The sequence below is a fragment of the Klenkia terrae genome (assembly GCF_900491935.1).
GTDB lineage: Bacteria > Actinomycetota > Actinomycetes > Mycobacteriales > Geodermatophilaceae > Klenkia > Klenkia terrae.
This window is the reverse complement of the sequence record NZ_UEXK01000004.1, coordinates 2,536,562-2,651,904: the sequence shown is the minus strand read 5'-3', so window position 1 is coordinate 2,651,904 and position 115,343 is coordinate 2,536,562. Positions and strand designations below refer to the sequence as shown.

101 protein-coding genes and 1 tRNA gene (1 of these 102 cut by a window edge) are annotated in these 115,343 nt (G+C 71.7%); 47 read left to right on the top strand and 55 right to left on the bottom strand.

The annotated features are described in order from the left end of the window. Positions 1–19: the beginning of a DinB family protein gene (locus tag LFA75_RS13360; protein ID WP_225234119.1), read on the bottom strand. 482 nt of this gene lie to the left of the window's left edge; only the first 19 of its 501 coding nucleotides appear in the window; the start codon lies at positions 17–19; its stop codon lies off the left edge, out of view. Between the two features lie 59 nt (positions 20–78). On the opposite strand from LFA75_RS13360, the gene LFA75_RS13355 reads away from it, so the two are divergent. Next, positions 79–1,206, top strand: a complete 1,128-nt coding sequence (locus LFA75_RS13355; RefSeq protein WP_225234118.1) for an NAD(P)/FAD-dependent oxidoreductase — start codon at positions 79–81, stop codon at positions 1,204–1,206. On the opposite strand, the gene LFA75_RS13350 is transcribed toward LFA75_RS13355, so the two are convergent. Both LFA75_RS13350 and LFA75_RS13345 read right to left on the bottom strand, forming a co-directional pair. Beyond that, the gene (locus LFA75_RS13350; RefSeq protein WP_225234117.1) at positions 1,175–2,215 is read right to left on the bottom strand and encodes a GGDEF domain-containing protein; all 1,041 of its coding nucleotides are present in this window, start codon (positions 2,213–2,215) and stop codon (positions 1,175–1,177) included. The genes LFA75_RS13355 and LFA75_RS13350 overlap by 32 nt on opposite strands. 41 nt (positions 2,216–2,256) lie before the next feature. Continuing rightward, the gene (locus LFA75_RS13345; RefSeq protein WP_225234116.1) at positions 2,257–3,261 is read right to left on the bottom strand and encodes a GGDEF domain-containing protein; all 1,005 of its coding nucleotides are present in this window, start codon (positions 3,259–3,261) and stop codon (positions 2,257–2,259) included. A 316-nt stretch (positions 3,262–3,577) separates the two neighbouring features. Between LFA75_RS13345 and LFA75_RS13340 the strand changes: the two genes are divergently transcribed. Next, positions 3,578–5,506 carry a helicase-related protein gene (locus tag LFA75_RS13340; RefSeq protein ID WP_225234115.1) on the top strand — a complete coding sequence of 643 codons (1,929 nt, stop codon included), beginning with the start codon at positions 3,578–3,580 and terminating at the stop codon, positions 5,504–5,506. A gap of 43 nt (positions 5,507–5,549) precedes the next feature. Here the strand turns inward: LFA75_RS13340 and LFA75_RS13335 are convergent, their stop codons facing one another. Then, a complete protein-coding gene (locus LFA75_RS13335; RefSeq protein ID WP_225234114.1) occupies positions 5,550–6,980 on the bottom strand; it encodes an alkaline phosphatase PhoX in 1,431 nt (476 codons plus the stop codon). A 170-nt stretch (positions 6,981–7,150) separates the two neighbouring features. On the opposite strand from LFA75_RS13335, the gene LFA75_RS13330 reads away from it, so the two are divergent. From LFA75_RS13330 to LFA75_RS13310, 5 genes are all read left to right on the top strand, one after another. Then, the gene (locus LFA75_RS13330) at positions 7,151–8,113 is read left to right on the top strand and encodes an MBL fold metallo-hydrolase (RefSeq protein WP_225234113.1); all 963 of its coding nucleotides are present in this window, start codon (positions 7,151–7,153) and stop codon (positions 8,111–8,113) included. Further along, positions 8,110–9,687, top strand: coding sequence for an FAD-dependent monooxygenase (locus LFA75_RS13325; RefSeq protein WP_225234112.1), 1,578 nt, complete (start codon positions 8,110–8,112; stop codon positions 9,685–9,687). The genes LFA75_RS13330 and LFA75_RS13325 overlap by 4 nt, the downstream gene beginning before the upstream one ends. After that, complete coding sequence (locus LFA75_RS13320) at positions 9,687–10,877, top strand: homogentisate 1,2-dioxygenase (protein WP_225234111.1); 1,191 nt, start codon at positions 9,687–9,689, stop codon at positions 10,875–10,877. Before LFA75_RS13325 ends, LFA75_RS13320 begins: the two co-directional genes overlap by 1 nt. Next, complete coding sequence (gene fahA / locus LFA75_RS13315; protein WP_225234110.1) at positions 10,874–12,100, top strand: fumarylacetoacetase; 1,227 nt, start codon at positions 10,874–10,876, stop codon at positions 12,098–12,100. Before LFA75_RS13320 ends, fahA begins: the two co-directional genes overlap by 4 nt. Before the next feature lie 98 nt (positions 12,101–12,198). Next, the gene (locus tag LFA75_RS13310) at positions 12,199–12,804 is read left to right on the top strand and encodes a TetR/AcrR family transcriptional regulator (RefSeq protein WP_225234109.1); all 606 of its coding nucleotides are present in this window, start codon (positions 12,199–12,201) and stop codon (positions 12,802–12,804) included. A 31-nt stretch (positions 12,805–12,835) separates the two neighbouring features. Here the strand turns inward: LFA75_RS13310 and LFA75_RS13305 are convergent, their stop codons facing one another. Continuing rightward, positions 12,836–13,885 (bottom strand): hypothetical protein, encoded by a 1,050-nt coding sequence (locus tag LFA75_RS13305; RefSeq protein ID WP_225234108.1) that lies wholly within the window; start codon positions 13,883–13,885, stop codon positions 12,836–12,838. Positions 13,886–14,123: 238 nt separating this feature from the next. Here LFA75_RS13305 and LFA75_RS13300 point away from each other — a divergent pair, with 238 nt between their 5' ends. The 3 genes from LFA75_RS13300 (at position 14,124) to LFA75_RS13290 (ending at position 17,320) form a co-directional block, all read left to right on the top strand. Then, a complete protein-coding gene (locus LFA75_RS13300; protein WP_225234107.1) occupies positions 14,124–14,696 on the top strand; it encodes a TetR/AcrR family transcriptional regulator in 573 nt (190 codons plus the stop codon). 147 nt (positions 14,697–14,843) lie between these two features. Beyond that, positions 14,844–15,575 (top strand): hypothetical protein, encoded by a 732-nt coding sequence (locus LFA75_RS13295; protein WP_225234106.1) that lies wholly within the window; start codon positions 14,844–14,846, stop codon positions 15,573–15,575. A 555-nt stretch (positions 15,576–16,130) separates the two neighbouring features. Beyond that, a protein-coding gene (locus LFA75_RS13290; protein ID WP_225236059.1) for an IS3 family transposase occupies positions 16,131–17,320 on the top strand; the annotation gives its coding sequence in 2 pieces (ribosomal slippage) (positions 16,131–16,415 and positions 16,418–17,320; 1,188 coding nt in all). Positions 17,321–17,948: 628 nt separating this feature from the next. On the opposite strand, the gene LFA75_RS13285 is transcribed toward LFA75_RS13290, so the two are convergent. Next, positions 17,949–18,281 (bottom strand): DMT family transporter, encoded by a 333-nt coding sequence (locus LFA75_RS13285; RefSeq protein WP_225236058.1) that lies wholly within the window; start codon positions 18,279–18,281, stop codon positions 17,949–17,951. Between the two features lie 809 nt (positions 18,282–19,090). Between LFA75_RS13285 and LFA75_RS13280 the strand changes: the two genes are divergently transcribed. Then, entirely contained in the window at positions 19,091–19,255 is a 165-nt protein-coding gene (locus LFA75_RS13280; protein WP_225234105.1) for a hypothetical protein, read from the top strand. 268 nt (positions 19,256–19,523) lie between these two features. On the opposite strand, the gene LFA75_RS13275 is transcribed toward LFA75_RS13280, so the two are convergent. The 17 genes from LFA75_RS13275 to LFA75_RS13195 form a co-directional block, all read right to left on the bottom strand. Then, a complete protein-coding gene (locus tag LFA75_RS13275; protein WP_318249998.1) occupies positions 19,524–20,633 on the bottom strand; it encodes a methyl-accepting chemotaxis protein in 1,110 nt (369 codons plus the stop codon). 32 nt (positions 20,634–20,665) lie between these two features. After that, positions 20,666–21,682, bottom strand: a complete 1,017-nt coding sequence (locus LFA75_RS13270) for an IS481 family transposase (protein ID WP_225234104.1) — start codon at positions 21,680–21,682, stop codon at positions 20,666–20,668. Between the two features lie 65 nt (positions 21,683–21,747). Further along, a complete protein-coding gene (locus tag LFA75_RS13265) occupies positions 21,748–22,248 on the bottom strand; it encodes a hypothetical protein (protein WP_225234103.1) in 501 nt (166 codons plus the stop codon). Between the two features lie 1,185 nt (positions 22,249–23,433). After that, positions 23,434–25,098 (bottom strand): FAD-dependent oxidoreductase, encoded by a 1,665-nt coding sequence (locus tag LFA75_RS13260; RefSeq protein ID WP_225234102.1) that lies wholly within the window; start codon positions 25,096–25,098, stop codon positions 23,434–23,436. 143 nt (positions 25,099–25,241) lie between these two features. Beyond that, positions 25,242–26,039: an MOSC domain-containing protein gene (locus LFA75_RS13255; RefSeq protein WP_225234101.1), complete on the bottom strand. Its 798-nt coding sequence runs from the start codon at positions 26,037–26,039 to the stop codon at positions 25,242–25,244. Positions 26,040–26,148: 109 nt separating this feature from the next. Continuing rightward, positions 26,149–28,509, bottom strand: a complete 2,361-nt coding sequence (locus LFA75_RS13250; protein WP_225234100.1) for a xanthine dehydrogenase family protein molybdopterin-binding subunit — start codon at positions 28,507–28,509, stop codon at positions 26,149–26,151. After that, positions 28,506–28,988 carry a (2Fe-2S)-binding protein gene (locus LFA75_RS13245; RefSeq protein WP_225234099.1) on the bottom strand — a complete coding sequence of 161 codons (483 nt, stop codon included), beginning with the start codon at positions 28,986–28,988 and terminating at the stop codon, positions 28,506–28,508. Before LFA75_RS13245 ends, LFA75_RS13250 begins: the two co-directional genes overlap by 4 nt. Beyond that, the gene (locus LFA75_RS13240; RefSeq protein WP_225234098.1) at positions 28,985–29,839 is read right to left on the bottom strand and encodes an FAD binding domain-containing protein; all 855 of its coding nucleotides are present in this window, start codon (positions 29,837–29,839) and stop codon (positions 28,985–28,987) included. Before LFA75_RS13240 ends, LFA75_RS13245 begins: the two co-directional genes overlap by 4 nt. 293 nt (positions 29,840–30,132) lie before the next feature. After that, positions 30,133–30,945: a carbon-nitrogen family hydrolase gene (locus tag LFA75_RS13235; protein WP_225234097.1), complete on the bottom strand. Its 813-nt coding sequence runs from the start codon at positions 30,943–30,945 to the stop codon at positions 30,133–30,135. Further along, the gene (locus tag LFA75_RS13230; protein WP_225234096.1) at positions 30,942–31,655 is read right to left on the bottom strand and encodes an SRPBCC family protein; all 714 of its coding nucleotides are present in this window, start codon (positions 31,653–31,655) and stop codon (positions 30,942–30,944) included. Before LFA75_RS13230 ends, LFA75_RS13235 begins: the two co-directional genes overlap by 4 nt. Positions 31,656–31,697: 42 nt before the next feature. Continuing rightward, positions 31,698–32,903 carry an FAD binding domain-containing protein gene (locus LFA75_RS13225; RefSeq protein ID WP_225234095.1) on the bottom strand — a complete coding sequence of 402 codons (1,206 nt, stop codon included), beginning with the start codon at positions 32,901–32,903 and terminating at the stop codon, positions 31,698–31,700. Beyond that, entirely contained in the window at positions 32,900–33,841 is a 942-nt protein-coding gene (locus LFA75_RS13220) for a cyclase family protein (protein WP_225234094.1), read from the bottom strand. The genes LFA75_RS13225 and LFA75_RS13220 overlap by 4 nt, the downstream gene beginning before the upstream one ends. Further along, positions 33,838–34,134, bottom strand: a complete 297-nt coding sequence (locus LFA75_RS13215; protein WP_225234093.1) for a Dabb family protein — start codon at positions 34,132–34,134, stop codon at positions 33,838–33,840. The genes LFA75_RS13220 and LFA75_RS13215 overlap by 4 nt, the downstream gene beginning before the upstream one ends. Before the next feature lie 212 nt (positions 34,135–34,346). Next, positions 34,347–34,835 carry a (2Fe-2S)-binding protein gene (locus LFA75_RS13210; RefSeq protein WP_225234092.1) on the bottom strand — a complete coding sequence of 163 codons (489 nt, stop codon included), beginning with the start codon at positions 34,833–34,835 and terminating at the stop codon, positions 34,347–34,349. Continuing rightward, positions 34,832–35,722 carry an FAD binding domain-containing protein gene (locus LFA75_RS13205; protein ID WP_225234091.1) on the bottom strand — a complete coding sequence of 297 codons (891 nt, stop codon included), beginning with the start codon at positions 35,720–35,722 and terminating at the stop codon, positions 34,832–34,834. Before LFA75_RS13205 ends, LFA75_RS13210 begins: the two co-directional genes overlap by 4 nt. A 191-nt stretch (positions 35,723–35,913) precedes the next feature. Continuing rightward, a complete protein-coding gene (locus tag LFA75_RS13200) occupies positions 35,914–37,140 on the bottom strand; it encodes a PucR family transcriptional regulator (protein ID WP_225234090.1) in 1,227 nt (408 codons plus the stop codon). Between the two features lie 172 nt (positions 37,141–37,312). Further along, on the bottom strand, positions 37,313–38,638 hold the full coding sequence (locus LFA75_RS13195; protein WP_225234089.1) for a flavin monoamine oxidase family protein: 1,326 nt from the start codon (positions 38,636–38,638) through the stop codon (positions 37,313–37,315). A gap of 396 nt (positions 38,639–39,034) precedes the next feature. Here LFA75_RS13195 and LFA75_RS13190 point away from each other — a divergent pair, with 396 nt between their 5' ends. Together LFA75_RS13190 and LFA75_RS13185 are read left to right on the top strand one after the other, a co-directional pair. Then, positions 39,035–41,464, top strand: a complete 2,430-nt coding sequence (locus LFA75_RS13190; RefSeq protein WP_225234088.1) for a xanthine dehydrogenase family protein molybdopterin-binding subunit — start codon at positions 39,035–39,037, stop codon at positions 41,462–41,464. 268 nt (positions 41,465–41,732) lie between these two features. Then, entirely contained in the window at positions 41,733–42,755 is a 1,023-nt protein-coding gene (locus LFA75_RS13185; protein WP_225234087.1) for a glutathione S-transferase family protein, read from the top strand. Positions 42,756–43,070: 315 nt separating this feature from the next. Here the strand turns inward: LFA75_RS13185 and LFA75_RS13180 are convergent, their stop codons facing one another. Both LFA75_RS13180 and LFA75_RS13175 read right to left on the bottom strand, forming a co-directional pair. Then, positions 43,071–44,147, bottom strand: coding sequence for an alpha/beta hydrolase family protein (locus tag LFA75_RS13180; RefSeq protein ID WP_318249996.1), 1,077 nt, complete (start codon positions 44,145–44,147; stop codon positions 43,071–43,073). Positions 44,148–44,783: 636 nt separating this feature from the next. Then, entirely contained in the window at positions 44,784–46,247 is a 1,464-nt protein-coding gene (locus tag LFA75_RS13175; RefSeq protein WP_225234086.1) for an APC family permease, read from the bottom strand. A gap of 511 nt (positions 46,248–46,758) precedes the next feature. Here LFA75_RS13175 and LFA75_RS13170 point away from each other — a divergent pair. After that, complete coding sequence (locus LFA75_RS13170; protein ID WP_225234085.1) at positions 46,759–47,109, top strand: cupin domain-containing protein; 351 nt, start codon at positions 46,759–46,761, stop codon at positions 47,107–47,109. 617 nt (positions 47,110–47,726) lie between these two features. Here the strand turns inward: LFA75_RS13170 and LFA75_RS13165 are convergent. Next, positions 47,727–49,160, bottom strand: coding sequence for an aldehyde dehydrogenase family protein (locus LFA75_RS13165; protein WP_225234084.1), 1,434 nt, complete (start codon positions 49,158–49,160; stop codon positions 47,727–47,729). Positions 49,161–49,400: 240 nt separating this feature from the next. Further along, entirely contained in the window at positions 49,401–49,751 is a 351-nt protein-coding gene (locus LFA75_RS13160; RefSeq protein WP_225234083.1) for a cupin domain-containing protein, read from the bottom strand. Between the two features lie 294 nt (positions 49,752–50,045). On the opposite strand from LFA75_RS13160, the gene LFA75_RS13155 reads away from it, so the two are divergent. Both LFA75_RS13155 and LFA75_RS13150 read left to right on the top strand, forming a co-directional pair. Then, positions 50,046–51,440, top strand: coding sequence for a PucR family transcriptional regulator ligand-binding domain-containing protein (locus LFA75_RS13155; RefSeq protein ID WP_225234082.1), 1,395 nt, complete (start codon positions 50,046–50,048; stop codon positions 51,438–51,440). Between the two features lie 487 nt (positions 51,441–51,927). Further along, complete coding sequence (locus LFA75_RS13150; protein WP_318249994.1) at positions 51,928–53,328, top strand: NAD(P)/FAD-dependent oxidoreductase; 1,401 nt, start codon at positions 51,928–51,930, stop codon at positions 53,326–53,328. A gap of 435 nt (positions 53,329–53,763) precedes the next feature. On the opposite strand, the gene LFA75_RS13145 is transcribed toward LFA75_RS13150, so the two are convergent. Together LFA75_RS13145 and LFA75_RS13140 are read right to left on the bottom strand one after the other, a co-directional pair. Beyond that, positions 53,764–54,456: a ribbon-helix-helix domain-containing protein gene (locus LFA75_RS13145; protein WP_225234081.1), complete on the bottom strand. Its 693-nt coding sequence runs from the start codon at positions 54,454–54,456 to the stop codon at positions 53,764–53,766. After that, positions 54,453–55,133, bottom strand: a complete 681-nt coding sequence (locus LFA75_RS13140) for a ParA family protein (RefSeq protein WP_225234080.1) — start codon at positions 55,131–55,133, stop codon at positions 54,453–54,455. Before LFA75_RS13140 ends, LFA75_RS13145 begins: the two co-directional genes overlap by 4 nt. Before the next feature lie 410 nt (positions 55,134–55,543). Here LFA75_RS13140 and LFA75_RS13135 point away from each other — a divergent pair, with 410 nt between their 5' ends. The 3 genes from LFA75_RS13135 to LFA75_RS13125 all read left to right on the top strand — a co-directional run bounded on the left by LFA75_RS13135 (position 55,544) and on the right by LFA75_RS13125 (position 57,590). Then, positions 55,544–56,110: a hypothetical protein gene (locus LFA75_RS13135; protein ID WP_225234079.1), complete on the top strand. Its 567-nt coding sequence runs from the start codon at positions 55,544–55,546 to the stop codon at positions 56,108–56,110. 87 nt (positions 56,111–56,197) lie between these two features. After that, the gene (locus tag LFA75_RS13130; protein ID WP_225234078.1) at positions 56,198–56,410 is read left to right on the top strand and encodes an excisionase family DNA-binding protein; all 213 of its coding nucleotides are present in this window, start codon (positions 56,198–56,200) and stop codon (positions 56,408–56,410) included. Positions 56,411–56,453: 43 nt separating this feature from the next. Continuing rightward, the gene (locus tag LFA75_RS13125) at positions 56,454–57,590 is read left to right on the top strand and encodes a site-specific integrase (protein ID WP_225234077.1); all 1,137 of its coding nucleotides are present in this window, start codon (positions 56,454–56,456) and stop codon (positions 57,588–57,590) included. A gap of 55 nt (positions 57,591–57,645) precedes the next feature. Here the strand turns inward: LFA75_RS13125 and LFA75_RS13120 are convergent. Then, positions 57,646–57,732, bottom strand: a tRNA-Ser gene (locus LFA75_RS13120). 103 nt (positions 57,733–57,835) lie between these two features. Between LFA75_RS13120 and LFA75_RS13115 the strand changes: the two genes are divergently transcribed. Then, positions 57,836–58,966 (top strand): glycosyltransferase family 4 protein, encoded by a 1,131-nt coding sequence (locus LFA75_RS13115; RefSeq protein WP_225234076.1) that lies wholly within the window; start codon positions 57,836–57,838, stop codon positions 58,964–58,966. A gap of 358 nt (positions 58,967–59,324) precedes the next feature. Here LFA75_RS13115 and LFA75_RS13110 read toward each other — a convergent pair whose 3' ends face one another. From LFA75_RS13110 to LFA75_RS13100, 3 genes are read right to left on the bottom strand one after another with little or no spacing between them, the layout of a single operon-like run. Beyond that, positions 59,325–60,176 carry a MaoC family dehydratase gene (locus tag LFA75_RS13110; RefSeq protein ID WP_225234075.1) on the bottom strand — a complete coding sequence of 284 codons (852 nt, stop codon included), beginning with the start codon at positions 60,174–60,176 and terminating at the stop codon, positions 59,325–59,327. Continuing rightward, complete coding sequence (locus tag LFA75_RS13105) at positions 60,176–61,528, bottom strand: 3-oxoacyl-ACP reductase (RefSeq protein ID WP_225234074.1); 1,353 nt, start codon at positions 61,526–61,528, stop codon at positions 60,176–60,178. Before LFA75_RS13105 ends, LFA75_RS13110 begins: the two co-directional genes overlap by 1 nt. Positions 61,529–61,542: 14 nt before the next feature. Further along, entirely contained in the window at positions 61,543–62,817 is a 1,275-nt protein-coding gene (locus LFA75_RS13100) for an acetyl-CoA C-acetyltransferase (protein WP_225234073.1), read from the bottom strand. Positions 62,818–62,882: 65 nt separating this feature from the next. Between LFA75_RS13100 and LFA75_RS13095 the strand changes: the two genes are divergently transcribed. From LFA75_RS13095 to LFA75_RS13075, 5 genes are all read left to right on the top strand, one after another. Further along, complete coding sequence (locus tag LFA75_RS13095) at positions 62,883–63,566, top strand: TetR family transcriptional regulator (protein WP_225234072.1); 684 nt, start codon at positions 62,883–62,885, stop codon at positions 63,564–63,566. Continuing rightward, the gene (locus LFA75_RS13090) at positions 63,563–65,614 is read left to right on the top strand and encodes an acyl-CoA dehydrogenase family protein (RefSeq protein WP_225234071.1); all 2,052 of its coding nucleotides are present in this window, start codon (positions 63,563–63,565) and stop codon (positions 65,612–65,614) included. The genes LFA75_RS13095 and LFA75_RS13090 overlap by 4 nt, the downstream gene beginning before the upstream one ends. A gap of 101 nt (positions 65,615–65,715) precedes the next feature. Next, positions 65,716–66,423: a trimeric intracellular cation channel family protein gene (locus LFA75_RS13085; RefSeq protein ID WP_225234070.1), complete on the top strand. Its 708-nt coding sequence runs from the start codon at positions 65,716–65,718 to the stop codon at positions 66,421–66,423. A 77-nt stretch (positions 66,424–66,500) separates the two neighbouring features. Next, complete coding sequence (locus LFA75_RS13080; protein WP_225234069.1) at positions 66,501–68,834, top strand: putative bifunctional diguanylate cyclase/phosphodiesterase; 2,334 nt, start codon at positions 66,501–66,503, stop codon at positions 68,832–68,834. A gap of 61 nt (positions 68,835–68,895) precedes the next feature. Continuing rightward, positions 68,896–69,963: an EAL domain-containing protein gene (locus tag LFA75_RS13075; RefSeq protein WP_225234068.1), complete on the top strand. Its 1,068-nt coding sequence runs from the start codon at positions 68,896–68,898 to the stop codon at positions 69,961–69,963. A gap of 6 nt (positions 69,964–69,969) precedes the next feature. Here LFA75_RS13075 and LFA75_RS13070 read toward each other — a convergent pair whose 3' ends face one another. From LFA75_RS13070 to LFA75_RS13060, 3 genes are all read right to left on the bottom strand, one after another. Beyond that, positions 69,970–70,683, bottom strand: a complete 714-nt coding sequence (locus LFA75_RS13070; protein WP_225234067.1) for a GAF and ANTAR domain-containing protein — start codon at positions 70,681–70,683, stop codon at positions 69,970–69,972. Further along, positions 70,680–71,408 (bottom strand): GAF and ANTAR domain-containing protein, encoded by a 729-nt coding sequence (locus LFA75_RS13065; RefSeq protein ID WP_225234066.1) that lies wholly within the window; start codon positions 71,406–71,408, stop codon positions 70,680–70,682. The genes LFA75_RS13070 and LFA75_RS13065 overlap by 4 nt, the downstream gene beginning before the upstream one ends. A gap of 98 nt (positions 71,409–71,506) precedes the next feature. Beyond that, positions 71,507–72,430, bottom strand: coding sequence for an aldo/keto reductase (locus LFA75_RS13060; protein WP_225234065.1), 924 nt, complete (start codon positions 72,428–72,430; stop codon positions 71,507–71,509). A gap of 232 nt (positions 72,431–72,662) precedes the next feature. On the opposite strand from LFA75_RS13060, the gene LFA75_RS13055 reads away from it, so the two are divergent. The 8 genes from LFA75_RS13055 to LFA75_RS13020 all read left to right on the top strand — a co-directional run bounded on the left by LFA75_RS13055 (position 72,663) and on the right by LFA75_RS13020 (position 78,854). Beyond that, positions 72,663–72,950 (top strand): HU family DNA-binding protein, encoded by a 288-nt coding sequence (locus LFA75_RS13055; RefSeq protein ID WP_091246611.1) that lies wholly within the window; start codon positions 72,663–72,665, stop codon positions 72,948–72,950. A gap of 61 nt (positions 72,951–73,011) precedes the next feature. Then, complete coding sequence (locus LFA75_RS13050; protein ID WP_225234064.1) at positions 73,012–74,238, top strand: serine hydrolase domain-containing protein; 1,227 nt, start codon at positions 73,012–73,014, stop codon at positions 74,236–74,238. Further along, on the top strand, positions 74,235–75,170 hold the full coding sequence (locus LFA75_RS13045; RefSeq protein WP_225234063.1) for an acetamidase/formamidase family protein: 936 nt from the start codon (positions 74,235–74,237) through the stop codon (positions 75,168–75,170). The genes LFA75_RS13050 and LFA75_RS13045 overlap by 4 nt, the downstream gene beginning before the upstream one ends. Then, positions 75,167–76,030, top strand: coding sequence for a dihydropteroate synthase (gene folP / locus LFA75_RS13040; protein ID WP_225234062.1), 864 nt, complete (start codon positions 75,167–75,169; stop codon positions 76,028–76,030). Before LFA75_RS13045 ends, folP begins: the two co-directional genes overlap by 4 nt. 22 nt (positions 76,031–76,052) lie before the next feature. Further along, positions 76,053–76,478: a PaaI family thioesterase gene (locus LFA75_RS13035; protein ID WP_225234061.1), complete on the top strand. Its 426-nt coding sequence runs from the start codon at positions 76,053–76,055 to the stop codon at positions 76,476–76,478. 87 nt (positions 76,479–76,565) lie between these two features. Next, positions 76,566–78,170 (top strand): AMP-binding protein, encoded by a 1,605-nt coding sequence (locus LFA75_RS13030; protein ID WP_225234060.1) that lies wholly within the window; start codon positions 76,566–76,568, stop codon positions 78,168–78,170. Then, positions 78,167–78,571 (top strand): DUF4180 domain-containing protein, encoded by a 405-nt coding sequence (locus LFA75_RS13025; protein WP_225234059.1) that lies wholly within the window; start codon positions 78,167–78,169, stop codon positions 78,569–78,571. Before LFA75_RS13030 ends, LFA75_RS13025 begins: the two co-directional genes overlap by 4 nt. A gap of 70 nt (positions 78,572–78,641) precedes the next feature. Further along, a complete protein-coding gene (locus LFA75_RS13020; protein ID WP_225234058.1) occupies positions 78,642–78,854 on the top strand; it encodes a DUF4177 domain-containing protein in 213 nt (70 codons plus the stop codon). Between the two features lie 58 nt (positions 78,855–78,912). On the opposite strand, the gene LFA75_RS13015 is transcribed toward LFA75_RS13020, so the two are convergent. From LFA75_RS13015 to LFA75_RS13005, 3 genes are read right to left on the bottom strand one after another with little or no spacing between them, the layout of a single operon-like run. Further along, a complete protein-coding gene (locus LFA75_RS13015; protein ID WP_225234057.1) occupies positions 78,913–79,329 on the bottom strand; it encodes a type II toxin-antitoxin system VapC family toxin in 417 nt (138 codons plus the stop codon). Then, complete coding sequence (locus LFA75_RS13010) at positions 79,326–79,577, bottom strand: FitA-like ribbon-helix-helix domain-containing protein (protein WP_225234056.1); 252 nt, start codon at positions 79,575–79,577, stop codon at positions 79,326–79,328. Before LFA75_RS13010 ends, LFA75_RS13015 begins: the two co-directional genes overlap by 4 nt. 26 nt (positions 79,578–79,603) lie before the next feature. Continuing rightward, the gene (locus LFA75_RS13005) at positions 79,604–80,824 is read right to left on the bottom strand and encodes an FAD-binding domain-containing protein (protein ID WP_225234055.1); all 1,221 of its coding nucleotides are present in this window, start codon (positions 80,822–80,824) and stop codon (positions 79,604–79,606) included. Positions 80,825–80,885: 61 nt separating this feature from the next. Here LFA75_RS13005 and LFA75_RS13000 point away from each other — a divergent pair, with 61 nt between their 5' ends. Further along, positions 80,886–81,866, top strand: coding sequence for an NAD(P)H-quinone oxidoreductase (locus tag LFA75_RS13000; protein WP_225234054.1), 981 nt, complete (start codon positions 80,886–80,888; stop codon positions 81,864–81,866). Positions 81,867–81,907: 41 nt separating this feature from the next. Here the strand turns inward: LFA75_RS13000 and LFA75_RS12995 are convergent, their stop codons facing one another. After that, a complete protein-coding gene (locus LFA75_RS12995; RefSeq protein WP_225234053.1) occupies positions 81,908–83,125 on the bottom strand; it encodes a cysteine desulfurase-like protein in 1,218 nt (405 codons plus the stop codon). A 99-nt stretch (positions 83,126–83,224) separates the two neighbouring features. Here LFA75_RS12995 and LFA75_RS12990 point away from each other — a divergent pair, with 99 nt between their 5' ends. Next, positions 83,225–83,767, top strand: coding sequence for a bacterial proteasome activator family protein (locus LFA75_RS12990; RefSeq protein WP_225234052.1), 543 nt, complete (start codon positions 83,225–83,227; stop codon positions 83,765–83,767). A gap of 41 nt (positions 83,768–83,808) precedes the next feature. Here LFA75_RS12990 and LFA75_RS12985 read toward each other — a convergent pair whose 3' ends face one another. From LFA75_RS12985 to cobF, 9 genes are all read right to left on the bottom strand, one after another. Further along, positions 83,809–85,425: a methyl-accepting chemotaxis protein gene (locus LFA75_RS12985; RefSeq protein ID WP_225234051.1), complete on the bottom strand. Its 1,617-nt coding sequence runs from the start codon at positions 85,423–85,425 to the stop codon at positions 83,809–83,811. 133 nt (positions 85,426–85,558) lie between these two features. Beyond that, positions 85,559–86,536, bottom strand: a complete 978-nt coding sequence (locus tag LFA75_RS12980) for a Brp/Blh family beta-carotene 15,15'-dioxygenase (RefSeq protein ID WP_225234050.1) — start codon at positions 86,534–86,536, stop codon at positions 85,559–85,561. Between the two features lie 3 nt (positions 86,537–86,539). Next, complete coding sequence (locus tag LFA75_RS12975; protein ID WP_225234049.1) at positions 86,540–87,442, bottom strand: bacteriorhodopsin-like; 903 nt, start codon at positions 87,440–87,442, stop codon at positions 86,540–86,542. A 116-nt stretch (positions 87,443–87,558) separates the two neighbouring features. Beyond that, a complete protein-coding gene (locus LFA75_RS12970) occupies positions 87,559–88,509 on the bottom strand; it encodes a MerR family transcriptional regulator (RefSeq protein WP_225234048.1) in 951 nt (316 codons plus the stop codon). A 38-nt stretch (positions 88,510–88,547) separates the two neighbouring features. Next, the gene (locus LFA75_RS12965) at positions 88,548–89,354 is read right to left on the bottom strand and encodes an HAD family hydrolase (protein ID WP_225234047.1); all 807 of its coding nucleotides are present in this window, start codon (positions 89,352–89,354) and stop codon (positions 88,548–88,550) included. After that, positions 89,351–90,268 carry an HAD family hydrolase gene (locus tag LFA75_RS12960; RefSeq protein WP_225234046.1) on the bottom strand — a complete coding sequence of 306 codons (918 nt, stop codon included), beginning with the start codon at positions 90,266–90,268 and terminating at the stop codon, positions 89,351–89,353. The genes LFA75_RS12965 and LFA75_RS12960 overlap by 4 nt, the downstream gene beginning before the upstream one ends. After that, positions 90,265–91,551: a serine--tRNA ligase gene (serS, locus tag LFA75_RS12955; RefSeq protein WP_225234045.1), complete on the bottom strand. Its 1,287-nt coding sequence runs from the start codon at positions 91,549–91,551 to the stop codon at positions 90,265–90,267. The genes LFA75_RS12960 and serS overlap by 4 nt, the downstream gene beginning before the upstream one ends. A 94-nt stretch (positions 91,552–91,645) precedes the next feature. Continuing rightward, positions 91,646–92,353, bottom strand: a complete 708-nt coding sequence (locus LFA75_RS12950) for a hypothetical protein (RefSeq protein ID WP_225234044.1) — start codon at positions 92,351–92,353, stop codon at positions 91,646–91,648. 103 nt (positions 92,354–92,456) lie between these two features. Continuing rightward, the gene (gene cobF / locus LFA75_RS12945) at positions 92,457–93,227 is read right to left on the bottom strand and encodes a precorrin-6A synthase (deacetylating) (RefSeq protein WP_225234043.1); all 771 of its coding nucleotides are present in this window, start codon (positions 93,225–93,227) and stop codon (positions 92,457–92,459) included. 69 nt (positions 93,228–93,296) lie between these two features. On the opposite strand from cobF, the gene LFA75_RS12940 reads away from it, so the two are divergent. Genes LFA75_RS12940 through LFA75_RS12930 form a run of 3 tightly spaced genes read left to right on the top strand, consistent with a single transcriptional unit; the run spans position 93,297 to position 95,426 of the window. Further along, positions 93,297–94,730, top strand: coding sequence for a GuaB1 family IMP dehydrogenase-related protein (locus tag LFA75_RS12940; RefSeq protein ID WP_225234042.1), 1,434 nt, complete (start codon positions 93,297–93,299; stop codon positions 94,728–94,730). After that, on the top strand, positions 94,727–95,074 hold the full coding sequence (locus LFA75_RS12935) for a metallopeptidase family protein (RefSeq protein ID WP_225234041.1): 348 nt from the start codon (positions 94,727–94,729) through the stop codon (positions 95,072–95,074). The genes LFA75_RS12940 and LFA75_RS12935 overlap by 4 nt, the downstream gene beginning before the upstream one ends. Positions 95,075–95,102: 28 nt before the next feature. Continuing rightward, a complete protein-coding gene (locus tag LFA75_RS12930; RefSeq protein WP_225234040.1) occupies positions 95,103–95,426 on the top strand; it encodes a GroES family chaperonin in 324 nt (107 codons plus the stop codon). A 102-nt stretch (positions 95,427–95,528) separates the two neighbouring features. On the opposite strand, the gene pheA is transcribed toward LFA75_RS12930, so the two are convergent. Further along, entirely contained in the window at positions 95,529–96,479 is a 951-nt protein-coding gene (pheA, locus tag LFA75_RS12925; RefSeq protein ID WP_225234039.1) for a prephenate dehydratase, read from the bottom strand. 110 nt (positions 96,480–96,589) lie between these two features. Between pheA and LFA75_RS12920 the strand changes: the two genes are divergently transcribed. The 4 genes from LFA75_RS12920 (at position 96,590) to LFA75_RS12905 (ending at position 103,616) form a co-directional block, all read left to right on the top strand. Then, positions 96,590–98,374, top strand: coding sequence for a GGDEF domain-containing protein (locus tag LFA75_RS12920; protein ID WP_225234038.1), 1,785 nt, complete (start codon positions 96,590–96,592; stop codon positions 98,372–98,374). Between the two features lie 115 nt (positions 98,375–98,489). After that, positions 98,490–101,219 (top strand): diguanylate cyclase domain-containing protein, encoded by a 2,730-nt coding sequence (locus LFA75_RS12915; RefSeq protein WP_225234037.1) that lies wholly within the window; start codon positions 98,490–98,492, stop codon positions 101,217–101,219. 177 nt (positions 101,220–101,396) lie between these two features. Then, the gene (locus tag LFA75_RS12910) at positions 101,397–102,038 is read left to right on the top strand and encodes a TMEM165/GDT1 family protein (protein WP_225234036.1); all 642 of its coding nucleotides are present in this window, start codon (positions 101,397–101,399) and stop codon (positions 102,036–102,038) included. A gap of 123 nt (positions 102,039–102,161) precedes the next feature. Continuing rightward, positions 102,162–103,616, top strand: a complete 1,455-nt coding sequence (locus LFA75_RS12905; RefSeq protein WP_225234035.1) for a diguanylate cyclase domain-containing protein — start codon at positions 102,162–102,164, stop codon at positions 103,614–103,616. Positions 103,617–103,628: 12 nt separating this feature from the next. Here the strand turns inward: LFA75_RS12905 and LFA75_RS12900 are convergent, their stop codons facing one another. From LFA75_RS12900 to LFA75_RS12890, 3 genes are all read right to left on the bottom strand, one after another. Next, a complete protein-coding gene (locus LFA75_RS12900) occupies positions 103,629–104,648 on the bottom strand; it encodes an SRPBCC family protein (RefSeq protein ID WP_225234034.1) in 1,020 nt (339 codons plus the stop codon). Beyond that, entirely contained in the window at positions 104,645–106,666 is a 2,022-nt protein-coding gene (locus LFA75_RS12895) for an NAD(+) synthase (protein WP_225234033.1), read from the bottom strand. The genes LFA75_RS12900 and LFA75_RS12895 overlap by 4 nt, the downstream gene beginning before the upstream one ends. Positions 106,667–106,824: 158 nt before the next feature. Continuing rightward, positions 106,825–107,517 carry an SDR family NAD(P)-dependent oxidoreductase gene (locus LFA75_RS12890; protein ID WP_225234032.1) on the bottom strand — a complete coding sequence of 231 codons (693 nt, stop codon included), beginning with the start codon at positions 107,515–107,517 and terminating at the stop codon, positions 106,825–106,827. Positions 107,518–107,619: 102 nt separating this feature from the next. Here LFA75_RS12890 and LFA75_RS12885 point away from each other — a divergent pair, with 102 nt between their 5' ends. The 4 genes from LFA75_RS12885 to LFA75_RS12870 all read left to right on the top strand — a co-directional run bounded on the left by LFA75_RS12885 (position 107,620) and on the right by LFA75_RS12870 (position 110,145). Next, positions 107,620–108,474, top strand: a complete 855-nt coding sequence (locus tag LFA75_RS12885; protein WP_225234031.1) for a helix-turn-helix transcriptional regulator — start codon at positions 107,620–107,622, stop codon at positions 108,472–108,474. Positions 108,475–108,503: 29 nt separating this feature from the next. Next, on the top strand, positions 108,504–108,911 hold the full coding sequence (locus LFA75_RS12880) for a VOC family protein (RefSeq protein WP_225234030.1): 408 nt from the start codon (positions 108,504–108,506) through the stop codon (positions 108,909–108,911). 97 nt (positions 108,912–109,008) lie between these two features. After that, positions 109,009–109,236 (top strand): DUF1272 domain-containing protein, encoded by a 228-nt coding sequence (locus LFA75_RS12875; protein ID WP_225236055.1) that lies wholly within the window; start codon positions 109,009–109,011, stop codon positions 109,234–109,236. Positions 109,237–109,260: 24 nt separating this feature from the next. Continuing rightward, positions 109,261–110,145, top strand: coding sequence for a tryptophan 2,3-dioxygenase (locus LFA75_RS12870; RefSeq protein WP_225234029.1), 885 nt, complete (start codon positions 109,261–109,263; stop codon positions 110,143–110,145). 21 nt (positions 110,146–110,166) lie between these two features. On the opposite strand, the gene LFA75_RS12865 is transcribed toward LFA75_RS12870, so the two are convergent. After that, positions 110,167–112,452, bottom strand: coding sequence for a HelD family protein (locus LFA75_RS12865; RefSeq protein WP_225234028.1), 2,286 nt, complete (start codon positions 112,450–112,452; stop codon positions 110,167–110,169). Positions 112,453–112,515: 63 nt separating this feature from the next. Then, positions 112,516–114,279, bottom strand: a complete 1,764-nt coding sequence (locus tag LFA75_RS12860) for an FAD-dependent oxidoreductase (RefSeq protein ID WP_225234027.1) — start codon at positions 114,277–114,279, stop codon at positions 112,516–112,518. Positions 114,280–114,426: 147 nt separating this feature from the next. Here LFA75_RS12860 and LFA75_RS12855 point away from each other — a divergent pair, with 147 nt between their 5' ends. Then, complete coding sequence (locus tag LFA75_RS12855; protein WP_225232589.1) at positions 114,427–115,320, top strand: IS982 family transposase; 894 nt, start codon at positions 114,427–114,429, stop codon at positions 115,318–115,320. The last annotated feature ends 23 nt before the right edge of the window (positions 115,321–115,343 follow it).

Sequence of the window (115,343 nt, the reverse complement as noted above, 5' to 3'; positions counted from 1 at the left end):
ACAGCTCGTGCTCGTCCACGACCCCACCCTGGCCCGGTCGGGCCGCGGGCGGAAGCCCCACCACCTACCGTCGGGCGCGTGGAGTCCTGGGACGTCGTCGTGGTCGGGGGCGGTCCCGCCGGCGCGGCCGCGGCCCTGGCCGCCCGGCGGCACGGGGCATCGGTGCTGGTCCTGGACCGGTCGGACTTCCCGCGGGACAAGGTGTGCGGCGACGGCATCGCCCCCGAGGCGCTGGACGTGCTGGCCGCCCTCGGGGTGGACGTCGACGCGGTCACCGCGGGGTACCCCGCCGTCCCGCGGCTGCGGCTGACGTCGCCGTCGGGCCGCACCGTGGAGCGGGCCATGCACCGGCCGGCCGTCGTCGTCCCCCGGGCGGTGCTGGACGGCCGGGTGCTCGCCGCGGCGCTGGACGCCGGTGCGCAGTTCCGCCGGCACACCGTCCGCCGGGTCACCACCGGTCCCGCCGGCGTCGACGTGGACGGCGTGCTCACCGCCGGGGTGCTCATCGGGGCGGACGGCGCGGAGTCCGTCGTCCGGCGGGCGCTGGGGATCGGACCCAACCGCCCGGACCGGCTGGCCATCGCGATCCGCGGCTACGCGCCGGCCGGGGACCCCGGCGTGCAGGTGATCACCACGACCGACCAGCGCTGGCCGGCCTACGCCTGGTCCTTCCCGATCGGCGACGGCCGGGCCAACGTGGGCTACGGCGAGCTGGTCAGCGGCGGGGCGACCCGCGCCGGGCTGCTCGAGGGCCTGCACCGGCTGCTGCCCGGCACCGCACCGGAGCAGCTCCGGGCCCACCGGCTGCCGCTGTCCACCGGCCGGCCCCGCCAGCCCGACGGCCGGGTGCTGCTGGCCGGGGACGCGGTCTCCCTGATCAACCCGATGACCGGCGAGGGCATCTTCTACGCCGTGCTGTCCGGGGCGCTCGCCGGTGCCGCGGCGGCGCACGGCGCGGACGCCGGGCGGGTGTTCCGCACCGCGCTGCAGCGCCGGCTGGGCCGGCACCTGCAGCACACCGCCGCGGCCTCCCGGCTCAGCAGCCGGCCCTGGTTGATGGACGCCGCCTTCGGGGCCGCGGCCGCCGACCAGCGGGTCTTCGACGACGTGGTCGCGCTGGGCCTGGCCGACGGGCGGCTGACCGCCCGCACCCTGGGGTCGGCGGTCGCCTCGCTCAGCCGACGCGCGCCCCGGCCGCGGTGCTGAACCGGTCCCGGCCGGCCCGCTTGGCCGCGTAGAGCGCCGCGTCCGCGGCGCCGTAGAGCCCCTTCGGGTCGTCCGCGTCCGACGGCGAGTGCGCGCCGCCGACGCTGACGGTCAGCGGCAGCAGCCGGCCGTCGGCCAGCGGGAGCGGGGCCGTCCGGACGGCGGCGACCAGGTCGGCGGCACGCCCGGCCAGGCCCTCGCGGGTGCACCCGGGCAGCACCATGACCAGCTCGTCGCCGCCGAGCCGGCCGACCACGCAGTCGGTGTGCCGGACCTGGCCGCGCACCACGTCGGCCAGGTGGACCAGCGCCTCGTCCCCGACCAGGTGCCCGTGCACGTCGTTGATCCGCTTGAAGCCGTCCACGTCGACCATGAGCACGGCGACCTGGCCCCGGGCGACCGCGTCGGCCAGCGCGGCGTCGACCGCCCCGCGCCGGAGCAGGCCGGTCAGGCCGTCGGCGGTGGCCTGCCGGTGCACGACCTCGAAGGCCCGGTCCCGGCGGTCGGCCGACCGGACGAGCACGACGGTGACGGCCAGCATCGCCGTCCCCACGACGACGGCGTCGGTGAAGCCCTGCGCCGTGGGGTCGACCACCACCGTGGCCAGACCGCTGCCCACCACGCCGACGCCGGCGGCGAGCAGCGCGCCGGCGCGGCGCAGCTGGGTGGCGGCGAGCAGGACCGGCACGACCAGGAAGATCTGGGCCGCCGCGGAGGTGTCCGCGGTGACCAGGTTGGTCACCCCGACGGTCACCGAGCCCAGCGCGGGGACGGCGAAGAGCACGCCGGCGCGGTCGAACCGGTCGGCCCCGCCCCGCACCAGGGCCACCGAGGTCCCGATGAGCAGCAGGGCCACCAGGAGGCAGCCGGCCATCTGCAGCGGCGCCAGCCGGGGCGGCAGGAACAGCGTCCACGGCAGCAGGAGCAGCCCGCTGAAGCCGGTCAACGTCGCCGCTGCCCGCGCCGCCGCGACCGGCTCGCGGGCTCGGAGTCCCTGGGGTGCTCGCACACCTGACCATCGGCCGGGGCGCGACCCGGCCGCAGACCCCCTCACCCGAGGTGGGCAGGCGCACCCGCCACGGCGAACCCGTCGCGCCCGGCCCGCTTCGCCGAGTACAGGGCCGCGTCGGCAACCGCGTACAGGGCCCGGACGTCGGCCGCGTGGTCCGGCGCGTGCGCCACCCCCACGCTGACGGTCAGCCGGAGCGGGGTGCCGTCGGCCAGCAGCAGCGGGGTGCTGCGGACGGCGTCCACCAGGTCCGCGGCACGGCCGGCGGCGACCTCGACCGGGCAGCCGGGGAGCAGCACCGCCAGCTCGTCGCCGCCCAGCCGGCTGACCACGGCGTCGGTGCTGCGCACGGCCGCGGTGAGCACGGCGCCGACGTGCTGCAGGACGGCGTCGCCGACCGGGTGGCCGTGGACGTCGTTGACGGACGTGAAGTGGTCGAGGTCGACCAGCACGAGCGCGGTGCCGGTGGCCGAGCGGGCGGTGGTGAGGGAGGCGGCCATCGCGTCGTCCAGCACCCGCCGGGTGACCAGGCCGGTGAGCCCGTCGACGGCGGCCACCCGCTCGAGCTCGGCGACCAGCGCGGCCATGTGCTCCATGCCGTGCACCACGAAGACGGCCAGGATCACCAGGCAGCCGCAGACCAGCAGCACGTCCACCGCGACCTGCACCCCCTCGCCCGGGGTCCCGGTGAGCAGCAGGACCAGCGAGCCGCCCAGGCAGGTCAGCGCGGTGACGGCCACCGCGGCGGGCCGGGTGAACATGCTGGTCGCGTAGAGGACCGGCAGCGCGAGCAGGATCGCCCAGGCGTGCAGCCCGGCGGCGACCAGCACCGTGCTCACGGTGACCGCGGCGACCGCGGTGAGCGCCGCCGTCGCCGCCGCGAGGTCGCCGGCCCGGGTGCGCACCGGCACCAGCCAGACGACCGCGGCGTGCACCACGAGTGCTCCGGCCAGGGCCCAGCCGATGGCCGAGCCCGCGGCCGGGGGCAGCACGACGAGCGCGACCGCCAGCAGCCCGGCGCCGCTGAGCAGCAGCGGTGCGGCCACCAACCGGGTCAGCCCCGGCCGGACGGGCTGCGACCACCGCGGTCCCCGGCCGCGGGCTGCCGACGGGGTCGCCGACGGCCCGCGGGCACCGACCGGGGTCGGGCCGCGGTCACGCAGGGACGCAGCGGGGGGCACGACCAGGACATCGACCGCCGCGGTGACCAGCTGTGCGCGTCGTGCCGCGCGGCCACCCCTTGGGGTGGGGGTGTGGGACCGTGGAGCCGGGCACAGATCGGCACCGGCCGCTGTTCCCCCTGGTGAGGTCCCGAGCGCAGCACTGCGCCGACCCCCGAATCCCCAGCTCCCGAAGGACACCGTGACCGACTCCCCCACCTCCCGCCGCCGGGTCCGCAGCCCGGCGCAGCGGACGACCGACGCCTCCACCCGCAGCCGCGACGAGCGCCGCGCCCAGCAGACCTGGGTCGACGGCGCCGAGCCCGCCCTGCCGGTGCGCACCACCCGCCCCGAGCACGTGGTCTTCCACCTCGGCCCGACGAACTCCGGCAAGACCTACGAGTCGCTGCAGGCGCTGGCCGCCGCCGGCTCCGGGGTCTACGCCGCCCCGCTGCGCCAGCTCGCGCACGAGGCCTACGCCAAGCTCTCCGCCCAGCTGCCCCCGGGCACCGTCGGGCTGTCCACCGGCGAGGAGGAGATCGACCCGCACGCGCCGATCGTCTGCTGCACGGTGGAGAAGGCCCCGCCGCGCGGGGAGATGCTGGTGCTCGACGAGTCGCACTGGGTCGCCGACCCCGATCGCGGCCACCACTGGGCCCGGCTGCTGCTGACCGGTGAGTACCGCGAGATGCACCTGATCTCCGCGGCCGAGGCGCTGCTGCTGCTCAAGCCGCTGGTCGCCGACGCCGAGCAGGTCGTCGTCGTCAACCACAAGCGGCTGTCCCGGCTGGACGTGCTGCCCGCGCCGGTGAAGCCCTCGCAGGTCCGCGAGCAGACGCTGGTCGTCGCGTTCTCCCGCAAGACCGTCTACGCCGTCGCCGCGCAGCTCGACCCGCACAGGCGCGGCAAGGTCGGCGTCCTCTACGGCGCGCTCCCCCCGGCCACCCGCCGCGACGTCATCGCCCGGTTCACCCGCGGCGAGCTCGAGGTGCTCGTGACCACCGACGTCATCGGGCACGGCATCAACGTGCCGGCCACGACGGTGCTGTTCGCCGAGACGCAGAAGTTCGACGGCACCGAGATGCGCCCGCTGCGCACCTGGGAGGCCGCGCAGATCGCCGGCCGGGCCGGGCGGTACGGGCTGACCGGGCACGGCCAGGTCGGCGTCCTGGGCGGGATCGCCGGGCTCAAGCCGTTCGCCTCGCTGGTCGCCGCCGGTGCCGCCGTCGCCCGCGGCGACGTGATGAGCGACCTGCCCAACCGCAAGCCGCGGCTGCGCCCCGAGCTCGACGACCTGGGCGCCTTCGAGGCCGTCGACCTGCCCGAGGCGCTGACCCGGTGGTCGATGTGGGCGCGCACCGCCACGAAGACCGAGGCGATGGTGCCCGACGACGTCAGCGGCCTGGTGCTGCGGGTGCACGCCCTGCTGCCGATGCTGCGCGGCCCGCTGGCCACCGACCTGTGGACGGTGTGGCGGCTGATCAACCTGGCGATCGACCACGACCCGCCGCGCAAGGTGCGCTGGCTGGCGCTGGCCCGCGCCGCCCTGCAGCACGAGGCCGGGCTGGCGGTGTCCCGGGAGCTGGTGCTGCCGGCCGTGCCGCGCAGCTCGACGGTGCAGGACTACGAGCAGGCCGCGGCGCAGGCCCGCGAGGCGCAGACCCTGCTGCGCTCGTTCCCCGGCGTCGCCGGGCTCACCTCGGCCGACGCGGCCGAGGTCGAGGAGCGCTGCGCCAACAAGATCACCGAGCTGCTGCCGGAGGCGATCAGCCTGTCCACCGCGGCCCGGTGCACCGGCTGCGGCACCGGCATCGCGCCGTGGTTCACCACCTGCCGGGACTGCGGCACCCGGCCGAGCGGGCGCCCGTCGTCCGACCGCCGTCCGCCCCGGGCCGGCGCGGGTCGGTCCCAGGCCCCGTCGTCGTCGGGGTCGTCCGCCGGGGGGCGCGGGGCCGGCGGGCGCAAGCCGCGCAAGTCCGACGTCGGCGCGGGCGGCCGGCAGGACCCGCAGGCGCACGACCGGGCCGCCCGCGGCCGTGGCTCGGACGCCGGTCCGCCGCGCAGCGACTCGGCGCGCCCCAAGCACCGCCGTCGCGGCCGCTCGGCCGGCGGCCCCACCGGGGCACGCTGACCCGACGCGCCCCGGGTGCTGCACCCGGGGCGCGTCGGTGCGGTCAGTGCTGGCGGGCGAACGGGCCCTGGATGGCGAGCACGTAGCCCTCCTCCTGGATCCCGACGAACAGCGTCTTCCGGTCCGGGGAGAAGGTCGGCCCGGCCAGCTCGGACCCGCTGAGGTCGTTGCGGGCGAAGAAGAACGTCTCCCCGGCGGAGTTGGACCCGACCAGGTGCTGCTTGCCCTCGCCGTCCTCGGCGATGATCAGCCCGCCGTAGGGCGAGACGGTGATGTTGTCCGGCCCGTCGACGTCGGAGTCCTGGTCGGCCGGGGTGTAGGCGAACCGCAGCGTGAGCCGGATCGTGTCGGCCAGCGGGTCGAGGAACCACACCTGGCCGTCGTGCGGGGCGTCCAGGGAGCGGTCGAACGACGACACGAAGTACACACCGCCGTCGCCCCACCACATGCCCTCGAGCTTGCGGGCCCGGGTGATCGGCTGGGCGTAGGCCTGCAGCCGGGTCGACATGGTCGCGGCGTCCCGGTCGGGCACCGTGACCCACTCCGTGGCGTAGGTGGTGCCGATCTCGGTGGCCTGGTTCAGGTCCGGCACGAGCACGCCGTCCCGGGTGGCCCGCAGCGCGGCCAGCGTGCCGTCGGTGGGACCCAGCCGCCGCAGCGACCCCTTGCCGAGCGGGAGCGCGGCGGCCGGCGGCGTCCAGCGGTAGAGCAGACCGTTGGGGTTGGCGGCGTCCTCGGTCAGGTAGAGCTCGGAGGTGTCCGGGTCGACGACCACCGCCTCGTGGGCGAAGCGGCCCAGGGCCTTGATCGGGCGCGGATCGCGGTTGGCGGCCTGGTCGTAGGGGTCGACCTCGAAGCAGTAGCCGTGCCGCTGGGTCAGGCCGTTGGTCGCGGTCGGCACGGCCTCGGTCTCCTCGCACGAGACCCAGGTGTTCCAGGGGGTGCGGCCGCCGGCGCAGTTGTTGTGCGTCCCGGCCAGGCTGACCCGCTCGGCGACCCGGCGGCCCTGCTGGTCGACCTCGATGGTCGTCGTCCCGCCCCCGGCGCCGGGGTCGTAGGTCAGGCCCGGCACCGCGGGGACCCGGTAGGGCTCGTCGCCGCCGATCTCGTGGTTGTTGACCAGCACCGCGCCGCGGCCGCCGGGGCGGGTGAAGGCCGCGGTGCCGTCGGGGTCCGAGGGCGTGACCACGCCGCCCTCCATCGTCGTCACGCCGGCCTGGGCGACGACGGTGTAGCTGAAGCCGCGGGGCAGCGCGAGGATCCCGCGCGGGTCGGCCACGAGCGGGCCGTACCCGGTCCCCGGGCCGGGGGTGCCGGGCCGGCCGGGGACGCCGCCGGGGGCCGCGGCCGCGCTGCCGGCGCCGAACAGGGTGTCCACGCTGCCCACGAGGGCGATGCCCAGGCCGGTCACCGCGGTGCGGGAGATGAAGCCGCGGCGGGAGACCGAGCGGGTGGCTTCGTCGGACGTCGTCATGGGTCGGGCTCCGAACGCTGGGGGGACATCGACCCGGGTCACCCTGCGCGGCGGAGGTGACCGGCAGGGGAACCCCGGGCGAAGACGACGGGTCTTGTGCCCCGGCTCACACAGCTCTACGGTCACTCCCAAGGCGAGCATCGTGCTCGCATATGGATCAGGAGTGACCTGTGGCCGCGAAGTCGTTCGCCTCGTCCGCCGACCTGGGCGTCAAGGAGCAGACCCTCGAGGTCCTGGCCGACGGCGTCTACGCCCTGACGGCCGAGGGCGACCCCAACCTCGGCGCGATCGAGGGCGAGGACTTCCTGGTCTGCTTCGAGGCCCTGGCCACCCCGGTCGCCGCCCGCCGCTGGCTGGCCAAGCTGCGCGAGCACACCGACAAGCCGGTCCGCTACCTGGTGCTCAGCCACTACCACGCCGTCCGCGTGCTGGGCGCCTCCGCGTTCGACGCCGAGGTCATCGTCTCCAGCGAGCAGACCAAGGGGCTGATCGCCGAGCGCGGCCAGCAGGACTGGGAGTCCGAGTACGGCCGGATGCCCCGGCTGTTCGAGGAGCCCGAGTCCATCCCCGGGCTGACCTGGCCCACGATGACCTTCCGGGACAAGCTCACCATCGACCTGGGCGGGGACCGCGGCGACCTGGTCCTCGAGCACGTCGGCCGCGGCCACACCGAGGGCGACATCGTCGCCTGGCTGCCCCAGCACAAGATCATGTTCGCCGGGGACCTCGTCGAGTCCCAGGCCGCGCTCTACACCGGCGACGCTTTCCACTTCGACTGGGCCGCCGGCACCCTGGACCGGGTCAAGGCCTTCGGCGCCGAGCAGCTGGTCGGCGGTCGCGGGAAGATCGCCCGGGGCCGGGACGAGGTGGACGCCGCCGTCGAGCAGACCCGCTCGTTCCTCACCACCATGCACGACACGGTCGGCACCGCGCACCGCGCCGGCGGCACCCTGAAGGACGCCTTCGACGCCACCCACGCCGCGCTGGCCCCCACCTTCGGGCACTGGCCGATCTTCGAGCACTGCCTGCCCTTCGACGTCTCCCGGCTGTGGGACGAGTTCTCCGGCGTCGAGCGACCGGTCATCTGGACCGCCGAGCGCGACCGCCAGGTGTGGGACCAGCTGCAGTCATGACCGAGCCCGTACTGGTCGTCGGCTGCGGACCGGTCGGCCAGACCACCGCCCTGCTGCTGGCCCGCTGGGGCATCCCGGTGGTCGTGCTGGACAGCCGGCCCCGGCGCGACCTCGTCGGGTCCAAGGCCATCTGCCAGCAGCGCGACGTCCTCGACGTCTGGGACGCCGTCGGCGTCGGCGCGGAGGTCGCCCGGCAGGGGGTCACCTGGACCACCGCGCGCACGTTCCACCGCGACCACGAGGTGTTCAGCTTCGACTTCGTCGACCGGGGTCGCTCCCCCTTCCCGCCGTTCGTCAACGTCAGCCAGTGCCTGACCGAGGAGCTGCTGGACGCCGCGATCGCCGACCAGCCGCTGGTCGACGTCCGCTGGGACCACGAGGTCACCGACCTCGCCCAGGACGACGACGGCGTCACCGTGCGCTGCGCGGACGGCAGCGAGCACCGCGGCAGCCACGCCGTGGTCTGCGGCGGACCGCGCGCCGACGTGCTGCGCCGGGCCCTGGACCTGACCTTCGACGGCCAGACCTTCGGCGACCAGTTCCTCATCTGCGACATCCGCACGGAGCTGCCCGGCTGGGAGACCGAGCGCCGGTTCTACTTCGACCCGGTCTGGAACCCGGGCCGCCAGGTGCTCATCCACCCGTGCCCGGACTCCACCTTCCGGATCGACTGGCAGGTGCCGCCGGACTTCGACCTGGCGACCGAGGAGGCCTCCGGCGGGCTGGACGCCAAGATCCGCCAGGTCATCGGCGACCGGCCCTACGAGGTCGTCTGGAAGTCGGTCTACCGCTTCCACTCCCGCGTGGTCGACCGGATGCGCGTCGGCCGGGTGCTGGTCGCCGGCGACGCGGCCCACCTCGTCTCCCCCTTCGGCGCCCGCGGCCTGAACTCCGGGGTGCTCGACGCGGAGAACGCGGCCTGGAAGATCGCCTTCGTCCGGCGGGGCTGGGCCGGGGACGACCTGCTGGACAGCTACTCCGCCGAGCGGCACGCCGCGGCCGTGGAGAACCTGGACGTCACCGCGGCCACCATGCGCTTCCTGGTGCCGGGCCCCGCGGAGGAGGCCGCGCACCGGGTCGACGCCCTCCAGCGGGCGACGACCGACCCGGCCGCCCGGGCGCAGGTCGACAGCGGCCGGCTGGCCGAGCCGTTCTGGTACGTGGAGTCCCCGCTCACCACCCCGGACCCCGGCCGCCCCTTCGCCGGTCGCCCGCCGCGTGGGGAGGCGCCCCCGGCCGCACCCGGGGTGCTGGTGCCCGACTGCCCGGTCACGGTCGCCGGTCGCCCCGACCTCACTCGGTTGCGCCAGCTCGCCCGGGACGGCCTGACCGTCCTCCTCGCCGACGACGCCCCCGCACCCACGGGCCGGGCGGACGACGGCGGGGCGCCGGTGGCGGTCCACCGGCTGGCCGACCTGGACCCCAGCGGTGTGCTGGCCGGGATCCTCGGCGCCCGCCCCGGCGAGATCTGGTTGCTGCGCCCGGACGCGCACGTGGCCGCCGTCCTCACCGACCCCGCCGACCTGGCCGCGGCCCTCGGCCGCATCGTCACCCAGAACATGGAGCTCGTCTGATGGCGTTCTACCGGCAGGTGGGCAGCGTCCCACCCAAGCGGCACACCCAGCACCGCTCCCCCGAGGGCGCCCTGTACCGCGAGGAGCTGATGGGCGAGGAAGGCTTCTCCTCGGACTCCTCGCTGCTCTACCACTCCGGCGTCCCCAGCTCGCTGGTCGACGCCCGGACCTGGGAGCTGCCCGACCAGTCACTGGTGGCGAACACCCCGCTGGTCCCCCGGCACCTGAAGCTGCACGACCTGTTCACCGACGCCGCCCGGGACCCGGTGCTCGGCCGGCGGCTGGTGCTGGGCAACGCCGACGTCCGGATCTCCTACGCGGTGTCCTCCCAGACGTCGCCGTACTACCGCAACGCCACCGGCGACGAGTGCGTCTACGTCGAGCGCGGCACCGCGGTCGTCGAGACCGTGTTCGGGGCGCTGAGCGTCGGCCCCGGCGACTACGTCGTCATCCCACGGGCCACCACGCACCGGTGGGTGCCCGACGGCGAGCTGCGCACCTACGCCGTGGAGGCCAACAGCCACATCGCACCGCCCAAGCGGTACCTCTCGAAGTACGGCCAGCTGCTGGAGCACGCGCCCTACTGCGAGCGCGACCTGCGGGGGCCGGCGGAGCCGCTGCTGGTCGAGGGCACCGACGTCGAGGTCTACGTCAAGCACCGCGGCGACGGCCCGGTCGGGCTGGCCGGCACCGTGCACGTCGTCCCCGAGCACCCCTTCGACGTGGTCGGCTGGGACGGCTGCCTCTACCCCTACGCCTTCAACATCAGCGACTTCGAGCCGATCACCGGCCGGGTGCACCAGCCCCCGCCGGTGCACCAGGTGTTCGAGGGCGCCAACTTCGTCATCTGCAACTTCGTGCCGCGCAAGGTCGACTACCATCCGCTGGCGATCCCGGTGCCCTACTACCACTCCAACGTCGACAGCGACGAGGTCATGTTCTACGTCGACGGCGACTACGAGGCCCGCAAGGGGTCCGGCATCGGCAAGGGCTCGATCACCCTGCACCCCGGCGGGCACAGCCACGGCCCGCAGCCCGCCGCCATCGAGGGCTCCCTGGGGGCCGAGTACTTCGACGAGCTCGCCGTCATGGTCGACACCTTCCGGCCGCTCGGGCTGGGCGAGGGCGGCCGCGCCTCGGACGACGGGAAGTACGCCTGGACGTGGTCCGGCCGCGGACCCGGCGCGTGAGCCACTCCGGCTCCTGGCTGGACCTGGCCGACGACACCGGGTTCGGCCTGGAGAACCTGCCGCACGGCATCTTCTCCACCGCCGACCGGGCCCCGCGGACCGGCATCGCGGTGGGCGGCTGGGTACTGGACCTGGCCGGGGCGACCGGGGACCCGGTGCACACCACCGGCACGCTGAACGCCTTCCTGGCCGCCGGCCCGCCGGCGTGGGCCGCCCTGCGGGCGCAGGTCACCGACTGGCTCACCGACCCCGCCCACCGGGACCACGTGCAGCCGCACCTCGTCCCCCGCGCCGACGTCACGATGCACCTGCCGGTCCAGGTCGGTGACTACGTCGACTTCTACAGCTCCCGGCACCACGCCGAGAACGTCGGCCGCATCTTCCGACCCGGCTCCGCCCCGCTGACCCCGAACTGGGAGCACCTGCCGATCGGCTACCACGGCCGGGCCGGCTCGCTGGCCGTGTCGGGCACCCCGGTGGTCCGCCCGCGGGGTCAGCGCAAGGCCCCCGCCGATGACCTGCCCACCTTCGGGCCCAGCACGCGGCTGGACATCGAGGCCGAGGTCGGGTTCGTCGTCGGCGTCCCGTCCACCCCGGGCACCCCGGTGCCTGTGGGCGCGTTCGCCGACCACGTCTTCGGGGTGTGCCTGGTCAACGACTGGTCCGCCCGCGACCTGCAGGCCTGGGAGTACGTGCCGCTGGGCCCCTTCCTCGGCAAGTCCTTCCTGACCTCCGTGTCGCCGTGGGTGGTGCCGCTGGCCGCGCTGGAGGCCGCGCGCACCGACCCGCCGGCCCGCGGGACCGCCGTCCTCCCCTACCTGGACGACGCCGGGCTGCGGTGGGGCCTGGACCTCACCCTGGAGGTCCGCCTGGGCGGCGAACTGGTCGCCACCCCGCCCTTCGACCAGATGTACTGGACGCCGGCCCAGCAGCTGGCGCACCTCACGGTCAACGGCGCTGCGGTCCGGACCGGCGACCTCTTCGCCTCCGGCACCGTCTCCGGGCCGGGGCGGGACCAGCGCGGGTCGTTCCTGGAGCTGTCCTGGGGCGGGGCCGAACCGTTCGCCCTCGCCGACGGCACTCCGCGCACCTTCCTGGAGGACGGCGACGAGGTCGCCGTCACCGCCACCGCGCCGGGTCCCGGCGGCACCCGGATCTCCTTCGGGGAGGTCACCGGCACCGTCGTCCCCGCTCTCGAGGTCGCACCCCCGGTGACCGGGTAGCGTGCGGGCACCGGCTCGTCCGGGGCGCCCCGGACCCGGCGTCGAGAGGGGGACAGCCCCCTCCTGACGGGGTGCGCACGCGCCCGGGGAACGGTGCCGTGAACCCCTCCACCGAGTCGCCCGGGTCCGACGGCCCGCGGCTCGGTCGCCCCCGGGACGGGGCACTGACCGACCGGGTGCTGTCCGGAGCCCAGGACGTCGTGATCGAGCAGGGTCCGGACCGGCTGAGCGCCGATGCGCTGGCGGCCGTCACCGGGGTCAGCCGGGCCGCGATCTACCGGCGCTGGCCGGACACCGCAGCACTGCTCGCGGAGATCGTCACCCGCTGCCGCCCCGTGCCCGCCATCCCGGACACCGGGTCCCTGCGCGGTGACCTGGTCGGCCTGCTCGAGCCCTGGACGCGCGCGCTGGACCGCGACGAGCGGCTCGTGGCCACGGTGCTGGGGCGGGCCCGGCACAGCCCTGCCCTGCGCGCCGGCCTGGAGGCCGCCGTGGTGCACCCGCTGGACGCCGCGGTCGCGACCGCGGTCGACCGGCACGTCGCCCGCGGCCACGAGGTGCCGGCGGCGGGGCGCGTGCTGCTCGGCCGGCTCCTGCTCGCCCTGTGGTGGGAGCGCTACGTGTCCGAACCCGCGGCCACCACCGACACCGTCGTCGCGGAGATGGTCGACCGGGCGCTGCTCCCGGTCGTGCGCAGCACCTGACCGGCGGACCGCCGACGGCCCGCCGTGCTGATCAGCGGGCGCCGTCCCGACGGGCCACCACCAGGGCGTTCTCCACCCGCAGCCAGGTCGCGGCCAGCGGCTCGAGCCCCGCGCGCATGCTGTGGGCGGTGGCCGTGGTGAACCCGGCGCCCTCGAGCTTGGCCTGGACCAGGGCGGCCGTCCGGGTCACCTGCGAGGTCTGCAGACCGCCGGCCAGGATGCCGAGCTGCCGGGGACCGACCCGGGCGAGCTGGACGTCGCCGGCCGCCTCGCGGACCACGGCCACCGCGCGGCGCAGCGAGCGTGCCGTGCGGACCACCCCCAGGTCGACCAGCGCCAGGCCCACCGGGTCGCCGACCGGCACCGACGCCTCCTCCTCGGCGAGGAGCAGCCCGGCCCACCCGCGGCGGTTGGGCAGCCGGCTGACCGCGTCGAGGTTCGCCGCGCTGCGCTCGTAGGCCTCCCGGCGGACACCGGCCAGAGCAGCGACCTGGCCGGCCAGGGACGCCTGCAGGGCGGTGGCCTGGACCTCGAGCATCGCGGACCAGTCCCGGTCCTGCGCCTGCAGCGGCGCTGCGCTGAGCCCGACGAGGGAGCCCAGCCGCGCGCCGTCCGGGGCGGTGAGCGCGATGCCTAGGTAGCCGCGCACCCCCCAGCTGTCCGCGATCCGCCGCAGGGCGGGCTCCCTCCCGCGGCCGAGGTCACCGACGACCGTGGCCGCCGGGCCGGTCAGCAGGTGGTGGCACAGCGACCGGTCCAGCGCGATGGGCGTGCCGACCGGGTAGCGCGCGGCGGGGGTGGCCGCCCACGCCGACCCGGGCTCGGCGGCGCGGGCGGTGGTCTGCAGGACCAGGCAGGTCCAGGTGTCCTCGGTGGTCCGGGTGATCGCCCAGGCGTCGACGCCGACCACGGAGCCCAGCAGCGTCAGGGCCGCCCGGTCGCCGGGCATCGCGCCGGCCGACGGCGGCGGGACCGGCCTCGGCTGCGGGGTGGTCGCCCGGGCGGACAGCACCTGCACGGTGGGTGCGGTGTGGATGCCGTGGGTCAGCTCGTCCAGGAAGTCGGTGGCCGACGACGTCACAGCAACTCCTCAGTTCCGGTACGACATGTATCGCAAGTGGTGGCTTCATCGGCACCGACACGTCTCAGTTGCAGTCGAACCCGGCAGCGGGTGGTGCGATCGTCGTCACCGGGTGAGTCACGTCACAGACAGGGCCCCACCGGTTGGACCTTCCCCAGTTAGGTAATGCTCAGTCAGCACATCCGGGTGCCCATCACCTCGGTGCGCCCAGGTGCACCTACGAGATCAGGGAGGCGTCGTGGCCGCCAGATCCGGCCGACCGCTCGACGGCGCGCTCACCGTCACCCTGCTGGACTGCACGCTCGAGATCCTGGCGCAGGACGGGCTGGGGAGGATCACCACCGACGTCGTCGCGGCGCGGGCCCAGGCCGGCAAGTCCGCCATCTACCGCCGGTGGCCGTCGGCCCAGGAACTCGTGGTGGACGCCCTGCGGACCTGCACGCTGGTCCCGGACGTGACCGACACCGGCTCGCTCCGGGGTGACCTGGTGGCCCTGCTCGACCCGTGGACCCACCCGCTGGACCGCTGCGAGCGCGCGGCCTCGGCACTGCTCGGCCACGCGGGCCGGGGCACCGTCCTGGACGAGGTGCTGGAGCGCGGCGTGGTGCAGCCGTTGGCCGCGGCCGTCACCCGGATCACCGACCGGCACGCAGCCCGCGCCGACGTCCTCACCGGGGTGCAGGTCCGACTCCTGGTCGTCGTCGTGCAGTCGATGTGGTGGCAGCGGTACACCAGCAACCGACCCGCGTCCACGACGGCCGAGGTCGAGCAGATGGTCGACCTCGTCCTGCTCCCCATCACGACGAGCTGAGCGACCGGTCACCGGGTGCGCGATCGGGTACGTTCCGGTCGTGCGCCCCGCGCACCGACGTCGTGATCCCTGCGGCCAGCACCGCTAGCCGCCCGGAGATCCAGTGCTCCCCCGACGACCCGCCTGCCCGCAGCGCGGTCGGTCGCGATGACCGCGGCGAGCAGGTTCACGGAGGTCCTGGCCCGACTGGTCGGCGAACCGGACCGGGACGACCTGCTGCCCGACCAGGTCGCCGCGGCCTGCGTGGCTGCGCTGCCGGTGGACGGCGCGAGCCTGAGCTACACGCTGCTGCCCGACCGGCGACTCCCCCTGGGGGCCAGCGACCTGCAGGCGGCGGCCGCCGAGCGGCTGCAGTACGCCACGGGCGAGGGTCCGTGCCTGACCGCGCAGCAGATCCGCGGCGTGGTGGTCGCACCGCTGGAGGAGCTGAAGGGCGGGTGGCCGCTGTTCGCCGTCCAGCTCGTGGCCCACACCCCCTACCGGTGCGTCGTCGCCCTGCCCGTGGGCGGTGCGCTGGCCGGGGTCGCCGCCCTCGACCTGTACCTCCGGGACCCGGGCACCCCCACGGCGGGGACGCTGGCCGACGTGGCGGCCGTCGCCGAGCTGGTCGGGGAGGTCCTGGCCGACGACCTGGCCGGCGAGGAGGACATCGTGCTGGGGCTACCCCGGTCCTTCCGTGCCCTGCCGATCGTCGAGCGCCACCGGGTGTGGCTGGCCGTCGGGCACATCAGCGGGCAGCGCGCGCTGACCACCAGCGACGCCCTGTCCCTGCTCCGGGGCGCCGCCTTCACCCTGGGGCTGGACCTGGAGACCACCGCCAACCGCGTGCTGAGCGGGGAACTGGTCATCCCCGACCTCGGTGGGCCGCCCTCGTCGTGAACGGGCGGCACCGGCGAGCGGAGGGCGAGGGATTCGAACCCTCGAGGAGCGCTAACCCCTAGCGGTTTTCAAGAATGCTGGTGCCTCTGACGCGACCTGCACGAAATCGCATAACCGCAGCTCAGAGCGTCACGAGAGTCACCGCCCATCACCGCTCATGACCCACATTCGCCGTCGCTACGGGCACGTAGCGGGCACGAAGCACGTGCGGTTGAACAGCTCTTGACCAGCACATACGTCCTTGAGGATGGGGTGACGCATCCTCGCGGCGGGGGCACGACTCGGAGCCGTTGGCCAAGCTCGGAGCAATCACGCCAAGCTCGCGACCCGCGGTGCTCGAGAAGCTGCAGCGCGGAACACAAACCGCCGTCACCCAGCACCCTCCTCGCGTACGTCACCCCAATGGGGGCGACAGCGATAGCACTCCCCGCTAGGGACGACGGGCCAGTACGCGGACCACCGCTCGTTGCGTCCGCAGGGGGGTGAGGGACTGCTGCACGAGTAGGTGACATCTGATCTGTGGTGCCGAGAGGTGCCGCTGGAAGGATGTTGATCGTGCCCAAGCCCTACCCCAAGGAGTTCCGGGACGACGTGGTGAACGTCGCCCGCAGCCGTGAGCCCGGCACCCACCTCAAGCAGATCGCGGCCGACTTCGGGATCAGCGAGTCCTGCCTGACGAACTGGCTGAAGGCCGCCGATGTCGAGGACGGCGTCAAGCCGGGCAGCACCACGGCGGAGAACACCGAGCTGCGTGATGCGCGCCGGCGGATCCGGCTGCTGGAGCAGGAGAACGAGGTGCTGCGCCGGGCGGCGGCCTACCTGTCACAGGCGAATTTGCCGGGAAAATGATGTACCCGCTCGTCCGTGAGTTGGCCGCTGTCGGTGCCCGTGTGCGGGTGCCGGTCGCGGTGACGTGCCGGGTCCTGAAGATCGCCCGCCAGCCCTACTACCGGTGGTTGGCCGACCCCATCAGCGCCGCTGAGCTCGAGTCGGCCTACCGGGCCAACGCCCTGTACGACGCCCACCGCGATGACCCCGAGTTCGGCTACCGGTACCTAGCCACCGAGGCCGCCACGGCCGGGCAGCCGATGGCCGAGCGCACGGCCTGGGCGCTGTGCTCGTCGATGAGCTGGTGGTCAGCGTTCGGCAAGCCCCGCCGCGGCAAGGCCGGCCGTCCCGGACCGCCGGTGCACGACGACCGCGTCCAGCGCGTGTTCACCGCCGACCAGCCGAACAGGCTGTGGCTGACCGACATCACCGAGCACCCCACCGCCGAGGGCAAGCTCTACCTCTGCGCGATCAAGGACGTGCACTCCAACCGCATCGTCGGCTACGCCATGGACGCCCGGATGCAGTCCCGGCTGGCCGTCACGGCGCTGGAGTCCGCGGTCGCCCGGCGCGCGACTGCAGGTGCCGACGTCGCCGGCTGCATCGTCCACTCCGACCGCGGGTCGCAGTTCCGATCTCGGCGCTACGTTCACGCTCTGGGCGCGCACGGGCTGGTCGGATCGATGGGCCGGGTGGGCGCTGCCGGGGACAACGCGGCGATGGAGTCCTTCTTCGCGCTGCTGCAGAAGAACGTCCTGGACCGCCAGCGCTGGGCCACCCGCCAGCAGCTGCGGATCGCGATCGTCACCTGGATCGAGCGCACCTACCACCGCCGACGGCGGCAAGCCGCCCTCGGCCGCCTCACACCCATCGAATGCGAGATGATCGACCACACACCGGCGGCTCAGGCCGCTTAACCCGAACTGTCACCTATCCGTGCAGCAGTCCCTAATAGCCAAGGCCACGGCTGCGAACTCGGCGCCCACGATTCCGGTCTGGCCCTTGCATCGGTGCGCTATGCACTCACAGGCTTGGTCGAAGGTGTCCGGTCAGGTCTGGTGACAAGTTCCTGAGCGAGCTCGCGGGACTCTCGGGCAACCTCCGACTGGCCCGATAGCGCCCGGGACACCCGTGACAGCATCGTCGCTGATCGGTCCTGACCCGACATCAGCGGCGACGGGCGCCCGGCCGGCTCCACCTGCCCGCCTCGACGAGACCGCCCAGGTCAACCATGCCCGGGGTTCAGTCGGTGCAGCAGACCCGTCACCTGGTCACCGGGTTCAAGGTGTCCGCCTTCGACCCCTCGTCTAGGTAGGCGCGCCCGTCAAGATCCTCAGCAGCCGTCACATGGCGGGGCGGTCCACCCGAGCCCTGTAGCCGCTGTTGGTAGCGGTGTGCAGTGCACCGTGGACACGGGCCCCGCTAACTGCCTCGTCGGGGGCGAGCTCTGCATGGGCCTCATCAGCACGAAGCGGACCCCGTAGCTGCCCTCACCCGGGGCAGGAGACAGCCTGCTGGTGGGCCGAGGAAACCGGCTGGGTCGGGTCAGGTCGCGGTGCTGGCGCCCATCTTCAGCACGAGTACTCCGATGACGATGAGCGCCATTCCCAGGATCTGGATGGCCGTCAGGCGTTCGTTCAGGAAGACGGCTCCGATGACTGAGATGGCAACAATCGCCACTGCCGACCACAGGGCGTAGACGACGGCAACATCCAGCCCCCGTTTCAGCACGTGAGAGAGCAGAAAGAAGGACAACGCATAGCCCACGACCACAAATAGGCTGGGCAGCAGGCGCGTGAAGCCCTCGGTCACTCTCAGGAACAAGGTGGCCACGATCTCGACCGTGATGGCCAGCGCGAGAAGACCGTAGGTCACCATCAACGCCCTCAGTCCCTCTCCGTTGCCCTCACAGCCAACACTTTGGCCAGGTTGAACGTAGGACGTGATGCAAAGCCGGACTTTGACGTTGTCCGCCTAAAACGGCACCGGGTTGTCTCATCGGCGCAAGCTCGGGCGTCACGATCAGCCCGGGTGTCGGTCCTGCCGTCGACGCACTGCTCCGCAGCCGCGCCTGCCTGCCCCCGTGCACGACGGCGTGCCCGATTCCGGGCAATTCACGCCTGAATTGGTCGGATGCGGCACAGGCCTGGCCGGCGTTCTGTCGCTAGCGTTCCACTGCAAAGGCCACCGACCGCCTCGTCCTTACTGTGGTTGCGCTGCCCACGCAGGGCCTAACAAGCCAGGTAGGCGGCCCTGCGCGGCACACCGTCGCCAGCTCCGCAGCCGACGAAGGTCGTCGGTTCCCGAACCCGCCGCGTGGACGCGAGGAGCGTGCGATGGGCGACGACCGTCATCGACCGTCCATGACCATTCTCATGACCCCGGACATGTCAAATTTCGCCGGCGACGTCCATGGCGGCACCTTGCTGAAGTACCTCGACCAGGTCGCAACACCTGCGCAACCCGGTACGCCAGAAATTACGCGGTCACACTGTCAGTGGACCAGGGTGTCTTCCCGGAGCCGATTCATGCGGGGAGCTGGTCACATTCGAAGCAAGTGTGAATCGCACTGGGCGGACCTCGATGGAGGTCGCATGGAGTGCTAGGAGCGCCGAACTGAGATAGCAGTAACCGGGGCGCGAATCAGCGCTCTCGACGCGCACGACAGCAGACATGGAGATGAAGACATGACGCACAGCCTGGTTCCGATCGACGACGCCGATGATGGTCGCTCTCATGGCAGCGGCGGGCCCGCTGATGATGGGGCAAATACCGCGGAGGTCCTGAGCGATGGTGCTGGCGAGGACGGCGAGGACGACACGCCCCGTGATCGTCCTGAAAGCTCGAGCTGACGGGCAGGTTCTCCGGCTCGACACCAGGTGCATCGGCCGCCGGTGACGTGCGCGTCGTGCTCCTCACGCCGCTGGGGACACCGCCGCATCTTCCCGACAGCCAGTCACCAGCGCCGCAGGACCCCTCATCTGCACCGATTGCTCAGCTGCATACACCGAGGCGCGGTGTGTAGTTGTGGACTGGCAGATCGTCGGCGGCTTGACCAAAGGCCTCGGGTCGTCAAGCCGTCCAGCTGACCAGGCAGGAGGCATTTGGCCTCCTGCCTGGTCAGTAGGTGAAGGTGCTGACAGTTGTGCGCAGGTCGGCGGCCATGCGGGCAAGTTCATCGACGGCGACTCGGCTTTGACTGAGGATCTGCGTAGTGGTGCCGGCAGCAGTTGAAACCCCGGTGATGTTGGCGGCGATCTCCGTCGTGCCGCCCGCGGCCTCCGCCACGCTGCGCGACATCTCGTTAGTGGTGGCGGTCTGCTCCTCCACCGCCGAGGCGATGGTCAACTGGTAGTCGTTGATCTGCCCGATCACCGTGCCGATGCGGCCGATCGCGGCCACGGCCCCACCGGTGTCTGCCTGGATCGTCTCCACCCGGCGGGCGATGTCCTCGGTGGCGCGGGCGGTCTCCTGGGCCAGCTCCTTGACCTCGTTGGCCACGACTGCGAAGCCCTTGCCGGCCTCACCGGCCCGAGCGGCCTCGATGGTGGCGTTGAGCGCCAACAGGTTGGTCTGCTCGGCGATGCTCGTGATGACCTTCACGACGTCGCCGATCTCCTTGGAGGACAGCCCCAGTTTCTGGATTGTCTGGTTGGTTGCCTCGGCCTCGGTCACCGCGCCGGCGGCGACGCGGGCGGCCTCGTTGGCGTTCTGCGCGATCTCCCGGATCGAGGCCGACATCTGCTCCGCACCCGCGGCGACTGTCGCCACCGAGCGGGACACCTCGTCGGCGGCGCCGGTGACCACCGTGGATTGCACGCTCGTTTCCTCCGCAGAGGCCGAGATCTGGGCCGAGGATGCCGACAGTTCCTCGCTGGAGGCAGCCACTGCCTCAGCCGAGGCAGCGACTGCGGTCATCACCTTCCGCAGAGAACCAAGTGCGCCATTGAGGGCGGCCGCAGTCTGTCCGACCTCATCGCGTGAGGTCACCTCGGTGCACACCGTGAGGTCCCCGGCCGCCAGAGCAACGGCAGCATCACGGACCGTCTGCAGCTGACGCAGCAGCCGCCGTGCGGTACGCAAGGCCAGGGTCAAGACAGCCGCTAGGGCCAGCAGGAGGACTCCTGTGACTAGGACCAAGCTGCGCGAGCGCTGGGAGTCGGCGACATTTTGAGCCTGCTCGACCCGTGTCGCCAACGAGTCGTTAAGTGCTGCGGTCTGTTCGGCCACGGCGTAGAAGACGTCCTGGGTTGGTCCCAGTACTAGGTGTTGCTCGTCATGACGTTGGTGACGCCGGCGTGGAGGCGTGAGGCGGGTGGTCGGTTCCCGGCGGCGGTGTGTGGTCGGTGGTAGTTGTAGTGCACGGTCCAGACCGCGATCGCCTGGGCTCGTTGGGCTTCGGATGTCCAGGTGCGGGCGTAGAGCAGCTCCTCGGCCAGGATCCGCTGGTAGCGCTCGACCTTGCCGTTGTGCTTGGGCGTGAACGGCCGGGTCCGCTGGTGGCGGCTGGCGTCGAACAGTGACCTGGTGAACGCCCCGGCGCGGTAGCAGGACCCGTTGTCGGTGATGACCCGGGTGATGCGGCCGATGCCGTGGGCGCGGAAGAACGCGCGGGCGCGGGCGAAGAACGCGATGGCGGTCTTGGCGGTCTCGTTGGCCAGGGGTTCGGTGTAGGCCAGTCGGGAGAACCCGTCGATGGCCGAGTGCAGGTAGACGTAGCCGGCCTTCTGGCCGGTCTTGGCCGCGGCGGTCTTGGCGCGTGCGGCGGCGCGGTCACCGTCGCTGCCGCGGCCGTGGGCGCGCCATCCGCCGCCGTCGGGGATGCGGCCGACCTTCTTCACATCGACGTGGATCATGTGCCCGGGGTAGCGGGCGGTGATCTTGCCTGGGGCGCGGTTGTTGTCCCCGTCGGGGTCCAGGAAGCGGCGGCGGTTGATGCCCAGTCGGGCCAGCCACCGTCCGACGGTGGCGGCGCTGATGTCCACACCGTCGCCGTTGAGCTCGGCGGTGATCAACCGCGCGGACCACTTCTTCTCCCGCCGCAGCGCCTCGATGCGGGCTACCACCTCGCCTTCGGTCTGGGTGGGGCTGGCGTGCGGGGCGCTGGAGCGGTCCAGCAGCCCGACCTCGCCAAGGGCGTCGTAGCGGTTCTTCCACTTGGACAGGCACTGCCGGGACACACCGGCCTCAGCAGCGATGTGCGCGATCGGACGGGTAGCGCACCGGTCGATCAACCGCAGCCGGCCAGCAGGGGTCAAGGGCGCGTTAGCGTGGGACAAGACGGGTCTCCGGGTCGGTCAGGACGTGTGGTCAGCGCTTCACATCCTGCCGCCGGGGACCCGTCCTACGTCCCGGCCCCTACCGCCCCGCTGTCAACAACCTCATGCACCGCAACAACTAGGGCGTCGCCGGCGGCTAGCCCAGCTGGGGTGTCGAGGGCGTAGTTGTCCACGATCTGGTCATCGATGGCGAAGAAGTCCATCCATGACTGGTTCAACTGGTCGAACGTGTCCTTCTCGGAGGCGGTGAGCAGAGCCCTCGGCATGCTGTCCAGCAGCGGCTGGAGGTCTTGTCCGGCGACCAAGAACCCGGCCCGTGTGACGTTATCCGGCGCAACGGCTGCGGCCAGGCCCAGTCGACGCCTGTCCCAGACATAGGCGGTCTGCCAGGCGCCGATGTCACCGTTGGCGGTGCGGATCTGCTGTGCGATCAGCCGGGCCTCCTGGAGCTCGCTGACTACGTTCAGGCTGCGTTCCGAGGCAGCCAGCCCCTGGAAGGCCGCGGCCCCGACGGCCAGCGCCGCAGCCATGCCGAGAGCTCCAACGGCGAGGACCTGCGTGCGCACACCCATGACCCTCCGGGATCGGGAAACAGTGCGGTCTGACATGACGGAGATCCTTTGGGGCGCGTAGGGGTGAAGGGGAGCGGGACGGGTCGCGTGTGGCCACCCGGTGCGAGGGCTGCGATGTGAGGTTCTGCTCGGTCACCGGCGGCACAGATCCATCTGCGATGAATGCCACCTGGGGCGTGCAGCGCGTCCGGAAGCAGGCGACGGTTAAGGTGCATCCCTTACAGCGCCTTGAGACGCTCTGTGGGGTCGCATGACTGTTCCGACTGTCGGCCAATACTTGCTGGCGGGCCGGGTGCCGCTGGCCAGGACCTCACACTCAGTAGAGAACCCTTCGTGGGATTGAACGGCGGGTTGTCTTCGACGACGCTCGGGTTGGCGACACGCTTGCCACTCCATTCGCGATCAGCGCTTTTGGCCTACCCCACCATTAACGGCAACCAGCGAGTCATGGTTGAGCCGAGATGCACCGAAACAGACCGTTTCTCGGGTTCACTGGACCGCGCCGTCTACGACAAACAGGCGTCCCCTGACACTTAATCGACGAGCAGTCCAGCGATTAACGGTTCGGCCAAACATGCAGCTCAGGAGCCCATAATCGACGGCCGTCTTGGCGCCGATCACATTCATGGACCGAACCGGGTTGCCATGTCGACAATTGCCGGTCGAGTCACCTTCGAACGGTTTCGGATTATGCGACGTCCACTGCGCAGGAAGGTGACAGAAACCACAGGCGCCCTGCTGCGTCTAGGTCTATGGCTGCGGCTTACCAGCGGTGAACGGTGTTATCCGAAATGGCTAACCTTGGAGCACAATTTGCCGGATTCCAGCGGAGCTCGCTGGGGCGGGACGAGCCGGCTCGTCGAGCCGATCGTCTCCATTCCGGCTGCGGGTGGGCGTTGTTCATATCTGACGACGAATCTCGTGGGGGGTCACGATGTCGGGGCAGGTGGTGCTGACCGGCCGCCAGGTTCGCTGATAGGTGCGGTGAGAAACATCGTGTCGGCTGCGGCACCCCACGCGGTGAGCCATGCACTTGTTGCGTCGGCTTTGGCGGGTGCCTGGATCGGGGGCGGTGGATCAGCAGCGCTTGGGCGGCGTGGCCATCGACGCCACCAGGTCACAGCTGCTTTCTCGGGGGAATGCCTGGGTGCGGTTCTTGGGGCAGGTGCCCCGTCCCCGTCACTCATCGGTGAGCACAGCAGCCGAGGTCTCGTCGTGCTGCGCTGCTACCCGAAGGAAGTCCGCTGAGGTGAGCAGCTTGACCCGGGGGCGCCCGGCAACTCGTCCAGCACTTCGTTCTGCCTCATTGATGCGCCGCCATCCTTCGGCGGTGATCAGGTCGGGCTGACGTTGCCTGAGCAGCTGCGCCAGTTGTGCTGGGTCTTGGACGGGGGTCGGAAGGCCGGGCCCGTCGATATCGCTGAGCAGGGAGGCGATGGTCTCGGCGGCGTCGGAGCGGTTGGTGCCGATGACACCGGTTGGGCCTCGTTTGATCCAGCCTGTGCAATAAAGCCCCGGCAAGGGGAGACCCGTTTTGGCATCGACGACTCGCCCACGGTCGTGGGGGATGACGCCGGCGGCGTGGTCGAAGGGCATGCCGGGCACTGCGCGTCCGCGGAAGCCTATGGCGCTGATGACAAGGGACGTCTTGATGGACTGTGAGGTGCCGTCGGGGTGGGACAGCACGATCTCTGAGACTGCCCGCTCGCCGATCAGCCGGGTGGGGGTGAGCCGGTATCGCATCACGATCCGCCGGGGGGCGGTGCCGGTGCGCCGGGTTGCCTGCAGCAGGATTGCGCGCCGGCGCGCGAAGTCGGCCGCCTGCGCGATTCGGGACGTGGTGGGTTTGTATTCTGGGTCAGAAAAATCTGCAGGGTTGGTGACTAGATCGACCTGAGGAAGATGGGACAAGGCGAGCAGCTCTGCGGTGCTGTAGGCGGCGTCGGCGGGCCCTCTCCGTCCGATGACTATGACTTCTTCGATGCCACTGGTCCGCATTGACGCGAGCGCCCGGTCCGATATTGATGTCTTTGACAGCAGAGTGGTCGGCTGGGTGAGGAGGCGTGCTGCGTCGAGCGCGACGTTGCCGTTTCCGATAACCACGGCTGTGGGCCCGGACAGGTTGAACTCGTGTTCGGCGTAATCGGGGTGGCCGTTGTACCAAGAGATGAATTCCCGTGCGGTCACCGACCCCGCAAGACCCTCCCCCGGTATGCCAAGTCGGCGATCCTCTGATGCTCCTGCAGCCCAGATGACGGCGTGGTGGTGACGCTGCAGTTCCTCGACGGAGATGTCTCGCCCGACTTCAACGTTGAGATAGCTGGTGACATTCGGCCGGCGGAGGACTCGATCGAAGGTGTCGCCGATGAGCTTGGTCTGGTCGTGGTCGGGTGCGACGCCGGTGCGGACCAGCCCGTGCGCCATGGGTGTCTTTTCAACAATGGTGACGGAGACGCCCGGGATCTCACTGAGCTGCCCTGCGGCGTAGAGCGCCGATGGTCCCGCTCCCACGATCGCAACTTTGAGGTTCTGTTGTGGCTGTGGCAGCCGGCGCCGCTCAATCGGAAGCGGTTGCACGTCCTTCAGTGGGTGAGCGGTGAAGTAGTCGGCGTTGATGGCCCGGAATTCCGCCTGCGACGGTGAAAGGTCAGCTTCGTGGACGATGGCCTCCACGGGGCAGGCAAAGGCGCAATTCCCGCAATCGATGCATGTGCTCGGGTCGATGTAGAGCTGCTCGGTGGTGGTGAACTCTGGGTCCCCCGGGCGTGGGTGGATGCATTGCACGGGGCACACCGGGACACAAGAGGCGTCGTCACAGCAAGCCTGGGTGATGACGAAGGTCATGCGTGTCCCCCTTGGTGGCACCGTTACCTGTCGTGAGTTCTTGGTTGATGCGGTGCGGTGGCCTTCGTGCGGTGGCGAATAGCTAGCCTGGCTGCCGGCTACCGTTCCCGACGAGGTGGTGATGTTGGTGGCGCCGTCTGCTCTTAGGTCTGCACGGCGACCGGGTCGCCGACGGCTATGGGGCCGGGGTCCAGGACATCGGCGTAGGTCCCGTACAGCACCCCCGGGCCCCAGTCGCTGATCATCGGCCCGCGCAGTCTGCTGATGCGCTGCTGCACGAGCAGGCCGCGATGACCGTCCTCTGGCCGGTATTCCACAGCTATGCAGCGGGGCACCCCGCCGCGCAGTCGAAGCCGACAGGACCCCACGGCCAAGATGCCGTCCCAGCTGTCCTCAATGAACGGGACAGAGCCTAGGTCGAGGGTGAGGTTGAGCCGGAACCGGCGACGGTCCAGTGGATGTCCGTTTAGTTCGGTGCCGAGTGCAGCCAGGGAGGCTGTGGACTGCAGCGTCACCGGGTGGACGTCATGTCCACCACCTGCAACGGCGCAGTGCACTAGGCGCACGTGTCGTCCGGCGACGTCTGAGAGCACCTCATCCCACGGTCCCGGCGCCCACCGGCCCTCGACCATGCGTTCGTCGAACTCGAACGGTCGAACGTCCCCCACGTGGTGGACCGTGGCCGAGCATTCTGTTGTGTCACCGCTGCCCAGTGAGAAGACGCCACTGGAGTGGTCATAGGAAGTCCAATAGCCAAGAAAGGCAGGGTCTCTGGGGACCGAGTAGAGCCGCTCGTCGATGTCGACGAGGAAGAACTCCCGGTTGCCGACGATGCCGGTGGATGCCACGTGGACTGCAGGTACCTGACTGAGCGCGAACCCTTTGGTTGTGGCGATATCCAGCCGGGCGACTGAGCCGAGCACCGCGGTGTGCGATGTCATCGGAGGCCGCCCTCACCGATCATCAGGTGCGCACAGTGTCCATGGCTGCGAGCTGCTTGTGCGACGACCGGTGGGTGAGCTCCCCCGCGCGATCCATCATGACCAACGGTCATCCGCGCAAGGCGCGAAGCACCTGCTCGGGGGTGATGGGGATGTCGTGCAGCACCGTGCCGGTGTGGGACAGGGCGTCATTGACGGCGTTGAGTACGGCGGCGGGTGCCGCGATCAGGCCGGACTCTCCCATGCCCTTGATGCCGCCGGGCGTATGGGAGGAGGGCGTCTCCAGGTGGTGGATCTCGAAAGGGGGCGAGAAGTCCATGCTCGGCATGTGGTAGTCCAGCAGGGTGGTGGTGACCAGCTGACCGGAATCGTCATAGACAAGGCGCTCGAGCAGCGCCGCCCCGATGCCCTGGACGACGCCCCCGCGTATCTGGCCCTCGACGATGTCTGGGTTGATTACCGTGCCACAGTCCTCGACCGAGAAAACCTTCTCCACAGTCACAAAACCGGTCTCTGGCGCGACCTCGACGATCATGGCGTGGCCGCCGTTGGAGAAGATCGGCCGCGCAGGGTCGTAGGCGAGGGTGGCTTCCAGGGTGGGGTCGAAGTCCGCGGGCCAGGCGCTCTGGTCGAAGTAGACCGCGGTGGCCAGGTCGATGATGGACACCGAGGACCCGGGCACGCCCAGCACCACGGCCGCACCGTCGACCAGGTCGATGTCGGCGGGGTCCGCCTCGAGCATGCTCGCCGCTAGCGCAACGAGCTTGGTGCGGATGACGTTGGATGCTCGTAGGACTGCTCCACCGGCGATGACCGCACCGCGACTGCCCACCGTGCCGCTCCCCCAGCCGTAGGTTGTGGATTCAGCGGCTCGAACGGTGATGGCTTCAAGTGGCACACCCAGCGAGTCGGCAACGACCTGGGCCATCGTCGTGCGGTGACCCTGACCTTGGGTGGTAAGCCCGATGGTGACGGTCACGCTGCCGTTGGGCTCCATCTTCACTGTGGCGGTGTCGTGGTAGATGCCCCCGAGGTCGTGGGCCTTGCCCATCGCCGTGCTTTCGCCGCTGCTTTCGACGAAGACGCTCAATCCGAGCCCGATGAAGCGGCCCTCGGCGCGGAGCGCAGCCTGACGCTCGAGGAAGGCCGGGTAGTCGACCATGCGCTCGAGTTCGTCGATGGTCTGCAGCCAGCTGCCTTCGTCGTACACGATTCCCTGCGGGTTGGTCCACGGGAACTCGCGCACCACACTGCGCCGGCGGATGTCGAAGGGGGAGAGCTTGAACGCCCTGGCTGCGTCGTCCATGAGGCATTCACGGACGAGGGTGCCGGCCATGTATCCCACACCGCGGTAGGCCCCGATGGGGGTCTTGTTCGTGGCGGCGGCTTCGTAGGTGAGATCGGCTGCGGGGATGTCGTACACCCCTGTGGGGGTGACCATCGCCGTGCACCATGGCTCGACGCCCATCGACCACGGTGGCTGGTGGTAGGCCCCCCCGTCGCCGGTTGCGCGAATTCGCACACCTGTGGCCCGTGCGTCGGAGTCGAAGGCGTAGGCGATGTCGATGAACTGCTCGTGGGCGTGGGTAGCAGTCATCAGGTTTTCGCGACGGTCCTCGACCCACTTCACCGGCCGGTCAAGCTCGCGGGCCAGCAGCGGCAGCAGCATCTCCTCCGGGAAGATGTGGGCCTTCTGTCCGAACCCACCGCCGGTGTCAGGTGTCAGCACCTCGCACTCGTTCTCCGGGAAGCCGAGGTACGCGGTGAGGCAGTACTTGATGTAGTGGGGCATCTGCGAGCCGGTCCACAGGCGCAGCCGGCGACTGGTCCAGTCGTAGCTGGCGATGACCCCACGGGTTTCCATGGGCCCAGCCGACAGGCGACCGCTGTGGAAGGTCGCTTCGATGACGCGTGCGGCGTCGTTGAATGCGCCTTCGACATCACCGAGGACCTTGCCTCCCCGGAGGGCGACGTTGTCGGGCAGCTCCTCGTTGGCGGACGGGCCGCCTTCCAACGCCGACCGCGGGTGCAGAACCGGCTCAAGCGGCTCGTAGTCCACATCGACGAGGTCGCAACCGTCCTCGGCCACGTACCTGCTTTCCGCGACGACCACTGCGACGGGTTCCCCCACGTAGCGGACGATGTCTCGGGCGAGCAACGGCATCGTGGTGGCGAAACATCCTTCGACTTCCAGCTCCCCGACGATGCCTTCGCAGAACTTCGCGGCATCTTCTCCGGTCCATACCGCGACGACCCCGTCGAGCGCACGGGCCTCGTCGGTGGTGACCCGCGTGATGCGGGCATGAGCAGCAGAGCTACGAACGAAGCAGGCGTGCAGTTCACCGGGCAGAACGATGTCGGCCAAGTACTGCCCGCGACCAGTCAGCAGTCGCGGATCGTCCCCTCGGGGGACGCGGGCGCCGATGCTCCGGGCGGCGATAGAGGGCGACTGAGAGTGCGGGAAGCTCATGACGGCTCCTTGGCCGCGGCCTCTTCGACCGCATCGATGATCGGGGAGTAGCCGGTGCACCGGCAGTAGTGGCCGGACAGCGTCTCAACGATGTCCTCCCGCGTCGGCTGGCCTTCCTCCAGCAGCGCTGTTGCGCTCATGAGGAAGCCCGCTGTGCAGAAACCGCACTGCAAGGCATGGTGCTTTTGAAAGCACGCTTGCAGGGGACTCATCTCCCGCCCGCTCGCCAGGCTTTCCACCGTGCGGATCTTCTTGCCGTCGGCTTGGACGGTGAGCATCAGGCAGGAGCGAGCCGGTTCGTCGTCGATGAGGATCGTGCAGGCTCCGCACACGCCGTGCTCGCACCCGACCTTGGTGCCGGTGAGCCCCAGCTCGTCACGCAGGAAATCCGACAGCGTCAGGCGTGCCATGACGCTGCGCTGATAACGACGCCCGTTGACCTCGACCTGGACTGAGACGTGCTCGGCTGGTTGCGTCATGCCTGACCGGACCTCTCCCCCGCGGCCCGCAGGGCGCGCTGGAACAATGTGGTGGTGATGTCTCGCCGGTAGTCGGCTGATCCGTGGATGTCCGAGGTGTAGGACAGCTCAGCTGCCAGAGCAGTGATCGCGTCGTTGCTGTCGGCGGGGGCACGTCCTTCCAGTGCTGCCTCGGCTTCGGGGGCACGGGTGACGCTGCCGGTGGCCCCTGCGACAGCGAGTCGGACATCGGTGATAAGCCCATCTGACAGCTGGTAGGTCATCGCCAGGATGGACAGTCCGTAGTCACCGTGGCGACGCTGGTGCTCATCCACCCAGATCTCGCGTCCGTCGATGGGCAGTGACACCGAGGTGATGACCTCATCCGGTTCCAGGGAGGTCATGAATGGGCCCATGAAGAGGTCGCCGGCGGAGATGGACCGGCTACCTCCGGTGCCGGTGACCTCGACGTGGCCGTCCATGGCGAGCAGGACTGCGGGCCACTCGGCTGCCGCATCGGCATGGGCCACTGCGCCGCCGATCGTGCCGCGGGTCCGAACCTGGGGATGGGCGATCAACGCGGCGGCCTCGGCGATCGCCGGCGCTACATCTTGAACCAGCGGGGAGCGCTCGATGGATCTATGGGTCGTCATGGCCCCGAGCCGGAGAACGCCCTGGTCGTGGGTGATACCTGTCAGGGCGGGCACTAGCCGCAGGTCGACCAGGGTCGTCGGTGCGGCAAGACGCAATGCGAGCAGGGGTACGAGGCTCTGCCCGCCTGCGAGCAGCTTCGCGTCCTCGTCATCGGCGAGCAGGCTGCATGCCTCAGCCACGGTGTTCGGCGCGGCATAGGCAAATACGGGGGACTTCACTCTCACACCTCCAGTGGGCGGCAACGCGTGTCCGTCGGGCCCGGAAATCCGACAGTAAATCCGGCAACACAGCTATCGACGTTCAGATGACAGACGTTGGTGACCCGCATCACCCGGAATCCGTAAACGGCTGAGGGTTGCGGTGGCCGTTGGCCTGAAGTGCCCCTACCTGCCTGGGGGTTGCAGGCGTGGTTGTTGGCGGCGCTCGGCTCGTGCGGTGTCAGTGAGTGATCGGACTACCCGGCGCCGGGGTCGTGCGTGCACCGCCGGCCCCGGGGTCGTGGCTGCCGTGATTAGAACCGGCGGTCGAGTAGCACGGGGAAGCTCGCGCGTGCAGTGTCGACTCCGCCGAGGTCTAAGACCATGCTGAGGACCTCCTCGGTGTCGCCGGCTTCGGCCAGCACACGACCTTGGGCATCGACGATCATGCTGTGTCCGCCCATCGTGACCCCGGCGTGTGTGCCGGCGGTATTGCACGCCAGGACAACCACTTGGTTTTCCACTGCCCGTGCCTGCGCGAGGACCCGCCAGTGGTCGACGCGCGCTTTGGGCCACGCCGCGACAAGGAACAGCACCTGCATTCCGTTGTAGGTCAGCATGCGGAATAGTTCGGGGAACCGGAGGTCGTAGCAGGTAGCCAATCCGGTTGGCACCGACCGACCCGCCAGGTCAAGCTCCACGGTGGCTACCTGGTCCCCCGCGGTGAGCAGCTGAGGCTCCCCCTCGCTGAAGCCGAACCGGTGCATTTTGCGGTATGTCGCTGTGATCTCGCCGTGGCGGTCGATCACTACAGCGGTGTTGTACAGGGCACTCGAGTCAGCTGGGCGTTCGATTACGGATCCGCCGTGGAGAACCACCTGTGCGTCACGGGCCGCCTCGCGCAGCGCGGAGATTGTTGGTCCCGTCAGCGGCTCAGCCTCCTCCTGCCATGACTGATAGGAGAAGCCGCCGTGAGCCCACAGCTCGGGCAACACCACCAGATCAGCGCCTTGCTGCTGCCGAACTAGATTCGCCACCCGCTCGACGCGTCGAGCTAGAGGTTCCTCATCGCCATAGGCGACCTGCAATAATCGAATATCGGTCGAGGCCGGCGGCGAGCCGCTCAAGCCCTTCGCCTCCCCAAGAGGAATGCGATGGCGGCGCCGAGTACGACCGCGAACAACGGGACCGGCTGCTGCAGCTTGCTCAGCGCGATGCTGCGTGCGAGCGGGAGGATGGCCAGTGCGTCGTCCTCGTCTGCCACGGGTGCTGCGTGGGGCACCTCGGTGGGCACAGACGACGTCACCAGTTGCGGCTTACCCTCGCCCGAGGGCAGCCCGCCGGTAGCGGTCGCTGGCGGCGTGGTCGCCGTCGCGTCCTGATCGCCGGTCTGGTCCTGCTGCACCATAGCTTCCAGGCGGGTGGCGAATGTCTTGAGCAGAGCGGCGCTGACGTCGGTGATGACGCCGCGCCCGAACTGCGCAATCTTGCCCGACAGGTTGAGGTCGGTGATCACCGTGACGTGAGTTACGTCCCCCTTGTCCAGCAGGGTCGCAGTGACCAGGGCCTGCGCGTCACCACCTCCGCGAGCTTCTCGGCCCTTCGCGCTCAGCACAGCGCGGTACTCGCCCTCGTCGAGCTCAAGGAATCGGGCAGTGCCCTTGTAGTTGGCGGTGATCGGACCAACCTTGATCTTGGCCTGGCCGAGGTAGTCATCGCCATCGCGTCCGGTGATGGAGGCACCGGGCAGGCAGGGCCCGACCTTCTCTAGGTCCGAGAGCAGCCGCCAGGCCTCATCTACCGGCACGGACACGTCGAACTCATTGGTCAACTGCATTGTCAACGCTCATCTCTGGTCTGGGGTCGGGACACAGCAGGCTCAACCCGCGACGACGGTGGGCAGGCCGAATCGATTGGCGGGGTCACCAGGTGTGAAGCTGCCGCCGTGCTGCAGGACGTCGGCCATGCGCCGGACCTTCTGCAGGTAAGCGCGTCCAACGGGTAGCTGCTGGGCTTCCCACCGGTTAAGTGCCTCATCAAGGTCGTCCCCGCCATCAGTTAGCGCAGCAACCAGGGCCCAGGCGTCGGCGGCGGCCTTCGCCCCTCCAGCTGCTGCGTGCGGCCGCGGGGTGACAGCCGCGTCGCCGATCAGCACGCACCTGCCCACGCGCATCTGAGGCACGTCTGCATCGGCGATGACCGTGACGAAGGGTTCTTCGGCGGCGTGCAGCAGCTCCACGAAGGTGTTAGTCAGTCGCTCGCTTGCTCGAGAGTGGAACTCGGCGAGCAGTTCTGGCCGCAGGTCGTGGTGGTGGACCGAGGTCGGTCGGCGCACCCCGTTGCGGTCGGTCATCAGCTCGTCCAGTTCGGGCCCAGCGGGGACGTTCCAGTACCACTGGTAGTTCAGTGCCCTCCTGGTGTGCCCGTCTGCATCGACTACCGGGATGGGGTAGGCGATCAGATGCCCGTCGTCCAGGAGGCCGTAGGTGAACGTGTCGTCGAAGAAAGCGCGGGTGGAGGCCGACAGCGCGTCCAGCTCTGCTAGACCACGCCAGGTCACGTAGCCCGCGTACTCGGGGGTGATCCCGAGCAACTGACGACGGCCGGCAGATGCTCCGCCGTCGGCGAGTACAACGAGATCGGCCTGGGCCGTTTCCCCACTGCTGAAGGTGAGGTCGACCTGGTCCCCGTGGTCGACCAAGCGCTCCAGGTTGCAGGAGAAGTGGTAGCGCTCTAGGCCGAAGTTCTCTAGCAGCCGATGGTAGAGAGCATTGTAGGAGGTGAATCGCCAGCTGTCATCGGTCGCACCGATCAGCGCACCGCTGGAGGCGTCGACGTATCTCATGGACGACGAGGGGACGCTGATGTCCTCCAGAGTTGTCGTGGTCCTCTCCAGGAGAAATCGGACGAGCTCCGGTTGTACGACGATGCCCGTGCCTAGACCCGAAAGAGGACCGGGGGAACGCTCATAGACATCGACCTGGTAGCCGGCGTCTCGGAGCAGCCCGGCGGCTGTCATTCCTCCGATCGACCCTCCGACGACGGCGACCCGCGTGCTGGTGGTCCGTCCGCTGGGGATGGTCATGTCGTCGGGTGGAAGGGGATCGCTAGCGGCCGCAGGGGGGCACCGCTAGCGCCGCGGAGCCGGATGGGGGCGGCGATGAAGGCACACTCGTTGACGCCGTCGCGGGCAAGCTCCTCCAGGTCGATCAGTTCGATCATCGGGACGCCTGCTTCGGCGAGGAAGTGGCAGTGCCCGGGCAGCCAGTTGTCTTCCTGCTCTGAAGGTCCGACCTCGACGCATTCCTGGTCGGCGGCGACGGCGGCGATCTTCTGCTCGGTCAACCACCTGGCCGCTGCCAGCCCCACCCCAGGGGGGTTGCCCAGCACCTTGCTGCCGTCGGGCCAGAAGGCCATGCGTCCGGTGCGGATCAAGGCCACGTCGCCGGCCTGCAGCTCGGTCCCGATTCGCTCGAGGCACCCCTGCAGGTCCTCGATGGAAATCGCGTAGGACGGGTCGAGGCAATCCACGCCCTTGAGCCCAGCCACGTCGAACAGCACCCCGCGGGTGACGATCGGGGGGATCTGCTCGGCGCCACCACGGGTCCAGTTCCGGCTGCCCAGGTGCTCATCGACCTTGAAGTTGTTGTAGATCTCGCCGTCGACACCGAAGTGGTTGAGCGCGTCGATGTGGGTGCCGGTGTGGGTGTACATGAACACGACATCCCCCGAGTAGCAGACGTGTCGGTTCACCTCGGATCCCACGCCGTTGAGGTTGTCTACGACCGTTCCCTGCGGGGTGTGGCTCATGAACAGCTGGTAGGCCGGGTCGCCGGCGGCCTGGAAGCTGGGCATGCCGACGAAGTAGTCGATGCTGAGGTCATAGACGCGTCGACCATCTGCTCGAGCAAGCACGTGGGCGGCGCGGGCGGGGTCCAGGTAGTTCAGGGCACCGAGCTGGTCTTCCGGTCCCCACGGGCTTGTCGTGACCTTGATGTTCGCGCGAGCTGGCGCGTCGGTCATCGGGTCTCTCGCTCGAAGTCGACGACCGCTCGGGCGGCGAGCTTGGGCAGTAGCTTGCCGACGACCTCGGCGTGGAAGGGGTCGACCGAGTACTCCTCGAGACCGGCCCAATCGTCGAAGTCGTTGATCAGCACGCCATCCCAGGGCGTCCCGTTTTCGCCCGGGTCGCCGGTGTGCTTGCCCAGCTCCCAGCTGCGGATGCTGGACATGCCCTTCAGCGTGTTGAGCAGGCTGATGACCTCATCGGGGTCGTTGCCTTCGGCGACCTGCCACATGAAAACGTGCCGGATCATGCTGCACTCCTCGAGGTTCGCGACTCCGCCAGTTGCTGGCGGCAAGATGAAGTCTGCGAGGAGCTGTTGCTGGGTCCTATTGCATCCTTCGCACAACTGGGCGCGGGCTTGTCGCAATCGCGCAACCCAGCTGTTGCCTGGTAGCAAACCGGCGGGGTCGGGCTCCGGGTAACCGGAGTCCGACCCCGCCGAGGGGTCCTGCAGCCCTGAGGTCAGCTGGTGGCGTGGTCCTCGGGCTGCGGGGGGGTGAGTGCCGCGCTGACGGCGTCCACGATCTGTTGGTAGCCGGTGCAGCGACACAGATTTCCGGAGATCGCATCTCGGATCTCTCCATCGCTGAGCTGCTCACCGGCGTCGACGACCGGCTGCAAGGTCATCAGGAAGCCAGGGGTGCAGAACCCACATTGCAGTCCGTGGCATTCGTTGAAGGCACGCTGCAGTCGGTTGAGCTGCCCGTCCTCAGCGAGACTCTCGACAGTACGCAAGCTGTGTCCATCAGCCTGGACGGCGAGCATGACGCAGGCACGCACCGGCTCCCCGTCGAAGTGGATGGTGCATGCGCCACAGACGCCGTGCTCGCAGCCAACATGGGTTCCGGTTAGCCGCAGTTCATGACGGATGAAATCCGTTAGGAGCATCCGCGGCTCCACCGACCGCCGGTATCGGTTGCCGTTGACCTCGACTTCGATGTCGCGCTTCACGCGGTCCCCGCCTTTGCCTTGTTTGCTGCTGTCATCACCGCACGGAAGGTCATCTCACGAATGACGTCACGTCGGTACTGCACGTCGCCGTGCACATTCCCCAGGGGGCTGATGTCGGCTGTGGCAACCCGGGCGGCTTCGCGGACTGTGTCCTCGGCGAGGGTGCTGTTCTCGAGCACGGCGGCCGCGGCCTTGGACTCCTCGGGGCGCATTCCCGCTCCTAGCAGCCCGACCCGGGCGCTCCGACAGACACCTTCGGCGTCCAGCTCGACGATCGCTGCACCGCCGCCGATGGCGTAGTCACCGTGCCGGCGGGCGAACTCCTGGAAAGAGGCCCCGGTGATCGTTCCCGGTTCGGAGTGACGGTCCGGGATGATCACCTCGGTGATGATCTCGTCTGGCTCGAGGCTGGTCGTGAAGATCGACACGAACAGGTCGTCCACTGCAACCTCACGTTGTCCGCGGGTCGAGCGGGCGACGACTCGGGCATCGCTCATGAGCAGGACGACGGGTACTTCGGCGGCAGGGTCGGAGTGAGCCGTCGTACCGCCGATGGTTCCTCGGTTGCGAATTTGCGGATGCGCGACGTATCCCAAGGCCTCGGTCAGCAGTGGGTGGCGTTCGGCGACCAGGGCATGGCCGGCGACGGTGCTGTGCCGGACAAGGGCTCCTATCCGCAGCTCCCCCGCAGCGTCGTGGATGTGGGCCAGCTCGGCGACGCCGTTGAGGTCGACGAGCAACGACGGCGCCGCGAACCGAAGGTTGAGCAAGGGGATAAGGCTCTGCCCGCCTGCCAGCAACTTTGCGTCGTCACCACCGTCGGCGAGCAACTGGGCGGCGTCCTCCACCGTGGAGGGTGCCTCGTACTCAAACGCTGGAGGCTTCATGACCGCCCCTCCGGATCTTCTACGTCATGCACCGTGTCCTGCACTTGGCGGCTCCTTCTCACTCGCCCGCAGCAGACGCAACGAGGGGGCGTCATGTGTGGGGCAGGTTCAACCTTCCCTGGCGGGCTCCGGTGTGATGTCTCTGCTCTCGGACAAGCCGCACGCACCGTCGTCAGGATTCCGCAGGGAGATCACAACGGAGCGGGTCCGAGAACCTGGTCCTGCAATGCGACGAGGTCTGCGCGCTCCTGCTCTTGCAGGAGCGCGTACATGCGCAAAGCGATGGACAGTTCATCTCGCGAGGTGGCGATCGACCTGTCCAGGATTTTCTCGGCGGACCTGAGTCGGTAGGCCACCGTTCGCTCGTGCACGCCGATGACCGATGCCGTGGATGCGGCGTTCTGCCCACTGGCGAAGTAGGCACTGAGGGTCTCTCGTAGGACCTTGGCTCGCTCGTCGGCGCGGTAGAGAGGGCCCAACTGCTCCACGATGAAGTCGCGGACAGCCGGGAGGTCTCGCAGAACCAGTGCCTCCAGCGCGACCGAGGTGTACCGGGTCACTGGCTGCGGGTGGATCTGAGCGACCCGGTATGCCTGCCACGCCTGCCGGTAGGAGCGCTGCATCCCATCCAGGTTGTCGCCGTACTGGCCAACGGCCAGGAACGTCTCGGGAGCTGTCTCCAGGGCAGACAGGTCCTCATCGGAGGATATTTTGGTATTGGGCCTGCCGAGCCATCCCACGACGGTGCCGGCCGCACCGGAGACAGTGAGTGATTGCCAACCCAAGGATGCTGCGGCCTTCTTGATGGCGGCCTCGGGCGCGGTCCCCCAAGCGATCACGCTGACGTGCCGTCCGCGCAACGAGTACCCGAGTGCGGACTCATCCACGGGGATACCAGCGAGCAGGTCGCGGACCAGCGCCCGCCGTTTACGGTCCCGTCCCTGCAGATAGAAGGCGCGGTATTCCTGTTGGTATGCCTCGATGATGGAGGCGTTGACCCGGTCGTTCCAGATGAACTGGTACTGGCTGATGTGTCGCAATACCGGCAGGCGCTGCGACGATTGGGGCATCAGCTCATCTGCTACCTCGAGGATGCAGTCCCAGGTCAGGGCCTGGCCGACCCGCGAGGTTCGCAGCAGTGCGTGCAGGTCGACGTCGGCTTGGGCCGCTAGCCGTGCCTCGCGCAGGCGCGCATCCGAGGCACGCTCGGGAGGAGGCCGTTCCTCGGTCACTCCATCGAGGATGTCTCGGATGGAGCTGCTGATGGATTCGGTCTCCCCGGCCCTCAACGCCGGGTTGTCACGCAGGTAGAACTCCGGGATCTCATCGCGCAGACGACGTGCGATCCTCGTGGTGAGTTCGGGCAACCGTTCCCGTACCCCGTCGGCCACGGCCTGCAGGTCGTCTTCGAGTGTCACTTGCCGAGCGTACGAGCAACCACGTCAGTCGTCCGGTGCCTGGATCGCCTCATCGGCAGCCTTCCTGCCGCCAGCGCCGAGCACCGGAGGGCAGTGGCCCGGCGCCGTGGGGTGGGTGGGTGGCGCTGCACTGCACGCGGCTTGCAGCGGTCCTCGCAGCAGGTTTCACCAGTCATGCGTGGTGGGCCGGACCGGGCCGCTCGGGGGCGCCGCTCAGGATGCTGGTTACTGCATTGTCTGCTGTCTCCAGGGCGCCTTCGATGTAGCCGGGGAACTGCAGCGACACGTCGGAACCGATGAAGTGGACCCTGCCGTGCGGCTCCCCCAGGCCCTTGTGGATCTGGCTGAACTGCCCGATGTAGGGCGATACCCAGGGGCCACCGAACAGCGGGTCGGCCGCCCAGTCGTGGTATTCCACGCCGTGCACTACAGCCTCGGGGACGTAGTGGTGGACTGCGGCGGCCACGGCGACCTCGTCGGTGGGGTCGAAGGAGTCTGAATCGGTGAACGCGACGAGGAACCGCCCGCCGTCTGGGGTTGCCATGTAGTCATAGACGGTGGGGAACACGCCATCACCGGTGCACGACAACCCTGCTGGCACACCCGTGACGTGGATGATGAGCTTGAGTCCACGGCAGGCATGGCCTCGGGCCACGGCAGCTGCCCTCCTGGATGGCAGCGCGGGCTCCAGTGTGATGTTGCGCCAGGTGTTGAACGGGGTCGCGATCACCACGTGAGTAGTGCGGTGGCGCTCCCGCTCCCCCGCGCGCTCGACGAGCACCTCGTAGGTGCCGTCCTCTTGCCGAGTGACCTCCGTGACCAGTGCCCCCTGAACGATCTGGGGCACGTCAGCGGCCATGGCCGCTACCAGTTCGTTCATGCCGGCGGGAACGATCTCGTCGAGGGACAAGACGACGCCGAGCACGCTGTATCCGTGGGCGGCCACCTGCTGCAGAGCCCACAGTGCGGAGGACTTGGAGGGGTGCTGCCCCAGCATGTTCCAACTCCACGAAAGCACCAACTGCTTGGCGACCGGGCCCAGACCGAGCGTCTCTACGTAGTCGGTGAGCGGGATGTCCAAGTCGTCGAGGTTCTGGTTCTCCAGGCCAGCCGTGATGTCGATGCGGTGTGCATCCCGAAGCATCCGGTAGGAGCCGGTCTCGACCGATGTCGCTTCCTCACCAGGGACCGGGAAGGCCCGGTCGTAGTCACCCGATCCCAGGCGGTTGCGGAAGTGGGTGGCCTCGGGGGCGGGTGCTGTGGGGACGCTGTAGCGGTCCAGTTCCCCGGCCAACCGCGGGTGGTGGTGCCGTTCCAGGTAGGTGCCACCGATCTCGACCTGGACCTCGGGGAACAGTTCAGACGCCCGGGTGTAGGCCCGACCACCCAGGCGATGCCCCCCCTCGAAGAGGACCACCGAGGAGCCCGCAGCTGCAAGATCCCGGGCGGCTCGTAATCCAGCGAATCCTCCGCCGACAACGATGACGTCGTATGCCACTGGGTTCTCCTTCGAACGGCTGCAGCTGCGGTGTTCCCGGCTCCGAGGCTTGGGATGGGTGGAGTATCCGGACATGCGGGGTGGGACGACTGTTCGCGTTCCGGCAAAGGCAGCGGTCCCGCTTGTGCCTTCCCGCACGGCACGGTGAGCTGTCACCGGTCCCGTGGACCGTCCTCGTCCTGATCTGCATGGCCGCACCCTGATCGCCCGCCCCACGGATCGGCGGCGTCAGTATCAGCGGCGGTCCCGGCTCGTGGGCCGGCTGTCTCGTGCGGGCGGCACGCTTGTCGAGGCCGGGCAATCCTGAGCTTGGGCTTTCGGTTTGCAGCAAGCAGCTGACCCTGCTCGGCGGTCAATATTGAGGTTCAGCCCACTTAGCGGAAGGTCGGCGCCTGCATGACTGCCACCAGCTCCAGCCCTGCCCCGCAGGTCCCGCACGTCGGGGGCCGGACGCCACGGATCGAGGACCGTCGACTCCTGCGGGGTAAGGGTTACTACGTCGATGACGTGCACCTGGCTGGTGCGCTGGCGATGCGGGTTGTCCGGGCGACGAGCGCTCACGCGACCATTTCTGCCATCGACACGGAAGCGGCTCGCTCGCTGCCTGGCGTTCGGCTGGTGCTGACCGGTGAGGACACCCGGCATTTGGGTGTGATCCCCATCGAAGAGATCGGGTACCACGAAGGCTTCCCTGAGTTGGACACGTTTGGTCACCCCGTGCTGGCCGTGGACAAGGTCCTCTACGTGGGCCAGCCGGTCGCCGTGGTGGTGGCCGAGGATCCCTACCTGGCCGAGGACGCTGCTGAGCTCGTGAGCGTCGACTACGACGACCTTCCTGTGTTGTTGAACCCCGTTGAGGCCGCCGGCTTCAGCACCCCGCTGCATGCGGGTGGCAACGAGCCGGCACGGTTCGTCAAGGAGTACGGCGATGTCGAGGCAGCTTTCGCCGCGGCTGCGCATGTGGTCACGGGGGAGTTCGAGATCGGCCGTCACACGGGGATCCCGATGGAGACGCGGGGTTGTGTCGTAGAGCCGAACCCGGCTCGTGATGAGCTGTGGATGTGGGGTCCGGTCCATGTGCACGACTCCCGTCGTGTCATGGCCAAGGTGCTGGGTATGCCGCAGAGCAGCATGCGGATGCGTCACACCGACGTCGGCGGCAACTTCGGCGTCCGAGGCGGCGCATTTCCTGAGTACATCCTGGTGGCCCACGCCGCGCGGATTCTTGGCGAGCCCGTGAAGTGGATCGAGGACCGAGTCGAGCACATGGTGGGCATCTCTCATGCCCGCGAGCAGGTCCACCACATCTCGGGTGCCTTCGATGCTGAGGGCAAAATCCTCGCGCTCCGCGATGAGATCTGGCACAACCATGGTGCCTTCATGCGCCAAGCTGAGCCGCTGGTCAGCGACATCACCGCGGGCATGATCGTGGGCCCGTACCGAATTCCTGCGTTGTCCGCGGAGTTGCATGCGGTCTTGACGAACAAGACTCCGCTGGCGGCCTACCGGGGGCCGGGTCGCTTTGAGGGGACGTTCGCTCGGGAGAGGCTGTTCGACCTCGCGGCGAAGGAGATGGGTATCGACCCGGTCACCATCAGGCTCCGCAACCTTCTGACTGCTGCTGACTTGCCTTGGGAGCCGGGCCTGGAGATCGCATTCGAGCCGTACTCCTTCAATTCCGGTGACGTACTGGACCACGTGCAGAAGGCTCTGGCAGCCGCCGACTACGACGCGTGGCGGGAAGAGGCCGCAGCAGCGCGTGCCGAGGGGCGTCTGGTGGGCAACGGTGTTGGTCTGCTGATGGACAAGGCTGGCCTGGGTCTCTACGAGACGGGGTCCGTCGAAGTCGATGAGGCCGGTCGTGTCCGAATCTTGACCGGCGCATCTTCGGTGGGTCAGGGCATCGAGACGGTGTTGGCTCAGATTGTCGCCGACCAACTCAGCATCAATCCCGATGTGATCGACGTGTTGCACGGAGACACCGACCTAGTGCCCGATGGGGTCGGTTCATGGTCGAGTAGGTCCACGGTGCTTGCCGGCGGTGCAGCACGCATCGCGGCGATCAAGACTCGCGAAAAGGCCTTGGAGTTGGCCAGTGAGATGCTCGAGGCTGACGTCGCTGATTTGGAGCTCACCGAGGGTCGAGTTCAGGTGGTGGGGTCACCGGGCACATCATTGAGCCTGGGGGAGATTGCGCAGCGTTTCGACAACTTCACTGCCCGGCTGGCCGGCAAGGAGCCCGGGCTGGGGGCCGACGCCGTTTATCTCGATGACCACATGAACTACCCCTATGGCATCACGCTTGTTCAGATCGAGGTCGACCCCACTACGGGGGGTCACACCATCCGCCGCTTCTTTGTCAGCACCGAAGCTGGGAAGGTCATCAATCACCTCACCACGGAGGGGCAGATCATCGGGGCCGCTGCCCAGGGCATCGGCGGGGCCCTATTTGAGGAATTCCTGTACGACGAGGCTGGGCAACCACTGTCGACGTCGTTCATGGACTACCTGATTCCCACCGCTGAGGTGATCCCACGCGTGGATTACTTCATCACCGAGGACGCCCCAACCCCGAACAACCCGTTCGGCGCCAAGGGCCTGGGGGAAGTGGGGCTGATCGCGGTGGGCGCGGCGGTCGCTGGTGCTATTGATGATGCACTCGGCGGTGAGTTCCGCGTTCAACGCGTCCCTGTCCATCCGCAGGCTTTGTTCACGATGGCTCGCCAGGCCATGGCGGGGCAGGAAGGTACCGCCGTGGACGACGTCGCGGAATCGGATACGACCGCGTTGCAGATTCACCTGGGGACTCCGGCAACCGACGACTGATGGCTGAGGGGTGCGCGGTGATGGGGGCTGCACACCGGGTGTAGGCCAGGCCTCCGCCTCACTTGTGTCGGCGACCTTGCCTGGCACCGCGGCGCTGCTTGCTGCCCACAGCTAGGCAACCCCACCGCGCGCAGGGCGCTTTGCGCACGGCTGCGAGCTGAACGCTGGCGGCATTCATATGGCGCTGGCGCCGCTGTGGCCGGCCGCGCACACCCGCTGCTCCAGGTGCTGTTCGACGATGACCAAACGAGCGGATCGAGGTAGGGACATGACCACCGAACCGCAGGGCGAACCCGTTCGCGACGAGCTGGAGTTTCGCCGCAAGTCCACCTACATCACTGACCGGATCACTGCAGATGGTTCCGGAGACTGGCCGGTAGAGGCGGGTCGCTACCGGCTGGTCGTCGCTCGAGCATGTCCGTGGGCAAACCGGGCCATCATCGTTCGTCGACTGCTTGGCCTGGAGAATGCTATCTCCCTGGCGGCGTGCGCGCCCACTCATGACTCGCGCAGCTGGACGTTCGGCTCGCACGCAGGGGACCTGGATCCTGTGCTGGGCTATGAGCGACTGCAGCAGGCCTATCTGGCTAGGTTTCCCGACTACGACCAGGGCATCACTGTGCCGGCGCTGGTCGATGTCCCGTCTGCTGCCGTGGTGACCAACGACTTTGCACAGCTGACGTTGGACTTCTCTACACAGTGGACAGGGCTGCACCGCGCTGGGGCTCCCGACCTCTATCCCGAGCCGCTCCGGGACGAGATGGACGCTGTCATGCAGCGCATCTTCAGCGACGTGAACAACGGGGTCTACCGATGTGGCTTTGCGCAGTCGCAGCAGGCCTACGAACGCGCCTACGAGCGTCTTTTCAGCGCGTTGGATTGGTTGTCCGAACGCTTGGCCACGAACAGGTATCTCATGGGTGGATCGGTCACTGAAAGCGATGTGCGGCTATTCGTCACGTTGGTTCGGTTCGACGCTGTCTACCATGGTCACTTCAAATGTAACCGCCACAAGCTGACTGAGCTGCCGGTCCTGTGGGCATATTGCCGCGATCTCTTCCAGACTCCGGGGTTCGGTGACACGGTGGACTTCCTCGAAGCCAAGCAGCACTTCTATCTCGTGCATGCTCACATCAACCCATCGGGGGTCGTGCCCAACGGACCCGATCTGAGCAATTGGTTCACTCCGCACGGCCGGGAAGCCCTCGGAGGCCGCCCGTTCGGAGATGGGACTGCCCCTGGACCGGCCCCGGCCGGTGAGGCAGTACCTCCCGGTCACGGCGTCGTCTGAACCGTCACCGCGGGCTGCTGCGCCCGACTGAGCGCCGGACCTGTGGCAATGGCGGGTTGCCACCGCGCCGCACAGGAAAGCTGACCAGGCGGGGCCGGACCATCAAGGGGCTCGGGGCGCATGAGCCCGCGGTCGCCGACCACATGAAGCGCTCAGCAGGCGTTGACCACGATCTGCGCGGCCGGTGACCGTTAGCAGCCGGACAACGCGCGCGGCATAGCGCTGGACTGGCCGGCCGGCCGGGGTGGGCGTGCATGAAGGCGCTGCCCTCCACCCGAGCGGCGGTGGAGGGCAGCGCGGTCTCTCGGCGGCCCTTCAGGACCGCGGCTTGAGCTGCTCTTCGAGCCAGTCGACCATTTCGATGCGCGGACGCGGCCCGAGGTTGTGGCAGCAGTGGTCCCCGTCGGGCTCGATCACGATGGTCAGGGGGGCGTCGACCGCCAGCTGCTTGACCACCTCGACCTCACTCACCGGAACCTCGTCGTGCATACCGTGCTGGATGTACGTCGGGACGCGTAGCTTGTGCAGCTCGGAGCGGACGTCCATGAGGGTCATGACCCGCTCGCGAGACTCCTCATCCGTTGATGACGCGGTGACGTACTTCCAGCTCTCCTTCGTCATCGGGGTCTCTTCGTCGTAGGAATCCATGTCGGCGAACCCGCCCCAGGAGATGCAGGCGATGAACCTGTCATCCAGGGCTGCGCTGCGCAGGGCGTAGTGCCCACCGAGGCTGCGACCGACCACGGCGATGCGCGAGGAATCGATCTCTGGGAGCTTCTCTGCGTAGTCGACCACTGCGGAGGTGTAACGCTCGTAGTCACCGCGCAGCGGGACCTCCGGGAACATCTCGCCCTGTCCGGGGCCGTCGAAGGTGACCGTGGCAATGCCGCGGGCCAGGAGCTGCTGCTCAAACTGGTAGCTCTCCTCCTTCGTGGACTCGAGACCGCCCAGCAGCACCGCGGTGGGGAACGGGCCCTCGCCCGTCGAGGGGGTTCGGACGTAGCCAGGGACGGTGGCACCGTCCACGGTGACCTCGAACCGATCCGCCGGCGGGTTCAGCAGCGGGGCTGCGCGGCGGTAGAGCTCGACCTTGCGCTCCTGTCCGGCTCGACGTCGGTCGTCGAACCACAGGAACTGGGCGTACTGCGCAGCGAGCGAGCCCAGGACGAAATACTCGCCGGCGCTGATGGTGTGCCCACGGGACTCGGCTGTCTCGCCGAGTCGCTCGTAGTTGGCAGCCGTCTGCATCCAGTGCTCGAACCACGTCACGGACGGGTCACGATCCCGGGCGCTCACCAGGTCGGCGTAGGGGACTCCATCCAAGATGAGACGCCCCCAATTGAGCATCTCCTGCTCCGGCTGCAGCACCGCACTACCGCTGTTGTTCGTCACAAGGCCCTCTCCAGAACAATTCACCGCTGGTCGTGGCACGCTGCACTGTCCCGGCGACGCTGCCTAGTGGCGTGGCGTCACCGAATCCGAGGCGTGTGGACGTAAGTATCGATTGACCACCTGCTCTGCAGGCTTGCCCTCGGCAGACAAAGACGTCGTCTTGGTTGCGGATTCCGAGGAGGCTGACCGGCTCGACGCTTCGGACGCCGCCGATAGGTGGTCGGCGCAACGATGGGCCGCTGCCCCATATGTAGAGAGCCACAATGGCAGCGGCAGTCGACCGGGATGCCCCATTTACACCACCTGCGCCGGGGGTCTTTGCATCGCCCGGGCTCGCGCAGGATGTCGGTGGCGCCGGGCTGCTGCGGCGCGTAATCAATCGGGGGTGGCCGAGGCAACGGATGTTCTGCTGGGGCACCAGGCTGAACGGACCTCGGCTCGGCCACCACGAGGTGGTGGCCGAGCCGAGGTCAGTGACGGGCAACCCATCCACGGCACCTCCGGTGGAGGAGGGTGGCTACTGAGGGGCCCCAGACTTGCTGTCGCCAGCAAGTTCGGGCAGTTGCCGCTGGCAGCCGATGAGCCGGGGCGCTCCCGGGGTCTCCCGGCGTGGCGCGTTTGGGTCTGCGGTCGTGTTCAGTCGTCCTGGTGAAGTCCGGCGTACTTCTTAGGGGTGCGGCTGGTGTCGCGATGTGCCTTCATGCGCATGGGCACGACGATGAGCAATGCGAGGGCGATGGTGATCGGAGCCGCCCATGTCATGGCGTCGAACGACGTCCCGGTGGGGTTGAGAACCGCACTGAGCCACACGTAGCCGAAGCCAGCCCCGCCGATGACGGCGACAATCGCCGTTCCGGCCTTGAGCTCGTGCCGGCGGCCGAGCATGACGATCGCCCCGACGCAGATCAGCATGTACGGGATGACCCAGTAGTACGGGTACAGCGTGGCAACGTGGGCGTAGACGTCGAGCGGAGTGCCGCCGCTGACAGCTGCTAGGACGATCGGAACGATCGTGGAGATCACGGACACGACAACGATCGCGCGGACCGGGGTCCGACGCTTCTCATCGACGTGTCCCAGGGCGGTCGGGAGAAGCCCGTCGACGGCCATCGTGGCCCACACACGGGGCGCGTAGTTCATGAACCCGAGAACGACCGCGTAGCAGGTGATGGCCAAGAACAGGTCAGCTACCGGCGCCAGGACGCCGAGCCCTGCGTTGTCTGCCATCGCCGACAGGGGCGATTCACCAGCCGCAGTGGCGTCGGCGATGGCCGGCAGGACCGGCACGGTGAGGAGCGTGGCGACTAGCCCGACGCCACCGACGATCACCGGCACCAAAGTCATGAGTCGGGGGATGGTGCGCATCGGGTTCTTGGTCTCCAGAGCGGTCGCTGCGCTGGATTCGAAGCCGACGAAGAAGGTGGCCGACAGGACGATGCCGGCGAAGAACCCACCCCACGTGAAGTCGGTGAACGTGAACTGGTCACCGAAGGCGAACCCGTCGGTGAAGACGTTCGCGATGAGGACCAAGGCCACAATGGGCGCGGAGACGAACAGGAGGCCAATGCTCAGTCGGGTGGAGGTATCCAGCCCACGGATGGCGAACCAGGTGATGCTGAGCATGGTGAGGATGTAGATGACTGTCTGACCGCCCAGGCCGTTGGCCGCGGGCAGGTCGAAGACGGTGGCGATGAAGCTTCCGGTGTACACCCCGAACACCTGGAGGCAAACAATCACCCCGACTGCGTAACCGACGGCCAGCGAAGCCCCCGCCAGGGTGCTGGCCTTTACCCCGAGCACGTTGTCGATGTAGGAGTACAGCGCGCCAGACACCACGTAGCGCCGGGCGAAGGGCACGATCGCCAGGCCGATGAACGCGACGAGAACTGTTCCGGCAAGGACTGACAACCAGGCGCTGGAACCCGCTACCGGACCAGCCAGAGCTGGTGCGGTGGCGGCCATGAGTACGGGACTGAAGGTGACGACCGCAAGACCCAGGGCCTTGGGCAGACTCAGCGTGCCCTGCTGCAGGCCGCTCAGCTCCCCATGACCGGTTTCTTCGTGGCCGTCCCGTGCACCATCGGTGACGTCTGACGTCATTTCTTCTCCTCGTTAGCGGTGGCCAGCGCGGGAAGTATGAGAGTGATCACATGGCCCCACATGTCCTCTTCCCTGCAATATGTGCGCTCTTGATTGCTCATCTCAGCAACCGCCGGCGGGGGGCTGATCGCACCCGTGGCCCGGCTCGATGTAGCTGGCACGGCGTAGTCGCAGCTCACGGTGCCGCGCGTAAGCACCCACTCAGGTGGTCAGGCGTCGTGGGAGGCAGCCAGCTCACGTGGGGTGGCACGCGCAAGCGATGGGGGCGATCTCGGTCATCGCGCGATGGGGCCCGACCCTCAGCCCTCTCCCCCGCCCTAGGTTGAGGGTCCGGTGCCGGCCTCAGACATTGCGCGTAGCGATGGGGTGAAGGGCTTCTATCTGCCGCCCGACAGTCCGAACCCTGCATCGAGGGTGCAATCGCGGGCTCAAGGTTGCCGGATTTCGCAATCCCAGTACGTCCAGAGATGGTCAGGATTGGGGCTCCCGCCCGATGAACTGGAGGATCCACATGGCCGAGTTGAAGTCGGCGAGCGCAGGTTCAGCCTTGTTCGAGACCTGGCAGCCTGAGGGGGTGATCGTGCACAGCGGAGAGCCCGCAGGGCGCGGCTTCACCCTGCACGAGGACTACACCAACGGCTCGCGAGGATGCGGATTCTTCGAGTGCGACCCGGCGAAGACGACTTATGAGCTCACCGAGAACGAGATGATCTACGTCCTTGAGGGTGAGGCACGGATTGAGCTCGAGGACGGCAGTGCCATCGAGGTGAAGGCCGGCGACGCCGCCTTCTTGCCCAAGGGGCATATGTCGACGTGGACGTTCCACACCCGGTTCCGCGAGTTCTGGGTGCTCGCTGACTGAGCCTCTCCACGAGGCGGATCCGCGGTCACGGGGGCCGCGGATCCGACACGAACGGGCTCAGGTCGTAGGTTCCCGGCGCTGTTGGAACGTGGTCATCCGAACTCATCGGCCGTGATCAGCCTCGGTTGATCGGTGGATGGACCGGATCGTCCAGTATCCTTGGCAGTGCAGGCGTGTTGCCGGCCAATCTAGGAACTGAGCGTTGACCGTCCGCTCCTACCCTTGGGATGACCTCGCTTCAGCAAGAACTCGGCGGAGCTCGGCCACACCGGCATCTGAGGCGTGGTGCGCTTGTTCGATCTGGTCCAGGGTCCACTGCATCAGATCGACCGCAGCCTGCGAGTGGGCGGCTGGTTCCTTGAGCTGGATGACAGACGTACCGATGGCTCGGTGCCACTCTGGTCCCAGGCTCATGGTTAGCCCTCTCCGTGTCGTAGCTGAGCCCTCAACCCTACGGTCCCTGCAGCGATTTGTCTGACGCTGTCCGGGAACCACACCCGGTCACCGTCTTGCATGCATGTGCCAGAGGAGGGATGCCGAAGTGGGTGTTCGTTCCAATGCCGCGACGGCTGACTAGCTGGCAGCGGACCGCCCACAGGTGCGAAGGCAGCAACAGTTCACAAAGTGATCCCGGTTAGGACGAGCACCCGTTCCTCGGTGAGGTCCTCCATGGCTGCACGTACACCTTCTCGGCCCGTACCGGAGTCCTTGAGACCGCCGTACGGCATCTGGTCGGCCCGAAAACTCGGTACGTCACCGATGACCACGCCTCCGACCTCGAGCTCGTGAGCGGCGCGGAACGCCAACTGGAGGTCGTGGGTGAAAACGCCGGCCTGCAGTCCAAAGCGGCTGTCGTTGACTCGGTCGAAAGCCTCGTCGATGGAGTCGACTGTCTCCACGACGACGACAGGACCGAAAATCTCCTCGCGGGACACCTTGGCGTCCCGGGGCACATCGGTAAGCACGGTCGGGGTGTAGGCGGCGCCGGACCTGGTCCCACCGGTGAGGAGGGTGGCGCCAGCTGCAACTGCCTCCTCAACCCATACCTCGACTCGGCACGCGGCCACCTCGTCGATCAGGGGCCCTACGTCGGTGTTGTCATCTGCGGGGTCGCCGGTACCTAGCTGCTGCACCACCTCGACGATCTTGGTGGTGAGCTGTTCCGCGATCTCGCGGTGGGCGAATACGCGCTGCACCGAGATGCAGGACTGGCCGGCTTGGTACATGGCGAAGGTTGCAATACGCGCTGCTGCATGGGCGAGGTCGTCTTCATCCTGGTCGGGGGCTACGACCACGGCAGCGTTTCCCCCCAACTCCAGGGTGACGTGCTTGCGGGGAACGGCGTCGCGTATCGCCCAGCCCACGGGGACCGAGCCGGTGAAGGACACGACGGGTAGTCGCGGATCGGTCACCATGACGCTGGCCACGTCATTGGTGACGGGGAGAATTGACCACGCCCCCTTCGGAAGGTCGGTCTCGGCCAGGATCTCGCCGAGCAGCAGTGCCGTAAGTGGGGTTGCCGGGGCGGGCTTGAGCACGATTGGGGTGCCCACAGCGATGGCTGGCGCGACCTTGTGGGCGACTAGGTTCAGCGGAAAGTTGAATGGCGCGATGCCCAGCACAGGGCCGCGAGGCGCACGGCGAACGAGGGCCATGCGACCGGTTGCCGCCGGATCGGTGTCCAATCGTTGGACGCTGCCTGACCACCGGCGAGCTTCCTCGGCTCCCCAGCGAAAGGTCGAGGATGCCCGGGCGACCTCGATGCGGGCCCACTTCAGCGGTTTGCCTGATTCGGCGGTCAGGACTGCAGCGATCTCCTCGACGCGCGTCGACAGCTCCCGCGACACGTGGTCCAACGCAGCGGCACGGACATGCGCTGGGGCGGAGGCGCAGGTGGCCTGGGCTTGATGAGCGGTGGCGATGGCTGCCTCGACATCCTGCGGCACCGCCAGCGTGGTGCGACCGACGGCCCGGCCGTCATATGGTGAGAAGACCTCTAGGGGGTCATCACCTAGTTTTGGTTCGCCAGCGATCCAGTACGGCGTAGCCATCACTTGTCCTCCTGGTATTGAAGATGAGGCGCTGCTGGCTGGCCCTCGAGTGCGATGGTGGGCAAGGTGACATGGCGAGGCCGGCCCACAGATCCAATCCGCGCAGCTGGCCTGAGGCCTCGAGCGGGCCGCTCGGTATCCGATAGCCGACGACCCGCTCGCCTTCGGCTGCAGTGCTGAGGATGAGGGTGCAATTGCTGGGCGTTACGTCGGCCCGGTTGAGCCCGCGTGGCGCTGCCTTCAGCGTTTGACAGTGTTGATCAGGGTGTAGACCTTGGTGAGCGGGGTGCGTATGTCCCATCGGCCAGTCCAACCATCAGCCAGCACTGCCGACACCCCAGGCCCAAGACGAGTTACGACACCGTCGGCGGAGACCAGGTCGCCGTCTCCGTCGATGACGTAGATGTACTCGTCCTGGCCGTCCCTCACTGTGGTGAACGACCCGGGGGTCACCGTCCATCGCCCGAACTCAGCGTGTTCGGTTTGGTGATGGCGGACCGTGCTCATGTGGGGGTCTCCCGACAGCACCCGCTCTGAAGGGACCGGCTGAGGCGGGGGCCATGCGAGGTCGCCGTCGTCGAAGCTGGTCATGCTCGTCGCGCCTGGCACACGGAGTGGGTCCTCGGGGCTCCGCTCACGGAGCGTTGGGCTGAATGCGTCATCTGTACACCTCGTTGTCGTGGTCAGACATGGGTGGCTGGCGTATCAGCCAGGGTCGGGCATCGCCTCACTGTGCGGCAGTCCGCGGCGCCCCTGGGGCTCGGCGGTTCGCCGGGCCAGACGCTAGGGGGCGGAGTGAACCCGATGAACTAGCAGACGCTATGAATCTGACCGTCGAGCTATACGTGAGGCTAACTTTGCGGCATGCGCGGACGTGTCCTGACAGTGGCCGACATCGTGGGGGCACACAGCCTCGACATCAGTGTCCTCGCTGGGGGGCTTGGGCAGATGCGTGAGATTCTGTGGGCCCACAGCTGCGAGATGGCCGATCCGGTGGAGTGGCTTGGTCCGCACGAGCTGCTGATGACCGTCGGGTTGTGTGTCCCCAGGCTGGCCGCTGAACAAGTCGAGTTTGTGGCGCGACTAGATGAGGCCGGGCTAGCCGGGATGGTCATCGGCGATCATGACGTCGCGCCCAAACTCACTGGCCGGATGTTGGCAGAGGCCGACCGCAGGCATTTCCCGATCCTCCTGGCGGGCCGACGAACGTCGTATGCGGTGGTCGCGCGGCACGTGGCAGCAGCGAATACCACCGATCAGACCCTTCAGGTCCTCGCGCTCAGCAAGCTGTACCACCTGGCCGCCTCCGCAGACGGCAACGCCACCTCGCTTGTGGCTGACCTGGCGGCTCAGCTCAATATCGGGATTGACGTCCTTGACCAGACCACCGGCCTGTCCTTGCTCACATCGGCCAGGCCGGAGGGGTCACTGGATGGCATCCGTGACGTGGTCCGTTCCTACCCATTGGAGGGTCGCCACCGCGCGCAGGTGGTTCTGAGCGAGTTCCCTGGGGAGCCTCTCGACAGCTTCCTGCTAGTCCACTTGCTCCAGGTCCTGCGCAGTGCGGTGGACCGACTCCTTGACGCTGCGGACAGGCGATCTGAGGTGATGGCCCGTCTCATGCACGCAGTCCTCAACGGAACTGCAGATGCGCGCGCTCTACGAAGCTTCTTGTCGCCCCACGAGCTCTCTGAGGGGTTTCATCTCGTTGCCGTCAGCAAGGCCGTCGGGCCGCACATGGCTAGGGCCAGCGCCTGCCTGCAGCTATCGGTCTTGGTCGGACCCGGGAGGGTTCATGACCTAGCTCTTGTGCCAGCGGATGAGCTGGGTTCGTTTCGAGGGGCTATGGACGTCCTGGTGACAACCGCCGGGATCAGCTCGGTCTTCACCGATATCGCGGACGCACGGGCCGCGGCGGTCGAAGCAGGCAAAGTACTGACCTCTGCAGAAGAGGCGAAGGGCTGGGCGGCCTACGAAGGATCCTCAGTATCGGTGTTGACGCGGTCGAAGAAGGAGGCTGACGACATCGTCAGCAGAGTGCTTGGACCGCTGGCCGGCGATGATGACCGGTCCAGCTCGCTGCGGGCCACCTTGTTCGCTTACCTGCGCAACGACAGAAGATGGCAAGACACGGCCGATGAACTGCAGATTCATCGGCAGACGCTCTCGTATCGCCTGAAGCGCGTACAGGACCTGACCGGTTTGGATCTGCGCCGTTCCTCCGACTTGTCCGCAGCTTGGGTTGCGTTCCAAGCATGGCGTCTCACGGGCGGCTCCTAAGCGGTGTCCCCGAGGCCAGCTCCTGGCCCGGACATGCACCGCGAGGTCGGATTCTCATCTGCCCCGGGTCCGTGGGCCGCGCGCTGGCCGGCAACCACCCGTGATCCCAGCCCCCGGAAAAGCCGCAGGGCAAGCGTCGGCTCCTACGGTGATGGTCGTCCGTCGCTCGTACTGGTGGACAACAAGTAACGACTATTCGTGGTGGAGGCTTATACAGCTCCCAGGCTCTGCGCCCTACCTTGGGAGCTGTGGCAAGGGGTCCGAGCCCCGAACTCGATGACCGTGTGGCTCGGGTCGGCGGACCAGCCCTTCATCCTCCCAACCCTCGGGTCCATTCCGCTTCGGTAGGGCACGGCCTCACCTTGGCCGACGGACTTGGCCACCGGTCTGCCGTGCTTGCAGTCGCCCCGGCCCGCGGCGCAACCCCTCGACGCCTGATGACTGCCGAGCAGAACCAGCGATGTCCCTCCGAACTGAGTAGGAAGCTATGACAACCCAGCCCCGCACTCGCGATTTCGTCAACGGGAACGTCTCTTTCTGGCACCGACAAGCCGGAATGCCCACGCCTCGGCCATCCCTGCCGGGAGACCGCCGGTATGACGTAGTCATTGTGGGGGCTGGCTACACCGGCTTGTGGACGGCCTACTACTTGAAGAAGGCGCAGCCGGACCTGCAGGTTGCCATCCTTGAGAGCGAGTTCGCGGGCTTCGGCGCGTCGGGGCGTAACGGCGGGTGGCTTAGCGCCGAGCCGCCGGGACAGCTGCGTCGGTATGCCGCGCAGCATGGCTGGGCCGCCGCAGTCGACTTCCAGCAGCGGATGTTCACTGCCGTCGACGAGGTGATCGACGTCTGTGCAGCCGAGGGTATCGACGCCGACATCCAGAAGGACGGATTGCTGCACGTCGCTACTAATCGAGCTCAGGAGAAGCGCCTGCGCGAGCACCTTCCGGCGCTGCGCAAGGCCGGCTGGGGGCCCGATGACCTCATCGAGCTGACGGCGACTGAGACAGCTCAGCGGATCCGTTTGGGTGGTGGTCTGTCATCGCAGTTCAGCCCGCACTGCGCGCGCATTCAGCCGGCCAAGCTGGCTAGTGGATTGGCCGACGTCGTGGAGAGGCTCGGCGTGGACATCTTCGAGCAGACCCGGGTGACGGAAATCCGTCCACGGGAAGCGGTCACCGCGCAGGGGACGGTCACGGCTGATTACGTCATCCGCGCCACTGAAGGGTTCACGGCCCAGCTCAAGGGCGCCAAGCGCGTCTGGTTGCCGATGAACAGCAGCATGGTCGTCACCGAGCCCCTCCCAGCTGACGTCTGGGGGCAGATTGGCTGGGATTCAGCCGAGCTCGTCGGGGATGGGGCGCACTCGTTCTGCTACATGCAGCGCACGGCGGACGGTCGGATCGTCTTGGGCGGCCGCGGAATCCCCTACCGTTTCGGCTCTCGTACTGATGACGGGGGCAACACCCATCGTGTCACCCAGGAGCAGCTGCGTGCTGTCTTGCGGCAGTACTTCCCAGCCGCTGCCGACGCTGCCCTCGACCATGCATGGTCTGGCGTCCTGGGCGTCCCGCGCGATTGGTGCGCAAGTGTGTCTGTCGATCACACGACCGGTCTTGGTTGGGCCGGCGGTTATGTTGGTCATGGAGTCACCGGCACGAACCTCGCCGGTCGCACATTGCGGGACCTCGTTCTGCGCCGAGACACCGACCTGGCGCAGTTGCCGTGGGTGGATCGCCGGGTGCGAGGCTGGGAGCCTGAGCCAGCGCGGTGGATCGGCGTCCGCAGCCTCTATGTGGCCTACCGGGCGGCCGATCGTCAGGAGTTCGGCGGCGCTCCCCGAACATCTCCGATCGCCCGCGTTGCCGACAAGATCTCTGGTCGCTGAGTCAGACCTGGGTCGAGGAACGGGCTCCGTGGCTGCCACTACAGGGGGCAGCCACTGGGCCGTAGTGCGAGGGCGAGTTGACCCTCGCGTCTACCACCCGGAGAACGCAGGGTGGGCCTCTGGCCCACCCTGCGTTCATTTGGCCGGTTGACTCGAAGCGCCGGCCCTCAGATGTGAAGTGTCGTGTCGCCGCTGTTGGTTCGGGGGTGTTTCGGCACCCGTTCCGGTTCCTGCGGTTGCACCCCGACCTCTCCCCCACCGATGTCGACCCCGCATAGGAGTCCAGGACGACGGCGCACCGCACGGCGGGCCAGCTGCGTGCTGGTCATGATGCGCGGCGCTTAACGGTCTAAAGTTGTCTCGCTCCCGTCAGTTACCCCCGTGACTGACGGGAGCCCAGCTCCCAACCCCACCGCTGATGATCTATCCAGATAGCTAGTCGGCTAGGTATGCGTCCAGTGCGGTGGCGACCAGTTCGCTGCGGGACCGCGCGCCGTGGCGGGTAGCCAGGTCGTCGAGAGCAGCGATGCTGGTCTCGGTGAGCTTGATGGACACCTGGCGGCGCCCTTCGGGGCGCACCTGGGTGGCGACGCGTTCGCCGGCGAACATGCCTTCGGCGCGGGCCTTAGGGCGCTGGGCTGCGAGCAGGTCAGGCAACTGCTCTGCGGTGGCCTCCACGGCGTCCAATGCGAGTTCCTTGTAGGTGACGCCGCGCTGGCGGGCGTTGTCTCGGAGGCGGTCGGCGGTGCTGTTGGGCAACTGCAGGATCACCAGCCGCGGCACGGGCGAAGCTGTGGCCTTGGCGGGCGTGGTGGTGCGTGATGTGCGAGGCCGCGAGCGGGTGGCCGAGGGTGTCGTGGTCACTTCTCCCCCGCTGCTGCCGTCCTGGGCCGGGTCCGCCTGGGGCATCGCTTCCACGGGGGTCGTCGCCGCGGGCTGCTGCGGGGCGACCGCCGGCTTCGCGTCGGAGCTGGGCTGCTTCTCCGGTGCGCTCGTCGGCTCGGGCGTCACGGCAGGGCCCCGCCGACGACGGGGCGCGAGCCCGGTGAGTCCTTCGGTGCGGTTGCCGAACACGGCACCGAGGTCCATGTCGGGGACGCGGCGGACGGTGCTGTCGGGGTTGGTCACGACTGGGCTCCCTGCAGCTCGTCGATGAGCTTGTTCTCGGCGTCGACGATCATCTGCAGCACCTCTTTGGCCAAGGCGGCGTAGTCCCCGGCCAGCGAGCCGGCGCTGGCAGCCAACGCGGTGGTCTTCTTGCCGTCACCGCTGCGGCGCAGCTCGTACCAGCGGGGCTGGGCGGCGACGCTCTTCTCCAGCTCGTGCAGCAGCTGCCCGCGGTTGCGGGCGTCGGTGGCGGCGGCCTCGACGTAGCGGATGGTGGCGTCCAGGACCGGGACGACGCCGTTGAGGTCGCGGGCCAGTGCTTCGCGGGCCTGTCCGGTGACGCGGGTGGCGGAGATGTTGGTGCCGAACAGCACGACGCCCAGCAGGGCGAGGCCAGGGTTGTCGGTGCGGGCCTCGAGATAGCGGCGGGCAACGTCGCGCAGGCCGATGCGGCTGGCGTCATCGGATCGGGTGGGCACGATGACCCATTTGGCGGCGGTGAGGATGAGTCGCTGCAGGACATCGCCACCGGGGGGCGAGTCGATGAAGATGAGGTCGTAGTCCTCGGCGATCTGGGCCAGGGACGCGGCCAGTGCCATGCCGGCGGTGTCGACGCTGCCGCGGCCGGTGCGGGCCAGCTCGGACGCGAGGTCGTTGAGGAGGTCTCCCCCGGGCAGCACGTCCAGGTTTTCCCGCACTCCCGCCAGGGGGACGGGCGCGGAGCTTTCGGTGATGGCTCGGAGCAGCTCCTGGCCGCTGTCGGAGCGGCGGCCGTGGGTGCAATGGGCAAGGTCACCCCCGGTGTGGGACTCCAGGCGACGTTCAGCACCAGCACGAGGGGCTGGCACGCGAGCCGTCGGACCATCCCGGTTCGACGAGGCCCAGCTTCACTCACAGCGTCAGCCGAACAACCCAACCCGCCGTCCACCAACGCGAGCCCCAGCCCGCCTCTCCTGCGGCATGGGCCCCGACCACTTCTCGGAAGCCTCGTGCACCACGAACCAGATCCGACACACCTCTTGCACCCCGGATGCCACCCACTCGTCGTGACACCCACGCGGGCCCTAGGTCACCCATAGACGACATGGCCAGCCCTCACGCCCGCCGCATGCAGGAACACCGTCGCGAGCAAGAACGCCGGCGGCGGGCCCGCGAGCGGATGGAGGCCGCCCAGCTCGCCAGTCCCCCCGCCCCGGTGCCCGACGGCAACCCTCCCGTCCCGGCGGAGCACCGCCGCGCGGCCGCGACGACGTGCGGTTGGTGCTTCGGGCCCATCACCCCGAAGTCCCGCGGCCCGGTGCCGAAGTGGTGCTCGGCGTCCTGCCGCCAGCGGGCATGGGAGCAACGCCGTGCCGCCGCCTCCGGGCTGAGCGCCGTCGAGGTGGTGGAGCGCGTCGTCCAAGTCCCTGCTCCCCCGCACTCACGACCGGCACCCAAGGACCAGGAGTGGCACGGCCTCATCCGCGAACTCACCCGCCAGCTGGACAGCCATCACGTGTACGCCCGTCACCTGGCCGGCATCGCCGACGAAGTCCGCAAACTGCAGGCCGCCCTCGACCGCCGAGGAATGTGGGGTGACGTCCGGTGGACCGACGTCACCCCAGCCATCCGCACCTGGCATCGGGACGTCCCGGGCCAGCAGCGCCCCGCCCATCCCCCAGGCGGTGACAGGTGATGACCTCTGCTGCCGCCTGGTTCGTCGGACGGGCCACCGTCACCCCGTGGCGACCGCACGGGCGCCATTGAGCGTGGGAGACATCGCGTGACCACTGCCGGTGCAAGGACGACCGACCGACTGCACGACGTCGACAGCGCCGCGGTGTACCTCCGGTGCGGACGTCGCCTGGTCTACCGGCTCGTCGCCGAGCGACGGGTCCGCTTCACCTACGCGGGTCGGTCGCTCCGGTTCTGGCAGACCGACCTCGACGCCTATCTCGACGCCCGGACCGTCGAGCCGCTGACCGCCAAGCACTGACACCTGCAGGCCACCCATGCCTCCGCGTCGCCGGTTCGGTCGCGTGCGCAAGCTGCCCTCCGGGCGGTGGCAGGCCCGCTACGCCGGACCCGACGGCCAGGACCGATCAGCCCCCACGACCTTCGCCACCAAGACCGACGCCGCGCGGTTCCTCGTAGCCACCGAGACGGACATGGCTCGCGGTGCCTGGCTCGACCCGCTGCGGAGTGGCATTCGACTGCGGGAGTACAGCCAGTCCTGGCTGGCCGAGCGCACCGTGAGAGGCCGACCGCTGGCCATCCGCACGCGGGAGACCTACCAGCACTCCCTCGACCGGTGGGTCCTGCCCAAGCTCGGTGACCTCATGCTCGACCGGATCACGCCGGCCCTCGTCCGCACCTGGCACGCAGACGTCAGCGCGGCCACCGGCCCCACCGCCGCGCGGCAGGCCTACGCCGTCCTGCGCGCTGTCATGTCCACCGCCGTCGCCGACGACGCCGTCGCCCGCAACCCCTGCCGCATCGTCGGCGCCGGGCAGGCCCGCAGCGAAGAGCGGCCACTGCTCGACGTCGCGCAGATTGATGAGTTGACGGCAGCGATGCCCGTCCACCTCCGCGGGCTGGTGCAGCTCGGCTTCTGGGGACACCTCCGACTGGGCGAACTGGTCGCTCTCCGCCGCGCCGACGTCGACCTCGATGCAGGCACCGTGGCCGTCGTGCGGCAGGTCGTCGAGACCGACACCGGGCCCCGCGAGGGGCCACCGAAGGCCGGCAGCCAACGCACCGTCCACCTGCCTCCGCAGGGGCTCGACGCTCTGCGGGCGCACCTCGAGGTCCGCGGACCGACCACGCTGCTCGACCACCTCTTCGCCCGCCAGGACGGCACTGCGCTGCGCGCCCACCACGTCCACACCGCCTGGGGCACAGCCCGGAAGCACGCCGGCCTGCCCGGCGCCCACCTGCACGACCTCCGGCATGCCGGCCTCACCCTGGCCGCTCAGAGCGGGGCCACCCTCGCCGAGGTCATGCGTCGCGCCGGGCACTCCTCGACCCGCGCGGCGATGATCTACCAGCACGCCGCCGAGCGCCGCGACGCTGATGTCGCCGCCGGCCTGGGCCGGCTCGCGGCGAGCGAGCTCGCGGACCGTGCGGGCACGCGCGTGAACCGTACGGGCACGCAGCGGGCACGCCGGCTCATCTGAGGACCCTCCGGAGCGGGCGAGACCTCCTCATGTAGCGCGAACGTGCTGGTCAGAGCGGAGGGCGAGGGATTCGAACCCTCGAGGAGCGCTAACCCCTAGCGGTTTTCAAGACCGCCGCCATCGGCCACTAGGCGAGCCCTCCTGGCCGACCGACCCTATCCCCCGACCTCGATGATCACGGGCCCGCCGCCGTCCGGCCAGGTCGGCGTCACCGTCCGGAGGCCTGGGCACGGTCGGCTGGCGCCATGCGCGTGGCACTGGTGTCCGAGACGTTCACCCCGGCGGTCAACGGCGTCGTCACGTCGGTGCTGCGGGCCGCCGACCACCTGGCCCTGCGCGGTCACGAACCGGTGGTTGTCGCGCCGTCCGGACAGGACTACGAGACCCGCTGCGGTGCGGTCGTCCCGGTGCACGCCGTCCGGTCGGTGCGCCTGCCGCGGTACCGGGAGCTGCCGCTGGCGGCGCCCACCGGCGAGGTCGGCGAACTGCTGGACCGGATCCGCCCGGACGTCGTCCACCTGGCGTCCCCCGCCGTCCTGGGCTCGGCCGCGGCCCGGGCGGCGCAGGAACGCGGCATCCCCGCGGTCGCGGTCTTCCAGACCGACCTCGCCGCCTACGCCGGCCGGTACCGGGTCCCCGGCGGGTCGACGACGACCTGGCGCTGGCTGCGCGCGCTGCACGACCGGACGGCGTTGACCCTGGTGCCCTCGACACCCACGATGGCCCAGCTCCGCCGGCACGGGATCGGCCCGCTGGCGCTCTGGGCCCGCGGCGTCGACCTGCAGCAGTTCGCCCCTGGGCGCTCGTCGGCCGCCGTCCGGGCGCGGTTGGTGCCCGGTGGAGAGCTGTTGGTCGGCACGGTGGCCCGGCTGGCGGTGGAGAAGCGGCTGCACCTGCTCGGCCCGCTGTCCGAGCTGCCGGGGGTGCGGCTGGTCGTGGTCGGCGACGGACCGCAGCGCAGGACCCTGCAGCGGGCGCTGCCGCGGGCGGTGTTCACCGGGCGGGTGGTCGGCGAGGAGCTGGGGGACCTGGTCTCCTCGCTGGACCTGCTCGTGCACCCGGGTGCCGACGAGACGTTCTGCCAGGCGGTGCAGGAGGCGCTGGCCGCCGGGGTGCCGGCGCTGGTCGCGGCGTCGGGCGGGCCGCTGGACCTGGTCCGGCACGGGGAGAACGGCTGGCTGTGGGCCGGCGACGACCCGCACGTGCTGGCCGCCCAGGTCGCCGGCCTGCGCGACGACCGCCTGGCTCTGCGCGCCGCGGCGGGACGGGCCCGGGCGTCGGTGTCCCACCGCACCTGGGGCCGGCTGGGCGACGAGCTGATCGGCCACTACGACCGGGTGCTCGGCCGCGCCCAGGTCCACCCCCTCACCGCCTGACCCCCGCAGCGTTGATCAGGGGGGTGCGCGGAACTCCGTCCTCCTGCACCAGATCTGCGGCAGGAGGACGGACTCTGCGGCACTCCCCTGATCGACGCTGGGCAACGGCGACGGCCCCGCCCCCCGCGAGGTAGGGGAGAGGACCCGGAGCGCCGGGTGCCAGCGCGACGGTCCGCCCGGGCGCAGCTCACCCATCGGTGGCCCGGGTGACATCTGTGAACGGATCCGGGCACATTGCCCGAGTGGGTCTCACAACCTCCGGCCGGGATGCTTCTTGACCATGCAGAACCGGCACGCCGACGCGCCGGGTCAGGGCGTGTCGGCGTGCCGGTTCTGCATGATCAACTGCGGCGGGCGGTCAGAGCGGGCGGATGCGGCCCAGCACGTGGTCCTGGCCCGACTTCTGGTTGCGCACCGCGAGGTCCCAACCGCCGTCGCGCGCCGCCGTCGACAGCGTGGCCGTCGAGGGCAGGAACAGCGGCTTCTTGAAGGCGACGTCCACGCTGAAGGACGACGGCAGCCGCCCCGACAGCGCCGCCAACGCGCGGGCCTTGACCCACATCCCGTGCGCGATCGCCCGCTCGAAGCCGAACGCCTTCGCGGTCAGGCCCGACAGGTGGATCGGGTTCACGTCGCCGCTGACCTTGGCGTACCGACGGCCCGCGTCGTCGGGCACCCGCCACACCGCGGCCTGGGCGACGTCCCCGATGGTCACGTCCAGGTCGGTCGGTTCCCCCTCCGGCGCGGAAGCCCCCCGCGCCAGGTAGGTCGACCGCCCGCGCCACACCTCATCGCCCCGCGACCGCACCGAGGCGACGAGGTCCACCGTCGCCCCGGACCGGTGCGGCCGCAGGTCTGAGGCCCAGACCTCCAGGTCCAGCTTCTCCGACACCCCGACCGGCCGGACGACGTCCACCCGGTTGCGCACGTGCACCAACCCGGGCAGGGCCAGCGGGAACGACCGGTCGGCCATCAGCGCGACCTGCAGCGGGAAGGTCAGCACGTGCGGGAAGGTCGGCGGCAACGTGTCGCCGAACCGGAACCGGCAGACCTCTGCGTAGTCGGCCACCCGGGCCGGGTCCACCGCGACGGCGACCCGGGCGAGGTGGGTGTCGGGCAACGCCCCGCCCCGGCCGCGCGCGGTCAGTGCCGCCTTGGCGAACAACGGACCCATGGCCGGGGCCGAGGAGAGCACGACGGGCGTGCCCATCAGGCGCCCAGCAGGTTCTGGCCGCACACCCGCAGCACCTGGCCGTTGACCCCGGCGCTGGCCGGCTGGGCCAACCAGGCGATGGCCTCGGCCACGTCCACCGGCAGCCCGCCCTGCTGCAGCGAGTTCAGCCGGGCACCGACCTCGCGGGTGCCGAAGGGCATCTTCGCGGTCATCTCGGTGACGATGAACCCGGGCGCGACCGCGTTGATCGTCGCGCCGCGCTCGGCGAAGGCGGGGGCCCACGCACGCACCATGCCGATGACGCCGGCCTTGGACGCCGAGTAGTTCGTCTGCCCGCGGTTGCCGGCGATCCCGGACTGCGAGCTGACCGCCACCACCCGGGCACCGGGCTTCAGCGCACCCTCGGCGTCCAGCAGGGCCTGGGTGAGGTCCAGCTGGGCCTGCAGGTTCACCGCGAGGACCGAGTTCCAGCGCGCCGAGTCCATGTTGACCAGCAGCTTGTCCCGGGTGATGCCCGCGTTGTGCACGACGACGTCGGCCCCGCCGTGCCGCTGCACCAGGTGCTCCACCAGCCGCTGCGCGGCGTCCGGGGCGGTGATGTCCAGCTGCAGCGCCGTCCCGCCGACCCGGTTCGCGACCGCGGCCAGCGCCTGGCCGGCGGCCGGGATGTCCACGGCGACCACGTGTGCGCCGGCCCGGCCCAGCACGTCGGCGATCGAGGCGCCGATGCCGCGGGCCGCACCGGTGACCACCGCGACCTTGCCGGCCAGCGGGGTCGTCCCGCCGTCGCCGCTGGGCGCGTCCACCGCGCTCAGCGTCACCGTCTGGCCGTCGACGTAGGCCGACCGGCCGGACAGGAAGAACCGCAGCGGGCCCGGGACGGCGGCCTCGGCGCCGCTGGGCACGTACACCAGGTTGGCGATGGCACCGGCCCGCAGCTCCTTGGCCAGCGACCGGACCAGGCCGTCGAGGGCCTGCCGGGCCGCGGCCAGGGCCGGGGACGGCGCGTCCCCGGGCACCTCGCCGAGGACGACGACGCGCCCGTTGGTGCCGAGTCGCTTCACGGCGGGGGCCAGGAAGTCGTGCGCCGAGGCCAGGTCGGCCGGCGTCGTCAGCCCCGTCGCGTCGAGGACGACGGCGGCCACCTTCGGACCCGACCCGCCGTCGGCGATGGCCGGGGACAGCACGGTCACGCCGTCGTCCCTCAGCACGGCCTCGATCTCGGCGCGCAGCCGGCCCTCGCCGGCCGAGCCGACCAGAGCCGGCCCGTCCAGCAGCGGCTGGCCGGGGGTGTAGCGGCGCAGCACGGCCGGCCGGGGCAGCCCGAGCTGCCTGACCAGGGTGGTGCCGACGCCGGAGTTGGCGAAGTCGCGGTACCAGTCGCTCACGGTGGTTCTCCTTCTCAGCTCTCGAGGATCGCGACGACGCCCTGGCCGCCGGCGGCGCAGATGGAGATCAGCCCGCGCTTGCCGGGGCCGAGCTCGTGCAGGGCCTTGGCCAGCGAGGCGACGATCCGCCCGCCGGTCGCGGCGAACGGGTGCCCGGCGGCCAGCGACGATCCGTTGACGTTGAGCTTGGACCGGTCGATGGAGCCCAGCGGGGCGTCCAGGCCCAGCTTCTCCTTGCAGAACGCCGGGTCCTCCCAGGCCTTCATCGTCGAGAGCACCGTGGAGGCGAAGGCCTCGTGGATCTCGTACAGGTCGAAGTCCTGCAGGGTCAGCCCGTTGCGGGCCAGCATCACCGGCATGGCGTAGGCCGGGGCCATGAGCAGGCCCTCGCCGCCGTGCACGTAGTCCACCGCGGCGGTCTGGGCGTCGACCAGGTGGGCCAGCACCGGCAGCTGGTGCTCGGCGGCCCACTCGTCGCTGGCCAGCAGCACCGCCGAGGCGCCGTCGGTGAGCGGGGTGGAGTTGGCCGCGGTCATCGTGGCGCCCTCGCCCTCGCCGAACACCGGCTTCAGGGTGGCGAGCTTCTCGACCGTGGAGTCCGGCCGCAGGTTGTCGTCGCGGGTCAGGCCCAGGAACGGGGTGACCAGGTCGTCGAAGAACCCGCGGTCGTAGGCGGCGGCCAGGTTGTGGTGGCTGGCCACGGCGAGCTCGTCCTGGGACTCGCGGCTGACCTCCCACACCTTCGCCGTCTGCGCGGCGTGCTCCCCCATCGACAGCCCGGTGCGCGGCTCGACGTTGCGCGGCTGGTCGGGCACCAGCTGGCCGGGCCGGATCTTCCCGAGCAGCTTGAGGCGGTCGGGCAGGGTCTTGGCGTTGTTGAGCGCGATGAGCACGTGGCGCAGGTCGTCGTTGACCGCCAGCGGCGCATCGGAGGTGGTGTCGGTGCCGCCGGCGATGCCGGACTCGATCTGGCCCAGCGCGATCTTGTTCGCCACCAGGACGGCGGCCTCCAGGCCGGTGCCGCAGGCCTGCTGCACGTCGTAGGCCGGGGTGGACGGCGAGAGCTGCGAGCCCAGCACGGACTCCCGGGTCAGGTTGAAGTCGCGCGCGTGCTTGAGGACGGCGCCGGCGACCACCTCGCCGAGCTGCTCGCCGGCCAGGCCGTAGCGGGCCACCAGGCCGTCGATGGTCGCGGTGAGCATGTCCTGGTTCGAGGCGCGGGCGTACTTCTTGTTCGAGCGGGCGAACGGGATGCGGTTCCCGCCGACGATCGCGGCCTTGCGGGTCATGGGGACCTCCGGGGGGAGTCGTGGTGCCGTTGTCGGTACCGACGGTATCAGGTACCGTCGTTCACATGAAGTCGACGGCGGTGACCCCGCCCACCCGTGCGGGCACCGTGCCGCAGCGACGGGACCGCCGCGACTCGAGGTGGGACGAGCACCGCCGAGCCCGGCGCGAGCAGCTGGTGACGGCCACCGTCGCCGCGGTCGGCGAGCACGGGCCCGGCGTCGGCATGGAGGAGATCGCGGCGGCCGCGGGCACCAGCAAGACCGTCGTCTACCGGCACTTCGCCGACCGCGGCGAGCTGCACCTGGCGGTCTGCGCCCGGGTCGCCGAGCAGCTGCTCGACGCCCTCCGCACGGCCATGACCAGCACGGACAAGCCCCGGCAGATGGTCTCGGCGGCGATCGACACCTACCTGGCCTTCATCGAGGCCGACCCCGAGCTCTACCGCTTCGTCGTGCACGCCCCCGCCGACCGCGACCCCACCGCCGACCCGATCGCCGGGTTGTCCGAGCTGGTCGGCGAGCAGGCCACCGCGCTGGTCGCGATGGCGCTCGAGGGCGCCGGGCGGCCGACCGCGGCGGCCGAGCCCTGGGGCCACGGCCTGGTCGGCCTGGTCCGCTCGGCGGCCGACCGCTGGCTCAGCTCGCCGGACCCGATGCCGCGCGCCGAGCTCACCGCGCACCTCACCGATCTCGCCTGGGCCGGCCTGTCCGGCGTCGTCACCCGCACCACCACCGAGGAGACCCGATGACCAGCAACCAGCCCCTGACCACCGTCGACCCGGCCCACCTCACCGAGGTGCTCGACGGTCGGTGGGCCCAGGTCCGCCGCGATGCCCGCGAGCAGCTCGGCGAGGCCAAGTACGCCCCGGTCTACGGCGAGACCGGCGAGCAGGCCCGCGAGCGGATCACCGGTCTGCTCAAGGACCTGGCCGCCACCGGCCGCACCCGGCTGGGCTTCCCGAAGGCCTACGGCGGCGAGGAGGACTCCGGCGGCTCGGTCACCTCGATCGAGATGCTGGCCTTCGGCGACCTCTCGCTCATGGTCAAGGCCGGCGTGCAGTGGGGCCTGTTCGGCGGGGCCGTGCAGCTGCTGGGCAGCGACCGGCACCACGCCGCCTACCTGCAGCAGATCATCGACGCCGACCTGCTCGGCTGCTTCGCGATGACCGAGACCGGGCACGGGTCCGACGTCCAGCAGCTGCGGACGACGTGCACCTACGACCCGGCCACCCAGACCTTCGACCTGCACACGCCGCACGAGGCCGCCCGCAAGGACTACATCGGCAACGCGGCGAAGGACGGCCGGATGGCCGTGGTCTTCGCCCAGCTCGTCACCCAGGGCAAGCGGCACGGCGTGCACGCCTGGCTGGTGCCCATCCGCGACGAGGCCGGGAACGTGCTGCCGGGCGTCACCGTCGGCGACGACGGCCCCAAGGCCGGGCTCAACGGGGTGGACAACGGCCGGCTGAGCTTCGACCACGTCAGCGTCCCGCGCGACATGCTGCTGGACCGCTACGGCCAGGTCGCCGAGGACGGCACCTACACGTCGTCCATCGAGAACGAGACCCGGCGCTTCTTCACCATGCTCGGCACCCTGGTGCGCGGGCGGGTCAGCGTCGGCGGCTCCGCCGGGTCGGCCACCAAGCTGGCGCTGCAGATCGCCGCGCGCTACGGCGAGCAGCGCCGCCAGTTCGCCGCCCCGGGCGAGGACCGCGAGATCGTCATCAACGACTACCTGGTGCACCAGCGCAAGCTGCTCCCCGCGCTGGCCAAGACCTACGCGCTGCACTTCGCCCAGGAGGAGCTCACCTCCACCATGCACGACGTGCAGGGCGCCGCGGACGTCGACGAGGCCGCCCAGCGCGAGCTGGAGTCCCGCGCCGCCGGGCTCAAGGCCGCCAACACCTGGCACGCCACCGCCACCATCCAGATGGCCCGCGAGGCCTGCGGCGGTGCCGGCTACCTGGCCGAGAACCGGCTGCCGGCCCTCAAGGCCGACACCGACGTGTTCACCACGTTCGAGGGCGACAACACCGTCCTGCTGCAGCTGGTCGCCAAGGGCCTGCTCACCGGCTACCAGGACTCCTTCGGGTCCCTGGACAACTGGGGCAAGGCGCAGTTCGTCGCCGACCTGGTCAAGGAGACCGTGCTGGAGCGGACGGCGGCCCGCGGCCTCATCGCGCGGCTGGTCGACGCCGTCCCCGGTCGGGACGAGGAGGTCTCCCTCCTGGACCGCGGCTGGCAGCTGAAGATGTTCGAGGACCGCGAGCGGCACACCCTGGAGGGTGCGGCCAACCGGCTGCGCAAGGGCGCCTCGAACAAGGAGAACCGCCTGTTCGACGTGTTCAACGACGTGCAGGACCACGTGCTGCGGACGGCGACGACCCACATCGACCGGATCGTGCTGGAGGCCTTCGTGGCCGCGGTCGACCGCACCACCGACCCGGCGGCGCGGGCGCTGCTGTCCCGGCTGTGCGACCTGTACGCGCTGACCACCATCGAGGCCGACCGCGGCTGGTTCCTCGAGCACGGGCGGCTCACCCCGGCCCGCTCCAAGGCGGTGACCAGCACGGTCAACGCGCTGCTCAAGGAGCTGCGGCCGCAGCTGCCCACCCTGGTCGACGGGTTCGCCATCCCCGACGCCTGGGTGAAGTCGCGGATCGTGGACGAGGAGGGCGCCCGCCAGGAGGCCATGGCCGCCGAGGACGCCCGGGTGAAGGCCGCCCACGGTGACGACACCGCCGTCGACACCCCCGATGCGACGGCGGTCGACCTGGAGATGGCCCCGGCCCAGTAGCGCCGACGTCCCGCGGGCGGAGGAACCTCCACACCCCCTTCCGAGCCGGGGAAGGGGTGCAGAGGTTCCTTTGCCCAGAGGGGGCGGGAGGATGTGCCGTCGTGGACGTCCTGGCGGTGGAAGTGCTGCGCATCCCGATGGCGGTCGACCTCGCGGCGATCGTGATCGGTGCCCTCACGGGCGGCCTTCTGGCTGCCCGTGAGGGCTTCGCGGTGTCCGGGGTGCTCCTGCTGGCCGTCTCCGGCGGGCTGGGCGGCGGGCTGATCCGGGACGTGCTGCTCGACGTCCCGGTGGTCGCGCTGACCAACCCGGTCTACCTGCCCACGGTCGGCATCACCGCGATGGTGACGTTCTTCTTCTCCGGCTGGCTGTCCCGCACGACCGGCCTGCTGGTCGGTCTGGACGCCCTCACGCTGGGCTTCTTCACCGTGATCGGGGCGCAGAAGGCCCAGCTCGCCGGCCTGCCGGTGGCCAGCGTGGTGTTCATCGGGGTGGCGACGGCGGTGGGCGGGGCGGTCATCCGCGACGTGCTCCTGGCCCAGCGCGCCGACATCGTGCAGCCGGGCCCCTACAACGCCGTCGCCGCTCTCATCGGCGCCTCCCTGCTCGCGGTGCTGGCCGGCCCGCTGGAGCTGCCGCTGCTGCCGGTGGCCGCGGTCGTCATCGCGCTGACCGCCGGGCTGCGCCTGGTGTCGGTGCTGCGTGGCTGGTCGGCGCCGGTGGCCATCGACCTGCCGCAGCGGGCCCGGACCCGCTGGTCCCGCAGCCGGTCGGCCCGTCGGCGTCACCCCGACGGGGGAGCCGGCTGAACGACCGGCCCCCGGCTGCCGAAGACGGGTGCAGTGACCCGTCGGACGACGGGACCCCGCCCGAGCAAGGAGGCGCGATGACCACCGAGCGCGGCTCCCTGCCCGCGTCCGGGCGGGGCCGCAGGACCGGCCCCCCGCGGGCCGCCGTCCTGCTCGTGGTGCTGGTCCTGGTCGGCTACCAGGTCGCGCAGGTCGCGACGCCGCCGGTCGCCTTCGACCGCTACGTCTCCAACCTCGTCCAGCTGCTGGCCGGGCTGACCGCCGCGGCCGCCGCGGCCCGGCGCGCCGGCACCGCCACCGGCCGGTCCCGCCTGTCGTGGGCGTGCCTGTCGCTGGGCACCGCTGCCTGGGCCGCGGGCCAGGGCTGGTGGTGCTGGGTGCAGATCGTGCAGGGCGGCGAGGCGCCCTTCCCCTCGGTCGCCGACATCGGCTTCGTCGCCTTCCCGCTGCTGGCGGCGGCGGCGCTGCTGCTGCTGCAGACCGCCGACGGGTCGACGGCCCGCCTGCAGCGCACCCTCGACGCCGCGATGACCTCGGCCGCCGCCGGCCTGGTCAGCTGGGAGACCACGCTGGGCGCCGTGGTCGCGGCGAACACCGGCGACGACCGGCTGGCCGGCACGCTGCTGGTGGCCTACCCGGTGCTCGACGTGCTGCTGATCGTGCTCGGCGTGCTGACCCTGGCCCGCGCCACCGGCGACCGCCTGCCGCAGGGCCTGGTGGTCCTCGGCCTGCTGGCCTTCAGCGTGTCCGACAGCGGCTTCGCCTTCGTGGCGGCGGCCGGGGACTACGACGGCAACCTGCTCGACCTCGGCTGGATCGCCGGCTTCCTGCTCATCGCCCTGGCCGCCCTCTGCCGCCCGGCCGCCGTCGGCCGCGCGGCCGAGGAGCGCCGGGCCGAGGACCCCTCGGCCTCCCGGGCGGACTACCTGCCCTACGTCCCGGTCGCCCTGTCCCTGGTGGTCACCGCGGTGCTGGTCTTCCGCGGCCGCATCCTGGACCGCTGGGAGCTGCTGACCGTCGTCGTGGTCGTCGCCCTGCTGCTGGCCCGCCAGTACGTCGCGCTGCGGGACAACGCCCGCCTGGCCGGGGAACTCGCCACCCGCGAGTCCGAGCTGCGGCACCAGGCCTTCCACGACGGGCTGACCGGGCTGGCCAACCGCGCGCTGTTCCTCGACCGGCTGCAGCACGCCCTCGCCCTGCACGCCCGCGACCTGCGGCCGGTCGCCGTGGTCTTCCTCGACCTCGACGACTTCAAGGTCGTCAACGACACCCTGGGCCACGCCGTCGGCGACGAGCTGCTGGTCCGGGTGGCCGAGCGGCTCACCGGGGCCGTCCGCACCGGCGACACCGTGGCGCGCCTCGGCGGCGACGAGTTCGCCGTCCTGCTCGAGGACGGCGGTGACCCGATGCCGATCGCGGCGAAGGTCTCGGCCAGCCTGGTGCCCCCGTTCACGCTGCGCGGGGACGTCGTCGACGTGCACGCCAGCATCGGCATCTGCGAGCTGGACGCCGAGGACGCCCCGCTGGCCGCCGACGAGCTGCTGGCCCGCTCGGACACCGCCATGTACAGCGCCAAGCGGTCGGGCAAGGACCGGATCGTGGCCTACAGCCCCGGCATGAGCCTGGCCGAGCTGCAGGACGGCGTGCTGCGCGAGGCGCTGCGCCTGGCCATCGCCGACCGCGTGGTCCGGCTGCACTACCAACCCATCGTCGAGCTCGAGACCGGCCGGGTCGCCGGCCTGGAGGCGCTGGCCCGCTGGCGGCACGACGGCGTTGACATCCCGCCCGACGTCTTCATCCCGCTCGCCGAGCGCAGCGGGTTCATGACCGTGCTGACCGCCGACCTCCTCGCCGCCGCCTGCACCCGGCTGGCCGGCTGGACGCGCGGGCGCACCGAGCCCCTGTCCGTGCACGTCAACGTCGCACCGAGCCAGCTGATCGCCCCCGGGTTCGTGGACACCGTGGCCGAGCTGGTCCGCGCCCACCGGCTGCGCGCGGGCGGCCTGGTCCTGGAGATCACCGAGTCCGGCATCTTCGCCGACCTGGACGCCGCCCGGCGCACCGTCACCGAGCTGCGCGGCCTGGGCGTCGGGGTCTCCCTCGACGACTTCGGGGTCGGCTACTCCTCCCTGGCGCAGCTCAACGCGATGCCGCTGGACTCGGTGAAGATCGACCGGTCCTTCCTGGCCGCGGTGGACACCGACCGCCGCCAGGCCACCTTCCTGCACGCCGTGCTGCGGCTGGCCGAGGAGATCGGCCTGCCGGTGGTCGCCGAGGGCGTCGAGCGCCCCGCCCAGCTGACCCTGCTGCGCGCGCTGGGCTGCCGGCACGCCCAGGGCTACCTGCTGGGCCGCCCGGTGGACGCCGCCGAGGTACCCGCGCTGCTCGCCGGCATCGCCGTCCCGGTCTGAGCTCCCCCCGACGGGGGACGACGGGCTCAAGCCGGCCCGGCCCGGTGACGATCCCTGAGGCGTGACCGACCTGTTCGAGCCCACCCGCCGCGCCGACTGCCGCCCGCTGCTGGCCGACCCCGACGACCTCACCGTCGTGCACTCCCCGGTGGCCGACCTGGCCGGCGGCGAGGTGACCGGCGGGGGCGCCCCCGCCCGCTTCCCCGGCACCGCCGCGCCCGACGTCTGGTTCGCCGCCGCGCACGACGCCGGCCTCGCCGGCCCGCTGCAGGCCCTGCTGCTGCAGACCGCGCTGGCCCGCCGTCCCGACGCCGGCCGGCTGCACGTGCCGGTCGACCCGTGGCTGCTGGGCGCCCCGGTCGTGCACGCCGCGCTCGACGTCCCGCTGGCCGGGGTCGTCCTCGAGCTCACCGACGCCAAGGTCGACGACGACGCGGCGCTGCTGCGCCGGTGCGCCGTCCTCCGCGAGCGGGGCGCGCTGGTCGCCGTCCCCGCGCCGCTGGTCCACCGCCTGCCGCAGCTGCCGGCCGACGTCGTCGTCCTGCCCGCCGCGCTGGTGGCCGGGCTCGCCGGGGACGCGCGGCGCACGGCCGTGGCCGCCGGCGTGCTGGCCTACGCCGAGCGGGCCGGTGCGACCGTGCTGGCCGACGGCGTGGAGACCGACGCCGAGCTCACCGGGCTGCTGGAGCTCGGCGTCCACGCCGCCCGCGGCTGGCTGCTGGGGCCCACCGCCGACGGCTTCGGCCCGGCCACGCCCCGGGTGCAGCGCGTGCTGCGCACCCGGGCCGCCCGCGGCGAGCGCGACGACACCGTGGCCGGCCTGCTGCGCCCGGTGCGCACCTGGTCGCCCGGCAAGGACGACCGCCAGCTCACCCCGCCGGTCGTCGTCCTGGACGACTCCGGCCGCCCGGGCACGCTGTCCCTGGTGGACGCCCGCACCGGCGCCTGGTTCGAGGCCCCGGCCACCCTCGTGCTGCCCGTCGGCACCCCGGTCACCGAGGCGCTGCACCGCGCCCTGGCGCGCCGTCCCGCGGTGCGCTTCGACCCGGTGCCGTGCACCGGGGCCGGCGGCACCGTGGTCGGCCTGGTCCGGGTCGAGGACCTGGCCGCGGCGGTCACCGCCTCCTGAGCCCGCTCAGGAGGGGATGGTCCCTCGCCGGGCGACCACGTCGGCGGCGACGTCGCGCAGGCCCCGGCCGCTGCGCCGGGCGTGGTCGCGCATCGCGGTGAACGCCTCGTCCACCCCGATGCCGGCCCGCTCGGCGAGCATCCCCTTGGCCTGCTCCAGCACCACCCGGCTGGTCAGCGCGCGCTGCAGCTGGTCGGCCAGCAGCTGGCGGGCGGTGATCGTCCGGTCGGCGACCAGGGACACGGTGGCCACGTCGGCCAGCGCCCGGGCGAGCTTGAGGTCCCGCTCGTCGAGGGCGCCCTCGGTGGTGCGGAAGATGTTCAGCGCCCCGATGACCTCGTCGCGCAGCCGCATCGGCACCGCCTGCGCCGAGGAGTACCCCAGCGCCTCCACGGCCGGTGCGAACGTCGGCCACCAGGCCCGCACCTCGTCCAGGCTCCGCGGGGTCACCGGCTCGCCCGTGCGGAAGCAGTCCACGCACGGTCCGGCGTCGGCCTGCAGCTCGAACAGCTCCAGGGCCTCGACCGCGTGGCTGTTGGACGCCACGGCCTGCAGCACGCCCGCCGCGTCGGCGAGCATGATGCCGGCCGCATCGGCGTCCAGCAGCTTGAGGGCGTGGTCGATCAGCCGGTGCAGGAGGTCGGTGACCTCGAAGTCCTCGACCAGGCAGTCGGCCAGCTCGACGAACGCGTCGGTGATCTGTTCCTCGCGGGTGGTCATCGCGGTGTCCTTCGGTGTTCGTCGGGAGGGCCGTCGAGTCGGGTGCGGCGGGCCACCACGTCCTCGGCGAGGTCGCGCAGCGGCCGGCCGGTGGCGAAGGCCTGGGCCTGCAGGCGGAGGAGGGCGGAGGTGAGGTCCACGCCGAGCTGGATGGCCACCATGCCGGCGGCCTGGTGCACCACCGGCCGGATGTCGGCCAGCGCGGTCAGGCCGGCGGGGTCGTCGAGCCGGTCGTCGTCGTCCCCGGTCAGCAGCAGGAGGACCGCCGTCGCCGCCTGGCCGTAGACCGACAGCAACCCGGCCGCCTCACCGGACAGCGGGCCGGCCGTGCGGCGGTAGACGTCCAGGACGCCGACCAGCACCGCGCCGACCTGCAGCGGGAGGCTGAACGCGGCGGCGATCCCGGCGTCGGCGGCGCTGCGGCCGAACTGCACCCAGCGGTCGTCGGTGGACAGGTCCGGGGCCTGCACCAGCCGCCGGGCGCCGGCGGCGTGCCAGCAGATCCCCTCGCCCAGCGCGAACTGCAGGTCCTCGCCGGCCCGCCCGACGCCGTCGGTGGCCGCCACGATCCCCACCGGGACCCGGTCGTCGGTCACCGCGAGCCCGACCCCGGCCACGCCGAGGGCCGAGGCGCACTCGTCGACCAGCGCCGTGGGCCACCGCGACCGGTCGCCGCGGGACACCACCGATGCCAGGACGTCGGCCACCACGCGCGGCTCACCCATGCCGCACCAGGCATGACCGACGGCGCACGGAACTCCTCAGTCAGGGCTGCACCGCCGGGTCCGGGGCGGCGACCGAGCCTATCCCCCGGGGCCGTGGGTCACTCCGACGCGCGGTCGAGCAGGTCGCGCTCGTCGTCGGCCAGCCGCAGGTCCAGCATCGGCAGCAGGTCGGCCAGCTGCTCGACCGAGCGGCCGCTGGCGATCGGGGCGACCACGGTGGGCCGGTCGGCCAGCCAGCGCAGCGCGACCGCCGAGCCGGTGGTGCCGTGCGCCGCCGCGACCTGCTGGAGGGCGGCGAGCACCCGGTCGCCCTTCTCCCCCACGTAGGCCGAGGCGCCCTTGGCCCGCGGCGAGTCGATGGTCTCCCCCGCCCGGTACTTGCCGGTCAGGAAGCCCTTGGCCAGCGAGAAGTAGGGCAGCGTGCCCAGTCCGCGGTCGGCGACGACGTCGCGCAGCCCGTCCTCGTAGGCCGCCCGCTCCATGAGGTTGTAGTGCGGCTGGAGCGCGACGTAGGGGCTCAGGCCCTGGTCGCGCTGGATGTCCAGCGCCTCGGTGAGCCGCTCCGGGGAGTAGTTCGAGGCCGCGACGTGGCGGACCTTGCCGGCCCGGACCAGCTCGTCGAAGGCGGTGAGCGTCTCCTCCAGCGGCGTGGTCGCGTCGTCGTAGTGGGCGTAGTAGAGGTCGATGTGGTCGGTCTGCAGGTTGCGCAGCGACCGCTCGGCGGCGGCCCGGATCTCCGGGGCCGACAGCGGGTGCTCCTTGTCCCCGGGCGAGGCCTTCGTGGCCACGGTGACCCGGTCCCGCATGCCCCGCTCGGCCATCCAGCGGCCCAGGATCTGCTCGGACAACCCGTTGCCGTACATCTCCGCGGAGTCGACGAACGGGGACTCCGTGCTGGGCACCGCGTCGGTGAACCGGTCGAGCAGCGCGAAGGACGTCGGCTCGTCGGCGGTCCAGCCGAACACGTTGCCGCCGAAGCAGAGGTCGCTGACGATCAGGTCGGTCCCGGGGAGCGAAGGCATGCCCCGAACGTACGACGCGGGGGTCCAGAGGGTCGGGTGAGGCGGGAAAACCGCGGATTCCCGGGCCTCTGACTGGCCAGACAGCCCGGTGGCATGGCAACGTCCCCGTCGTCCCTGGTCGACGACGTGGTCGACCAGACCGCCCACGGCGGGGCCAGCGCCCCGTGTGGATGCCCCTGCCGGGGAGGCCTGCCGCCGTGGTGGGCCGCACAGACCACCGAGAGGAACCACCGTGAACAAGGCCGAACTCGTCTCCGCCATCTCCAAGCGCGCCGACGTGCCCGCCGCCACCGTCGACTCCGTCATCGCCGCCCTCGGCGAGGAGTTCGTGGACGCCCTCACCCGCGGCGAGAAGATCGCCGTCGCCGGGCTGCTGACCCTCGAGCGCAGCTCGCGCTCGGCCCGCACCGGCCGCAACCCCCAGACCGGCGAGTCGATCGAGATCGCCGCGTCGAACACCGCGAAGCTGACCGCCGGCTCGAACCTGAAGAAGGCCGCGGCCGCCGTCCCCGTCTCCTGACGTCCTCGTCGGCGCCCGTCCCGGATCCCGGGGCGGGCGCCGTCGTGCGTCCGGGGGCAGGATGCGATCCGTGCTCACCGTGGAGACCGACCCCGCAGACGTAGGACTCGACGCCGGCCGGCTGGCCCGGCTGGACGCCCGGCTGGCCCGCTGGGTCGACGACGGCCAGCTGCCCGGGTTCCTGGTGACCGTGGCCCGCGGCGGCCGGCTGGCGCACGTGGGCACCCACGGCCACCGGGACGTCGAGGCCGGTCTGCCGGTCACCCCGGACACCATCTGGCGGATCTTCTCGATGACCAAGCCGGTCACCTCGGTGGCGGCGATGTCCCTGTACGAGGAGGGTGCCTTCGAGCTCACCGACCCGATCACCCGCTGGCTGCCGGAGTTCGCCGACACCCGGGTCTACGTGGCCGGCTCGGCCGCGAAGCCGGTGACCGTGCCGCAGATCGAGCCGATCCGGGTCTGGCACCTGCTCACCCACACCTCGGGCCTCACGTACGGCTTCCACCACGCCCACCCGGTCGACGCCGCCTACCGCGCCGCCGGCCACGAGTGGGGCACCCCGCCCGGCGCCGACTCCGCCGAGGTCACCCGGCAGTGGGCGTCGATGCCGCTGGTCTTCCAGCCCGGCAGCGAGTGGAACTACGGCGTGTCCACCGACGTGCTGGGCCGCCTGGTCGAGGTGATCGCCGGCAAGCCGCTGGACGAGGTGTTCGCCGAGCGGGTGTTCGGCCCGCTGGGCATGACCGAGACGTCCTTCGGCCTGCGCCCGGACGACGACCCGGCCCGCCTCGCCCGCCTCTACGCCCCCGGCGTCGTGCCGCTGACCGCCTTCGAGCCGGCCGCGAAGCAGAAGCCCGCGTTCCTGTCCGGCGGCGGCGGGCTGGTGTCCACCGCCGGGGACTACCTGAAGTTCGTGGAGATGCTCCGGGCCGGCGGCGCCGCGCCGGACGGCGGGCGGGTGCTGGGCTCGCGGACCGTGGCGCACATGGTCCGCAACCACATCCCGGGCAACGCCGACCTCGAGACCTACGGCCGGCCGCTGTTCGCCGAGACCCCGCTGCGCGGCGTCGGGTTCGGGCTGGGCTTCTCGATGGTGCTGGACCCGGCCCGCTACGGCGTCGTCAGCTCGGTCGGCGACTACTCGTGGGGCGGGGCGGCGTCCACGGCGTTCTACGTCGACCCGGTCGAGGACCTGACCGTCACCTTCTACACGCAGCTGCTGCCCTCGAGCACGCTGCCGATCCGGTCCTACCTGCGGCAGCTGGTGAACCAGGCGCTGGTGTGAGGCTCGACCCGACCCCGGACACCCTGCACGGCTGGTTCGACGCGTCGCTGCCGCCGGCGCTGATCGTGGACCCAGGCACCACGGTCACCGTCAGCTGCCTGGACTCCGGCTGGTCGACCGGCCCGTTCGACGGCGGTGACGACGGGGCAGGACTCGCCGCCCGGGAGCGGCACCCGGCCTGGGAGCCGGGCACCGGGCACGCGCTCACCGGGCCGATCGCCGTCCGCGGTGCCCGGCCGGGGCAGGTGCTCGCCGTGCGGGTGGACGACGTCGTCCCCGGCGCCTTCGGGACGACGTACTGCGGCCTGCGGGACACCGCGCTCAACCGCCGGCTCGGCGTGCTCGCGGACCCGGTGGTGCTGCGCTGGACCATCGCCGACGGCGTGGCCACCGAGCAGCACGGCCACCGGATCGCCGTCCGGCCGTTCCTGGGGGTCATGGGCGTGCCCCCGGCCGAGCCGGGCCGGCACTCGACGGTGCCGCCGCGGTGGCCCGGCGGGACCCTGGACCGCCGCGAGCTGGTCGCCGGCAGCACGCTGTACCTGCCGGTCACCGTCCCGGACGCGCTGCTGTCCGTCGGCGACGGGCACGCCGCCCAGGGCGACGGCGAGGTCAGCGGCACGGCGATCGAGTGCCCCGTCGAGGCCACCCTGACCGTCGACGTGCTCGACGACCTGCACGGCCTGGACCTGCGGACGCCGGTCGCCCACACCCCGGCCGGCTGGGTGGCCATGGGCGTGGCCGACGACCTGGACACCGCCACCGGGCACGCGCTGGACGCGGTGCTGGACCTGATGGGCGCGCTGCACGGGATCGGCCGCTCGGAGGCGCTCGCGCTGGCCTCGATGGTGGTCGACCTGCGGGTCACCCAGGTGGTCAACGAGGTGGTCGGCGTGCACGCCCTGCTCCCCGTGGGACGGTTGCTGGCGTGACGCTGCGGATCGGTGCCCTGGACGTCCCCGACGGGCACCTCGTGGTGATGGCGATCGTGAACCGCACGCCGGACTCCTTCTACGACCGCGGCGCGACCTACGAGCTGGCCGCCGCCGTCGAGCGGGTGGACCAGGTGGTGGCCGAGGGCGCGGACATGGTCGACGTCGGCGGGGTCAAGGCCGCCCCCGGCGAGGAGGTCACGCCCGCCGAGGAGATCCGCCGCACCGCCGACCTGGTCGCGGCGATCCGGGCCGCGCACCCGCGGCTGCCGATCTCGATCGACACCTGGCGGGCCGAGGTCGCCCGCGAGGTGCTGGCCGCCGGAGCCGACGTGGTCAACGACGCCTGGGGCGGGGTGGACCCCCAGCTGGCCGAGGTCGCCGCCGAGGCCGGCGCCGGGATCGTCTGCACGCACGCCGGCGGGCTGCCCCCGCGCACCCGGCCGCACCGGATCGGCTACCCCGACGTGGTCGCCGACATCGTTACGCGGACGACGGCGCTGGCCGACGCCGCCGTCGCCGCCGGGGTGGACCGCGAGCGGGTGCTCATCGACCCCGGCCACGACTTCGGCAAGAACACCCGGCATTCCCTGGAGGCCACCCGCCGGATCGGTGAGCTGGTGGACACCGGCTGGCCGGTGCTGGTGGCGCTGAGCAACAAGGACTTCGTCGGGGAAACCCTCGGCGTCCCGCTGGAGGAGCGGCTCACCGGCACCCTCGCCGCCACGTCGGTCAGCGCCTGGCTCGGGGCCCGGGTGTTCCGCGCCCACGACGTCGCCGCCACCCGGCAGACGCTGGACATGGTCGCCAGCATCCGCGGCACCCGCCCCCCGCTGCGCACCGCCCGCGGCCTGGCCTGAGGTCCGCAACTAGGTTCCCTGCATGGCCGCCACCGGGTTCCACACCGCCGACGAGCTGAACGCGCTGCTGCCGGGCACCCTCCCGGGGCTGCTGGGCATCGTGGTGGACACCCACGAGCCCGGCCGGCTGACCAGCCACCTCGACGTCCGGTCGGAGCTGCTGGCGCCCAACGGCTACCTGCACGCCGCGACCGTCGTCGGCCTCGCCGACACCTCCTGCGGGCTGGCCACCCGGGCGCTGCTGCCCGAGGGCTCGAGCGGGTTCACCACCGTGGAGCTCAAGAGCAACCACCTGGGGACGGCGACCGACGGCCGGGTCGAGTGCGTCGCGACCAACGTGCACGCCGGCCGCACCACCCAGGTGTGGGACGCCGTGGTGACCAATGCGGGCACGGGCAAGACGATGGCGCTGTTCCGCTGCACGCAGTCCGTGCTCTGGCCGCGCTGAGCCCTACCGGCCGGTAGCCCCGCTGTGGCCGGGGCCACGCCGGGTGTGAGACTGGGGTCACCCGTCCAGTCCCGAGGAGGACCACCCGTGGCGTACGCCAGCCGTTTCCCCGACGTCGAGATCCCCGACGCCGCCGTCCCGAGCTACGTCCTGGCCCGCTCGGCGGAGCTGGGCGACGCGCCGGCCCTGGTCGACGGGCTGTCCGGCGAGACCATCACGCACGGCCAGCTGGTCGCCCACGTCGACCGCTTCGCCGCCGCCCTGCACGCCCGCGGCCTGGGCAAGGGCGACGTCGTCGCCGTCTTCTCCCCCAACACGATCTGGTTCCCGGTCGTCTTCCACGGCATCGCCGCGGCCGGCTGCGTGATGAGCCCGATCAACTCGCTGTACACCCCCGACGAGATCGCCTTCCAGCTGAAGGACGCCGGCGCGAAGACGCTGATCACCGTCTCGCCGTTCCTGGACCGGGCCCGCCCGGCGATGGCGGCCGCCGGGGTCACCGACCTCGTCGTCCTGGACGGCGCCGAGGGTGCCGACAGCCTGCGCGACCTGCTCACCAGCCAGGCGCCGTCGGTCCAGCCCGACATCGACCCGGCCACCGACCTGGTCACGCTGCCCTACTCCAGCGGCACCACCGGCCTGCCCAAGGGCGTGATGCTGACCCACCGCAACCTGGTCGCCAACGTCGCGCAGACCCGGCCGCTGATCGACCTGCACGACGGCGACGAGCGGATCATCGCCGTCCTGCCGTTCTTCCACATCTACGGCCTGACCGTGCTGATGAACCAGGGCCTGCAGTGGGGCGGCACCGTGATCACGCTGCCCCGCTTCGACCTGGAGCAGTTCCTGCGCGCGATCCAGGACCACAAGGTCACCCGGGCGTTCGTGGCGCCGCCGATCCTGCTGGCGCTGGCCAAGCACCCGCTGGTCGAGCAGTTCGACCTGTCCAGCCTGCGGTCGGTCACCTCGGGCGCCGCGCCGCTGGACGAGTCGCTGGCCTTCGCCGCCCAGGACCGGCTGCGCACGCTGGCCGGCACCGGGGACGACGGCGTCACCGTCGCCCAGGGCTACGGCATGACCGAGCTGTCCCCGGTCAGCCACACCACGCCCGACCACGGCCTCGAGCCCGCGGGCGTCGGCGCCACCCCCAAGGGCACCGTCGGCTACGCCATCCCGAACACCGAGTGCCGGCTGATCGACCCGGCGACCGGCGAGGACGCCGCCGAGGGCGACCGCGGCGAGCTGTGGGTCCGCGGGCCGCAGGTCATGGCGGGCTACCTCAACAACCAGAAGGCCACCGACGAGACGCTGGACGCCGAGGGCTGGCTGCACACCGGGGACGTCGCGATCGTCGACGACGCCGGCCGGTACACCGTCGTCGACCGGGTCAAGGAGCTGATCAAGTACAAGGGCTACCAGGTGGCCCCGGCCGAGCTGGAGGCTGTGCTGATCGGCCACCCGCAGATCGCCGACGCCGCCGTCATCGGGGTCAAGGACGCCGAGTCCGGCGAGGAGCTGCCCAAGGCGTTCCTGGTCCGGGCGCCCGGCGCCGAGATCACCGAGGACGAGGTCAAGGCCTACATGGCCGAGAAGGTGGCCCCGCACAAGAAGATCCGGCTGGTCGAGTTCATCGACGCGGTGCCCAAGTCCGCGGCCGGCAAGATCCTGCGCAAGGAACTCCGCAGCCGGTGACCGGCGAGGCCGCCGCCCCGCACCCCGACCCGGTGGTCGAGGTGCGGGGCGGCGTGGCCTGCCTGCGGCTGCCGGCCGACGGCCCACCCCTGGACGGCGAGCAGGCCGCCGTCGACGTGGTCGGCGAGGCCTACGGGCCCGACGCCCGGGTGGTCGTGGTCCCCGTCGAGCGGCTGCCGGGCGACTTCTTCGTGCTGCGCAGCGGGGTCGCCGGGGCGGTCACCCAGAAGTTCGTGCAGTACGGCGTGCGGCTGGTGGTGCTGGGCGACCCGGCCGCGCTCGGGCCGACGTCCGGGCCGGTGGCGGACTGGGTGCGGGAGGCCGACCGCGGGCGCGACCTGGCCTTCGTCGCCGACGAGGCGGAGCTGGACCGGCGGCTGGGTCCGGCGTCGGCGGGCTGACCCAGTCCAACCCCGCCCGGGGCATGCTGTCCGCGGCGCCCCGGGCACCGGGCCACGAGGACGGAGCGGCATGGCGAAGCAGCGGTTCGAGTACAAGGTCGTCGAGCTCCGCGAGGGCATGATCGGCGGCAAGATGAGCGGCGACGAGCTCGAGAAGGTCCTCAACGAGGCCGCCGGCGACGGCTGGCAGCTGAAGTCCGTCACCACCGCCGACATCAAGGGCCGGATCGGGCCGGGCAGCACCGAGGGCGTGCTGGTCACCTTCGAGCGCCCGGTCGGCTGACCCGCTCCCGGATGGGGTGCGCCGCGGTCGACCGCGGCGCACCCCACCGGACCGCGGTTCACCCCGCCCAGGGATCGACGAGATCGATGCCGGTACCGGTGAAGTCGCGGGTGTTCCGGGTCGCCAGCACCCCACCCCGGGACGCGCAGATCGCCGCGATCTGCGCGTCGAATCCGCTGATCGGCAACCCGGCCGCGTCCCGCGCCGACACGATCCGGGCGTAGCCCACGGCCGCCGGCTCGTCGAAGGGGAGCACCTCGGCGCGGAACAGGTCGAAGACCTCGTCTGCCACCGCCTCCAGGGCCCGTCGTCGGGCGCCGCCGGGGAGTCGGGCCAGTCCGTAGCGGATCTCGGCCACGGAGATGGCCGTCGTCCGGATCTCGGGACCGGGAACTCCACCCACCCAGGCGACGACCTCCGCAGCCGGGGTCGGCCGCATCAGCTCGGACAGCACGTTCGTGTCGAGGACGATCACGACCCGAGGTCGACGGCGGCCGCCCGGGGGAGCTCGCTCCGGGCGGGCAGGTCCAGGTCGGCACCCCCGGCACTGCCGAACCGGTCCAGCAGGGCACGGGCCAGGCCGACGTCCTCCTGCGGTTCGGTCACCGCGGCGGTCAGGATCTCTCGGACCTCCGCCTCCATGGAGCGTCCGTGCCCGGCCGCCCGCACCTGCAGGCGAGCCTTCACGGCGTCGTCCAGGTCCCTGATGCTGAGTGCTGCCACATCGCCTCCCATGCGTGCTGGCAATGCTAGCGCTTCGGCAGACCCTTGCGCCAGGCGCTGAAGGAGCTCACCGGCCCGGCGTGCGGCCGGTGCAGCCACGGCCAGGGGTGCACCTCGACCGGGTCCACCTCCGCGGCCCGGCGCCGGAACCCGGGCACCGGCGCGTGGGTCACCGCCACCGACCGGCCCGCCAGCTCGGCCACGGGCTCGCCCAGGTGCAGCTGCACCTCCCGGTCCTCCGCGAGCTCGGCCAGGGTCTCGGTGAGGAAGACCAGCCGCTTGGAGGCCAACCGGAGCCGGGCCAGCAGCGGCTCGTCGAAGACGAAGACCACCGGCAGGTCCGGGTGCGCGGCCAGCGCCGGGTCCGCCGTCCCCAGGGACTCCGCGGTCAGCCAGACGGCGTCCGGCTCCCCCGTCGTCGCCACGTCGGCGGGACCTCCGGTGACCTCCGGCGAGGGGTCGGCGGTCATCAGCGGCTCGCGCTCCAGCCAGCGGGTCGGCTGGTCGTCGGGCCAGGCCTCGATCGGGCAGTCCGACGCCAGCGGGCACCGCTCGCACAGCCCCGGCGCGCGCTTGCGGACCTGCCAGCGGGAGAACCCGTAGGCCTTCCCGTTCCCGGCGCCGACCGTCCACTGCCAGCCGACCCGGTTGGCCGCGCGGGAGCCGTCCAGCAGCCGGGCGTACAGCTCGTCCTCGCCGGCGGCCCAGTCGTGCCCGGCGCGCACCGTCCACTGCGAGGACACCCACATCCGGGTCTGGTTGACCAGCCAGCCGTCGGCGTCCAGCTCGCCCAGCACGGTGTCCAGGCAGGCCATCTCGCGCGGCCACGGCTCCTGCCAGCGCACCCGGGCCCGCGCCGGCTCGGCCCGCAGCGCCGTCCGGGTGCGGGTGCCCAGCCGGGCGTAGAGGTGCCGCGAGTACTCCTGCCACAGCAGCTCGTCGCGGTACTTGCTGCGGTCCCGGGTCGGGGCGTCGGCGACGGCGTCCCACACCTCCGGCAGCGACAGCAGGCCGTGCCGGATGTACGGGCTCATCGCCGAGGCACCGCGCCGGGACTCCGGCAGCACCTCGTTGCGGCGGCCGGCGTAGCCGGTGACGTCCAGGGTGGCGAGTGCGGTGTCCGCGGCGGCCTGCCCGCCGCGGAACCGGCCGGAGGGCGCGACGGCGTCGTCGCGGTGCAGGTGGCCCAGGTGCTGCGCCACCCACCGGGGGACGTCGGCGACGGCGGGGACGGGCAGCTGGCTCACCGTCCCACCCTGCGGGTTCCCGGTGCAGCGCGCCGGGTGGGTGCGGCCTACGGTCGCCCTCATGCGCGCGATCACGATGGACTCCCCCGGCGGCCCCGAGAAGATGGTCTGGACCGAGCTGCCCGACCCCACCGCCGGTCCCGGCGAGGTGGTCCTCGACGTCGTCGCCAGCGCGATCAACCGGGCCGACCTGCTGCAGCGCGAGGGCAACTACCCGGTGCCCCCGGGCGCCAGCCAGGTCATGGGCCTGGAGTGCAGCGGCATCGTCGCCGAGGTCGGTCCGGGCGTCGTGGGCTGGCAGGTCGGCGACGAGGTCTGCGCCCTGCTGGCCGGCGGTGGCTACGCCGAGAAGGTGGCCGTCCCGGCGGCGCAGCTGCTCCCCCGGCCCTCCGGCGTGGAGCTGGCCTCGGCCGCCGCCCTGCCCGAGGTGGTCTGCACCGTCTGGTCCAACGTGTTCATGCGGGCCGGCCTGGCCCGCGGGGAGCTGCTGCTGGTGCACGGCGGCGGCAGCGGGATCGGCACGATGGCCATCCAGCTCGCCGTGCGCGCCGGCGCCCGGGTGGCCACCACGGCCGGCAGCGCCGAGAAGCTGGCGTTCTGCCGCGAGCTGGGCGCCGAGATCCTGGTCAACTACCGGGACGAGGACTTCGTCGAGGTGGTCAAGGCCGCCGGCGGCGCCGACGTCGTCCTGGACAACATGGGCGCGGCCTACCTGGCCCGCAACGTCGACGCCCTCGCCCCCGACGGCCGGATCACCATCATCGGCATGCAGGGCGGCCGGAAGGGTGAGATGGACATCGGGGCGCTGCTGGCCAAGCGCGGCAGCGTGCACGCCATGGGCCTGCGCGGCCGGCCGGTCGAGGGCCCGAACGGCAAGGCGACGATCGTGGCCGCCGTCCGGGAGCACGTGTGGCCCGACGTCGAGTCCGGCCGGGTGCGTCCGGTCGTGCACACCCGACTGCCGATGGCCCGGGCCGGCGACGGCCACCGGATCCTGGAGGAGTCCTCGCACACCGGCAAGGTCCTGCTGGTCAACGACTGACGGAGTCGGAGCGCTCGGGAAACGATGCGCTGCGACTCCGCTCAGGCCAGGGCGGCGATCGACTCCACCATGTGGTCGACCTCCTCCATCGTGTTGTAGTGCAGGATGCCCAGCCGCACCGCGCCGCCCTGCTCGTTGACCCCGAGGGCGTCGAAGAGCTCGCGGGCGTAGTAGTCGCCGTCCCAGGCGCAGATGGTCCGGCGGGACAGCTCCCGGGCCACCGCCCGCGGCGTCATCCGCGACACCGTGAACGACAGGGTCGGCGTGCGGTAGAGCGGTGAGCCCAGCACCTGCACGTGCCGCATCGACCGCAGCGCCCGGTCCAACCGGTCGAACAGCAGGCCCTCGTACCGGACGACGGCGGACATGGAGGTCTGCAGCCGCTCCCGGCGGGTGCCCGTGGCGTCGGGGGCCAGCGCGGCGAGGTGGTCCACCGCGGCCGCCACCCCGGCGTAGAGCTCGAAGGTCGCCGTCCCGGTCTCGAAGCGGTCGGGCACCCGGTCCGACGCCGGCACCAACTTGTCCGGGGCGAGCGTCTCCAGCAGGGCGGGGTCGGCCACCAGGGCGCCCACGTGCGGGCCGCACCACTTGTAGGCCGAGAGGGCCAGGAAGTCCGCGCCGGTCGCGGTGAAGTCGATCAGGCCGTGCGGGGCGGCGTGCACGCCGTCCACGTAGACCAGGGCGCCGACGGCGTGCGCGCGGTCGGCGATCGCCCGGACGTCGGGCCGGGTCCCGATCGCGTTGCTGGCCATCGTCACCGCGACCAGCCGGGTGCGGTCGGTGAGCAGCTCGTCGTACTGCCACTCGGGCAGCTCGCCGGACTCGATGTCCACCTCGGCCCACTTGACCAGCAGCCCGGCCTCCTCGGCCAGCTGCACCCAGGGCCGGATGTTCGCGTCGTGGTCCAGGCGGCTGACCACGATCTCGTCGCCGGGCCGCCAGGTCTTGGCCAGCGTGCGGGCCATCGAGTAGGTCAGCGTGGTCATGTTGGGCCCGAGGACGACGCCCTTCGGGGTGCCGCCGACCAGGTCCGCGACCGCCGAGCGGGCGCCGGCGACCAGCTGCTCGGCGCGGGCGGAGGAGGGGAAGACGCCTCCCCGGTTGGCGATCGGCACGCGCATCGCCTGGGACACCGCGCGCAGCACGCTCTCCGGCACCAGCGAGCCGGCCGGGCCGTCGGCGTGCACGAACCCGTCGGACAACCCGGGGAACAGACCCCGGACGCGGGCGACGTCCAGCAGCGCGCCCCCCGGTCCCATGCCTCAGACCCTAAACCGCGGTCGGTGACGGTGAGGGGCCGCTCCGTCACGGACGAGGTCGCGGAGCCGGACGACGGGCTCCCGGGCAGGATGGAGGCCATGACAGCACCCGGAGGCAACGGCGAGCACACCCCCGGCCGGCAGGTGGTCGTCGTCGGGCCCGACGGTCAGCCCGTGGCGTCGATGCCCGCCGGCGAGGCCGGCGGGATGGGGGGCGAGGACCTGGGCGACCTGGTCCAGCAGCCCGCCAAGGTGATGCGGATCGGCACGATGATCAAGCAGCTGCTGGAGGAGGTCCGCGCCGCACCGCTGGACGAGGCCAGCCGCAACCGGCTGCGCGACATCCACGCCGCCTCCATCCGCGAGCTGGAGGAGGGCCTGTCGGTCGAGCTGCGCGAGGAGCTGGAGCGGATCACGCTCCCGTTCACCGTCGACGAGACCCCCAGCGACGCCGAGCTGCGGATCGCGCAGGCCCAGCTGGTCGGCTGGCTCGAAGGCGTCTTCCACGGCATCCAGACCGCGCTGTTCGCCCAGCAGATGGCCGCGCGGGCCCAGCTCGAGGAGATGCGCCGCAAGGCCCTGCCCGGCGGCGGGCAGCCCGGCATGCCCCAGCAGCAGCCCGGCGGCGGCCAGTACCTCTGAGTCCCGGGCCCGCCGCCCGGACGGACGGCGGGCCGCCGGTCTCAGACGGTGAAGGCGGCCAGCGCGGTCTCCAGCTCGGACCCCATCCGGGCCAGGTCGGCGCTGGCGGTCTGCGCCGCGGCGACCCGGGCCGTGCTGGTCCGGGTGCCCTCGGCCAGCCCCGCGATGGCGGTGGAGATGTGCCGCGAACCGCCGGCGGCCTCGGAGACGCTGCGGCTCATCTCGTCGGTGGTGGCGGTCTGCTCCTCGACGGCCGCGGCGATGGTGGCCTGGAAGTCGTTGATCTCGCCGATCACCGTGCTGATCGCGCCGATGGCCTCGACCGCGCCGGCGGTGTCGCTGCGGATCGACTCCACCCGCCGGGCGATGGTCTCGGTCGCCCGGGCGGTCTCCTGCGCGAGCTCCTTGACCTCGCTGGCCACCACGGCGAAGCCCTTGCCGGCCTCCCCGGCCCGGGCCGCCTCGATGGTGGCGTTGAGCGCCAGCAGGTTGGTCTGCTCGGCGATCGCGGTGATCATCTTGACCACCGAGGCGATCTCCTCCGAGGACTCCCCCAGCTTGCCGACCATCTGGGTGGTCTGCTCGGCGACGCCGACGGCCTGGCCGGCCACCCGGGAGGCCTGCTGGGCGTTGCTGGAGATCTCGTTGATGGCCGCGCGCATCTGGGTGGAGCCGGCGGCCACGGTGTCCACGCTGGCGGTGACCCCGGTGGCGCCGTCCAGCACGGTGGCGGCTTGCTGCGCGGCGACGCGGGCGTCCTCGCCCATCGCGTCGGCGGTCGCGGCCAGCCGGCCCGAGGACTCGGCCAGGTGCCGGGCGGAGGCCGAGGCCACCCGGAGCACGCCGGTGATGGCGTCCAGGCTGCGGTCCAGCGCGGCGGAGACCCGGCCGAGCTCGTCGGTGCCGGTGGCGGCGACCCGGACCCGCAGGTCGCCGGCGGCCACCTTCTCCAGCGTCTCCTGGATGCGGCGGACCGGGCCGGTGACGCTGCGGGCGACCAGCAGGGCCAGCCCGACGGCCAGCAGCAGGCCGGCGACGGCGAGCGCGACGACCAGGTCACGACCGGTGCGGTAGGTGTCGGCGGCCTCGACCTCGGCCGCGGACGCGGTCTGCTCCGCCGCCCCCGTGGCGGTGGTGAGCGCCTGCGCCATGACGTCCTCCTGCTGGCTCATGGTCCGCAGGAAGCCGGGGACGCCGGACTGGTCGGTGGTGGCCGCCGCGGCGATGAGCGAGCCGAGCGCCTGGTCGTAGGTGTCGTTGGCCGTCGTGAAGTCGGCCATGGCCGACCGCGCGGTGTCGTCCAGCGGCAGGCCGGCGATCAGCTCGACCTGGTCGGCGACCTCGCCGTGCAGCTCCTGGGCCCGCTGCTGCGACTCGGCGATGCTCGCCGGCGGCAGCGTGACGATGTTGGCCCGGGCGAGCTCCGTGGACTGCTCCCACCACAGCGCCTGCAGCGTCCGGACGGCGTCCAGCGGCACCAGCCCCTCGTCGTAGACCTCGCCCGCCCGGTCGTCGAGGGCGGCCATCCGTGCGGTGCCGGCGGCGGCCACGCCCACGGCGACGGCCGCGACGACGAGGATGGCGGCCAGCAGGCGGGCGCGCACCCCCCAGGACCTGGGGTCGAGGGGACGGCGGGTGGGCAACGGGGTGACGTCCATGCCGGGTGGTTCTCCTGGGCTCGGGCCGGGCGGATCGCCGTGTGCTTCGGCAGCGCCCGCCGCGCTCGTGAGCCCAACCCAGGATGAGCGCGGCCACCGCCCCGGGCCGGTCGACCTGTCGACCCGGCCGTCCTCAGCCGCGTCGGGCGGCCCACCGGTCCAGCGCGGTCACGGTGCGCACGTGCGGGAAGGTCAGCGCCAGCACCACGGCGAGCGCGGCGCCGACGGCGGCCGGGGAGGACGCCGGACCGGCCAGCACCAGCACGGCGGCCAGGCTGGCCAGGGTCGGCACCGCGGCGTGCCGGGCGAACCGGCCCGCGGCCCGTGCCGTGCCGGGCGCCGAGCGTCCGCCGCGCAGCAGGTCCAGCAGACGGGCGGTGTGCCGCAGGGCGTGCCAGCCGGCGAACCACACCCCGAAGGCCGCCAGCGGCGGGACGACGGCGAACAGCACGACGACCACCGCCAGCTCGGCCGCCTCCGCCCGCCCGCCACCCCGCCGCGCGCCGGTGCCCGCGACGAGCACCGCCGCGGCGAGCACCAGGGCGATGGCCACCCGGGCGGGCACCGGGAGCGGGCTGCCCCAGGCCGGTGCGAGGTGGCCGAGCACCTGCGCGGACCCCGCCGGCCACAGCACCAGCGGCAGGCCGACGACGGCCAGGCCGTGCGCGAGCGTCGTCGGCACGTCCTGCAGCAGGCCGGGCACCGGCCGACCGGCGTCCGCCGCCGAGACGACGGCCTCGGCGCGCCCGAAGTGCACGGCCGAGACGAGGAGGAAGACCGCGACCGTCGGGGTGGGGGCCACGACGAGGGACACGGCGGCGGCGACCGCCGCGGCCAGGTAGCCGGCCAGCACGCCGCCGAGGGCCCGCGCGGTGGGCCGCTGCCCGCCGGTCCAGAACGGCACCATGTGGTCCACCGCGCCGTGCGGGACCCCGAGCACGATCCCGGCCATCGCCAGCACCGGGGCGGCCCGGGTGACCAGATCCGGGTCCAGCAGCTGGGCGAGCAGCACGGCGAGGACGAGGGCCCGGCCGACGACGACCGAGGGCCGCCCCTGCCGGGCAGGACCGGGACCGCGACGGGTCCGGTCCTGCCCGGTGGTCTGCAGCACGGGTCAGCTCGTCCGCGCGGTCCGGTTCACCCGGCCGGTGCCGTTCGCACCGACCAGCCGGTCGCGGACCGGGCCGTCGTCGTCGTCGTCATGGACGGTGTCCGGGTGGTCGTCGTACTCCGGGTCCTCCAGGCGGCTCTTCACCCGGGCGACCTTGTAGATCGCCAGCCCGTAGGCGGCCTTCGCGAGGATGTCGGCGATCGAGTAGCCGGCCTGCTTGAGCACGAACCCGCCCTCACCGCCGAAGAAGTCCCCGCCCAGGATCGGGAAGAGGTAGGCGATCGGGTAGACGCCCCACAGCCCGACGAGGGCGATGCGCAGCATCTTGATCGTGTGCTTGACCTCCTCGGGCTGGCGGTCCAGGGACTTGGACAGCTCCACGAAGAGCACGTACAGCAGGTAGAGGAACGGGATGGTCGACAACGTCCCCCAGACCAGCCGCGGTACGACCTCGTTGGTGATCTCGCCCGGGTAGCCGAGGGCGATCATCAGGGCCGAGGCCGGGATCAGCTTGAACAAAAGCTTCTTGGACGCCGCCCGGCCCAGCGCGAGCACCGCGACGGTCTCCAGCAGGAGCAGCGGGACGGTGAGGAACCAGTCGACGTAGCGGTAGCCCTCGTTGAACTCGATGTTCGAGAGCTGGTGGGCCGAGTCGATGGTCTGCCCGGGCGGGTAGCTGTCCTCGAAGTTGTTGAAGATCCGGAAGTAGTGGTAGGCCGCGATCGCGCACACCGTCGCGGAGACGATGACGGCGTTGCGGTACTGCTTCGCCACCTGCCGCTGGCTCACCACGAGGTACAGCGAGGTGAACAGCAGACAGGCGATGGCGAGGGAGAACAGGTTGTAGACCGTGGCGAAGTTGCCGGCGGACAGAGAAGGGATGTTGACGGCGGCTGCCTGGACCATCGAGGTGCCTCACGGGGTGGGAGACCCGACCCCGCCTCGTGGCGGGGCCGACCGTTTCCGGTAAGCGGGGTTTACGCCGATGACGACGGCGGGTCCAGTTGCACAGGTTTGGTCGGTCAGCGCGGTGCGGCGGCCAGCAGCCGGACGGCGTGCGCCAGGTCGGCCGACAGCACCACCTGCGGGTCCGGGGCACGGCCGGACCAGCCCGGTCCGCCGGCCACCAGCACCCGGACACCCCGGGTGCGGGGCAGCGCGTCGACCGGGAAGCGGGGTGCCACCTCGTCCTCCCCGCGCGCCCGCTGGCTCCACACGAAGACCCCGGAGACCCCGGTGCGGCGGACGGCGGAGACCAGCGCGGTGGCCGGGAGCTGGCCCATCACCTGGGTCGGCACCCGCAGCTCGGCCAGCGCGGCCGCCAGCACGTGCAGCGGGAGCACGTGCCAGTCACCCGGCGGCGAGGTCAGCAGGATCCCGCGGCCGGGGTGCGGTCGGGGCTGGCAGGCGCGGTGCGCCCGCAGCGACTCCACGACGGCCTCGCTGAGCAGGTGCTCCACGTCGATGCCGGCCCCGGTCTGCTCCCACCGCAGCCCGGCCGCGACGAGCACCGGGCGCAGCACGTCGTCCCAGGTGGCGACCGTGCCGTGGGCGACCAGCAGGTCACCGAGGATCTCGTGCACCCCCGCGGCGTCCAACCGGGCCGCCGCCCGGGCGAGTCCGCGCGCCGCGGGCGGGGCGTGCGGGAGCGCCAGCACCGTGCCGCCGGCCCCGGACCTGCGCCGTGGCCGCACCGGCGAGCTCGGCCCGGCGGCGTCGTCGACACCGGCGAGGACCCGGCGGGCGGCCTCGGCGGCACCGCACCCCTCGGCGACCAGCCGCTGCATCCGCAGCAGGCGGTCCAGGTCCGCCGGGTCGTAGCGCCGGTGCCCGCCACCGGTCCGGCCGCTGGGGGTCAGCCCGTAGCGCCGACCCCAGCTGCGCAACGTCTCCGGGGCGACCCCGAGCCTGGCCGCCGCTGCACCCACGGACAGCACGGCGGAGCCGGTCTCGGACACCTCGGGTGCGACCACCGGCCCATCATGGGCACGTGGCGCCGGCCGCCGCCCGCCTACGAGCGGAGCCCCGCCAAGTACTGGGCGACGCCGTCGGCGTCGTTGGTGGCGGTGACGTCGGTGGCCGCGGCCAGGACGTCGGGGTGCGCGTTGCCCATCGCCACCGCTCGGCCCCCGCCCTCGCGGACCCAGTGGAACGCCTCGATGTCGTTGGGCATGTCGCCGAAGAACACGACGTCGGCGGGACCCAGCCCCAGGTCGGTGCACACGTCGGCCAGCCCGGTCGCCTTGCTGACGCCCTTCGCCGAGATCTCGGCCATCGCGTCCGACGACGAGTTGGTCACCGTCGCGAGGTCGCCCACGGTCGCCGACACCAGCTCCAGGAACTCCTCGCGCGGCAGGTCCTCGTGCCGGGCCAGCAGCTTGGCCACCGGCGCGGACACCATCTCCTCCAGCGTCGCCACCGCCACGCCGGGGGCGTCGAGGTCCCACCGCGGCTGGTAGACCGGCTCGTGCCGGAACTCCAGGCCGTACTCGACGGCGAACCAGGTGCCCGGCTGCTCGCTGCGCAGCCCCGCGGTGACGTGCCGCAGCACGTCGACCTGCATCGGGTGCTCGTGCAGCACCTCGAACCGGCCGAGGTCGAGCTGGACGGCGCCGTTGCAGCAGACCGCCCGGCCGGTGCCCAGCACCTCGCGGATGGCCAGCATCCAGCGCGGCGGCCGGCCGGTGGCCAGGACGAACGGCACGCCGTCGTCGCCCCAGGCGTGGATCTGCTCCAGCGTGGCCGGTGCGACGGTCTCGTCGCTGCGCAGCAGCGTGCCGTCCATGTCGCTGGCGATCAGCTTCGGGGTCCAGCTCACGGCTGCAGGGCCTCCAGGTAGCGGGCGACGCCGTCGGCGTCGTGGCCGCCGGTGCGGCCGGTGGCGGCGGCGAGCACCGCGGGGTGGGCGTTGGCGACGGCCACCGAGCGGCCGCCGGCGGCGTTCACCGCGTGGATCATCGGCAGGTCGTTGGGCATGTCGCCGAACACCAGGACCTCGGACATCGGGACGCCGAACCGCTCCAGCGCCACGGCCAGCCCGGTGGCCTTGGTGATCCCGGGCGGCAGCACCTCGATGAAGCCCAGGCCGGCGTGGGTGACCTCGGCGGCCGAGGAGTCGGTGACCGACAGCGCCAGGGCGAGCAGCTCGTCCTGGCCCAGGGTCTCCGAGCGCAGGAACACCTTGAGCACCGGCCCGTCGGGCAGCACCTGCTCGCGCGGCAGCAGGTCGGCGGGCTCGGGGTAGGGCCAGTCGAAGCCGTGCTGCACCCGCAGCGGGGTCAGCGCCTCCGACTGGGTGGCGGCGTCCTCCACGGCGATGATCAACGGGCCGGTGACCGCCTCGATCGCGGCGACCACGGCGTGCGCCTCGTCGCGGGGCAGGCCGACCGCGCGGAGCACCTCGTCGGCGTCCAGGTCGACGACGAAGCCGCCCTGGGCCAGCACGGCGACCCCGCGGCCGCCCAGCGTCGTCCGCACGCTGTCCAGCAGCCGCGGGCCGCGGCCGGTGACGCCGACGACGGGGACGCCGGCGGCCCAGCTGGCGTCCATGGCCGCGCGGGTGCGGTCGGAGACCGTGCCCTGGCTGGTCAGCAGGGTGCCGTCGAGGTCGGTGGCGACCAGCTGCGGCCGCCACGGTCCCAGGTCGCCGAGCTCGAGGACGACGTCGCTCCCCTCGCCGCCGCTGTGCTTGGGCAGCGTGTTCGCGGCACGAGCGGGGATGTGGGCGGTCACGCGCTCGGCACGAGCGACATGCCCGGGCTCAGCACGGCGTGCCCGCCCAGCCAGGGGCGCAGCGCGACCGGCACGTGCACCGACCCGTCGGCGCGCTGGTGCACCTCGAGCAGGCAGGCGATGGTGCGGGCGATCGCGCACAGCGTGCCGTTGAGGGTGGCCACCGTCTGCGGCTTGCCGTCGGCGTCCCGGGAGCGGATCGACAGCCGGCGGGCCTGGAACGTGGTGCAGTCCGACGTCGAGGTCAGCTCGCGGTAGGTGCCCTGGGTGGGGAACCAGGCCTCGATGTCGAACTTGCGGGCGGCGCTGGTGCCCAGGTCGCCGGCGGCGATGTCGACGACCCGGTAGGGCAGCTCGAGGGCCTGGAGGAACTCCTCCTCCCACTGCAGCAGGCGCAGGTGCTCGGCCTCGGCGTCCTCGGGGGCGCAGAAGCTGAACATCTCGACCTTGTCGAACCAGTGCACGCGGATGATGCCCTTGGTGTCCTTGCCGTAGGACCCGGCCTCGCGGCGGAAGCAGGAGCTCCAGCCGGCGTAGCGCTTGGGCCCGGCCGACAGGTCGAGCACCTCGTCGGCGTGCATGCCGGCCAGCGCGACCTCCGACGTCCCCACGAGGTACAGGTCGTCGCGCTCGATCCGGTAGACCTCCTCGTCGTGCTCGCCGAGGAAGCCGGTGCCCTCCATGGCCTTCGGGCCGACGAGGGCGGGGGCGACGACGGGGGTGAACCCGGCGGCGACGGCGCGGGTGATGGCCAGCTGGGCCAGCGCGAACTCCAGCAGGGCGCCGGGACCGGTCAGGAAGTAGAACCGCGAGCCGGACACCTTGGCGCCGCGCTCCATGTCGATGGCGCCCAGCGCGGTGCCGATGTCCAGGTGGTCGCGGACCTCGAAGTCGTAGGTGGGCACCTCGCCCACTGTGCGCAGGGTGACCGCGTCGTCCTCGCCGCCGGGCGGGACCTCGGGGGCCACGACGTTGGCGATCGCCAGGTGCGCGGTGCGCAGCGCCTCGTCGGCGGTGCGGGTGGCCTCCTCGGCCGCCTTGACCTCGGCGGCGAGGGCCTTGGCCCGCTCGAGGATGGCGGGCCGCTCCTCGGGGGTGGCCTTCTTCACCGACTGCGAGGCGGCCTTCTGCTCGGCGCGCAGGTCGTCGGCCCGGTGCACGGCCGCCCGCCGCTCGGTGTCGGCCGCGAGCAGGGCGTCGACCAGGGACTCGTCGTCCCCCCGGGCGCGCTGGCTGGCGCGGACGAGGTCGGGGTCATCGCGGAGGAGGCGCAGGTCGATCACCCGCTGATGGTAGGTGCCGGGGTCGGCCCCGGACGCGAGGACGCCCCCCACCCGCGAGCGGGTGGGGGGCGTCCTGGTGGAGCGGGGTGCTAGATCACGCAGTGGGGATCGTCAGCGTGGCGACACCGACCAGGAAGTTGTCCGGGACGGCGCCGGGGGCACCCAGGGTGGTGTTGAGGAACTCGGCGGCGGCCGGGGAGACCTCGACCTTGGTGCCGGTCAGGATCGCGTTGCCCGAGCTGTCCACGGTGATGGGCTCCAGCGTGGTGCCGTTCAGGTTGAACAGCGGGAACGAGGCAGCGGCGAGCGTGCCGTTGACCGAGACGTCGGCGAACAGGATGGCCGGCTTGCTCGGGACGACGACGAAGTTCTCCAGCGAGATGACGTTCTCACCGGCGGTCAGCGAGATGCCCGACCCCTGGTGGAAGATCGCGCCCTGGACGAACGGGCGGTAGCCGGAGTCCTTGTCGTAGACGGTGGCGGTGCCGCCGGTGATCGGGAAGTCCAGCGTCGCGCCGTCCAGCGTCGCGGTGCCGATGACGCCCGGGGTGATGTTCAGGCTGGTCAGCGCGTCGAGGAAGCCGGAGTCCAGGGCCACGGCGGTGTCGCCGCCGGAGATCGCGGGGATCGTGGCGATGGGGGCCGGGTTGCTCACGGTCGACGAGGTCGCCGCGGCGGCCGAGGTGCTGGTGTCGGTGGCCGAGGTGTCCGAGCCGGAGCTGCAGGCGGCCAGGCCGAGCGCGGCGCTCATGGCGATGGCAGCGACGGCGGTGCGCTTGGCGGTGGTCTTGTTGAGGTTCACGGTGTTTCTCCCTGTGTCGGTCGTCCGCGTCGTCCGCGGGATCACGAGGAGTTCGGGGCCACGTCAAGATCTGGATGTCACGGTTCGATAACGGTCGATCCGGTCACGGACGACGCAGCAGGTAGGTGTCCATCACCCAGCCCTTGCGCTCGCGCGCGGCCGCCCGCACCGCGGCGATCTCGTCGACCACGTCGGCGAGCTTCCCGGCGACCAGCAGCTCGGCCTCGGTGCCGAGGTAGGCGCCCCAGTAGATGTCGAGGTCGAGGTCGAGGTAGGCCCGGCAGGCCAGCTCGCTGTCCAGCATCACGACGACGTCGTCGGCGTTGGGCGGGAACTCCTGGGCCAGCCGGCGACCGGTGGTCAGGTGCACGGCCCCGCCGACGCGGTTGAGCAGGATCCGGTGCCGGGCGGTGAGCGCCTGCACAGCGGTGATGCCGGGGACGACGTCCCACTCGATCTCCAGCTCGCCGGCCGCGGCGATCTCCTCCAGCACCCGGATGGTGCCGTCGTAGAGCGACGGATCGCCCCAGACGAGGAAGCCGCCGGTCCCGCCGTCGGGCACCTCCTCGGCGATCGCCCGCTGGAGCAGGACGGCGCGGTCGGTGCGCCAGTCGTCGACCGCCCGGGTGTAGCGCTGCTCGGCGGCGACCGACGCCGGGTCCCGGTCCCGCTCGGGGTCGCTGAGCTCCACGAAGCGGTAGGCACCCTCGACGAACCGCTCGCAGACCGCCCGGCGGGCCGCGGTGAGGTCGGCGGTGGCCGGGCCCTTGTCCAGGACGAGGAACACGTCGACCTCGTTGAGCGCGCGGACGGCGCCGACGGTGACGAAGTCGGGGTCGCCCGCCCCGATGCCGATGACCAGCAGACGTCGCATGCCGGCCAGCCAATCAGACGCCCACGGCGGCGGGTTGGTCCGCGGTGGGAGGTGCGGGACCATGGGGCCATGCGCTTCCTGGACGACCGGCGACCGGCGACCGACCTCACGTACGCGGACGTCTTCATGGTCCCCAACGCCTCGACCATCGGGTCGCGGCTCGAGGTCGACCTGACCACGCCGGACCGGGTGGGCACCACCATCCCGGTCGTGGTGGCCAACATGACTGCCATCTCCGGCCGCCGGATGGCCGAGACCATCGCCCGCCGGGGCGGCCTGGCCGTGATCCCGCAGGACATCCCGGTCGACGTGGTCGGCGAGGTGGTGAGCTGGGTCAAGGCGCGGCACACCGTCTACGACACCCCGATCACGCTGGCCCCCACCGCGACCGTGGCCGAGGCGCTGCAGCTGCTCACCAAGCGCGCGCACGGCGTGCTGGTCGTGGTGGACGGCGGCCGGCCGGTCGGCGTGGTCACCGACGGCGCGTGCCAGGGCGTGGACCGGTTCACCCAGCTGTCCGAGGTCATGGCCCCCGACCCGCTGACCGTCCCGGCCGGCACCGACCTGGCCAAGGTCTTCGACGTGCTGTCCGAGGCCCGGGTGAACGCCGCCCCGGTCGTGGACGGCGACCAGCTGGTCGGCGTCGTCACCCGCAAGGGCGCGCTGCGCTCGGCGCTGTACACCCCGGCCCTCGACGCGGCCGGCAAGCTGCTGACGTCGGCGGCGGTCGGCATCAACGGCGACGTCGCCGGCAAGGCCGAGGCGCTGCTCGCCCACGGCGTCGACGTCCTCGTCGTGGACACCGCGCACGGCCACCAGGCCAAGGCCGTCGAGGCGGTGCGGGCCGCGCGCTCGGTGGCCGGCTCGGTGCCGATCGTCGCCGGCAACGTGGTCACCGCCGGCGGCACCCGGGACCTCATCGAGGCCGGCGCGGACGTCGTCAAGGTCGGCGTCGGCCCCGGCGCCATGTGCACCACCCGGATGATGACCGGCGTCGGCCGGCCGCAGTTCTCCGCCGTCGAGGAGTGCGCGGCCGCCGCGCGCGAGGCCGGCAAGCACGTCTGGGCCGACGGCGGCGTCCGGCACCCCCGCGACATCGCCCTGGCGCTGGCCGCGGGTGCGGCCAGCGTGATGGTCGGCTCCTGGTTCGCCGGCACGTACGAGAGCGCCGGCGACGTCCACGAGGACGGCACGGGCCGGTTGTACAAGGAGAGCTTCGGGATGGCGTCGGCCCGCGCGGTCAAGGCCCGGACGTCGACCCAGTCCGGCTTCGACCGAGCGCGGGCGGCCCTGTTCGAGGAGGGCATCAGCTCCTCGCGGATGTACCTGGACCCCGCCCGCCCCGGCGTGGAGGACCTGGTCGACCAGATCGTGGCCGGCGTCCGCTCGTCGTGCACCTACGCCGGGGCCCGGACCGTCGACGAGCTGCACGAGCGGGCGGTGCTCGGGGTGCAGTCCGCGGCCGGCTACGAGGAGGGCCGCCCGCTGCCGACCAGCTGGTGAGGGCTCTCCCCCTCGCGGAGTTCGAGGACCTGGTCGCCGATGCGCTGGACCAGGTCCCGGCCGAGCTGATGGACCTCGTCGACAACGTCGTCGTCCTGGTCGAGGACCGCAACCCCGACGAGCCGACCCTGCTGGGTCTCTACGAGGGCTATGCACTCACCGAGCGGTCGTGGGACCTGTCCGGCCAGCTGCCCGACCGGATCATGGTCTACCGCGAGGCGATCTGCGACGTCTGCGAGACCGCCGCGCAGGTGGCCGAGGAGGTCACCATCACGGTGGTGCACGAGATCGCGCACCACTTCGGCATCGACGAGGCCACCCTCCACCGCCTCGGCTGGGGATAAGGACCTCCAGCACGTCACCATTGCTCTCATGTCCGACGACGCCCGGTTGCCGATCAAGATGCTGCACGACCGACTGCTGGTCTCCCTGCGCAAGGATGACGGCGACCGGCGCAGCACCGGCGGCATCCTCATCCCGGCCACCGCGCAGATCGCCAAGCGGCTGGTGTGGGGCGAGGCGCGCGGGGTGGGCAGCAACGTCCGGCAGGTCAAGGTCGGCGACCGGGTGCTGTTCTCCCCCGAGGATCAGCACGAGGTCGAGGTGCACGGAGAGGAGCTGCTGATCCTGCGGGAGCGCGACGTGCACGCGGTCGCCGCCGAGCGGATCGAGGAGTCGACCGGTCTCTACCTGTGAATCCGTGACCGCCTCGCCACGCGATGTGGTCGTGGGGGGTTGCGCCCGCTCCCGGCATCAGCAGACTGGGGAGCTGTGGCCGACGCAGGGAGACCGGGCGGATCAGCCCGCCGACCCCTCCCGCAGCCTGGCCACCCACTCCTGGGCGTCGGCGAACGCCCCGTCGGCGAAGCGCTCGTGCACCGGCGCGGCCGCGCGGCCGTCGGCCCGCGGGTAGGAGCCCTGGAAGCGGACCTCGTCGCACAGCCGGTGCAGCGCGACCAGTGCGTCGCCCACCCGGCGGTCGGAGACGTGGCCCTCGCAGTCCACGGAGAAGGAGTAGACGCCCAGCCGTTCGCGGGTGGGCCGGGACTCCAGCCGGGTCAGGCTGATCCCGCGCGAGGCGAACTCGGTCAGCAGGTCGAGCAGGACGCCGGTGCGGTCGGCCACGAAGCAGGTCAGCGTCGTCTTGTCCGCCCCGGTCGGGGCGGGGAGCCGGCCCGGTCGCTCCACCTGCACGAACCGGGTGACCGCCCCGGGGGTGTCGGCCAGGCCGGTGCCGACCACGTCCAGGCCGTAGCGCGCGGCGGCGATCTCGGGGCAGATGGCCGCGTCGTGGGCGCCCTCGGCGACCAGCCGGGCGGCGTCGGCGGTGGACGCGGCCGGGACCACCTCGGCGCCGGGCAGGTGGGCCGCGACCCAGCCCCGGGTCTGCGCCAGCGCGTGTGGGTGGCTGGCCACCCGGCGCACGTCGCCGCGGCCGACGCCGGGCCGCGTGGCCAGCACGAAGTCCACCTCGAGGAACACCTCGCGGGTGATCACCAGGGGGTCCCCGGCGGCCAGCCCGTCGATGGTCGGGCTGACCGAGCCCTCGACCGAGTTCTCCAGCGGCACGAACGCCGCGTCCACCTCGCCGGAGCGGGCCATCGCCAGGGCGGCCGGCACGCTGGGGGCCGGCACCGTCTCCCCCTCGGAGTGGGTGCCGAGACTGTGGAGTGCCGCTTCGGTGAAGGTACCCTCGGGCCCCAGGAAGGCGATGCTCGACGGAATCGACCCAGCGGGCTGAGCAGGCATTCGACGAGGGTAGTGCGGCCAGTGCGGACCACGTGTCCGCCCTGGGGGGAGACGCATCGCCACCGAACGGACGGCGACGTGCGCCGTCCCCCAGGCGAGCGGAGGACGGCGTGACCACCGGCAGCCCTCCCCTCGTCGACGAGGCTGCCCTCTCCGGGCTGCGCTGGGACCTGCTCACGGCCAGCGACCAGGACGACGCGCACTCCTTCACCGACCTGCTGACCGCCGTCGAGGACCACCTGTCGGCCGCCGCGGACCCCCGCTGGCAGGCGTGGTCGCACGCCTTCACCGCCCGCCGCGCGCTCGCCGAGCACGACACCGAGGGCGCCGGCCACCAGGTGGTCGCCGCCCGCGCCGCCGCCGAGGACTGCCCGGCCGACGCCGAGCGCGCCCTGCTGCTGGCCTACCTGTCCTACCTCGAGGTGACCGGCAACCGGTTCGAGGTCGCGCTGCACCTGGCCGTGGACGCCAGCCTGCTCACCGACCAGGTCCCCGCCGACACCCCCAGCCGCGCGCTGCACCAGGCCCACCACTGGCTCTCCCTCGCCCTGACCCGGCTGGACCTCGAGGAGCTCGCGGTCGCCCAGGCGCTGCGCGGGCACCGGGTCGCCGCGGCGCTCGAGGACGTCCCCGCCCGCTGGCAGCTGCTGCGGCTGTGCGCCCAGCAGCACGCCGAGCTGGCCCAGACCGTGCACCGCCGCGGCGACGAGGACCGCGCCGCCCGGCTCGCCGCGGTGGCCCTGCGCTGCTCGTTCTCCGCCACCGAGCTGGGCGCGGAGAGCGACTGGGAGCCACCCGACGCCGAGGCCGACCTGCTCGCCGTCGTCCACGGCTGGGCGCTGACCCTCGCCGGGGACCTCGAGGACACCCTGCCGGCCCTGCGCCGGGTGCGGGACCGGATCGCCGCCGAGGGCGGTCCGTGGCTGCGCGGCTACGCCGACCTGGCGCTGTCCCGGCTGCTGTCCCGGATCGCCGGACCGCCCGACGCGATGGGGCCGCACGCCGAGGAGGCCGCCGAGCTGCTGCACGCCGCGGCCACCGCGTTCGCCGGCGTCGGCGACCAGCGGCGCTACCGGCAGTGCCTGCTCGAGCTGGGCCGGTCGACCGCCGCGCTGGGCCGGGCGTCGGAGGCCCTGCACTGGCTGGAGGCCTACCGGGCCGACACCGTGCGCATGCACCACCGCAGCCGCGAGCTGTGGGCCGAGATGTTCGTCCGGCGCAGCCGGCTGCGCGAGGCCGAGCGGCAGACCGCGCTCATGCGCCGGCACGCGCTCGAGGACCCGCTGACCGGGCTGGGCAACCGGCGCAGCGCCGAGCGCCGGCTGGCCGAGCTGGACACCGCCGACGCACCGGTGGCCCTCGCCGTGGTCGACATCGACCGGTTCAAGGAAGTCAACGACCGCCACTCGCACCTGCACGGGGACGCCGTCCTGCGCCGGCTCGCCGACCTGCTGCGGGTGCACTGCCGCACCGGCGACGAGGTCTACCGCTGGGCCGGCGACGAGTTCCTCGTGGTGCTGCCCGCGGCGCAGGAGGCCCAGGCGGTGATCGCCATGGAGCGCCTGCGCGCCGCCGTGGTGGCCTGCGACTGGCGCGAGCTCGAGCTGGACGGCGACGTCACCGTCAGCATCGGCATCGCGACCTCGCACCCGAGCGCGCCGCGCACCTGGCGCGAGCTCTTCGACGACGCCGACCTGCACCTGTTCACCGCCAAGCGCTCGGGCCGCGACCGGGTCCGGACCTCGACGCCGGACGGCGAGGGCGCCGCGGCGACCACCGGCCCGCACACCTCGGTGGACGACCTGGTCGTGGAGCTGCTGGGCGCCCGCCGCCCGCGCACGCCCGGCTGGGCCTTCGCCCCCGACGACGAGCTCGACGGCGACGCCGTCCCGTGACTCCGGTGGGGCGTGCGGGACCGGTGGGGCGCCGGTGACCCGCCGGGCGGGTCGCCCCCGGCGCGCCCCCGACGGAACAGGTGACAGAACGCATCCAGACGTGCACAGTGCGCTCGTGCCACCCGGGATCCTGCACGAGCGGGTCAGCTCAGCGCTGACCAACTGGCACCTCGACGTCGCCGAGTCCTTGCTCGCCGACGCCGATGCCGACCCCGGTCCGGCGGCGACCGCCGGCGCACCGCTGACCTCGCTGTCCCGGGCCTGGGCGGACACGCTGCGCGCCGAGCTGCTGGTCCGCCGGCTGCGCATGGCCGGGCTGACGCTGCTCGGCGACCCCATCGACGACGCCACGACCCCGGTGCCGGCCGAGCCGACCGCGGACGAGGCGGCGACCGGCGCCGAGCTGGGCACCCGCTCGCAGACCGCCGACGACGCCGCCACGGCCATCGCGCTGGTCCGCTCCGCCCGCGCCGCCTTCGACGCCGCCGACGACGACCTGCAGCGCGCGGCCGGCCTGGCCCGGCACGCCCGCATCGAGCTGCTGTCCCGCCGGGTGGACGCCGCCATGGACGAGGCGGTCGAGGCCGCCAGCCTGCTCGACCCCGCCCTGGTCGCCAGCCCCCTGCTGGTGCACACCCTGGGCGCCCTCTCCGGGGTGCTGGCCGACCTGGAGCTCATGCCGCTGGCCCTGGACTACCAGCGCCGGGCGCACCACACCGCGCTGCGGCTGGCCGAGGACGAGCCGGGCCCTGCGTCGCTGGCCCTGGTCGGGGACAGCGCCTCCCGGCTGGCCGCGCTGTGCGCGGAGGTCGGCGAGGGGCTGCTGGACGACGGCATCGCCGACGCCGCCGACCCGCACTTCACCCAGGCCCGCACCCTCGCCGTCGAGACCCTCGCCGGGCTCCCCGCCGACGACCCGCACCGGCCCACCGCCGAGGTCGTGCTGGGCGCGGCACTGGTCGGGCTGGGCGAGCACGACGCCGCGGTCACCGCACTGCAGCGGGTGGTCGGCCAGATCCCCGCCGAGCAGGACCGCGCCCTGCTCGCCTCGGCCGAGCTGGCCCTGGGCCGCGCGCTGCGTCGCCAGGGCAACGGCACCGCCGCCGACGACCACCTGGCCCACGCCCTCGCGCTGTCCACCGAGCACGGCCTCCCCCGCCTCCGCCGGGCCGCCCTGCGGGAGCTGTGCACGCTGCACGCCGACCTGGACGACGCCGCCCGTGCCCTGCCCTACCTGCAGGCCTACCTGGCCGACGAGCTGGACCGGGTCGACGAGCGGCGCACCCGCTGGGTCGAGCTGTTCGGCCGCCGCAAGAGCCTGCTGGAGACCGAGCGGGCCGCCGGCCAGCTGCGCCGCCAGGCCTACGAGGACCCGCTGACCCATCTCCCCAACCGGCGCTACGCCGAGGGCCGCCTGGACGGCCTGCTGGCCGCCGGCGCCGCCCCCGCGCTGGCCGTCGTGGACATCGACCACTTCAAGTCGATCAACGACGCCGCCGGCCACCCCGGTGGCGACGCCGTCCTGCGCGCGGTGGCCCAGCTGCTGGTCGACGGCGTCCGGGACACCGACGAGGTCTGCCGGTGGGCCGGTGACGAGTTCGTCATCCTGCTGCCCGACACCACCGCCGAGCAGGGCGAGCGGGCGATGGAGCGGATCCGGTCCTCGATCGCGACCAACGACTGGTCGGCGCTGGGCGTCGACGTCCCGGTCACGATCAGCGCGGGCATCGCCTCGGCGGCCCGCGGCGACGACCGGCGCACCCTGTTCGCCGCGGCCGACGGCGTGCTCTACGACGCCAAGCGCAGCGGCCGGGACCGCGTCGTCCGGTTGTCCGGGGTGACCCAGACCCGGGCCGAGGACGGCCCGCCGGAGCCCCCGCGGCCGGCCGCGCCGGTCTTCGAGGGCGAGCTGCTGGAGTCCGACACGGCCCCGGCCGGTGACGGGGAGTCGCCGGAAGCGCCGGTTACCGTCACGGACGTGACGCAGCAGCCCCCCGTGGACCCGACCCCGGCCCGGCCGACCGACATCCTGTTCGGCGACGACCCGCGACCGGTGCCGACGCCGCGGAACGAGGAGGACGACGCGGCCGGCGGCTTCGGCCGGCTGCTCGTCGAGCCCGTCCCCGCCCCCGGTGGGCCCCGGCCCATGCGCACCGGCCGGGTCGTGGGACCGGCCGAGGACGCGGCCACCCCCGACGACGGTGCCCAGGTCGCCGCGACCCGCAGCCCGGTCACCTCGGCCGGCCCCGAGGTCGTCCGCGGTGCCGGCCGGACCACCGAGCAGGTCCTGGCCCTGGTGCGCGAGGCCCGTCGCGAGCACCCCGACCGCCCGGCGGTCGTCGTGGGCGCCGGCGCCGAGACCCTGGTCGCCCTGGCCAGCGAGCACGACGCCTACACGACGATGGACCACACGGCGATGGCCGCCGCGGTGGGCCCGCTGCCCGAGCCGCGCGGCCGGGTCGCGGTGCTGTGCGCCGGGTCCGGCGACGCGCCGGTCGCCGCCGAGGTGGCCTTCGTCGCCCGGGTGACCGGCACCGAGGCGGTCCGGGTGGACGACGTGGGCGGCAGCCGGCTGCAGGCCCTGCTGGCCGACGGCTCGCTGCTGGCCGACGTCGACTGCGTCGTCGTGGTCGCCGGGCTGGACGCCGCCCTGGCCACCACGATCGGCGGGCTGACCGAGGTCCCGGTCGTCGCCGTCCCCACCTCGACCGGGCAGGCCGGCGGGTTCGGCGGCATCGGTGCCCTGCTGACGATGCTGAACTCCGGCGGGGCCGGTGTCGTGGTCTCCGGCATCGACAACGGCTACGCCGCCGGGGTGTTCGCCGCCCGCATCGCCCGTCGCTGACCGGGCCGGGGCGCCGCGTGGTCTAGGGTGTCGTCCGGAGAAGGGGAGTAGCCCCCCGTCCGCTGGTCGACATGCTGGTGCCCCCGGGCACCCGGTCAGCGGGTCCGGTGCGAGTGCCGGATGGGCGAGACCTTCGACTGGAGCAGCCCATCCGTGGCGCTGCCGGTCGGAGGCTGCGTGCCCTCGCCCGGCCGCGCCGAGCACAGAAGAGAGCCCCTCGTGGTCCTGTCGGTCATCGCTGCCGCGTTCATCCTGATCCTCCCGGTCGAGCTGCCGGACAAGACCCTGTTCGCCACCCTGATCCTGGCCACCCGGTTCGCCCCGCTCCCGGTGTTCGTCGGCGTCGGGACGGCGTTCGCGGTGCAGGTGGCGATCGCGGTCACCGCCGGCTCGCTGCTGTCGCTGCTGCCGGCGGCGCTGGTGAGCGGGATCGTGGCGCTGCTGTTCGTCGTCGGGGCCGTGCTGCTGTGGCGCAGCGCCCAGGAGGGCCCCGAGGACGGCGGCCAGGCCGCCGAGCAGCGCGAGCAGGTGCCCTTCCTCAAGGCCGCCGCGATCTCCTTCGGCGTGCTGTTCGCCGCCGAGTGGGGCGACCTGTCCCAGCTGGCCACCGCCGGGCTCGCCGCCCGCTACGACGCCCCGGTGTCGGTGTTCATCGGTTCCTGGGCGGCACTGCTGGTCGTCTCCGGGCTCGCGGTCTTCCTGGGCAGGAAGCTCGCCGACCGGCTGCCGATCCCGCTGATCCGCCGGGTCGCGGCCGGGCTGTTCCTGGTCTTCGCGGTGATCGCCGTGGTGGAGACGGTCCGCGCGCTGGCCGGCTGAGCCACCCCTCCGGGGGTGATGCGTCCGATCCTGTCTCAGGGACCGGGCCCGGGTTGTCGACCTCTGCAGCACAGGACCCCGCCCGAGCGGCCAGGGGCGGTGCGACGAGGACGGACGACAGCTGTGACGCTCACCGACGGATGGGCCCTCGTGGACGACTGCGCGCTGCGCGCCCGCCAGCACCAGGTGCTGGTCGACGTCGACCTGCTCGACTTCCCGGGCGACGCCGAGCTCGACGCGGTGACCCGGGTGGCGGCCCTGATGACCGGCACCTCGACGGCCACGGTGAACCTGCTGGACACCGAGCGCCAGTGCCAGCCCTCCACCGTCGGGTTCCTCGGCGGGGACAGCGCGCGCGACCTGTCGATCTGCCACCGCGCGAGCCGGATCGGTGGGGTCGTCATGGTCCACGACTGCGCCGAGGACGCCCGCTTCTCCGACCTGCCCTGGGTCGACGGCCGGTGGGCCTCGGTGCGGATGTACGCCAGCGCGCCGCTGGTCGTCGACGGCGTCCCGATCGGGACGCTGTGCGTGTTCGACGAGCAGCCCGGCACGTTGGGGCAGGAGCAGCTCGACGGGCTGGCCGACCTGGCCCACGTCGTCGTCGCCCTGCTGGAGCGCCGACGGGCCAACCGCTTCAGCGAGGCCGCCCGCACCGAGCTGGCCCGCGCCCACGAGGAGCTGGTGGCCGCCCAGGCCTTCGACCGGGCGCTGCTGGAGGCCCTGCCGCTGGGCATCGTGGTCGGCGGTGCCGACCACCGGGTCTCGCGGTACAACGAGGTCAGCCGGCGCTGGTACGGCTCCGAGGTCGGCACCTCGGTCGCCCCCGCGGAGCTGCCGGACGCCTGCGCGCTGTACCAGCCCGACGGCTGCACGCCGATGCCGGCGGACCAGACGCCCCTGTCCCGGGTGTTCGCGGAGGGGCGGATCGCCGACGCCGAGATGGTCATCCACCCGGCCGGCTCGGAGCCGCGCACCGTCTCCTGCTCCGGCACCGAGGTGCGCGGGCCCGGCGGAGAGGTCCTGGGCGCCGTCGTCGCGATGGCCGACATCACCGCCCAGCGCGCCCTGGAGGAGCAACTGCGCACCGCTGCCCTGCACGACGTGCTCACCGGTCTGCCGAACCGGAGCCTGCTGGTCGACCGGTTGGCGCACGCGCTGGCCGCCGCCGGGCGGTCCGGCGAGCAGGTCGCCGTCCTCTACTGCGACCTGGACGGCTTCAAGGCGGTCAACGACGGCCACGGGCACGCCGCCGGGGACGAGGTGCTCACCCAGGCCGCCCGCCGGTTGTCGCACGCGGTCCGGCCCGGGGACACCGTCGCCCGGATCGGCGGCGACGAGTTCGTGCTGGTCTGCGCGGGCATGGGCACCGACGGCGCCGCGGACGCCATCGCCGCCCGGGTGGCCGCGGCCATGGCCGAGCCCATCCGGGCCGCCGGGGTCGAGCACACCGTCGGGATCAGCACGGGTACCGCGCTGAGCGGGCCGGACTCCACCCCGGAGACCATGCTCACCGCCGCGGACGAGGCCATGTACCGGGTCAAGCGTGCCCGCCGGGGCCCGTCCCGCCGGGGCTGACCGCCCCAGGGGCTAGTCGCCGGGGGTGGTGCGGCGCTCGGCCATCGCGGCCAGCCGCGACAGCGCCTCGGTGTTCCGGCGGGCCAGCACGGCGTCGGCCAGCGGGTTGTCCAGGATCTTGCCGGGCCCGCTGACCGGCGCCTCGGTCATCGTGACCCGGGTGCCGCCGTCCTCGCTGCGCAGGTCGAGCTCCACCCGCGCGGCGCCGAACGGCCGGCCCTTGGCCAGCAGCACGAGGCGGCTGGCCGGCTTCGAGACCTCGACGACGGCCTCGTCGTCGAGGGTGACCGGCCAGGTGCCCTGGCTGTGGTGCAGCTTCGCGCCGGCCGCGGGCCACGCCTCCTCGACCGCGCGCATGTGCGAGGCACCGACCACCCAGTTGCTGTAGCTCCAGCCGTCGGCGAGGACGTCCCAGACGGCGGTGGGCGGGGCGGCGACGTGCCGGGAGACGGTGGCCATGCGCCCATCCTCCCGAGGCCGGACCCGTTCCGCACCGGCAGCGCCGCTTGCGCTGGTCAGGCGTTCCCGCAGGCCCACGGCCAGTCCGGCGACGGTGAGCCGGTCGGCTGCACCACCCAGGACCCGGGCCAGCGTGCGGTGCCGGACGCCGCCCAGCCGCAGCCGGAGCTGGACCCGGGTGCCGGTGCCCTCGGGGCGCAGCGCGATCGCCCAGCTGAGCCGGACGTGGTCCCGGGTCGAGATGTGCACGAGCGCGTGCGGCGGGCTCATCTCGTGCGCGGTGAAGGTGGCCTCCCGGCCGCCCCAGTCGGGGATCGTGTCGCCGACCCGCAGGTCCAGCAGCGCGGGGTCCAGGTGCCGCCGTCCGCGCCGGGACGGCGGGGTGACCGCCTCGAACCAGCGCGGCAGGTAGTAGCCGCCGCGCCGCTTGCCCAGCTGCACGAACCAGGGCCAGACGTCGGCCGGGGGCGCGGGCAGCGAGAAGGCGGTGTCCATGACCACCTCGGCGCCGGGGACGACGTCGTCCCCGGGCAGGACCGCGGCGCGCTCGGCGGCGGTCGGGCGGATGCTCACCCCGGCACGTTCGCGCGCAGCTCGGCCAGCCAGAGGGCGGCGGAGCCGTCCGAGGGGGCGCGCCAGTCACCGCGCGGGGACAGCGACCCGCCGGCGCTCACCTTCGGCCCGTTGGGCATCGCCGACCGCTTGAACTGGCTGAACCCGAAGAAGCGCTGGCAGAACACCTCGAGCCAGTGCCGGATCTCGGGCAGGTCGTAGGCGACCCGCTTGGTCTCCGGGTGGCCGTGCGGCCAGTCGCCGGCAGCGGCGTCCCGCCAGGCGTGCCAGGCGAGGAAGGCGATCTTCGAGGGCCGGAACCCGTACCGGAGCACGTGGAAGAGGGTGAAGTCCTGCAGCGCGTAGGGGCCGACGCTGGCCTCGGTGGACTGCGCGGTCTCCCCCGGCACCAGCTCGGGGCTGATCTCGGTGTCCACGATCGACTGCAGCGTGGCGCCGACCTCGGCGTCGAACTGCTGGGTGCCGATCACCCAGCGGATGAGGTGCTGGATGAAGGTCTTCGGGATGCCGCCGTTGACGTTGTAGTGGCTCATCTGGTCGCCGACGCCGTAGGTGGACCAGCCCAGCGCCAGCTCGGACAGGTCACCGGTGCCCAGCACGATGCCGCCGCGCTGGTTGGCGATCCGGAACAGGTAGTCGGTGCGCAGGCCGGCCTGCACGTTCTCGAAGGTGACGTCGTAGACCGGCTCGCCGTCGGCGAACGGGTGGTCGATCTCGTCGAGCATCAGCCGGGCGGTGGGCTGGATGTCCAGCTCCGCCGCGGTCACGCCCAGCGCGCGCATGAGCGCCCAGGCGTTGCCCTTGGTGTGGTCGCTGGTGGCGAAGCCGGGCAGCGTGAAGGCCAGGATGTCGCTGCGCGGGCGCCCGGCCTTGTCCATCACCTGGGCGGCGACGATCAGCGCGTGGGTGGAGTCCAGCCCGCCGGAGACGCCGATGACGATCTTCGGGTCGCCGATCGCGGACAGCCGCTGGGCCAGGCCGGCGACCTGGATGTTGTAGGCCTCGTAGCAGTCCTGCTCCAGCCGGGCGTCGTCGCTGGGGACGAACGGGAACCGCTCCAGCTCCCGGCGCAGGCCCAGGTCGGCGTCCGGCGGGTCGAGGGTGAACTCGACCGTCCGCACCTGCGGTGCGTGGTGCCGGCGGTTGTCGTCGAAGGTGCCCATCCGGGCGCGCTCCTGGCGGAGCAGGTCCAGGTCGACGTCGGCCACCGCGCGCCGGTCGCCGTCGGGGAAGCGGTCGGTCTCGGCCAGCAGGACGCCGTTCTCGTAGACCAGCGTCTGGCCGTCCCAGGACAGGTCGGTGGTCGACTCCCCCTCGCCGGCCGCGGCGTAGACGTAGGCGGCCAGGCAGCGGGACGACGCACTCCGCACCAGCAGCCGACGGTCCTCGGCGCGACCCACGGTGATCGGCGAGCCGGACAGGTTCACCAGCACGGTGGCGCCGGCCAGCGCGGCCTCGGCGCTGGGCGGGATCGGCACCCACATGTCCTCGCAGACCTCGGCGTGCAGCACCAGGCCGGGCACGTCGGTGGCGGCGAAGAGGAGGTCGGGGCCGAACGGGACCTTCTCCCCGTTGATCGTGGTCTCGCCGGTCTGGTCGTCGCCGGGGGCGAGCTGGCGGCGCTCGTAGAACTCCCGGTAGGTCGGCAGGTAGGACTTCGGCGCGACGCCCAGCACCCGCCCGCGGTGGACGACGACCGCGGCGTTGTAGATCCGGTTGAGGTGCCGCAGCGGGGCGCCGACGACCAGCACCGGCAGCAGGTCGCGGCTGCCCTCGACGACCGTCGCCAGCGCGGCCTCGACGGCGTCCAGCAGCGGGTCCTGCAGCAGCAGGTCCTCGATGGAGTAGCCGGACAGCGTCAGCTCGGGGAACACCGCGACGGCGACGCCGTCCTCGTGGCAGGCCCGGGCCTGGCGCAGCACGTTCTCCGCGTTCGCCGCCGGGTCGGCCAGCGCCGTGCGCTGCGTGCACGCCGCCACGCGCGCGAAGCCGTGCCGGTAGACCGAGCTGAACCCCATGGTGATCAGTGTCCCGCCTCCCGGCCCCCGCCGTCCCGCGGCCCTCCCCCGCCCGGGTGGGTAGCGATGATCAGGGGGGTGCACGATGGTCCGTCCTCCTGCACCAGATCTGGTGCGGGAGGACGCAATCCTGCGCACCCCCCTGATCCACGCTGGGGTCAGAAGGGGGCGGTGCCGTCGCGGTCGGTGAAGGTGCCGGTCGGGCCGTCGGCGCCCTGCAGCGCCAGCGCGACGACGGCGTCGGTGCCCTCGGTGACCGTCTGCGGCCCGCTGTTCGCGTTCAGGTCGGTGGCCGTGTAGCCGGGGTCGGCGGCGTTGACCCGGATGCCGGGCAGCGCCTTGGCGTACTGCACGGTCAGCATCGTGACCGCGGACTTGGACGCGGTGTACAGCGGCGCGACCACCGTGGACTCGATCCGCGACGCGTCGTGCACGGCGTGGAACGACCCCAGACCGCTGGTCACGTTGACGATGGCCGGGGCCGCCGAGCCGCGCAGCAGCGGGAGGAAGGCCGACGTCGTCCGGACGATCCCGGCGACGTTGGTGTCGAGCACGGTGAGCGCGTCGGCGCCGGTGAGCTCGGCGGGGTCCGTGTGCGGGCCGGCGATCCCGGCGTTGTTGACGAGCACGTCCAGCCCGCCCGCGGCGCCGACGGTCTGCGCCGCGGCGGCGACGGAGGCGTCGTCGGTGACGTCGAGCTGGACGAAGCGGGCGCCGAGCTCGTCGGCGGCCTGCCGGCCGCGGGTCTCGTCGCGGGCGCCGATCCACACGGTGTGGCCCTCGGCGAGGAGGCGGCGGGCGGTCTCGCGACCCAGGCCCTTGTTGCCGCCGGTGATCAGTGTCGTGGTCATGGCTCCCACTGTGCGTCGGTCCCAGCGGCCGCGCGTGGCCCGGCGCAGCCTGTGGAGTGCCGGTACCAGGCTGCGCGGCCCCGACCGGGCGACACTGGTCCCGTGACCGACGCGCACGGAGAACTCGGCTCGCTGCTGCGGTCCTGGCGCGACCGACGCTCCCCCGCCGACGTGGGGACGCCGACCTACGGCGTGCGCCGTGCCGCCGGGCTGCGGCGCGAGGAGCTGGCGGCGCTCGCCGGGGTGAGCGTGGACTACGTCGTCCGGCTCGAGCAGGGCCGGGCCCGGACGCCGTCCGCGCAGGTGGTGGCCGCCCTCGGCCGGGCACTGCAGCTGGACCGCCACGAGCAGGACCACCTGTACCGGCTGGCCGGCCTGCAGCCGCCCGGCGAGGCGCTGGTGGGCACGCACATCCCGCCCGGGGTGCAGCGGCTGGTGTCCCGGATGGGCGACAACCCGATCGCGGTGTTCACCGCAGCGTGGGACCTGCTGACCTGGAGCCCGACCTGGGCTGCGCTGTTCGGCGAGCCCGCCGGCCGCACCGCGTGGCAGCGCAACCTGGTCGCGCAGGCCTTCCTGGCCGACGCGGCGGTCGGGCAGGTCGGCCGCGCCCGGTACCCCGACGGCGGGGCGGGGTTCCGCGCGTCGCTGGTGGCCGACCTGCGGCGGACCCAGGGCCGGCACCCGCACGACCCGTCGCTGCGGGCGCTGATCGAGCGGCTGCAGAGCGGCAGCCCGGAGTTCGCGCAGCTGTGGCGCAGCGGTGCGGTCGGGGAGCACCTGTCGGAGCAGAAGACGATCGACCACCCGGTGGTCGGCGCGGTCGAGGTGGACTGCGACGTGTTCACCGTCAGCGGGTCCGAGCTGCGGATCGTGACGATGACCGCCGCGACCGGGACGCCGGCGGCCGAGAAGCTGGACTTCCTGCGGGTCTCCGGGGTCAACTCGGTCGCCTGAGACCCCGGCGGGGTGCTTGGGTGCCCGGCATGGCTGCTGCGTTCAGGGACCTGTGCATCGACGCCCGCGACCACCAGGCGCTGGCCGACTGGTGGTGCTCGGCGATGGGGTACGTCCGCAAGGACGCGGCCCAGCCCGACCCGGACGACGACTGGACCCGCCCGGTGGACTGGCCGGTGCCGATCGTCGACCCCGCCGGACACGGCACCCTGATCTGGGTGGTGCCGGTGCCGGAGGAGAAGGTGGTGAAGAACCGCGTGCACTGGGACGTCGTCGGGTCCGTCGAGGAGCTGCTCGCGCAGGGGGCCACGCTGGTGCGCGGCAACGACCGCCCGGCCGACGGCGCGGACACCGACCCCACCACCGGGGCCATCGAGTGGGACGTGCTCGCCGACCCCGAGGGCAACGAGTTCTGCGTCTTCACCCCCCAGCCCTGACGCGTCGAGTGTGCAACCACTGCTGCCTACGGACCCGTGGCACCGCGCTGGTTGCACACTCGGTGAAGCCGGGCTGGTAGACAGCGGCGTGCTCGAGATGCGACCCGGCTGCGAGTGCTGCGACGTCGACCTGCCGCCGTCGTCGACCGACGCCTGGATCTGCTCCTTCGAGTGCACCTGGTGCACCGCGTGCGCGACCGACGTCCTGCACGGGCGGTGCCGCAACTGCGGCGGCGACCTCACCCTCCGGCCCACCCGCGCGCCGGAGAAGCTGGCCGCCGCACCCGCCGGCACGACCCGGGTGCACGCGCCCGACTGCCGCTGAGGACCCGAGGGGCACGATGCGGGCATGAGCGAGCACGCGGGCGAGCGCCCCCTCGAGGCCGGCATCCGCACCGACCTCCGGCAGACGATGAGCTACGGGGCCTACCTCGACCTCGACCGGCTGCTCTCGTCCCAGCACCCGGTCAGCCGGCCCGAGCACCACGACGAGCTGCTGTTCATCATCCAGCACCAGACCACCGAGCTCTGGTTCAAGCTGGTGCTCCACGAGCTGCGCGCGGTCCGCGACCACCTCGACGCCGACGACCCCGCGCGCGCCCGCAAGGGCCTGGCCCGGGTCAAGCACATCTTCCGCACGCTGGCCGAGCAGTGGTCGGTGCTGGCCACCCTCACCCCCAGCGAGTACGCCGAGTTCCGCGGCTCCCTCGGCAGCTCCTCGGGGTTCCAGTCCCACCAGTACCGGGCCGTCGAGTTCATCCTCGGCAACAAGAACGCCGCGATGCTGAAGGTCTTCGACTCGGCCCCCGAGGGGCAGGCCGTGCTCGCCGAGCTGCTGGACTCCCCCACCGTCTACGACGCGTTCCTGGCCCACCTCGCCCGCCGGGGCCACGCCGTCCCCGACGAGGTGCTGCACCGCGACGTCCGGCAGGCCTGGACGATGCACGCCGACCTGGTCCCGGTCCTGCGGGCGATCTACGACGACACCGAGGCGCACTGGCCCGACTACGCCACCTGCGAGGACCTCGTCGACATCGAGGACGCCTTCCAGTTCTGGCGGTTCCGGCACCTGCGCACCGTGCAGCGCACGATCGGGTTCACCACCGGCACCGGCGGCAGCTCCGGGGCGGCCTTCCTGCGCCGGGCGCTGGACCTGACCTTCTCCCCCGAGCTCTACGAGGTCCGCACCGGCATCGGCGCCCCCGCCCAGGTGCCCCCCCCCGCCGCGGTGTGATCAGGTGGGACGGCCCGGCCGTCAGTCGGTGAGCCGGTGCAGGCTGTCGGGCAGCTCCCGGGCGTGCAGCACGGCCAGCCGCTGGGTGGCCCTGGTCAGCGCGACGTAGAGGTCGGAGTCCCCGCGCACGCCCTCGGCCAGCACGGCGGCCGGCTCGACCAGCACCACGGAGTCGAACTCCAGGCCCTTGGCCTCGGCCGGGCGCAGCAGCACGGGGCCGGCCGAGGAGTCGGCGTCCGCGCCCGCGGTCGCCCCCGGCAGGACGGCGACCGCGCCGTCGAACAGCGACGGCGGCACGATCACCGCCGTCGTCCCGCCCTTGCCCGCCAGGTCCGCGGTCACCTCGGCCACCCGGTCCAGCAGGTCCCCGGCCGCCACCCGCTCCGCCCGCGGGTGCTCCCCGCTGCTGCGCACCGACGTCGGCGCCTGCAGCTGCGAGCCCGAGGCGGCCAGCACGTCGGCGGCGACCTCCATGATCTCGGTCGGCGTGCGGTAGTTGACCGTCAGCACCGCCTGCCGCCACTGCGTCCGCGCGTGCGGGGTGAGCACGTCGGCCCAGCTCAGCGCCCCGCCCAGGGTGCCGGTCTGGGCCAGGTCGCCGACCACCGTCATCGACAGCGTCGGGCACTTGCGGGCCAGCACCCGCCACGCCATCGCCGACAGCTCCTGCGCCTCGTCGACCACGACGTGCCCGAACGTCCAGGTCCGGTCGGCCGCGGCCCGCTCGGCGGTGGACCGGTAGTCGGCCTCCTCCTCGCGCGCGGCCAGCCCGGCGGCGTCCAGCAGGTCGCCGGCCATCAGCTCCTCGGACTCCTCGTCGTCGTCCGCGTCGTGCGACCGCGACCCGTGCAGCAGGTCCAGCACCCGCTGCGCCTCGTCCACCCCGGCCTGCCGGCGGCGCGCGGCCGCGGCCCGCTCCGCGGAGTCGTCGACGCCGAGCAGCTCGTCGGCCTCCTCGAGCAGCGGGACGTCGGACACCGTCCACGGCGCCCCCCGGTCGCGCACCAGCAGCGCCCGCTCGGCGTCGGTGAGCCCGCGCGCCGCCCGGGCCAGCCGCTCGGGCGAGGAGAACAGGTCGCGCAGCAGGTGCTCGGGCGTGAGCAGCGGCCACAGCTCCTCGACCAGGTCGGCCACCGCGGGCTCCCCGGCGATCTCCCGGCGCAGCGCGCGCCGGTCCTCGGCGTCCAGCAGGTTCTCCCCGCCGCGGACGTCGGAGCCCAGCCGGTCGGCCAGCCGCTGGGCGATGAGGTCCACCAGCCCCCGGTAGAACGCCGGCCGCGCCAGGTTGTGCAGCCGGGAGGCCCGCCGCGCCTGGGTGCGCACCCGGGCGACGTCCCCGGCGCGCAGCCGGATCCGCTCCCGGTCGACGACCACCTCCCGGGTGCCGCGCAGCACGCCCTGCCGGTCCTTGACCGCGGCCGAGACCACCTCGGCCATCGCCAGCCGGCCCTTGACCTCGGCGACCTCGGGGGCGTCCACCACCGTCGTCGAGAGGCCCGGCCGCAGCTGCCCCAGCCCGGCCATGACCACGCCGGTCTCGCCGAGGGCGGGCAGCACGTCGGCGATGTAGCGCAGGAACGTCGGGGTCGGCCCGACGACGAGCAGCCCGCTGCGGGCCAGCCGGTCGCGGTGCGTGTAGAGCAGGAACGCGGCGCGGTGCAGCGCGACGGCGGTCTTGCCGGTCCCCGGCCCGCCCTGGACGACGAGGATGCCGCGGGCGTCCGAGCGGATGATCGTGTCCTGCTCGGCCTGGATGGTCCGCACGATGTCGGTCATCCGGCCGGTCCGCTCGGCGGTCAGCGCCCGCAGCAGCGCGGCCTCGCCGGTCAGCCCGCGGTCGTCGGCCTCCTCGCCCTCGGCGAGCACCAGCACCTCGTCGTCGACCCCGGTGACCCGCCGGCCCGCCGTCCGGATGTGCCGGCGGCGGGCGATGCCCTCGGGCCGGAACGGGGTCGCGGTGTAGAACGGCCGGCTGGCCGGGGCCCGCCAGTCCACCAGCGCAGGGTCGCCGCCGGCGTCGTCGGCGGGCAGCCCGGTCCGCCCGACGTACAGCGGCTGCTCGACCTCCGTGCGGTCCAGCCGGCCGAGCACCAGGCCGGCCTCGGCGGCGTCCAGCTGCACGATCCGGGTGCCGTGGAAGCGGACCGCGGCCTCCTTCTCGCCCATGGCCTGCGGGTTGTCCACCAGCGGTGCGGAGATGGCCTGCTGCCGGCGGGTCACCGCCAGCTCGCGGGCGGCGTCCAACCGGGCGTAGAGACCGGTGACGTGCTGCTGCTCCTCGGCGAGGCGGGGGTCGGTGCTCGGCACGTGCAGTTCTCCTCCGGTGGGGCGGGCCCGTCGAAGGTAGTCGGGTCCCGCCCACCGCGTCGGTCAGCCGGTCGCGACCCGCCCCAGGACGGCGTCCAGCGCACCGGCCAGCCAGGTCCGGGCGTCGTCGGCCGAGGCCGGCGGTGCCGCGTGCCGGGCCGCGACGTAGAGGTCCGGGCGGACCAGCAGGACGCCGCCGTCGCCGATCTCGCGCAGGTCGGCCCAGGTGCCGTACGGGTCGTCGACCGGCAGGCCCGGCCCGATCGCGACCGGCGTGATCTCCAGCCCGCGCTCGGCGCCGAGGGCAGCGGCGGCCTCGATCCAGGACTCCCCGCCGACCCCGGTGACCACGGCGAACCTGCCCTTGCCGGCCAGGTCCAGCGTGGAGACCTCGCGGCCGCCGCGGGTGACCCAGGTGTGCGGCAGCTTGGCGCCGGGCCAGGTGGTGGCCTGGGCGTAGAGCTGGGCGTCCCGTCGGTACTCCGGCATTGGCGTCCCGTCCGGGACCACCGCGGCCGAGGCGTAGCGCTGGTTGTGCTCGACGCCGTGCGCGTCGAACTCGTAGGCCTTGTAGGCGATCGCCTCGCGGACGGCGGCCCGGATCCGGTCGCCCTCGGGGCCCGGCGCCCGGCGCAGCGCGAGCTGGCGGTCCAGCGCCTCGGTGTCGGTGGTGTCGGTCAGCTCGAACGCGGCCATGATCCGGCCGGTGTCGGCGATCGACTGGTTGGCCCGCTCCACGATCTGCCGCGCGATCGGGGCCCGCTCGGCGTCGTAGGAGTCCAGCAGGGCCGGGTCCGCCGTCCCCGCGACCACATGGGCGAGCTTCCAGGCCAGGTTGTAGGCGTCCTGGATCGAGGTGTTGGAGCCCAGGCCGTTGGTCGGCGGGTGCCGGTGGATGGCGTCGCCGGCGCAGAACACGCGGCCCTTCGAGATCGTGGTCGCGAAGTGGTGGTTGACCGTCCAGGGTGAGCCCTTCAGGACCTCCATCTCGAAGTCGTCGGTGCCCACCAGGCCCACGGCCAGCTCGCGGACGAACTCGTCGGTCAGCTCCGGCGGGCCGTCGGCGACCGCGTAGCCCCACATGAGCATCCACTCGGTCCAGGGCTTGATCATCCGGAGCACGCCCAGGCCCACGCCCTCCTTCTCCGCGCCCGGCTGCAGCATCCAGTAGAGGACCGACGGCCGGTGCTCGACCAGGTGGGTCAGGTCGGCCCGGAACACGATGCCCAGCGCACCGCCCACCGCACCGGGGCCCTCGTAGGGCAGCTCCAGGTCGGCGGCCACCTGGCTGCGCGCGCCGTCGGCGCCGACCAGGTAGCGCGAGCGGATCTCGTACTCCAGGCCGGTGAGCCGGTCGCGCACGGTGGTGGTGACGCCCTCGTCGTCCTGCACGTGGCGCACGTACTCGGTGTCGAACCGGACGGTCGCGCCGCGGTCCTGGGCGGCCTTCACGATCACCGGCTCGGTGATCGTCTGCGGCGCGTCGAGCATCGTGCACGGGCTGGCGTGGGCGTAGTCGGCGTGCCGGACGACGTCGGTCCCCCACGACGGGATCCGGCCCAGCTCCTCACCGGCCAGCGAGGTGCAGAAGGTCGTCGTCCCCATCAGTTCCCACGGGGTGGCCAGCGCCATCAGCGTCTGCTCGACGCCCATGTCGCGCAGGGTCTCCAGCGCCCGCTGGTTGGTGATGTGCGCCCGCGGCTCCTGCGAGAGCCGCGAGTACTTGGTCACGACGAGCACGCGGGTGCCGTAGGTGGCCAGGAACAGGGCGCTGGCGGCCCCGGCCGGGCCGGAACCCACCACCAGGACGTCGGTCTCCACGGGCACGGGGGCACTCCTCTGCGGTGAGGTGACCGCGATCACGGCCGACCGCGACACTGGTTGAACGCTCGACCACTGTCAAGGTCGACCTAGATGAGTAAGTCCGAATGACACGGGTGTGATTTCAGGGCGGAGGGTGCTGGGGTACGGGTTGTGACGACCGACCTCAACACCCTCCTGACCTCACTCTATGTCCGCATCGACGACTACCTGGGCCCTCGCTCACGTGTGGGGCGCCCTCCGCGGCTGACCGACGCCGAGCTGCTCACCTTGGCCGTGGCCCAAGCGCTACTGGGAGTCCATTCCGAGGCCCGCTGGCTGCGGCAGGTCCCGGCTGCACTGCCCGGTGCGTTCCCCTACCTGCCCGAGCAGTCCGGTTACAACAAGCGGCTGCGTGGGGCGTTACCGCTGCTCAAGCGGCTGATCCGGGTCCTGGCCACCGACACCGACCTGTGGGCCGACCCGGTGTGGCTGGTGGACTCCACCCCGGTGGAGTGCGCCCGATCCCGGCCCACCGTGCGGCGCTCGGAGCTGGCCGGGGTCGCCGGCTACGGCTACTGCGCCAGCCACTCCCGCTGGTTCTGGGGCCTACGCCTGCACCTGGTGTGTACCCCGGCCGGACTCCCGGTCACCTGGGCGCTGGCCGATCCCAAGATCGATGAACGTCAGGTGCTGATGTGCGTCCTGGACTACGACGGTGACCTGATCACCGAACGGCCCGGGCTACTGGTGCTGGCCGACAAGGGCTACATCTCCGCCGAACTGGACGACTACCTGCACGCCCGCGGCGCCGACCTACTGCGCCCCTCCTACCGCAACCGCCCACCACGCCCCGGCCAGCACCTGCTCAAACCGGTCCGACAACTGGTCGAATCGGTCTTCGACACCCTCAAAGGCCAGCTCGACCTGGAACTCCACGGCGGTCGCACCCTCACCGGTGTCACCGCACGCATCGCTCAACGACTGCTGGCCCTGACCGCCGCGATCTGGCACAACCGCGCCACCGGCCAACCAGTCACAAGATCACTGATCGCCTACGACCACTGATCCAATCGGACTTACTCATCTAG

Bases quoted from the DNA above. Each gene is read 5' to 3' on its own strand.
- LFA75_RS13320 (WP_225234111.1), top strand. From the start codon at position 9,687: ATGGCGTTCTACCGGCAGGTGGGCAGCGTCCCACCCAAGCGGCACACC.
- LFA75_RS13260 (WP_225234102.1), bottom strand. From the start codon at position 25,098: ATGACCTTCGTCATCACCCAGGCTTGCTGTGACGACGCCTCTTGTGTC.
- LFA75_RS13280 (WP_225234105.1), top strand. From the start codon at position 19,091: ATGACGCACAGCCTGGTTCCGATCGACGACGCCGATGATGGTCGCTCT.
- LFA75_RS13160 (WP_225234083.1), bottom strand. From the start codon at position 49,751: ATGACCAGCTTCGACGACGGCGACCTCGCATGGCCCCCGCCTCAGCCG.
- LFA75_RS13285 (WP_225236058.1), bottom strand. From the start codon at position 18,281: ATGGTGACCTACGGTCTTCTCGCGCTGGCCATCACGGTCGAGATCGTG.
- LFA75_RS13070 (WP_225234067.1), bottom strand. From the start codon at position 70,683: ATGACCACCCGCGAGGAACAGATCACCGACGCGTTCGTCGAGCTGGCC.
- pheA (WP_225234039.1), bottom strand. From the start codon at position 96,479: ATGCCTGCTCAGCCCGCTGGGTCGATTCCGTCGAGCATCGCCTTCCTG.
- LFA75_RS12995 (WP_225234053.1), bottom strand. From the start codon at position 83,125: ATGGGACCGGGGGGCGCGCTGCTGGACGTCGCCCGCGTCCGGGGTCTG.
- LFA75_RS13220 (WP_225234094.1), bottom strand. From the start codon at position 33,841: ATGACCGACGCGCCAGCTCGCGCGAACATCAAGGTCACGACAAGCCCG.
- LFA75_RS12890 (WP_225234032.1), bottom strand. From the start codon at position 107,517: ATGACCACGACACTGATCACCGGCGGCAACAAGGGCCTGGGTCGCGAG.
- LFA75_RS13215 (WP_225234093.1), bottom strand. From the start codon at position 34,134: ATGATCCGGCACGTTTTCATGTGGCAGGTCGCCGAAGGCAACGACCCC.
- LFA75_RS13165 (WP_225234084.1), bottom strand. From the start codon at position 49,160: ATGGCTACGCCGTACTGGATCGCTGGCGAACCAAAACTAGGTGATGAC.
- LFA75_RS12985 (WP_225234051.1), bottom strand. From the start codon at position 85,425: ATGGACGTCACCCCGTTGCCCACCCGCCGTCCCCTCGACCCCAGGTCC.
- LFA75_RS13060 (WP_225234065.1), bottom strand. From the start codon at position 72,430: ATGCCTTCGCTCCCCGGGACCGACCTGATCGTCAGCGACCTCTGCTTC.
- LFA75_RS13225 (WP_225234095.1), bottom strand. From the start codon at position 32,903: ATGACCATCCCCAGCGGACGGACCACCAGCACGCGGGTCGCCGTCGTC.
- LFA75_RS13230 (WP_225234096.1), bottom strand. From the start codon at position 31,655: ATGCAGTTGACCAATGAGTTCGACGTGTCCGTGCCGGTAGATGAGGCC.
- LFA75_RS13335 (WP_225234114.1), bottom strand. From the start codon at position 6,980: ATGACGACGTCCGACGAAGCCACCCGCTCGGTCTCCCGCCGCGGCTTC.
- LFA75_RS13000 (WP_225234054.1), top strand. From the start codon at position 80,886: ATGCGCGCGATCACGATGGACTCCCCCGGCGGCCCCGAGAAGATGGTC.
- LFA75_RS12870 (WP_225234029.1), top strand. From the start codon at position 109,261: ATGAGCGAGCACGCGGGCGAGCGCCCCCTCGAGGCCGGCATCCGCACC.
- LFA75_RS13175 (WP_225234086.1), bottom strand. From the start codon at position 46,247: ATGACGTCAGACGTCACCGATGGTGCACGGGACGGCCACGAAGAAACC.
- LFA75_RS13110 (WP_225234075.1), bottom strand. From the start codon at position 60,176: ATGGGCACGCCCGTCGTGCTCTCCTCGGCCCCGGCCATGGGTCCGTTG.
- LFA75_RS13100 (WP_225234073.1), bottom strand. From the start codon at position 62,817: ATGACCCGCAAGGCCGCGATCGTCGGCGGGAACCGCATCCCGTTCGCC.
- LFA75_RS13020 (WP_225234058.1), top strand. From the start codon at position 78,642: ATGGCGAAGCAGCGGTTCGAGTACAAGGTCGTCGAGCTCCGCGAGGGC.
- LFA75_RS12975 (WP_225234049.1), bottom strand. From the start codon at position 87,442: ATGGTCCAGGCAGCCGCCGTCAACATCCCTTCTCTGTCCGCCGGCAAC.
- LFA75_RS13295 (WP_225234106.1), top strand. From the start codon at position 14,844: ATGACCGCGGCGAGCAGGTTCACGGAGGTCCTGGCCCGACTGGTCGGC.
- LFA75_RS13090 (WP_225234071.1), top strand. From the start codon at position 63,563: ATGACCAGCAACCAGCCCCTGACCACCGTCGACCCGGCCCACCTCACC.
- LFA75_RS13250 (WP_225234100.1), bottom strand. From the start codon at position 28,509: ATGAGCTTCCCGCACTCTCAGTCGCCCTCTATCGCCGCCCGGAGCATC.
- LFA75_RS13150 (WP_318249994.1), top strand. From the start codon at position 51,928: ATGACAACCCAGCCCCGCACTCGCGATTTCGTCAACGGGAACGTCTCT.
- LFA75_RS13170 (WP_225234085.1), top strand. From the start codon at position 46,759: ATGGCCGAGTTGAAGTCGGCGAGCGCAGGTTCAGCCTTGTTCGAGACC.
- LFA75_RS13095 (WP_225234072.1), top strand. From the start codon at position 62,883: ATGAAGTCGACGGCGGTGACCCCGCCCACCCGTGCGGGCACCGTGCCG.
- LFA75_RS12895 (WP_225234033.1), bottom strand. From the start codon at position 106,666: ATGGGGTTCAGCTCGGTCTACCGGCACGGCTTCGCGCGCGTGGCGGCG.
- LFA75_RS12875 (WP_225236055.1), top strand. From the start codon at position 109,009: ATGCGACCCGGCTGCGAGTGCTGCGACGTCGACCTGCCGCCGTCGTCG.
- LFA75_RS13050 (WP_225234064.1), top strand. From the start codon at position 73,012: ATGCGATCCGTGCTCACCGTGGAGACCGACCCCGCAGACGTAGGACTC.
- LFA75_RS13035 (WP_225234061.1), top strand. From the start codon at position 76,053: ATGGCCGCCACCGGGTTCCACACCGCCGACGAGCTGAACGCGCTGCTG.
- LFA75_RS13080 (WP_225234069.1), top strand. From the start codon at position 66,501: ATGACCACCGAGCGCGGCTCCCTGCCCGCGTCCGGGCGGGGCCGCAGG.
- LFA75_RS13205 (WP_225234091.1), bottom strand. From the start codon at position 35,722: ATGAAGCCTCCAGCGTTTGAGTACGAGGCACCCTCCACGGTGGAGGAC.
- LFA75_RS13255 (WP_225234101.1), bottom strand. From the start codon at position 26,039: ATGACATCGCACACCGCGGTGCTCGGCTCAGTCGCCCGGCTGGATATC.
- LFA75_RS13065 (WP_225234066.1), bottom strand. From the start codon at position 71,408: ATGGGTGAGCCGCGCGTGGTGGCCGACGTCCTGGCATCGGTGGTGTCC.
- LFA75_RS12880 (WP_225234030.1), top strand. From the start codon at position 108,504: ATGGCTGCTGCGTTCAGGGACCTGTGCATCGACGCCCGCGACCACCAG.
- LFA75_RS13135 (WP_225234079.1), top strand. From the start codon at position 55,544: ATGCAGGAACACCGTCGCGAGCAAGAACGCCGGCGGCGGGCCCGCGAG.
- LFA75_RS13325 (WP_225234112.1), top strand. From the start codon at position 8,110: ATGACCGAGCCCGTACTGGTCGTCGGCTGCGGACCGGTCGGCCAGACC.
- LFA75_RS13245 (WP_225234099.1), bottom strand. From the start codon at position 28,988: ATGACGCAACCAGCCGAGCACGTCTCAGTCCAGGTCGAGGTCAACGGG.
- LFA75_RS13190 (WP_225234088.1), top strand. From the start codon at position 39,035: ATGACTGCCACCAGCTCCAGCCCTGCCCCGCAGGTCCCGCACGTCGGG.
- cobF (WP_225234043.1), bottom strand. From the start codon at position 93,227: ATGCGACGTCTGCTGGTCATCGGCATCGGGGCGGGCGACCCCGACTTC.
- LFA75_RS12930 (WP_225234040.1), top strand. From the start codon at position 95,103: ATGTCCGACGACGCCCGGTTGCCGATCAAGATGCTGCACGACCGACTG.
- LFA75_RS12940 (WP_225234042.1), top strand. From the start codon at position 93,297: ATGCGCTTCCTGGACGACCGGCGACCGGCGACCGACCTCACGTACGCG.
- LFA75_RS13185 (WP_225234087.1), top strand. From the start codon at position 41,733: ATGACCACCGAACCGCAGGGCGAACCCGTTCGCGACGAGCTGGAGTTT.
- LFA75_RS13115 (WP_225234076.1), top strand. From the start codon at position 57,836: ATGCGCGTGGCACTGGTGTCCGAGACGTTCACCCCGGCGGTCAACGGC.
- LFA75_RS12990 (WP_225234052.1), top strand. From the start codon at position 83,225: ATGACAGCACCCGGAGGCAACGGCGAGCACACCCCCGGCCGGCAGGTG.